General features: G+C 65.5%; 72 protein-coding genes (1 of these 72 running past the window's edge). 38 read left to right on the forward strand and 34 right to left on the reverse strand.

Annotation, left to right across the window (positions count from 1 at the left end; translation table 11 throughout):
- A protein-coding gene (locus tag AB3X98_RS29320; RefSeq protein ID WP_368603468.1) for a PucR family transcriptional regulator crosses the window boundary here: on the forward strand, positions 1 to 197 show its end. It extends 1,045 nt beyond the left edge of the window; the window shows 197 of its 1,242 coding nt (coding positions 1,046-1,242); its start codon lies off the left edge, out of view; the stop codon is at positions 195 to 197.
- A 24-nt stretch (positions 198 to 221) separates the two neighbouring features.
- Here the strand turns inward: AB3X98_RS29320 and AB3X98_RS29325 are convergent, their stop codons facing one another.
- The gene (locus tag AB3X98_RS29325) at positions 222 to 566 is read right to left on the reverse strand and encodes a hypothetical protein (protein WP_368603469.1); all 345 of its coding nucleotides are present in this window, start codon (positions 564 to 566) and stop codon (positions 222 to 224) included.
- A 144-nt stretch (positions 567 to 710) separates the two neighbouring features.
- Between AB3X98_RS29325 and AB3X98_RS29330 the strand changes: the two genes are divergently transcribed.
- From AB3X98_RS29330 to AB3X98_RS29340, 3 genes are all read left to right on the forward strand, one after another.
- On the forward strand, positions 711 to 1,037 hold the full coding sequence (locus tag AB3X98_RS29330) for a hypothetical protein (RefSeq protein ID WP_141710740.1): 327 nt from the start codon (positions 711 to 713) through the stop codon (positions 1,035 to 1,037).
- Between the two features lie 201 nt (positions 1,038 to 1,238).
- Entirely contained in the window at positions 1,239 to 2,084 is an 846-nt protein-coding gene (locus AB3X98_RS29335; protein WP_368603470.1) for an alpha/beta hydrolase, read from the forward strand.
- Between the two features lie 249 nt (positions 2,085 to 2,333).
- On the forward strand, positions 2,334 to 2,498 hold the full coding sequence (locus AB3X98_RS29340; RefSeq protein ID WP_028210724.1) for a DUF1328 family protein: 165 nt from the start codon (positions 2,334 to 2,336) through the stop codon (positions 2,496 to 2,498).
- A 124-nt stretch (positions 2,499 to 2,622) separates the two neighbouring features.
- Here the strand turns inward: AB3X98_RS29340 and AB3X98_RS29345 are convergent, their stop codons facing one another.
- The 7 genes from AB3X98_RS29345 to AB3X98_RS29375 form a co-directional block, all read right to left on the reverse strand.
- Complete coding sequence (locus AB3X98_RS29345; RefSeq protein ID WP_069266094.1) at positions 2,623 to 3,417, reverse strand: SDR family NAD(P)-dependent oxidoreductase; 795 nt, start codon at positions 3,415 to 3,417, stop codon at positions 2,623 to 2,625.
- A 147-nt stretch (positions 3,418 to 3,564) separates the two neighbouring features.
- Positions 3,565 to 5,697: a phosphocholine-specific phospholipase C gene (locus tag AB3X98_RS29350; protein WP_368603471.1), complete on the reverse strand. Its 2,133-nt coding sequence runs from the start codon at positions 5,695 to 5,697 to the stop codon at positions 3,565 to 3,567.
- A gap of 102 nt (positions 5,698 to 5,799) precedes the next feature.
- Positions 5,800 to 6,309 carry a PRC-barrel domain-containing protein gene (locus AB3X98_RS29355; RefSeq protein WP_069266092.1) on the reverse strand — a complete coding sequence of 170 codons (510 nt, stop codon included), beginning with the start codon at positions 6,307 to 6,309 and terminating at the stop codon, positions 5,800 to 5,802.
- 87 nt (positions 6,310 to 6,396) lie between these two features.
- Positions 6,397 to 6,603 (reverse strand): hypothetical protein, encoded by a 207-nt coding sequence (locus AB3X98_RS29360; RefSeq protein WP_342947124.1) that lies wholly within the window; start codon positions 6,601 to 6,603, stop codon positions 6,397 to 6,399.
- Between the two features lie 260 nt (positions 6,604 to 6,863).
- On the reverse strand, positions 6,864 to 7,214 hold the full coding sequence (locus AB3X98_RS29365) for a response regulator (protein ID WP_069266090.1): 351 nt from the start codon (positions 7,212 to 7,214) through the stop codon (positions 6,864 to 6,866).
- A 167-nt stretch (positions 7,215 to 7,381) separates the two neighbouring features.
- A complete protein-coding gene (locus AB3X98_RS29370) occupies positions 7,382 to 7,684 on the reverse strand; it encodes a DUF2795 domain-containing protein (RefSeq protein WP_069266089.1) in 303 nt (100 codons plus the stop codon).
- A gap of 132 nt (positions 7,685 to 7,816) precedes the next feature.
- Positions 7,817 to 8,119, reverse strand: coding sequence for a putative quinol monooxygenase (locus tag AB3X98_RS29375; protein ID WP_368603472.1), 303 nt, complete (start codon positions 8,117 to 8,119; stop codon positions 7,817 to 7,819).
- 386 nt (positions 8,120 to 8,505) lie between these two features.
- Between AB3X98_RS29375 and AB3X98_RS29380 the strand changes: the two genes are divergently transcribed.
- Positions 8,506 to 8,808 (forward strand): hypothetical protein, encoded by a 303-nt coding sequence (locus AB3X98_RS29380; RefSeq protein ID WP_368603473.1) that lies wholly within the window; start codon positions 8,506 to 8,508, stop codon positions 8,806 to 8,808.
- Positions 8,809 to 9,289: 481 nt separating this feature from the next.
- On the forward strand, positions 9,290 to 10,591 hold the full coding sequence (gene cqsA, locus AB3X98_RS29385; RefSeq protein ID WP_368603474.1) for an alpha-hydroxyketone-type quorum-sensing autoinducer synthase: 1,302 nt from the start codon (positions 9,290 to 9,292) through the stop codon (positions 10,589 to 10,591).
- Positions 10,592 to 10,651: 60 nt separating this feature from the next.
- Here the strand turns inward: cqsA and AB3X98_RS29390 are convergent, their stop codons facing one another.
- The 4 genes from AB3X98_RS29390 to AB3X98_RS29405 all read right to left on the reverse strand — a co-directional run bounded on the left by AB3X98_RS29390 (position 10,652) and on the right by AB3X98_RS29405 (position 15,769).
- A complete protein-coding gene (locus AB3X98_RS29390; protein WP_069266085.1) occupies positions 10,652 to 11,677 on the reverse strand; it encodes a response regulator in 1,026 nt (341 codons plus the stop codon).
- Positions 11,674 to 13,035: a sensor histidine kinase KdpD gene (locus AB3X98_RS29395; protein ID WP_256094820.1), complete on the reverse strand. Its 1,362-nt coding sequence runs from the start codon at positions 13,033 to 13,035 to the stop codon at positions 11,674 to 11,676. The genes AB3X98_RS29390 and AB3X98_RS29395 overlap by 4 nt, the downstream gene beginning before the upstream one ends.
- A 284-nt stretch (positions 13,036 to 13,319) precedes the next feature.
- Entirely contained in the window at positions 13,320 to 14,141 is an 822-nt protein-coding gene (locus AB3X98_RS29400; protein ID WP_368603475.1) for an alpha/beta fold hydrolase, read from the reverse strand.
- Between the two features lie 14 nt (positions 14,142 to 14,155).
- Positions 14,156 to 15,769: a benzoate-CoA ligase family protein gene (locus AB3X98_RS29405; protein ID WP_368603476.1), complete on the reverse strand. Its 1,614-nt coding sequence runs from the start codon at positions 15,767 to 15,769 to the stop codon at positions 14,156 to 14,158.
- 129 nt (positions 15,770 to 15,898) lie between these two features.
- Here AB3X98_RS29405 and AB3X98_RS29410 point away from each other — a divergent pair, with 129 nt between their 5' ends.
- From AB3X98_RS29410 to AB3X98_RS29430, 5 genes are all read left to right on the forward strand, one after another.
- Positions 15,899 to 16,855 (forward strand): helix-turn-helix transcriptional regulator, encoded by a 957-nt coding sequence (locus AB3X98_RS29410; RefSeq protein WP_069266083.1) that lies wholly within the window; start codon positions 15,899 to 15,901, stop codon positions 16,853 to 16,855.
- A 126-nt stretch (positions 16,856 to 16,981) separates the two neighbouring features.
- Positions 16,982 to 18,658, forward strand: a complete 1,677-nt coding sequence (gene boxC, locus AB3X98_RS29415; RefSeq protein WP_368603477.1) for a 2,3-epoxybenzoyl-CoA dihydrolase — start codon at positions 16,982 to 16,984, stop codon at positions 18,656 to 18,658.
- A 39-nt stretch (positions 18,659 to 18,697) separates the two neighbouring features.
- Entirely contained in the window at positions 18,698 to 20,137 is a 1,440-nt protein-coding gene (gene boxB, locus AB3X98_RS29420; protein ID WP_368603478.1) for a benzoyl-CoA 2,3-epoxidase subunit BoxB, read from the forward strand.
- A 52-nt stretch (positions 20,138 to 20,189) separates the two neighbouring features.
- Positions 20,190 to 21,449 (forward strand): benzoyl-CoA 2,3-epoxidase subunit BoxA, encoded by a 1,260-nt coding sequence (gene boxA, locus AB3X98_RS29425; protein ID WP_368603479.1) that lies wholly within the window; start codon positions 20,190 to 20,192, stop codon positions 21,447 to 21,449.
- 151 nt (positions 21,450 to 21,600) lie between these two features.
- Positions 21,601 to 22,050: a PaaI family thioesterase gene (locus AB3X98_RS29430; RefSeq protein ID WP_069266079.1), complete on the forward strand. Its 450-nt coding sequence runs from the start codon at positions 21,601 to 21,603 to the stop codon at positions 22,048 to 22,050.
- Between the two features lie 20 nt (positions 22,051 to 22,070).
- Here the strand turns inward: AB3X98_RS29430 and AB3X98_RS29435 are convergent, their stop codons facing one another.
- Together AB3X98_RS29435 and AB3X98_RS29440 are read right to left on the reverse strand one after the other, a co-directional pair.
- Positions 22,071 to 22,982: a ketopantoate reductase family protein gene (locus AB3X98_RS29435; protein ID WP_368603480.1), complete on the reverse strand. Its 912-nt coding sequence runs from the start codon at positions 22,980 to 22,982 to the stop codon at positions 22,071 to 22,073.
- A 61-nt stretch (positions 22,983 to 23,043) separates the two neighbouring features.
- The gene (locus AB3X98_RS29440) at positions 23,044 to 23,901 is read right to left on the reverse strand and encodes an NADPH-dependent oxidoreductase (RefSeq protein WP_368603481.1); all 858 of its coding nucleotides are present in this window, start codon (positions 23,899 to 23,901) and stop codon (positions 23,044 to 23,046) included.
- 269 nt (positions 23,902 to 24,170) lie between these two features.
- Here AB3X98_RS29440 and AB3X98_RS29445 point away from each other — a divergent pair, with 269 nt between their 5' ends.
- Positions 24,171 to 25,031 carry an oxidoreductase gene (locus AB3X98_RS29445; RefSeq protein WP_368603482.1) on the forward strand — a complete coding sequence of 287 codons (861 nt, stop codon included), beginning with the start codon at positions 24,171 to 24,173 and terminating at the stop codon, positions 25,029 to 25,031.
- 9 nt (positions 25,032 to 25,040) lie between these two features.
- Here the strand turns inward: AB3X98_RS29445 and AB3X98_RS29450 are convergent, their stop codons facing one another.
- Positions 25,041 to 25,682: a hypothetical protein gene (locus AB3X98_RS29450; RefSeq protein WP_368603483.1), complete on the reverse strand. Its 642-nt coding sequence runs from the start codon at positions 25,680 to 25,682 to the stop codon at positions 25,041 to 25,043.
- A 14-nt stretch (positions 25,683 to 25,696) separates the two neighbouring features.
- Positions 25,697 to 27,091: a selenium-binding family protein gene (locus AB3X98_RS29455; protein ID WP_368603484.1), complete on the reverse strand. Its 1,395-nt coding sequence runs from the start codon at positions 27,089 to 27,091 to the stop codon at positions 25,697 to 25,699.
- Positions 27,092 to 27,341: 250 nt separating this feature from the next.
- Between AB3X98_RS29455 and AB3X98_RS29460 the strand changes: the two genes are divergently transcribed.
- The gene (locus AB3X98_RS29460; protein WP_321927677.1) at positions 27,342 to 27,677 is read left to right on the forward strand and encodes a DUF4148 domain-containing protein; all 336 of its coding nucleotides are present in this window, start codon (positions 27,342 to 27,344) and stop codon (positions 27,675 to 27,677) included.
- A 129-nt stretch (positions 27,678 to 27,806) separates the two neighbouring features.
- Here AB3X98_RS29460 and AB3X98_RS29465 read toward each other — a convergent pair whose 3' ends face one another.
- Positions 27,807 to 28,364, reverse strand: a complete 558-nt coding sequence (locus AB3X98_RS29465; protein WP_368603485.1) for a TetR/AcrR family transcriptional regulator — start codon at positions 28,362 to 28,364, stop codon at positions 27,807 to 27,809.
- A 110-nt stretch (positions 28,365 to 28,474) separates the two neighbouring features.
- Here AB3X98_RS29465 and AB3X98_RS29470 point away from each other — a divergent pair, with 110 nt between their 5' ends.
- From AB3X98_RS29470 to pbpC, 3 genes are all read left to right on the forward strand, one after another.
- Positions 28,475 to 29,263 carry an SDR family NAD(P)-dependent oxidoreductase gene (locus AB3X98_RS29470; protein WP_368603486.1) on the forward strand — a complete coding sequence of 263 codons (789 nt, stop codon included), beginning with the start codon at positions 28,475 to 28,477 and terminating at the stop codon, positions 29,261 to 29,263.
- 336 nt (positions 29,264 to 29,599) lie between these two features.
- Entirely contained in the window at positions 29,600 to 35,662 is a 6,063-nt protein-coding gene (locus AB3X98_RS29475) for an alpha-2-macroglobulin (RefSeq protein ID WP_368610359.1), read from the forward strand.
- Positions 35,663 to 35,715: 53 nt separating this feature from the next.
- Complete coding sequence (gene pbpC, locus AB3X98_RS29480; protein ID WP_368603506.1) at positions 35,716 to 37,935, forward strand: penicillin-binding protein 1C; 2,220 nt, start codon at positions 35,716 to 35,718, stop codon at positions 37,933 to 37,935.
- A 13-nt stretch (positions 37,936 to 37,948) separates the two neighbouring features.
- Here pbpC and AB3X98_RS29485 read toward each other — a convergent pair whose 3' ends face one another.
- From AB3X98_RS29485 to AB3X98_RS29510, 6 genes are all read right to left on the reverse strand, one after another.
- Positions 37,949 to 39,493, reverse strand: coding sequence for an efflux transporter outer membrane subunit (locus tag AB3X98_RS29485; RefSeq protein WP_368610360.1), 1,545 nt, complete (start codon positions 39,491 to 39,493; stop codon positions 37,949 to 37,951).
- Positions 39,490 to 40,470: an HlyD family secretion protein gene (locus AB3X98_RS29490; protein ID WP_342947189.1), complete on the reverse strand. Its 981-nt coding sequence runs from the start codon at positions 40,468 to 40,470 to the stop codon at positions 39,490 to 39,492. The genes AB3X98_RS29485 and AB3X98_RS29490 overlap by 4 nt, the downstream gene beginning before the upstream one ends.
- Before the next feature lie 7 nt (positions 40,471 to 40,477).
- Positions 40,478 to 40,687, reverse strand: a complete 210-nt coding sequence (locus AB3X98_RS29495; RefSeq protein WP_342947141.1) for a DUF1656 domain-containing protein — start codon at positions 40,685 to 40,687, stop codon at positions 40,478 to 40,480.
- Positions 40,688 to 40,724: 37 nt separating this feature from the next.
- Positions 40,725 to 42,863, reverse strand: a complete 2,139-nt coding sequence (locus tag AB3X98_RS29500) for an FUSC family protein (RefSeq protein ID WP_069266067.1) — start codon at positions 42,861 to 42,863, stop codon at positions 40,725 to 40,727.
- 17 nt (positions 42,864 to 42,880) lie between these two features.
- Positions 42,881 to 43,345, reverse strand: coding sequence for a MarR family winged helix-turn-helix transcriptional regulator (locus AB3X98_RS29505; protein ID WP_368606620.1), 465 nt, complete (start codon positions 43,343 to 43,345; stop codon positions 42,881 to 42,883).
- A gap of 173 nt (positions 43,346 to 43,518) precedes the next feature.
- Complete coding sequence (locus AB3X98_RS29510; RefSeq protein WP_069266181.1) at positions 43,519 to 44,205, reverse strand: HAD family phosphatase; 687 nt, start codon at positions 44,203 to 44,205, stop codon at positions 43,519 to 43,521.
- 197 nt (positions 44,206 to 44,402) lie between these two features.
- Here AB3X98_RS29510 and AB3X98_RS29515 point away from each other — a divergent pair, with 197 nt between their 5' ends.
- Complete coding sequence (locus tag AB3X98_RS29515; RefSeq protein ID WP_368606635.1) at positions 44,403 to 45,149, forward strand: class I SAM-dependent methyltransferase; 747 nt, start codon at positions 44,403 to 44,405, stop codon at positions 45,147 to 45,149.
- A 32-nt stretch (positions 45,150 to 45,181) separates the two neighbouring features.
- On the opposite strand, the gene AB3X98_RS29520 is transcribed toward AB3X98_RS29515, so the two are convergent.
- Complete coding sequence (locus tag AB3X98_RS29520; protein ID WP_342947191.1) at positions 45,182 to 46,327, reverse strand: alanine--glyoxylate aminotransferase family protein; 1,146 nt, start codon at positions 46,325 to 46,327, stop codon at positions 45,182 to 45,184.
- A gap of 344 nt (positions 46,328 to 46,671) precedes the next feature.
- On the opposite strand from AB3X98_RS29520, the gene AB3X98_RS29525 reads away from it, so the two are divergent.
- Positions 46,672 to 47,073: a PaaI family thioesterase gene (locus tag AB3X98_RS29525; protein ID WP_368606621.1), complete on the forward strand. Its 402-nt coding sequence runs from the start codon at positions 46,672 to 46,674 to the stop codon at positions 47,071 to 47,073.
- Between the two features lie 105 nt (positions 47,074 to 47,178).
- On the opposite strand, the gene AB3X98_RS29530 is transcribed toward AB3X98_RS29525, so the two are convergent.
- From AB3X98_RS29530 to AB3X98_RS29540, 3 genes are all read right to left on the reverse strand, one after another.
- Positions 47,179 to 47,973, reverse strand: coding sequence for an ABC transporter ATP-binding protein (locus tag AB3X98_RS29530; protein ID WP_368606622.1), 795 nt, complete (start codon positions 47,971 to 47,973; stop codon positions 47,179 to 47,181).
- Position 47,974: 1 nt separating this feature from the next.
- Positions 47,975 to 48,871 (reverse strand): ABC transporter permease, encoded by an 897-nt coding sequence (locus AB3X98_RS29535; protein ID WP_069266063.1) that lies wholly within the window; start codon positions 48,869 to 48,871, stop codon positions 47,975 to 47,977.
- Between the two features lie 148 nt (positions 48,872 to 49,019).
- Positions 49,020 to 50,009, reverse strand: coding sequence for an ABC transporter substrate-binding protein (locus AB3X98_RS29540; RefSeq protein WP_368606623.1), 990 nt, complete (start codon positions 50,007 to 50,009; stop codon positions 49,020 to 49,022).
- A gap of 1,014 nt (positions 50,010 to 51,023) precedes the next feature.
- Here AB3X98_RS29540 and AB3X98_RS29545 point away from each other — a divergent pair.
- The 5 genes from AB3X98_RS29545 to AB3X98_RS29565 all read left to right on the forward strand — a co-directional run bounded on the left by AB3X98_RS29545 (position 51,024) and on the right by AB3X98_RS29565 (position 55,960).
- Entirely contained in the window at positions 51,024 to 52,139 is a 1,116-nt protein-coding gene (locus tag AB3X98_RS29545) for a branched-chain amino acid ABC transporter substrate-binding protein (protein ID WP_069266179.1), read from the forward strand.
- A gap of 147 nt (positions 52,140 to 52,286) precedes the next feature.
- Positions 52,287 to 53,213, forward strand: a complete 927-nt coding sequence (gene livH, locus AB3X98_RS29550) for a high-affinity branched-chain amino acid ABC transporter permease LivH (protein WP_368606624.1) — start codon at positions 52,287 to 52,289, stop codon at positions 53,211 to 53,213.
- Between the two features lie 7 nt (positions 53,214 to 53,220).
- Positions 53,221 to 54,492 carry a high-affinity branched-chain amino acid ABC transporter permease LivM gene (locus AB3X98_RS29555; RefSeq protein WP_368606625.1) on the forward strand — a complete coding sequence of 424 codons (1,272 nt, stop codon included), beginning with the start codon at positions 53,221 to 53,223 and terminating at the stop codon, positions 54,490 to 54,492.
- Positions 54,489 to 55,259: a high-affinity branched-chain amino acid ABC transporter ATP-binding protein LivG gene (gene livG, locus AB3X98_RS29560; protein WP_368606626.1), complete on the forward strand. Its 771-nt coding sequence runs from the start codon at positions 54,489 to 54,491 to the stop codon at positions 55,257 to 55,259. The genes AB3X98_RS29555 and livG overlap by 4 nt, the downstream gene beginning before the upstream one ends.
- The gene (locus AB3X98_RS29565; protein WP_069266058.1) at positions 55,259 to 55,960 is read left to right on the forward strand and encodes an ABC transporter ATP-binding protein; all 702 of its coding nucleotides are present in this window, start codon (positions 55,259 to 55,261) and stop codon (positions 55,958 to 55,960) included. Before livG ends, AB3X98_RS29565 begins: the two co-directional genes overlap by 1 nt.
- A 95-nt stretch (positions 55,961 to 56,055) precedes the next feature.
- On the opposite strand, the gene AB3X98_RS29570 is transcribed toward AB3X98_RS29565, so the two are convergent.
- Positions 56,056 to 57,267, reverse strand: a complete 1,212-nt coding sequence (locus AB3X98_RS29570; protein WP_069266057.1) for a helix-turn-helix transcriptional regulator — start codon at positions 57,265 to 57,267, stop codon at positions 56,056 to 56,058.
- Between the two features lie 365 nt (positions 57,268 to 57,632).
- Here AB3X98_RS29570 and AB3X98_RS29575 point away from each other — a divergent pair, with 365 nt between their 5' ends.
- Positions 57,633 to 58,235 (forward strand): DUF4337 domain-containing protein, encoded by a 603-nt coding sequence (locus AB3X98_RS29575; RefSeq protein ID WP_069266055.1) that lies wholly within the window; start codon positions 57,633 to 57,635, stop codon positions 58,233 to 58,235.
- Positions 58,236 to 58,239: 4 nt separating this feature from the next.
- Here AB3X98_RS29575 and AB3X98_RS29580 read toward each other — a convergent pair whose 3' ends face one another.
- Together AB3X98_RS29580 and AB3X98_RS29585 are read right to left on the reverse strand one after the other, a co-directional pair.
- Complete coding sequence (locus AB3X98_RS29580; RefSeq protein WP_256094817.1) at positions 58,240 to 58,776, reverse strand: hypothetical protein; 537 nt, start codon at positions 58,774 to 58,776, stop codon at positions 58,240 to 58,242.
- A gap of 93 nt (positions 58,777 to 58,869) precedes the next feature.
- Positions 58,870 to 59,301 (reverse strand): DUF2501 domain-containing protein, encoded by a 432-nt coding sequence (locus tag AB3X98_RS29585; RefSeq protein WP_368606636.1) that lies wholly within the window; start codon positions 59,299 to 59,301, stop codon positions 58,870 to 58,872.
- 706 nt (positions 59,302 to 60,007) lie between these two features.
- On the opposite strand from AB3X98_RS29585, the gene AB3X98_RS29590 reads away from it, so the two are divergent.
- Positions 60,008 to 61,234, forward strand: coding sequence for a transposase (locus AB3X98_RS29590; protein ID WP_342947149.1), 1,227 nt, complete (start codon positions 60,008 to 60,010; stop codon positions 61,232 to 61,234).
- A gap of 59 nt (positions 61,235 to 61,293) precedes the next feature.
- Here the strand turns inward: AB3X98_RS29590 and AB3X98_RS29595 are convergent, their stop codons facing one another.
- A complete protein-coding gene (locus tag AB3X98_RS29595) occupies positions 61,294 to 62,814 on the reverse strand; it encodes a mannose-1-phosphate guanylyltransferase/mannose-6-phosphate isomerase (protein ID WP_342947150.1) in 1,521 nt (506 codons plus the stop codon).
- A gap of 500 nt (positions 62,815 to 63,314) precedes the next feature.
- On the opposite strand from AB3X98_RS29595, the gene AB3X98_RS29600 reads away from it, so the two are divergent.
- The 10 genes from AB3X98_RS29600 (at position 63,315) to AB3X98_RS29645 (ending at position 76,206) form a co-directional block, all read left to right on the forward strand.
- The gene (locus tag AB3X98_RS29600; RefSeq protein ID WP_368606627.1) at positions 63,315 to 64,694 is read left to right on the forward strand and encodes an undecaprenyl-phosphate glucose phosphotransferase; all 1,380 of its coding nucleotides are present in this window, start codon (positions 63,315 to 63,317) and stop codon (positions 64,692 to 64,694) included.
- 77 nt (positions 64,695 to 64,771) lie between these two features.
- Positions 64,772 to 66,187, forward strand: a complete 1,416-nt coding sequence (locus tag AB3X98_RS29605; protein ID WP_069266050.1) for a UDP-glucose/GDP-mannose dehydrogenase family protein — start codon at positions 64,772 to 64,774, stop codon at positions 66,185 to 66,187.
- Between the two features lie 53 nt (positions 66,188 to 66,240).
- The gene (locus AB3X98_RS29610) at positions 66,241 to 66,690 is read left to right on the forward strand and encodes an exopolysaccharide biosynthesis protein (RefSeq protein WP_069266049.1); all 450 of its coding nucleotides are present in this window, start codon (positions 66,241 to 66,243) and stop codon (positions 66,688 to 66,690) included.
- A complete protein-coding gene (locus AB3X98_RS29615; protein ID WP_133180213.1) occupies positions 66,687 to 67,862 on the forward strand; it encodes a polysaccharide biosynthesis/export family protein in 1,176 nt (391 codons plus the stop codon). Before AB3X98_RS29610 ends, AB3X98_RS29615 begins: the two co-directional genes overlap by 4 nt.
- Positions 67,863 to 67,922: 60 nt before the next feature.
- Complete coding sequence (locus AB3X98_RS29620; RefSeq protein ID WP_342947192.1) at positions 67,923 to 70,169, forward strand: polysaccharide biosynthesis tyrosine autokinase; 2,247 nt, start codon at positions 67,923 to 67,925, stop codon at positions 70,167 to 70,169.
- Positions 70,170 to 70,209: 40 nt separating this feature from the next.
- On the forward strand, positions 70,210 to 71,136 hold the full coding sequence (locus AB3X98_RS29625; RefSeq protein WP_368606628.1) for a glycosyltransferase family 2 protein: 927 nt from the start codon (positions 70,210 to 70,212) through the stop codon (positions 71,134 to 71,136).
- Positions 71,137 to 71,170: 34 nt separating this feature from the next.
- A complete protein-coding gene (locus tag AB3X98_RS29630; RefSeq protein WP_368606629.1) occupies positions 71,171 to 72,316 on the forward strand; it encodes a glycosyltransferase in 1,146 nt (381 codons plus the stop codon).
- Positions 72,317 to 72,318: 2 nt separating this feature from the next.
- Positions 72,319 to 73,800 carry a glucose-6-phosphate isomerase gene (locus tag AB3X98_RS29635; RefSeq protein ID WP_368606630.1) on the forward strand — a complete coding sequence of 494 codons (1,482 nt, stop codon included), beginning with the start codon at positions 72,319 to 72,321 and terminating at the stop codon, positions 73,798 to 73,800.
- Positions 73,797 to 75,020, forward strand: a complete 1,224-nt coding sequence (locus AB3X98_RS29640) for a glycosyltransferase family 4 protein (RefSeq protein WP_368606631.1) — start codon at positions 73,797 to 73,799, stop codon at positions 75,018 to 75,020. The genes AB3X98_RS29635 and AB3X98_RS29640 overlap by 4 nt, the downstream gene beginning before the upstream one ends.
- Before the next feature lie 28 nt (positions 75,021 to 75,048).
- Complete coding sequence (locus AB3X98_RS29645; protein ID WP_069266043.1) at positions 75,049 to 76,206, forward strand: glycosyltransferase family 4 protein; 1,158 nt, start codon at positions 75,049 to 75,051, stop codon at positions 76,204 to 76,206.
- A gap of 79 nt (positions 76,207 to 76,285) precedes the next feature.
- Here AB3X98_RS29645 and AB3X98_RS29650 read toward each other — a convergent pair whose 3' ends face one another.
- From AB3X98_RS29650 to AB3X98_RS29660, 3 genes are read right to left on the reverse strand one after another with little or no spacing between them, the layout of a single operon-like run.
- Entirely contained in the window at positions 76,286 to 77,242 is a 957-nt protein-coding gene (locus AB3X98_RS29650; protein ID WP_368606632.1) for a GDP-mannose 4,6-dehydratase, read from the reverse strand.
- Complete coding sequence (gene gmd, locus AB3X98_RS29655) at positions 77,229 to 78,272, reverse strand: GDP-mannose 4,6-dehydratase (protein ID WP_069266041.1); 1,044 nt, start codon at positions 78,270 to 78,272, stop codon at positions 77,229 to 77,231. The genes AB3X98_RS29650 and gmd overlap by 14 nt, the downstream gene beginning before the upstream one ends.
- Positions 78,273 to 78,309: 37 nt before the next feature.
- Positions 78,310 to 79,404, reverse strand: coding sequence for an acyltransferase (locus AB3X98_RS29660; protein ID WP_069266040.1), 1,095 nt, complete (start codon positions 79,402 to 79,404; stop codon positions 78,310 to 78,312).
- A gap of 409 nt (positions 79,405 to 79,813) precedes the next feature.
- Between AB3X98_RS29660 and AB3X98_RS29665 the strand changes: the two genes are divergently transcribed.
- Genes AB3X98_RS29665 through AB3X98_RS29675 form a run of 3 tightly spaced genes read left to right on the forward strand, consistent with a single transcriptional unit; the run spans position 79,814 to position 85,965 of the window.
- Entirely contained in the window at positions 79,814 to 81,985 is a 2,172-nt protein-coding gene (locus tag AB3X98_RS29665; RefSeq protein ID WP_368606637.1) for a hypothetical protein, read from the forward strand.
- A gap of 30 nt (positions 81,986 to 82,015) precedes the next feature.
- Positions 82,016 to 83,482 (forward strand): flippase, encoded by a 1,467-nt coding sequence (locus tag AB3X98_RS29670; protein WP_368606633.1) that lies wholly within the window; start codon positions 82,016 to 82,018, stop codon positions 83,480 to 83,482.
- Positions 83,479 to 85,965, forward strand: coding sequence for a glycosyltransferase family 4 protein (locus AB3X98_RS29675; RefSeq protein WP_368606634.1), 2,487 nt, complete (start codon positions 83,479 to 83,481; stop codon positions 85,963 to 85,965). Before AB3X98_RS29670 ends, AB3X98_RS29675 begins: the two co-directional genes overlap by 4 nt.
- Positions 85,966 to 86,212 lie beyond the last annotated feature (247 nt).

An 86,212-nucleotide genomic window follows, 5' to 3' on the forward strand; every position in this document is an offset into this window, starting at 1 on the left:
AGCTGGTGGCGACGCTGCAGACCTATTTCGAGCAGGGGCAGCGGCGCGGCCAGTCAGCGGCCGCCCTTGGCATTCATCCAAATACGCTGAACTACAGGATGGAACGCATTGAAGCGCTGCTCGGGGCGAGCCTCGATGACGTCGGCTGGATTGAGAAGCTCGACATCGCTCTGAAGCTGCGTCGGGCGCCGACGTGAGTCCTCGTTCGCAGGCAACTATCGTCACGTCGTGGGCTGGGATATCGTGATTCGAAAGATCAATCTGGATTGCGAACCGATGCGCGGGTAGAAGCCACTGTGGCCTTTGCAGGCATCCACTGACCGATAAATGCGCATGTAAGAGGTCAACGCCACTTCGAGGATGATCCTGTTTACGCATTCACGGTGCTCTTCTTCTCGACAGTGCCCTTCAAGTGCGCGAGCCGCAAGGTCGATCCCGAACGCGTCGGCCGGACGCACCCATACCCGGAGCGCCCTGGCGACGACTTGTTGGGTGTGAGGGTTGCCGTACTTTTCGTTCAGATATAGCGTGCCTGGCACGTGGAGGCGCCCGGTCTCGGCTGCCACGAGGTAGACCTTCCATCCGTGGGTTTCAAGCCTCATAAGGTGGCAAATATTCGTTTTCTCACAAAACACCGATGAAACTGACCAGGCAGAATCATTCCGACATGTGATAGGCTGTATAAATATACAGTGTTTTTGGGGCGGAAAATGGGACGGGATCATCGTCACTTCCCTCCGCTCACGGCGGCGGAACTGGCTGAAATCTACGACCGGAATCCCTTGCCCGTCGTATTGCGGTTGCTATGGGAAATCCACCGGTTGCGCTCCACCATCAGCCGGGCGAACCAGATCCGGCTCACGATCGGCACGCGAGTCGGTAAGGCGAATACGCCTGCGGGCATGTGGGAGCGTTTCGAGCAGGAACTCGACGCGGAGCCGTGTTTGACCGATCCGCTCACGGCGCGTCAAAAGGGTTTGCTGCATGAGGGCGAGCCCGAAGGGCGGCTGCGGCGCAGGCGGCGCAACGGCGATTGATCGTTGGCCTGCGCAGCCGGCTTGGTGAGATAGAGGGTGCGCTCGAAAATGCGGCCTGCGGGGGGGTGTCTCCCATCATGTGGGCTCTCACACGTTCGCCAACCATTCGTATGGCACGCTGAAATTTGGCTGTAAGTGGTCCTTGTTAGAGTCTACGAAAGCAGTTGTCTTTCGTGGCAGTCAACACAAGAGCGACTTCTCATGGCTATTGTCCGCGCGTGCTGGTTCGTTCTGGCGCTGGTTCTCAGTGCTCCCGTCTGGGCTTACCAGACGCGTGTCGTTTCGATCCCTAGCGCCGCGATGCAGCGCTCGTTCGACGCGACCGTCGTCTTGCCCGACGACTACGCGCGTGGCAACCACGCCTCGCGCTTTCCGGTGATCTACGTGCTGCACGGTTCGGGCGGCAGTTATGCCGACTGGACCTCGAACACCCGCATCGGCAAGCTCGCCGACCGCTATCACGTCGTGCTCGTCATGCCGGACGGCGGTCACGAGAGCTGGTATATCGACAGCCCGTTCGATCGGAGCAGTCGTTATGAAACGTATGTGGGCAGCGAGGTCGTGTCGTATATCGACACGCATTTCCGCACGATCGCGATGCGCGAGGCGCGGGCGATCACGGGTTTGAGCATGGGCGGATTCGGCGCGCTGCGTATTGCGCTGGACCGGCAGGAAACGTTCGGTGCGGCCGGCAGCATTAGCGGCGCTGTCGATCCGCGCAACTGCGAAGACGAGCCCGGCATCGATCATGTATTCGGCGACCCCGCGCGGCACGCGTCGTTCTGGAACAACAATGCGATCGTGGATAGCGCGCAGGACTTCGCACACGCCCATATCGCGCTCACGATCGACTGCGGCGTGAGCGACTTTTTCGTACAGTCGAACCGCACGCTGCATGAAAAGCTCGTCGAACTAGGCGTGCCTCACGATTACGCGGAACGTCCAGGCGGCCACACGTGGTCCTATTGGTCGAACTCGATCCGCTACCAGGTGCTCTTCTTCGCCACGGCGTTCCAGCGCGCCGGCTGGCATCCGCAGGTGGCGTAACGCATCACGAAGCGCGCGCTTGTCCGGTGCGCGCGTGTTTGCCAGCACCCTTGCGAGGCGATTCCGTCACATCATTCCCCTCGGACACCTGCCCGATGCCGGGCACCGCGCTTGCTGCAGTGGATTCTGCAGGGGCGGGCGCGTCGATCCGTCCTGCTCAACCAGATGCCGGGCATCAGGCGACCGCACGCGGCGCCGGGGCGCGGCGACCACCCTTGAGCCGGGTTGCACCGGATGCAGGAGGACGTCATGCTTCAATACGCTGTCATTTTCTTCATCATTGCGATCATCGCGGCCGTGTTCGGTTTTGGCGGCATTGCGGCGGGTGCGGCATCGATCGCCAAGATCCTGTTCTTCATCTTCCTCGTGATTTTCCTCGTCACGTTGGTGCTTGGCGTCGTAAGAAGGGGCTAATAGCGAGCCACGCTAGTGGCAGTCGAATCGCAGCCCGCCCAGGCGGGCTGCATTTTTGTATTCGACGGATGCCTTCGTGTCATTCGTATTGCGAATTAAACAGCCAGGCTTGCAGCCGGAGGCATCACGCGATCGTATCCACCACGCCGCCATCCACACGCAAGGCCGCGCCCGTGGTTGCGGAAGCCTCCTTCGAGCATGCGTAGACGATCATGTTCGCCACTTCCTCCACGCTCGCCGCGCGCCGGATGATGGAAGAGGCGCGATGCGTCTGCACGAACTGCGCGGCGACTTCCTCGACGGTCTTGCCCGAAGCGGCCACTTCGTCCTTGAGCATGTGCGTCACGCCATCGGAAAGGGTGGGGCCCGGCAGCACCGAATTGACCGTGACGCCCGTGCCCGCAAGGCGCTTGGCGAGGCCGCGTGCGAGCGAGAGTTGCGCAGTTTTCGTCATGCCATAGTGGATCATGTCGGCGGGAATGTTCAATCCCGATTCCGACGAGATGAACACGATGCGCCCCCAGCCGCGCTTGACCATTGCATTCGCATAGGCGCGCGAGAGCCGTACGCCCGACATCACGTTCGTTTCGAAGAAGCGCAGCCACTCGGCATCGGGAATCTCGAAGAAGTCCTGCTGCTGAAACACGCCGAGATTGTTCACGAGGATGTCCACCTGCGGATGCGCCTTCACGAGCGCGTCGCATCCCTGGGCACTGGAAAGATCGCCGACGAAGCCCTGCACCCGCGCGCCGGGCGCAGCGGTACGCAGCGCCGCCTCGGCTTCGCGCACGTTTTCGGTGTGACGGCTGCTGACGATCACGTCGGCGCCCGCGAGCGCGAGGCCCTTGGCCGCGGCAAGGCCGATGCCCGCAGCCGAGCCGGTGACGAGCGCGAGTTTTCCAGTCAGATCGATTTTCATGCGGGCTCCTTGAGGGGGAAGGCTGGCCGCGCTTTCCAACGCGCGTTGAATGCGTGTCGAACGTCCTGGACGCAACGTCGCGCGCGGCCATCGTGAAGGGAACGGGCAGTGTACTGCGTGGGCGCGTCGGATGCGTTCTCAGGCGCCTCACGCACCCATCGCCGGATCGCTCACGCTGTCCCTGCCGGTTTCTACCCGGCCCGCGAAGCGCCTTAGCACGCCGTTCTCCGCGGTCAGCGTGAAGTCGTACCAGCCGCCCGAATCCGCGAGCGCCCAGTTCGACTGCACCTGTTCGCCGGCGCGCAACGCGTAAGTCCAGGGCCCGTCGCTGCGGTAGGCATTGGCCGCCACGCTCACGTTCGAAGCTGCGCTCGCGCGATTCGCTATGCTCAGCTCGAGTGCATTGCTCGCGGCGTCGTAGCGCACGCGCACTTCGGGATTGGGGCCATGCGCGGCCGCGCGCACATTGCCCTCGAAGGCGCGATGGAAACCGTTCGGGCCAAGCACCCACAGGTGGTAGGCGCCGTCGTCGGCGGCGCTGGGCGTCCACGTGTCGCGCAGTGTCTTGCCGGCTTCGACGGTGTAGCGGCGGGGCGACCTGTCGAGATGAAGCGTGTCGTACACGTGGAAGACGGCGCCGGCGTTGCCTTCGTTGCCGAACGCCAGTTGAACCTTGTGATGACGCCCGTCGACGCTCGCATCCACGTTGAGGCGGTACGGCAGTGCGCGCGATGGCCGCGCGCGGCGCGCCTGCTGCGGCATGGCTTGCGTGCCAGGCTGCGGCACCGGCACGGGCTTGAGCGCGTTCTGCTGCTTGTTGAGCGCATCGGCGTCGGCCTTCGTGGGTGCGGAAAACGCCTGCACGGGCTTTTCATTCGGCGTGCTGAAGTTGAACGCCGAGGTGAAATCGCCGAATACCGCGCGCCGCCACGGGCTGATATTCGGTTCGCGCACGCCGAAGCGCGTTTCGATGAAGCGCAGCACCGACGTGTGATCGAAGACTTCGGAGTTCACATAGCCGCCCGTGCTCCACGGCGAAACGACGATCATCGGCACGCGCGGCCCCGGCCCGAACGGCAAGCCGTCTGGCTTGACCGGCTTGCCGTCGCCGGGAGGGTTCGGCATGGTGAAGTATTCGTGGCGCGTAGTGGCCGTGGATTTGCCTGCGTACTCGCCGTCCTTGATGGGTGAGGGTGGGCAAGGCGGCGGCATGTGATCGAAGAAGCAATCGTTCTCGTCGAAGTTCACGAAGAGCACGGTCTTGCTCCAGATGTCCGGGTTGCGCGTCAGCGCTTCGAGCAGCCGTTGAAGATAGTACGCGCCCTGGCCCGGCGTCGAAACGGCGGGGTGTTCGGAATAGGCTTGCGGCGCGATGATCCAGCTCACCTGAGGCAGCTGGTTTGTCGCAATGTCGTCATTGAGCGCCTGCAGGAAGCCGCCGTCGGGCATGGTATTGCCTACCCCTTTATAGAGCGGCTCGCGTGCGTCGAGCGCCTGGGTCCACGGCAGGTTGGGCGAGCCATCGATCGCCTCGAGCACCTTGCGATAGTTCGCGAACCCCACAAGCGGATTGTCGGTGTAGTTATCGGGCTGGTTTTCGTACACTTTCCACGTCACGCCTGCGGCCTGCAGGCGTTCCGGATAGGTGGTCCATTTCAGGCCCGTGGACGGCGCGCCGATGTTGTCCCAACCATTGTTGTCGACCACGGCATAAGGCGAGGCCGTAGGGCCGTTGGTGCCGGTGAACAGAAAGAGCCGGTTCGCATTGGTGCCGCCATGCAGCGAGCAGTAGTAGGCATCGCAGATCGTGAAGGCGTTGGCGAGCGCGAAATGAAACGGCAGGTCGGAGGCCTGGAAATAGCCCATCGAGGCGTCGCCCTTGAACTTGGGCCAATGCGTCATGCGGCCGCGGTCCGAGGCCTCGTGGGCGTCGGCCCAATTGTGCGCGCCGCCCGCGAGCAACGCGTTGCCCTTGCGGCTGTCCAGGTAGAACGGCATCAGCGTGCGTGTGCCGTCGCTCTGTTGCCATACATTGGCGCCGTCGGGCAGGGGAATCGTGATGCGGTCCGAGAAGCCGCGCACCCCGGGCAGCGTGCCGAAGTAGTGGTCGAACGCGCGGTTTTCCTGCATGAAGACGACGATATGCTGCACGTCTTCAATCGTTCCGGTTGCATTGTTGGCAGGAATGGCCAGCGCCCGCTGGATGGCGGGCGAAGCCAGGCTCAGCGTCGCGCCCGCGGCGGCGGCGCGAAGGAAATCACGGCGGTCCATCGAAGTCATGGTGTGTTCGCGTTGTTGTCGTTGTGCTCGCGACCATCAGCATGACACGTTGGCGCCGCCGCGGGCGCCCGATGAACGGTTACGGGTGCGCGTGCGCGCCCGTCAGAGCTTTACGCCTCCGGCCTCCGGCGGTTCGCGACCCGGCTCGTCCAGCGGCAGGCTCGCGGCGTCGTCGCTCCAGTACGGCTCCCGGCCGAAGTACTGGTGCACGGAGCTGGCCCAGGTACGATCGGCCATCGAGGGCCACTGGCCCTTGTCGAAGCCCGGTGCGTTCTTCACGCGCTCGGAATTGAGCGCGATCACGAAACATTTGCGTGCCGCGTCGAGCGTGAGGGCATTCCACGGCACCGCGAGCAGCTTGTCGCCAATGCCCAGGAAACCGCCGCTCGACATCACCATGTAGGCAATGCGGCCGCTTTCCACGTCGAGCATGATTTCCTTGACCTTGCCGACTTCGTCGCCGTCCGAACTCATCACGCGGTCGCCGTCCAGCGTACTGGCCGCCATCACTTCGGGGCCGGGGCCACGCGTGTCCGACTGGTCGCGGCCGACGATACGAGCACCGTCGCCGCTGCGCGGCGCCGAACCGATTGGGGTTTGCGAGTAGGTCATGACGTTCTCCTTTCGGTTATCCAGAAGACTGCGGAAGTTGATGGCGCAACCATGCGCCATGGCGATCGTGGTGGCTTGAAGGAAGATTCACTTGCTCTTGCCGCCGCCGTCCAGGCCCGCGCCTTTGCGCCACACTTCCTTGCCTTGCTCGGAGAGCTCGCCGCTGCTGTGGGTGGCGTCGGGTTCGGTGCCGTGCACGGCCATATCGCCGCCCGGCGGCTCTGTGGCGCCCTTCTTCTCGCGCTTGCGTTGCGCCACGCGCTCGTCGTGCGAGCGGCCTGCGTATTCACTCATTTCGACCTCCCTTGAATATGCGCACCGCATCGCGACGCAATGCGGCTAGGGTTCGATCCCATGCCCGCCCCAAATGGGCCGGCCACGCCGATTCAAGAGCATGGGTCATGCCGTGACGCGCAGGGCGCGGCTATCGATCGAGAACCGGTCAGGAGGCCGAATGAAGGAAGCGACCGTAAGTGGTCGCGTTGCGCGCCCCGAGCGTCAGTCGCTACAACGACGATGTAAATCGTTCATGCGGTGGACGAGGCTGGAGCGCGTCACGGTGTGGCGACCCGGTGGAGGATGTCGAGCAGTTGCGAAACCGCGAAGGGCTTGCGCAGGAAGCCCACGACGTCGGCGTCGGGGGGCAGGGTGACGAGCGCCGAGACGAGCACGAGCGGCACGCCCGCAAGCTTGCTGCTGCGCCTCATTTCGCGCATGAGGGAGAGACCGTCCATGCGCGGCATCATGCAGTCGGAGATCACGACATCGGGAGGGTCGGCGAGTGCGCTTTGCAGGGCATCCGAACCGTCTGCGGCAGTTCTGACGCGATAACCTTCCTGCCCGACCAGTTCTTTGAGCGCATCGAGCGCGTTTGTGTCGTCGTCGACTAGTAATACGGTAGCCATACGTCTCTTGCGTGAGCGGCCCGGCCGATCATGGCGGCTGGGCCTTTGTTCTTCGCGATCGCGTCGCCGCGGGCCGAGGGTATCCGGCGGCCGTCCCGCAGCGCGCAATTTCTGTTCCTGCGGCGTGCAGGAACGATCCTCGCCCGGCATCGTTGCCGCTTCGGTCGTCATCTTCGCGTCGCCGCGCCCCGTTGGGCGGTCGAGCCGCGCGCGCCCAGTTGCGCCGCGACGATGAGTGCCGAGACTTCGGGAAAGCTGCCGAACGCCTCGTCCGGCAAGCGGCGCAAAGCGTCGATCACGTCGCGCGGCGCGCCGCTGCGCTCGGCGTTTTCGATCAGCGTGGCGGGGTGCGCGGGCCAGGTGACGCGTTCGAGAGCATGCAGCACACGATCGCTCAGCGCCTCTGCATTCGAACGCGCCTCGTCTGGGGTGTCAGCTCGTGTGGCCTCGCAAGCGGAAGCAGGCTTCATCGGCTCCTCCTTCGAAGATCTTGACGGCTCGCGCAGTTGCCGTTCCCGGCGCCTTGACCGGCGCGCGCCCCATTTACAGGCAGGGAAAGGACGTGACCGCGCGCACGTCCTGTCGGGCAATCTGGCTGCCGTTCAGGCGGGAAGCTTGTCGGCGAGCACTTCGGCGCGGCGGATCTGCGGCGGCGCGGCCAGCAGTTCGCCCGCGCGCGCCATCAATGCCGCGGCCACCTGGCCGTTCAGATGCGCGTTGCGGCCGGCTTCGTCGTCGAATGCATCGAAGATCGCAAACGTCGTGGCGTCGAAGCGCACGCCGAACCAGGCTGGCGTGCCGGGCTCCGCATCGACCAGCGGTTTCGCGCTCGCGAGAAATGCCGCGAGGTCCTCTTCCTTGCCGGGCTGCGCGTGCAGCTCGACGTACAACGCATGCTGGGTCATGACATGGCTCCTGTTACGTCGTGGCGACTCAGGCATGGTCGCGGTCCTGCGGGGCGTTCGTCAAGCGCCGGGAGGGGGCGGCGGGCTTTTCCCGCCTGCCGTGCGAGGATTACGATTCGTAGTCCAAATAGAGTCGCGTGGCGTCGCGGTTTTGTCTGACCACGCCGGGTCACCGCCGCGCGACGGCTGACCAGCCATGCGGTCTTGAATCTCCACGTTTCATGCGGCCATCTACGCGTCGCTCGGCTGGCTCTCACTGCGTTGCCCCCCGCCCGAGCGCCCCGTGTACAGCTACCGGTTCGTGACCCTGGCGGCCTGGCTGGGCGCGTTCGCTCACGCGCCGCGCCTTTCTCGCCCAGGCGAGCGCATCGCTCGATGAATTGCGCGTGTTGACGCTCTCCGTTCGGCGCAGCGCCGACGCTCACGCCCGCGACTCCGGCGAAGAGCCCCACGACGGACTGACGGTCAGCGCCGGCGTCGATGAACTGCAAGCGCAAGACTCGCTCGCCGCCTTGATGGCGCGCGCCGACGTCGCGCTCTATGTCGCCAGGTCACGCGGGCGCGACCGCGTCGTGGATCTGACGATTCCGTCGGTCCCCTTCGCGCGATCTATGCGTGATGAATCAACGCTCGCGCCCTTTCGCGGCGCGACGGGCAATCCTTGTCGAAACTCCATGCGCTACGCATAGTTGCGCACTGCGAAGGCTTAACAGCGCTGTTTTTAAACGATAATTATCAATGGCGCGACCGACGTTGCGTGCAGCGTGAAGGCGCTTTCGCTGCATGACGTATAGGGTGCAGGTGGCCTGCGTGGCGCGCCTCAAAAATTTTCGGGCGGGCGTTTCTTCCCTTGTAACCAGTGGCGATCACGCGAAGCGGGATTCGTGCGGATATGAAGGCGCCTGCTCCCGGCGCCCCGCGCCCGCATTGGTTTTCTCTCAAGCGCGCTCTGGCGCCGCCGGCCGTGACCACTCCCCGCCGCGCGCCGCGACTCACGCGCTCGCCAGTCATTGCATCACCCACATTCATAAGTCCGCTGCCGGAATGCGCACGTCAGGCCTCATCGCGCGTGTCGTTTCGTTGCGGACACATTACGGGCCTGCCTTTCGGAATCCTTCCTGACCAGACAAGTCGCCTCCGGGGCCGGCCTTTAACCACAAGGAGCCTGAGATGAAAGTTGGCAGCAACTGGCGTAACGCACATAACAACGACGCGGCATTGCCCGCATTCCTCGCAGCACGTGTCGATCGCTACTACACCGAGCGCGTGCAGGAAAGCTGGGCCGGGGGCCACATTATGAAGGGCCGTGTTGCCGATGCTGATGCCTTGCACCTCTCGAGTAATGATTACCTTTCGATTGCGCGCCACCCAGAGATTCTTGATGCAATGTGCATGAGCATCCGCAAGGAGGGCAACGGGCTTCTGATGTCGGGTGTGTTCCTCCACGGCGACGACTGCCCGCAACTCGCGCTCGAAGACCGCTTCGCGTCATACATGGGGGCTGAAGCGAGCGTGCTGTGCCAGTCGGGTTTTGCCGCGAATACGGGGCTGATCCAGTCGATCGCCAATGCGCAGACGCCGGTGTACGTCGACATGATGGCGCATATGTCGCTGTGGGAAGGCATCCGCAGCGCCGGCGCGCGCGCGATCAGTTTCTTCCACAACGATGTCGATCACCTCGAGCAGCGCATCCAGCGCTACGGGGCCGGGATCGTGATCGTCGATTCGGTGTACAGCACGAACGGCAGCGTGGCGCCGCTCACGGCGATCGCCGAAGTGTGCGCCGAGCACGACTGCGTGCTGGTCGTCGACGAGTCGCATTCGCTCGGCACGCACGGCCCGCACGGTGCGGGCATGGTGGCCGAACTCGGGCTGATCGACCGCGTGCATTTCCGTACCGCGAGTCTTGCGAAGGCGTTTGCCGGCCGTGCGGGCATCATCAGCTGTTCGCGGCGCTTCCAGGAGTATTTCAAGTGCGAGGCGCTGCCCGCCATTTTCAGCTCGACGCTGCTGCCGCATGAAACGGCGGGTCTCGCGGCGACGCTCGACGTGATCGAGCGCGAAGACTGGCGGCGCACGCGCGTCGCGGCCAACGCGCGTTACGTGCGCTCACGGCTTGCCGATCTCGGCTACAACCTGAACGGCAGCGAAACGCAGATCATCGCGCTGGAAGCCGGGCCTGAGCCGCAGACGATCATCCTGCGCGACGCGCTCGAAGCACGCGGCATTTTTGGTTCGGTGTTCTGTGCACCTGCCACAGCGCAGAACCGCTCGCTCGTGCGGCTCTCGCTCAATGCGGCGCTGTGCGAGGAGGAACTGGAGCGGCTCGTCGAAGTGTGCGCGGAAATTCGCGACGAGGTGCAGATGTGGAACTGGCCGTCCACGCGCCGCAACGAACGCAATGCGGGTCGTGCGCGCGTGCGTCTGCCGCAGGCTGTGGTGAACATGCCGATGGTGGCTGTGGCGGCCTGAGCCGTGCGCGATTGAGGCAGCGTGGAGCGAGACAGCGGTAGCGTGGGGTGCGCCCGATTATCAGGGCGAGTCCCACGCCGCCTGGATCTCGCGGTCCAACTGGTCGAGATGCCGGTCGTAGGGCAGCACGTTGTCGAGCGCGAGCCCCGCCGGCTTCTTCACCAGGGCGTAGAGATAGCGGCGGTCGCCGTGAAACTCCGATGCGGGGTGCATATACGGCTGCCATTCGATGCACTGCGACGGGTAATAGCCTTCCGTGCGCCAGAAATACGGCAGGCTGCGACGGCTGTCGAGCTCCGCGAGAAAGCTGATGGGCGCACCTTGTTCGACGGCGATTTCGCGCACGCCGCGCAGCGATTCGTCGGTGTGAATGACGAGCAGGTATGCGGTGCCGACACCGTCGAACATCAGGAGTCCGTGCGGTTGATACGAGAGATAGTGCTCGACGATGCCCAGTGAATCGGCAATGCCCTTCACGTGCGCGGCGAGCGCATGATCCTTGAGGAATGCATATTCGGATACGGCGAGCGCGTCGAGCACCGTGCTGCAGCAGCGGTCGAAATACGCGCGCTGCATATCGTCGATCGCCTGGTTCAGCGTTTCCACCGCGTCGACTTCATGCTTGCGGATGAAGCGGTCGATCAGCCCTTCGTTGAAGCTCTTTACGGCCACGTGCTCGTCGGCTTTGCCGGTCAGCACGATTTTCCTGATCGACGGGTCGGTAATGCGCCGGCAAAACTCCATGCCGTTGAGTTCTGGCATGTCGTAATCGACCACCACGACCGAAACCGACTCGAAGCGCGAGGCGTTATGTACGAGACTACGTATCGCATCGACGCGCATGGCGATGACCTGGTGCGCATCGTTTTCTTCAGTACGGTCCAGATAGGGGCTGAAGATAGGCTCCGCCGCGCGGTCATGCGGCGTACGGCCATTGAGGAATTTCAGCGCCTCAGAGGGCGAACTGAACAGGCGGAAGGCCAGGTCGGGGTCGAGTTGCAGGCTCAGGTTCGAAAGGAACGCGGCGCTGTCGTCGACGAAGGCGACGGTGGTCGGATAGGAGAACGGCTGAATGGCTTTCGTCATGGCGCAGGGAATGTCAAAACGAACTCGGTGTATTCGCCTTTTACGGAAGAGCAGGTGATCGCTCCACCCATCGCTTGCATGACATCGCGGCAGAATGCCAGCCCGATTCCTGCGCCGAGCGTCACGTCATCGGTGGCGGTTGTCGAAGTATAAAAGCGCGTGAAGATGTGCGGCAATACCTCAGGGGAAATACCGGTGCCCGTATCGCTGAAAATTAAACGATTGGCCCTTTGCCCTGATTCAAGACGAATCGAAATCTGCGCGCCTTCGATGCTGCCCATATGCCTGAAGGCATTTTTGAGCAGATTGAAGAGCACGTGAACGGTAAGCATCTCAGATCCGTGGAATTCGAAATCGGGGCGCAGATTGCAGATTACCCGACGCCGGTCGCCTTCGCGAAACGGAAAACGCGCGAGTGCGGTTTCGACGCAATGTACGATCGAACACATCGTTGCGTTTTGCATGTTGCCGCCCGTGAAGCGCGCCGTGGCGAGCAGCATGTCGATGATCGCGTTCGAATGCAGTGCTTCCTGTTCGATGCGGCCCGCCACGCCTTGCAGGGAATGCAGATGCGCCACGCGTATTTTTGGCACGGGCAAGCGGCTGCGCTGGGCGAGTTGATAGGTGTCGAGCAGCGCGGGCAAATAGCGCATGAGGCCCGCGGCGCCCACGCGTATCGCCACGAGCGGCGTGCGCAGTTCGTGCGCCACGCTGCCCGCCGTGGCCAGCATGGCGCGCTCCTGTTCGATCTGAATGCGGTCCTGATCGTAATTGGCCACCGCACCGATTGCCACCGCGAACGAAAAGATCGCCAGATGGGTGAAATAGTTCGGCCCGAGCACGATGGGATAGGTGGTGAGGCAGTAGGCCACCACCGCGAGGCTGATGCCCACGAGGAACTGCAGCACGAGCATGAGCCAGTCGAGCAGCAGCACCATCACGAACGCCGCGATCAGCGCGCTTTCCACCCACACTTCGTTGCCGTTGTTCTTGAGCAGCATGAACGTGAAGAAGAACGGCAGTGCGTAGAGCGTGCAGAAGTACCAGTACCACGGCAGCAGCTTTTTCAGCGCGGCGGGCCAGCGCTCGAACGCCAGGATCGGTATGAACAGAAACGAGCCGATCAGGCGCAGCGTGAGATTTTCATACGGCTGAGGAAAGAGGTCTTTCCAGACGTAGTAGTAAAGCGGGAAGCCCACGCTCGCCACCACGGCGAGCGGGCGCATGCGGCGCTTCACGTATTGCAGGTTGCGCAGCGCGGGCGCGAAGGCGCGCACGAAGCGCGGACGCATCGACGCCCAGGCTCGCCTCAGTCGCACCGAGGTTCTTGAAACGTTCATCAGAATGGAATCGCTCATCGTTCTGGCCGGCGCGCATGTCCCGCCGGTCTTCTTGCGTCTCGCTTTTTTTGGTGCCCCGTTTTGCCATGGGGTTCGCGTGGTCGGACCCCGTCTCCACCGCGCAAAGAAAGACAATATCACCAAAGGATTGCAGCGATGAGGCGGGTTTGGCCCTTAGTTTGGCCTTCGATGGGCTGAGGTGCCGCGTTGGCAGGGGAGCGTTATGCGCGGTGCATCGATTTGACCCTGCCTGGAGGCATTCGGCGCGCGCTGGAGGGTGTTGCGGGGACGCTGAGTTGTTTTCAGGCCGCGGGCTTGCGCTGTGCCCAAATGAATGGCTCGATGACGTCGTTCAGCGGCTGCGGCGCATCGCGATGGGGAGAATGGCCCCCCTGCGCGAGCGCGTGGACGCGCGCGTGGGGCACGGCCGCGCCAATCGCTTCGACTTGCGCCATGGTGCCGTAGTGGTCGTCGAGCGCCTGCACGGCGAGCAGCGGCGCGCGAATCGACGCCAGTTCGCCGACGATGTTCCAGGAACGGAAGGCGGGATCGAGCCAGATATCGTTCCAGCCGTAGAACGCGGAATCGACGTCGTCGTGATAGCGCGCGAGCTTTTCGCGCAGGCGGGTCGTTTCGTACGCAACCTTCGCCTCGCCGATGCTGTCGACCGAAATGTCTTCGACGAACACGTGCGGCGCAATCGCCACTGCACCCGCGAGTGCTTCGGGGAAAGCGGCGGCGTAGAGCAGGGCGATGGAGGCGCCGTCGCTATGACCGATCAGCCACATGCGTTTGCGTTCGCCAGCGCTTACGCCGAGTGCGTCGAGCACCGCAGGTAGAACATCGCGCGCCTGCGCCGACATGAAATCGACCGGCCATTTGACGCCTTGCGCGCGCGGTGTGGAACGGCCGTAACCCGGACGCGAATAAACGAGCCCGCGCATGCCGAGGCGTTCGCAAAGCGCGGTGGGCCAGTCTTTCCACATTGCGATCGAGCCGAGACCCTCGTGCAGGAACACGGCGAGCGGCACATCGCTGGCGGCCGCGCCGATCCAGCGACATTCGATGCGCAGTGCATCGCGCGTGGACGTAGCGGGCAGATCGGCGAATTCGCTTTCGTTCATGGCGTTTGCCACTGTCACGACTGAAACTGCTGACGCAGCCTGAAACGCTGGATCTTACCGGTGGCCGTCTTGGGCAGATCGTCGACGAACAGGATGTCGCGCGGATACTTGTGCGGCGCGAGCCGTGTTTTCACGAACGCCTTCAACTGCTCGGCCAACGCGTCGTGCGAAGTTTCCATGGCCGTTTGCTTGAGGACGACGAACGCGCAGGTTTTCACGAGGCCGCCCTGATCGACGCCGATCACGGCCGCTTCGAGCACGGCGTCGTGCTGCATGAGCACCATCTCCACTTCGATGGGCGAGACATACTGGCCGCTCACCTTGAGCATGTCGTCGCTGCGGCCCGCATAGACATAGGCGCCGCCCGGCAGGCGCCGGTACTTGTCGCCGCTCCTCACCCAGTCGCCGAGGAAGGTCGCGCGCGACTTCTCGCGATTGCACCAGTACATCACGGCCGCGCTCGGCCCGCGGATGAAGAGGTCGCCGATCTCGCCGTCGGGCACGAGCGCGCCGCTCTCGTCGCGCAGTTCGATCTCGTAGCCGGGCACGGGGCGCCCCGTGGTGCCGTATTCGACCGCGCCTGGCCGGTTCGAGAGGAAGATGTGCAGCATTTCCGTGGAGCCGAGGCCGTCGAGAATGTCGCTGCCGAAATGTTCCCTGAAGCGCTCGCCCAGTTCGCGCGGCAGCGCTTCGCCCGCGGACGTGCACACGCGCAGCGCGACGTCGGCGCGCGCCGGGAGGTTCGGCGCGGCCATCATGCTCGCGTAAAGCGTGGGCACGCCGTAGAACACCGTGGGCCGATGCTGCACGAGGCGTGCGAATACGGCGTTGGCAGTGGGGCGTTCGGCCATCAGGATCGTGGTCGCGCCTACCGAGAGCGGAAACGAAAGGCCGTTGCCGAGGCCATAGGCGAAGAACAGTTTGGCCGCCGAAAACACGATGTCGTTTTCGCGTATGCCGAGAATGGGCTTCGCGTAAGTCTCGACGGTCCAGTAGAGATTGGCGTGCGTATGCACCGTGCCTTTGGGCTTGCCTGTCGATCCCGACGAGTAGAGCCAGAAGGCGATGTCGTCACAACCCGTTTGCGCGGCGCGCGTGGCGGGCTCGGCGCGTGCGATCAGATCGGCGAGAACATGTTCGGGTTCATGCGGAAGCGACTGTGAAGCGCGCGGAGAAGCAGGCGGCGAAACGATTAACTGGCAGTCCTCACATTGTGCTTCGGCCAGCGCGGCGCTCACGGCGAGCAGCACCGCGCCCGAGGCGATCACCACGCGCGCGCGGCTGTGCGTGAGCATATACACATAGTCGGCCGGCGTGAGCAGCGTGTTGACGACTACCGGCACGATACCCGCATAGAGCGCGCCGAGAAACGCAGTGGGCAACTCGACGGTATCGAGCATCACGAGCAGAACGCGCTCTTCCGCGTGGACGCCCAGCGCGCGCATGGCGGCCGCAAAGCGGCGGGCCTGCATTTCGAGTTCGCCGTAGCTCAGCGTGAGCGTGTCGTCGATATAAGCGGTCTTCGCGGCGCGCGCGGCGTTGAGCGCGAACAGATGCGTGGCGAAGTTGAATTGCGCGGGCGGCGGCACGGCCGTGGCGTGTTCCTGCGATGCTGCTGGGATTGTCACTGTGTTGTCTCCGCTCAGTCTGATTCGATCGGATTTGTCGTCGATCAACCTTTTCGCGGAAAATTAGCCGTTAGTAAAATGCATGTCAAGCACTATAGTACATAAACACGGATTCAGGGATTCCCTAAGATGAAGCAAACTTACATTGCGGAGCTGCCAGCCGAAGCTGCCGACGACGCCTCGCGCGGCGAGCGCACCGAACGCGATCCGTTCCTGACCGCCATGGGCGAGCGCGTACGCATGTTGCGCGCGCGGCGCGGCATGACGCGCAAAACGCTCGCGGCGGAAACCGGGCTCTCCGAGCGGCATCTGGCGAATCTGGAGTCCGGGGTGGGGAATGCCTCCGTGCTGGTGTTGCGGCAGATCGCGACCACGCTGAACTGCCCGCTCGCCGAGGTGATCGGCGACGTCACGACTTCCTCTGCGGAATGGCTCCTGATCCGCGAGTTGCTGCAGGGGCGCGATCCGGCCGCCTTGCAGCGCGCGCGCGTGGCGCTCGCGGAGATGTTCTCGCACACGAGCGCCGACCCGCACCGCAACGAGCGCATCGCGCTCATCGGGCTGCGCGGCGCGGGCAAGTCTACGCTCGGGCGCATGCTCGCGCAGGAGCTGAAGGTGCCGTTCGTCGAGCTGACGCGGGTGATCGAGCAGCTGGCGGGCTGTCCGCCTTCGGAAATCCATTCACTCTATGGCGCGAGCGCTTATCGTCGCTACGAGCACCGGGCGCTGGAGGCCGTGATCGCGGAACACCCACGCGCCGTGATCGCCTCGCCGGGCGGCCTCGTTTCCGAGCCCGCCACGTTCAACGTGCTGCTCGCGCATTGCTTCACGGTCTGGCTGCAGGCCGCGCCCGAAGAGCACATGCGCCGCGTCGTGGCGCAGGGCGACCTGCGGCCCATGTCGGGCAACTCGGGCAACAGCGAGGCGATGGACGACCTCAAGCGTATCCTGGCTGGCCGCAGCGAACTGTATGGCCGCGCCGACATGACCTTCGACACCAGCGAAAAGACGCTCGCCGACGCTTACCTGCAACTGCGTGACCGGCTCGCCGCCCGGCTGGCCGCGGAGGCGCCCCGCATCGAATGAGTGGCGGGCGCGGACCGCGGCATCGCGGGTTTACCCCGTGCATGCACTAAAATGCACTAATGTGCTTTACATGAGCATTCCATTGCACTATCGTTCATTGAAACGATGTGTAGACAGGAGACGCTCATGGCCGCAGCCGAAACCGCCGTCGCCCCGCAGCGGGTCGATTACCGCACCGATCCCTCGCAGTACCGGCACTGGAAGCTCACGTTCAATGGCGCGGTGGCGACGCTCGGAATCGACATCGCCGAAGACGGCGGCATTCGCGACGGCTACAAGCTGAAGCTGAACTCATACGACCTCGGCGTGGATATCGAACTGCACGATGCACTCCAGCGCATTCGCTTCGAGCATCCGGAAGTGCGCACGGTCGTGCTGACCAGCCTGAAGGACCGCGTGTTCTGCTCCGGCGCCAACATCTTCATGCTCGGCCTCTCCACTCACGCCTGGAAGGTCAACTTCTGCAAGTTCACCAACGAAACGCGCAACGGCATGGAAGATTCGTCGCGCCATTCGGGCCTGAAGTTCATCGCGGCGGTGAACGGCGCGTGTGCCGGCGGCGGCTACGAACTCGCGCTCGCCTGCGACGAGATCATGCTGGTGGACGACCGCTCGTCGTCGGTGGCGCTGCCGGAAGTGCCGCTGCTCGGCGTGCTGCCTGGCACGGGCGGCCTCACGCGCCTCACCGACAAGCGCCGCGTGCGCCATGATCGCGCCGACATCTTCTGCACTGTGGTGGAAGGCATACGCGGCGAGCGCGCGAAAGCCTGGCGTCTCGTGGACGACGTCGTGAAGCCGAACCAGTTCGGTCAGGCCGTGCAGGCGCGCGCGCTCGAGCTGGCCGCCGCGAGCGATCGTCCCGCAGACGCGCAGGGCATCGCACTCCCGCGCATCGAACGCGTGGAGCACGACGGCGGTCTGAGCTATGCCACTGTCGATGTCACGATCGACCGCGCGAAGCGCACCGCGACGTTCACGGCGAAAGCGCCCGCCGCGTCACCTGTTTCGGATATCGAATCAATCGTCGCCGCCGGTGCATCGTGGTGGCCGCTGCAGTTCGCGCGCGAGCTGGACGACGCGATTCTCTCCATGCGCACCAACGAACTCGACATCGGCACGTGGATTCTCAAGACCGCAGGCGACGCGCGCATCGTGCTTGCCGTCGACGCCGCGCTGCTCGCTCACCGCGACCACTGGTTCGTGCGCGAGACCATCGGCATGCTGCGCCGCACGCTCGCGCGCATCGATGTCTCTTCGCGTTCGCTGTTCGCGCTGATCGAGCCGGGCTCGTGCTTCGCCGGCACCTTCGCCGAATTCGCGTTCGCCGCGGACCGCACGTACATGGCCGCGCTGCCCGCGAACGAAGACGAAGCACCGGCCATCACGCTCTCGGAAGCGAATTTCGGCCTCTACCCGATGGTCACGCATCAATCGCGTATCGCGCGGCGCTTCTATGAGGAAACCGAACCGCTCGATGCCGTGCGCGCGAAGATCGGCGAAGCGGTCAAGCCGGTCGAGGCGGAGCGCCTGGGCCTCGTGACGGCATCGCCCGACGACATCGACTGGCCCGACGAAATCCGCCTCGCACTGGAAGAGCGCGCGGTCATGTCGCCCGACGCGCTCACGGGCCTGGAGGCGAATCTGCGCTTCAACGGGCCGGAGACGATGGAAACGCGCATCTTCGGGCGGCTCTCCGCGTGGCAGAACTGGATCTTCAACCGGCCCAACGCCGTGGGCGAGAAAGGCGCGCTCAAGGTGTACGGCAAGGGCAGCAAGGCGCAGTTCGACGTCGCCCGCGTTTGATCTCCGACTCCGCCAAGGCGTTTGCCACAAGGAACCGCAATGTCCACGATCAACTCTACGATTAACTACGGCGAAAAGATCCCGAACAACGTCAATCTCGCCGACGACCGCGCACTGCAGCGCGCGCTCGAACAGTGGCAGCCGAACTTTCTCTCGTGGTGGGGCGACATGGGCCCCGACGGCTCGCACGGCTACGACGTCTACCTGCGCACGGCGGTGAGCGTCGACGCGGGCGGCTGGGCGCACTTCGACCATGTGAAGATGCCTGACTATCGCTGGGGCATCTTCCTCACGCCGGGCGATGCGGACCGCAAGATCCATTTCGGCGCACACAAGGGCGAGGCCGCGTGGCAGGACGTGCCGGGCGAACACCGCGCGAACCTGCGCCGCATCATCGTCACGCAGGGCGACACGGAGCCCGCCTCGGTCGAGCAGCAGCGCCATCTCGGTCTCACTGCGCCCTCCATGTACGACCTGCGCAACCTGTTCCAGGTGAACGTGGAGGAAGGCCGGCACCTGTGGGCGATGGTGTATCTGCTGCATCGCTACTTCGGCCGCGATGGCCGTGAGGAAGCCGAAGCATTACTGGAGCGCCGCTCGGGAGACGACGACAACCCGCGCATTCTCGGCGCATTCAACGAGAAAACGCCCGACTGGCTGGCGTTCTTCATGTTCACGTACTTCACCGACCGCGACGGCAAGTTCCAGCTTTCGGCGCTGTCCGAATCCGGCTTCGATCCGCTCGCGCGTACGACGAAATTCATGCTGACCGAAGAGGCGCATCACATGTTCGTCGGCGAATCGGGCATCTCGCGCGTCGTGCAACGCACCGCGCAGGTCATGAACGAGGTGAAGACCGACGACGTGAACCGCTTGCGCGCCGCGGGCGTGATCGACCTCGAAACGATCCAGCGTTACCTGAACTTCCACTACTCGGTGACGATCGACCTGTTCGGCGCCGATCACTCGTCGAATGCCGCGACCTTCTATAGCTCGGGCCTGAAGGGTCGCTACGAAGAGACCAAACGCGACGACGACCATCAGCTCGAAGGCCAGCAATACCGTTTGCTCGACGTGCAGGACGGCAAGCTCGTGGAGCGTGAAGTGCCGATGCTCAACGCCATGAACGAAGTGCTGCGCGACGACTACATCAAGGACTCGATTGCGGGCGTGAACCGCTGGAACAAGGTGCTGGAAAAGGCTGGCATCGATGTTCGTCTCACTGTGCCGCACAAGGCGTTCAACCGCCAGATCGGCACGTTCGCGGGCGTGCGCGTGTCCCCGGACGGCCGTGTGATCGGCGAGACCGAATGGGCCGCGAACGAAGCGAAATGGCTGCCCACGGCGGAAGACCGCGCCTATGTGGCCTCGCTCATGGGCCGCGTGATCGAGCCAGGCAAGTTCGCCAACTGGATCGCGCCGCCGCCCATGGGCATCAACCGGCAGCCCGTCGATTTCGAATACGTGCGCTTTAACTGAGGGGAGCGGCGGCGCGCAGCCACGTGTTCGCGCGCCGCGGTGGGAGACAATCATGAACGGTCCGCTACCCGTGGGAATTATCAGGCAACACCTGATCGATCCTGAAATCTGCATACGCTGCAATACGTGCGAGGAAACGTGCCCTGTTGACGCGATCACGCACGACGGCACCAACTATGTGGTGAAGGCCGATGTCTGCAACGCCTGCATGGCGTGCGTGCCGCCGTGCCCGACCGGCGCGATCGACAACTGGCGCAACGTGCTCAAGACCGAGACGTACACCATCGACGAGCAGTACACGTGGGACGAACTGCCCGCGCACAATGCATCGGTGGGCGCGCCGGTCGAAACGCAGGAATCGAGCGGTGTGGCCGGCGAGGCGCAAGCGGCGCCGAATGCCGCCGATGCGCCCGTGGGCGGCTCCGACGTGCTGCGTGGCTCGACCGTGCCGCCGTGGTCGGCGGCGCGCCCCTATGTCCAGCTCTACACGCACAAGGTGCCGACCACGGCGACCGTGGTCGGCAACTATCGCCTCACCGACGACGCCACCGAAAGCGATATCCATCACATCGTGCTCGACTTCGGCACCATGCCGTTCCCGGTGCTGGAAGGCCAGTCCATCGGCATTCTGCCGCCGGGCGCGACCCTGGAAGGCCGAACCCATCACGCGCGCCAGTACTCGATTGCGAGCCCACGCGACGGCGAGCGCCCCGGCTACAACAACGTTTCGCTCACGGTGAAGCGTGTGACGCGCGATCACAGCGGCAACGCAACCGATGGCGTGTGCTCGAACTATCTCTGCGATCTGAAGAAGGGCGACGTGGTGACCGTGATCGGGCCGTTCGGCAATACCTTCCTGATGCCGAACCATCCGAACTCGCATCTGCTGATGATCTGCACGGGCACTGGCTCCGCGCCCATGCGCGCGATGACCGAATATCGGCGCCGCCGCAGGCTCAAGGGCGCGACCGGCAAGCTCATGCTTTTTTTCGGCGCACGCACGCAGCAGGAATTGCCTTACTTCGGACCGCTGATGAACCTGCCGAAGGATTTCATCGACACGAACCTCGCCTTCTCACGTACGCCGGGCCAGCCGCGGCGCTATGTGCAGGACGTCATGCGCGAGCGCGCCGTGGACGTCGCGCAACTGCTCAAGGACGGCAACACACACGTCTATGTTTGCGGATTGAAGGGCATGGAAGATGGCGTGCTGCAGGCGCTCCAGGAAATCGCCGAAAAACACGGAATGGGCTGGGAGGCGTTGTGGGATCGACTCAAGCGGGAAGGGCGGCTGCATCTCGAGACGTATTGAAACGTCCGCTGCAATGAAGCGAGGCCTGATTCGAAACACATGAGAGGCCCCCGATAGTTTAAGCACGATCGTGCGAAAAGCGTTACGATGGCGCATCGCTCAGGCGTGGACAGTTGCGAACCGACGCGCGCCGCAGATGGAGACTGCCTCGATGAACCTCGTTGCTGAAATGCCCGCCGGCCTGACCGGCGTCGAACAGTTGCAGCACTTGCTGCATGGAAGCCGCGGCCCGGCCATTGGCGAAACGCTTGGCTTCAGGCTTGTCGAAGTCGAAGAGGGCCGCGTCGTGTTCGAGGGCACGCCCGGGCTGCACGTGTACAACCCCATCGGCACGGTGCACGGCGGTTATGCGGCCACGCTGCTCGATTCCGCGTGCGGGTGCGCGGCGCATTCGCGGCTCAACGCGAGTCAGGGCTACACCACGCTAGAGCTAAAGGTCGCGTACCACCGCCCCATGACTGCCGACACCGGCACCGTGCGCGCGGAAGGGCGCGTGCTCAGCATCGGCCGCCGCGCGGCCTTCACGGAGGCCAGCATCACGGATGCACAGGGCAAGCTTTACGCGTCCGCCACCTCCACCTTGCTCGTGTTCGACCGCTGACTCAACGAGACCGGAGCGAACTAGATCGCCGCGCGCGCCTTGTCCTCGATGAGCCGCACGAGCGTTTGCAGCATCCGGTTCGCAGGCGTGGGCACGCCCAGCGCCGTGCCGCGCTGCACGACATAGCCGTTGAGGTGATCGATCTCGCTGAGCTTGCCGCGCGCGAGATCCTGCGCCGTGGACGAGTATTGGCCCGGCATGGTCTGCGCGATGCGCGTCACGGCGCTGTCCATGTCCGTCGGCAGCGTCACGCCGTCCGCCTGCGCGACGGCCATGCATTCGCCCACGATGTCGCGCATCGTCTCGCTCACGCCCGCACCCTTCACGAGACGCCCATAAGGCAATTGCGTGATCGCCGAGAGCGCGTTGTACGCGCAGTTCACGATCAGCTTCGCCCAGAGCGCACCGCGCACATTCGGTGAGATTTCCGTGGGCACGCCTGCGTCGATGAGCGTGCGCGCAACGGCGTCGCTCGCGCGCGAAGGCTCGATCACCAGCTCGCCGCGGCCGTGATGGCGTACGTGGCCGGGCCCCGCCATCTCCGTGGCGACATAGACCACGGCGGCCGCCACGTCCTGCGGGATCACCGTGCGCAGACGCTCTGCGTTATCCGCGCCGTTCTGCAGCGTGAGCACGAGCGTGCCGGCGCCAAGATGCGGTTTGATCGCGGCGCCCGCGCTTTCGGTATCGGTCGACTTCACGCAGAACAGCACGAGGTCCGCGCCCGCCACGGCGGCGGCTTCGGTGCTGGCAGTGAGATGCGGCGCGCCGATGCGCTCGTCGAACTGCTGCGCTTCGAGGCGCAGTCCGTCGCGCGCAATGGCCTCGACATGCTGGGGCCGGCCGATCAAGACCACATCGTGTCCCGCGCGAGCGAGCATGCCGCCGTAAAAGCAGCCTACTGCGCCTGCGCCCATGACGGCGACTTTCATTTGCGTCTCTCCTGTGTGGCGTGCTTCGTTGCCTGAAATGTCCCGCGGCGTGCCGGTGCGCTCAGCGCAGCTCGAAGCCGAGCGCGTTGAGCGCGTCGCGCAGGCGGTCGCGGCCGTGCAGCGATTCGCGGCTGCGCCAGCGCGCGAGCGAGCGCACGGTCCAGCCCGCCGCGCTCAATCCCTGGGCGGTCTGGAAGCCGCCCATGACTTCGTCGTACTGCGCAATCGCGGCCGCTTGCGACGGCGCGTCGTATTGCTCGCGATGGAGCACGACCTCCTGCGGCAAGCGCGGCTTCACATCCGCAGGGCGCGTTTCGTCGGGATAGCCCACGCACATGCCGAATACCGGGAGCACGCGCGGCGGCAGACCCAGTTCCGCGGCAACCTGCTCAGGCTGATTGCGGATGCCGCCGATATATACGGCGCTCATGCCGAGCGATTCGAGCGCGACCACGGCGTTTTGCGCGGCGAGCGCCGCGTCGATCATGCCGACGACCAGCGTCTCCATGTAGTGCAGACCTTCGACGCTCGCCCCGCTGCGCGCGCCGGCCGCTTCGAGACGCGAGAGGTCCGCGAGCCACACGAGAAAGAGCGGTGCTGCGCGAACGTGCGACTGGCCGCCCGCCAAGTCGGCAAGGCGCGCACGGCGTTCGGGGTTTTCGATGGCAACCACGCTCCACGTTTGCAGGTTCGACGAGGTCGATGCCGATTGCGCCGCGGCGATCAGCGTTTCGAGCGTGCCGTCGGGCAGCGGACGGTCCGCGTAGTTGCGCACCGAGCGGTGCGCGAGCAGCGTGTCGAGCGTATCGTTCCAGGCCGGCAGCGGCGCGGACCACGGCGTGCCATAGCGCGCTTCGAGGGCGCGTACGGCATCGGCGAAATCGGCAGCGGGTCGTGCGGGCGTGGTGACGGTGGACATCGGGTTTCTTCTCCGGCAAATGACAGTGGATTCGTGGCGCTGAAATTCGGGGCACCAGGCGCCGTATGGTACATGGCCCGCGCGATCCGCGCAGGCGTTCACCGGCGCGGGCCCACGGACCCACGGGTGCGCCAGCAGAGTTCGTGCGTGACCGGTATCATCAGAGGCTGCGCATGCGTTCGAATGCGACCTGCTTCGTGCGGCGGCGCCATCTTCCGCTTTCCCCTGTCTTCGGCAGCCCTGTCTGCCCCTTCTTCCGAGGCCTTCCCATGTCCGTTGATTCCCCGAATGCGTCGCCGGTCTGGTTCGTGACCGGCTGTTCGACCGGCTTTGGCCGCGAACTCGCCCGCGCCGTGCTCGCGCGCGGCTGGCGTTGCGTGGCAACCGCGCGCAACAAGGCGTCGCTCGACGATCTCGCGCCCGAGGCCGGCGATCGCCTGCTGCCCGTCTCGCTCGATGTGACCGACGCGGCGCAAATCGACGCCGCCGTCGCGGCCGCGCAAAAGCAGTTCGGCGCGATCGACGTGCTCGTCAACAACGCGGGCTACGGCTATCAGAGTTCGATCGAGGAGGGCGAGGAACGCGAGATCCGCGCACAGTTCGATGCCAACGCATTCGGCCTGTTCGCGCTCACGCGCGCGGCGCTGCCTGGCATGCGTGCGCGCCGCAAGGGCCACGTCATCAACATTACGTCGGTGGCGGGGCTCGCGGGCTTTCCGGGTTCTGGCTACTATGCTGCCTCGAAACACGCCGTGGAGGGATTCTCCGATTCGCTGCTGTCCGAAGTTGCCCCGCTCGGCATCAAGGTGACCTGCGTGGAGCCGGGGCCGTTTCGCACGGACTGGGCAGGCCGCTCGCTCGTGCAAACGGCGAGCCGTATCGACGACTACGCCGAAACGGCGGGCGCGCGTATGCAGCGCACGGCGCAAGGCAGCGGGCATCAGCCGGGCGATCCGGTGCGCGCGGCGCAGGCGATGATCCGCATCACGGAAACCGAAAAGCCGCCGCGGCATCTCGTGCTGGGCGCATTCGGCGTGGATGCAGTGGCGAACCGCTTGCGCGCGGCGCTGGCCGATATCGAGGCGTGGCGCGAGGTGAGCCTCGGCACCGACTATCCGGCGGGGAGTTGAGCCGGCGGCTCACGCCGTTGCGATCAGCAATGTGCCCGTTGCCACGAGCGCGCCGCGCCAGAGCCAGTCGAAGTTGATCCAGCCTCGCCGCAGCACGCCGAGACCGAGATACTCGTAGGCGAGCAGCGCGATGACGGCCGTGGTGGCGAGCGTCGTGGCGGTATGCAGCGCGGTGAACGCGAACGACAGCGCAAGCGGGTTCGCAAGGCCCGCTGCGCCGGCCGCTCCACCGCACAGCGGCAGCATGGCGGGCATCAGCATGAGCCCCGCGCCGTGCAACGTGGCCATCAACGCAGACCACGCCGCGAGCCCGGCAAAGCCCACGGTCATCCCCACGCGCACGCGGTGCCGGTGCCCGTGCGCGTACTGCCACGCGGCCCACGCGATCAGCAGCGCGCCCAGGCACGCGTGCAGCGCCGCGCCGGGCAGATGCGCGCCGAGCGCCGCAGTGGAACTCGTGAACAGCAGAATGGACGCGGCGTGACCGAGCGCGATGGGCGGCAAGGCGAGCAGCAGCGCCGTGCGGCTCCCGCGCTGCAGCCCGAGCGCGGTCGCGAAGAGCCAGCCCATCGCCGGATTCACGCCGTGAAAGACGCCGCTGCCCACCACGGCTGCCCAGGCGCCCCAGTGCGCGCCGAAGACTTCCTCCATATCGTGCTCCGCGCTTATGGGTAGCAGTACGAATCGGATGAGCAGTCGCCGCCTTCGAGCCGGATCTGGTGCGGCCGGTGCGACTTCGGCCATTCGACGAAGAAGCGCTCGTCGAATTCGAGGCCGCCTTCGTGCGCGGCGTCCAGCTTCACCATCCAGCCGTCGATGCCTTCGGGATAGAACTGCGCGTCGATCGCGCCATAAAGCGAGTTGCTGAAATAGACGCGCCGGCCGTCGCGGCTCACTTCGACCATTTGCGGGCCGCCGTTCAGCGCGCGCTCGGGCGCGAACGGATGCGCCGCGCGCGCGGCGATGCCGCCGATGCGCACGCAACCCGTCAGGCGCGCATTCTCAGGGTCCGACACATCGTATTGGCGCAAATCGCCCGTTCCCCAGCACGCCGCGTAGAGGAAGCGGTCGTCGAGCGAGAGCGCGATATCGGTGACGAGCGGCGGCACCGCTGCAAATCCCTTGAGCATGGGCGGCAGATGCTCGGGATCGGCCGGCTCGGCCGGAATTTCGATGATCTTGCGTGCGGCCCACTGGTCGCCGTCGAGATACCACTGCCAGATCGAGGCCGAGAGGTCCTTCAGACTGATCACGGAGTTCACGAAACCGTAGGGGCGCGTGGGATTGTGCGCGGGGCGCAGCTCGAACACGAGCTGGTTTTCCGCGCCGAAGTCGAGCACCTGCTTGTGCTGGCGCGTATGCAGATCCCAGAAGTGCAGGCGATGGCCATACTGGCCGCCGAGCAGGACCTCGGGCACGAGGCCGTTTTCGAAAGTCGCGGGCAGTCCCCACTCGCTCGTCACGAGCGTGTCGTAGCCGAGGTGCCACCAGCCGTCGTAGGCGAGCTGTTGCGGGCCGCGGTCGATCTCCCACTGGCCGAGAATATCGAAGCTCTCGTGGTCCATCAGGAAGACGCCGCCGGGCGCCTCGCCTTGCGCGTTCGCAAGCGACGTCACATAAATGCCATCCGGCCCGCAATGCACGGTGTGCGGGCGCGTGTAGCCCGCGCGCTGCGCGACGCTCTCGGGCTCGTGCACGCGCGCGATATGCGGGCGGCGCGCGTCAGGCTTGGTGTCGACAATATGAATGCGCGACGAGCGCAGACCGGGCACGATGAGATAGCGGCGCTCGGTATGCGCGTGGGGGGCGTTGGGGCACAGGCACGAACTGCAGGCGTTCCAGCCGAAATGGTGGAGCTCGTCGCCGACGTTGGGCATTGCCAGCCGATGCACGATGCGCCCGAATTCCGGCGAGCGGGGGTCCAGATCGACCACGTCGAGCGAATCGGGCACGCTGCGCGTGGGGTCGAAGCTGGCGACGTATGCCAGTGTCTCCGCTGGGGCTTCGCCTGCCATGCGCGCAGACGGGTAGAAGGTCGGGTCCGGTTGCCACGTCGCCATTGCTGCCCCCTCATCGAAGATTCGGAAGAGCCCCTATCATGCATCAGAGTGGCACAGTGCGTTGCATACGTGTTCCATATTCCATCCGGATAGAAGCTTATGCATTGGAGCAGTGAAAACCGATTAGGTGCGCTGCGGGAATAGTAAATTCGCTTTTGCAGCATTTATTCGCGAGGCCAACGTTCCTAGACTTGTACTCAACGGATGCAGACAAGCCGCTGCGCCGATTTCAAGTTACTGGAGGTTAGTCATGAGAACGCTCATCAAGGCCGTTGCGATCGCTGCGGTGCTTGCAGTGCCGGCCATTTCATTTGCACAGTCGCAAGGCACCAATGGTCCTGTGACGCGTGCGCAGGTGCGTAGTGAGCTGAAGCAGCTCGAAGCCGCGGGTTATCGTCCCTCGGTGAACGACCTGTATTACCCCGCGGATCTGCAACAAGCCCAGGCGCGAGTGAATGCACAAAACGGTGGGGCCGTTGCGCAGGCAACCGGCTATGGCCCGGCCACCAGCGGCTCGTCGGAAAGCGGTGCACGTACCGACGGCGCGGTTAGCAGCTATTCGCCGCCGGTATATAACGCGCACTGAGTTTTAGGGCGGCAGGAAGCCGATTCATACCGCATGAAGATAATCAGCCCGCGACGGCACGAAAGCGCCGTCGCGGGCTGATTCATTTGCTGCCTGCTTACACGGCGCACATATCGGCCGCTTTTCGTTTTAGTCGTGCGGCGCCCCACGCTCGCCAATCCACTTGCGTGTCGACTCGAGGATCTCATTCGATAGCACGGGATCGTCGCACAGCCGCGCAAGCACGACCGCGCCCACCATCGCGGCCCAGCCGCCGATCGCCGCCTGGCGCGACGCTGCGCCGCCGGCGCCGTTCATGCCCCCGCTCAGGCGCTCGATTTGACGCTCCAGTCCGGCCGCCATGACGGCGCGCGCTTCCGGCGTTTGCCGCGCGGTCTCGGCTGCGAGCGCCGCGGTCGGGCAGCCGTCCGCCACGTTGTCGCGATGTTCGGCACTGAGGTAGCGCGCCGCATAGCGCACCAGATCGGAATCGCCGCCTTCGCCCTGGGCAAAGACGTGGGCGAGCGTTTGCGCGATCAACTCGTCCTTCGATTTGAAATAGCCATAGAAGCCGCCGTGCGTCAGACCGGCGGCGCTCATCACGTCCGCGACGGTGACCGCATCGTAGCCGTGCTCGCGAAAAAGCCGGCCGGCGGCTTGCAGGATCTGCTGGCGATTCATTTCTACCTGTTCGCGACTGACCCTCATTGTTCTCTCCGCTCTCCATCATTCGATGCTTGACATTATATATGATGGTCATCATGATTCGGTTTACATGATGCTCATCATGAAAACCGAATTCCCAAGGAGAAGTTTCGATGTCTGCTAAACCTGCTGTCTTGATCACTGGCGCGTCCACGGGTATCGGCGCCGTCTACGCCGACCGTTTCGCAAAGCGCGGTCATGACCTCGTGCTGGTGGCGCGCGATCGCGCCCGCATGGAAGACCTCGCTGCGCGCCTGCGCGAGCGCGATGGTGTGAACGTGGATGTCGTTCGCGCCGATCTGGCCTCGCACGCGGATCTTGCGCTGTTAGAGGCGCGGCTTGCCGATGACGCACGCATCGGTGTGCTCATCAATAACGCGGGTGCGAGCCTGCCGGGCACGTTCGTCGAGCAGGGCCCGGACGCCGTGGCCGGCCTCATTGGTCTGAACGTCACGGCGGTTGCGCGCCTCGCCGCGGCAGTCGCGCCGCGTTTCGCGCGCGAAGGCAAGGGGGCGATCGTGAATGTCGGCTCCGTCATTGGCCTCGCACCCGAGTTTCGCTCGAGCGTGTACGGCGCAACGAAGGCGTTCGTGCTGTATTTCTCGCAGTCGTTGAATCTGGAACTCGACGGCAAGGGCGTGTACGTGCAAGCCGTCGTGCCGGGTGCCACGCGCACCGAAATCTGGGAGCGCTCCGGCAAGGACGTGAATGCGCTGCCGGCCGTGATGGAAGTGGACGACCTCGTCGACGCGGCGCTCGTGGGCTTCGACCGGCGCGAGACGGTGACGATCCCGCCTCTGCCCGACGCGCAGCAGTGGGATGACTACGAAGCGGCGCGATCCGCAATGTTCGCGAACTTCGGGCAGTCGCAGCCGGCGGCGCGGTATCGCGAAGCCATGTAGTCCGATGTATTGCGGGCGGCCAGCGGCCGCCCGCGTTGCATGGCGAGCCGCGAGGCGCGGCCGTCGTCACAGCGCACCTTCGCTCCCACTCTCACCGGCTCGCGTCCGCAAGCCCGGCCAGCCTCTTCCCCGCAGTCCTCGCTTCGCCTTAACCCGTTCGCAAAATCAGCGGTTTCCGATATCGCGAGTGCCCGATTCGCGCAATGCTGCGCGCGAGGCTCCCGCGTGAGCGCGTGGCCGGCCATTCCCGGCGCGCCGGCGCGCGGCGCCCTGTACCATTCACCGCACGCCGCCCGGCAATGGCCACGCGGCGCGCGCGCAAACGAGGACCGGTCGATGCAACGAATAACACGAACAACTGGCGGGTGGTGGACGTTGGCGCTTGCCCTGGTGCTGGGCTTATGCATGGCGTGGGCGTGGCGCGCCTACGCGGCGCGCGCGGTGAGCGTATCGCCGCAGGGCACGGTGGCGCAGGTGCGCCAGGTGGTGGTGAAGTTCGATGAGGCCATGGTGGCGTTCGGCGCGCCCGATGCAAAGGACCCCGCGCGCCTGCAATGCAGCAATGCGGCGGCCAGCGCGGGCCAGGGTCGGTGGATCGACGGGAAAACGTGGGCTTATGATTTCGCGGCCGATCTGCCGCCCGACGTGCAATGCAGCGTCACGCTAGTCGACGCGCTCAAATCGCAGGCGGGCAACGTCGTGACGGGCGTGCGCCGCTTCACGTTCTCCACGGGCGGCCCCTTCCCGCTGAGCGTGCGTCCCTATGGCGGCGAAATAGAGGAAAACCAGGCATTCGTGCTGAAGCTCAATGGCCCCGCCACGCCGGCTTCCGTGCGCGAACACGTGTGGTGCGAGTCGGGCGGACTCGGCAACCGCATTCCGGTGCAGCCTGTCGATGCGTCCACGCGCGCGGCGCTGCTCAAGCATTTCCGGCTCGAAAAGGACAGCGCGAGCGTGCTCACGCTCACGTGCCAGCAAACGCTGCCCTCCAGCGCGAAGATGCAGCTCGTGTACGGCAAGGGCGTGCTCGGACCGAACGGCACGCCCAACGACGTCGAGCGCCGCTTCGATTTCACGGTGCGCGAGCCGTTCACCGCGAGCATGAGTTGCGAGCGCGAGAATGCGAAGGCGCCATGCACGCCGCTGCGGCCTCTGCGCATCGACCTGAGCGCGCCGATTGCGCGCGCCGACGCGCAGCAGTTCCGTCTGCAAGGGCCGAAGGGGGAAGTCGCGCCGGCTTTCCGCCCCGATGACAAGAACAACGAGGTCGGCTCGATCTCGTTCTCCGCGCCTTTGCCCGAGCGCGCGACGCTTACGATCACCGCACCCGCCGGGCTCAAGGACGTAAGCGGCCGTGCGCTCGCGAACGCCGATCTTTTCCCGCTGCATACGGCGACCGCGCCAATGCCGCCGCTCGCGAAATTCCCGTCCTCGACCTTCGGCATCATCGAGCGCTACGCGGAGCCCGGCACGCCGCCGCTGGTGCCGGTCACGCTGCGCAACGTCGAAGCCGACCTGCACGTGCAGGGGCTCAACGCGGGCGAGGCGAAGTTCGCGAAGCTCGCGGTGCAGTCCGATACCGACATGCGTCGCTGGATGCGCCTCGTCGACCAGTTCGACAATTTCGGCATGAGCGAGACGTCGATCGACAAGCAGATGCCGGGGCTGCTCGCGCGCGCGAAGTCGCCCGTGGTGATTCCGCGCACGACGGGCGAGGGTGACGACGACGCGAAGGAGCGCATCATCGACGTGCGCTCGCTCTCACTGCTCGATGGCCAGCCAGGCGTAGAGACGCTCACGCTGCCCAAAGCCGATCCCAAGGCGTTGCGGCCGTTCGAAGTGGTGGGCATTCCCGTACCGAAGCCGGGCTTCTACGTGATCGAACTCGCTTCGCCTTCGCTCGGCGCCTCCTTGCTCGGCAAGCCGGCGCCCATGTACGTGCGCACGACCGTGCTCGTCACCAACCTGGGTGTGCACTTCAAGCAAGGCCGCGAGAATAGCGTGGTGTGGGTCACGTCGCTCGACAAGGGCGAACCGGTAGCCGGCGCCGAGGTACACGTATCGGATTGCAACGGCGAGATGCTCGCCACGGGAAAGACGGATTCCCATGGCCTCCTGACGATAGACGGACCGCTCTCGAATCGTCGCGACTGCGGCGAAAACAGCTTTAGCGGACTGTTCGTTTCGGCGCGCATCGACGACCCGAAAACGGGCCCCGACATGGCCTTCGTGCAATCGGACTGGAATCGCGGCATCGAGTCGTGGCGCTTCAACGTGCCGACCGACACGAGCGTGCAGCCCACGGTGCGCGCGCATACCGTGTTTGACCGCACGCTGCTGCGCGCGGGAGAGACGGTGTCGATGAAACACTACATCCGCGCGCAGACGATGCATGGTTTCGCGCTCCCGCAGCAGTACCCCACACGCGTGACGATACGTCATGCCGGCAGCGGGCAGACATGGCATCTGCCACTGAAGTGGGCCGCCGACCATACGGCGGACTCGACCTTCGTGTTGCCGCCCGAAGCGAAGCTCGGCGAATATGACGTCTCGCTCGACGACGGGGACGCGAACGCGAGCACGGCAGGCGACGGCAACGACGAAGCCGACAACAGCGCGGACGCCATGCATATGAGCTACGACAGCGGCAGCTTCCGCGTGGAAGCCTTCCGCTTGCCGGTGCTCAAGGGCACGATCGCCGTGCAGAACGAGAAGACGTCGCCGCTCGTCGCCGCTACGCAGGCGAGCGTGGCGGTGCAGATCGATTATGTGTCGGGCGGCGCGGCTTCGAATCTGCCTGTGCAGGTTTCGGCGCTCGTGAAGGACACCACGTCCTCGTTCGCCAGCACGTACAGCGATTTCAGTTTCGCACCGTATGTGAGCCGGAGCCCGGCCGATAACACGTCAGAAGACGAGGACAGCGGCCCGCGCGAGGACAACGAGGTCGCGAAGCTCGTGGCCGACAAGGAGCCGCTCACGCTCGACCGCAACGGTGCGGGCACGCTCGTGCTGAAGAACCTGCCGGCCGTGGACGCGCCCAAGCGCCTCGCGCTCGAAGCGACCTTCGCGGACCCGAACGGCGAAGTGCAGACCATCAGCGGCGCGGCCACGCTCTGGCCCGCTGCCGTGGCGGCGGGCATCAAGTCGGGGCATTGGGTCTCCGTGGGCAGGACCGTGCCGGTCACCGCACTCGCGCTCGATCTGCAGGGCAAGCCGCAGGCGGGCGTGAAGCTCGAGGTGCGCGGTGTGGCGAAGATCACGACGACTTCGCGCAAGCGCATGGTGGGCGGCTTCTACGCCTACGACAACCACACGGAAACACGCGATCTCGGCACGCTGTGCAGCGGCACGAGCGACGATCACGGCTTGCTCACGTGCGACGCGAAGCTCAAGGAAGCGGGCAATATCCAGCTCGTGGCCACGGCGCGCGACGGCGACGGCCATGCCTCGACGGCCACGACCTCGTTATGGGTCACGCGCGAGGACGAGCTCTGGTTCGGCAGCGAGAACACGGACCGCATCGACGTGTTGCCCGAAAAGACGAGCTACGAACCCGGCGAGACCGCGCGGTTCCAGGTGCGCATGCCATTCCGCTTTGCGACGGCGCTCGTGGCCGTGGAACGCGAGGGCATCATCGAAACGCACGTGGTGCAACTCGACGGGCGCGATCCGACCGTCGAACTGAAGGTGAGCGACACGTGGGGGCCCAACGTCTACGTTTCGGTGCTCGCGCTGCGCGGGCGTATTCACGAAGTGCCATGGTATTCGTTCTTCACCTGGGGGTGGAAAGCGCCGCTCGAATGGGCCCGTGCGTTCTGGTACGAAGGGCGCCAGTACGAGGCGCCCACGCCGCTCGTCGATCTTTCGAAGCCGGCTTTCCGCTACGGGCTCGCGCAAATCCGCGTGGGCGACGCGGCGCACCGCCTCGCGGTGAGCGTGACGCCCGACGCGAAACGCTACGCGGTACGCGCGACGTCCCACGTCCAGTTGCGCGTGCAGCTTCCGGGCGGCCAGCCGGTGCCGGCGGGCACGCAGATCGCCGTGGCAGCCGTGGACGAAGCGCTGCTCGAACTCATGCCCAACCGCAGCTGGGATCTGCTCGACGCCATGCTGCAGCAACGCGCCTACGGCGTGGAGACGGCGACGGCGCAAATGGAGATCGTCGGACGGCGGCACTTCGGGCGCAAGGCGGTGCCGGCGGGCGGCGGCGGCGGGCATGGCGCGACGCGCGAACTCTTCGACACGCTGCTCTACTGGAACCCGCGCGTTACGCTCGATGCGAAGGGCGAGGCGCAAGTGAGTGTGCCGCTGAACGACTCGATCACGCGTTTTCGCATCGTCGCGATTGCGGCGAGCGGGGTGGCGCGTTTCGGCACGGGCAGCGCGACCATCGAGAGCACGCAGGACCTGCAGCTGATCTCGGGCCTGCCGCCACAGGTGCGCGAGGGCGACACCTTCCGCGCGCAGTTCACGCTGCGCAATACGACCGCGCGCGCGATGAAAGTGCTGGTCGCGCCGAACGTACCGCCGCTCGCGCTGGCCGCGCAGACCGTGGAGCTCGCGCCCAATTCGTCGCGTGAGATTGCGTGGACGGTTGCGGTTCCCGACGATCTCGCCGAGGCGGAGCGGCCCGCGCTCGTGTGGAACGTGAGTGCGGCGGAGCAGGGCGGCGCGCATGCGGCGGATGCGGTGAAGCTCGCCCAGCAGGTGAGCGCGGCGATACCCGTGACGGTGCAGCAGGCCACGCTCGCGCAGGTGGACGGTACGCTGTCGATTCCGGTTGCGCCGCCGGCCAACGCGAGCATGACGCGTGCAGGCGCGGTGCGTGGCGGCATTGCGGTGTCGCTGCAGCCGAAGCTCGCGGACGGCCTGCCCGGCGTGCGCCGCTGGTTCACGCGCTATCCGTATTCCTGCCTCGAGCAGCAGACGTCGATAGCGATCGGCTTGCGCGACCCCGCGCGCTGGCAGGCGGAGCTTGTGCGCCTGCCGGTGTATCTGGACCGTGACGGCCTCGCGAACTACTTCCCGCCCGCCGACGACAGCGCGAGCCGCGGCAGCACCGCGCTCACCGCGTATCTGCTCACGATAAGCGACGAGGCGTCGAAGCTCGACCCGCGCTTCGCGCTTCCCGACGCCTTGCGCAGCAAGATGGTGGAGGGCCTCACGCGCTTCGTGGAAGGCCGCATCGAGCGCAATTCGTGGGCGCCGCGCCGCGATCTGGATCTGCGCAAGCTCGCCGCCATCGATGCGCTGTCGCGCTACGGCGCGGCGAACGCGCGCCAGTTCGGCTCGATCGAGATTGCGCCGAACCAGTGGCCCACTTCGGCGGTGATCGACTATGCGGAAAGTCTCGCGCGCATGCGCGACGTGCCGGACCGCGCGGAGAAACTGGCGCAGCTCGAGCAGATCCTGCGCGCGCGGCTCACGTGGCAGGGCACGCAGCTGACCTTCTCCACGGCCGCCGAAGACGATTTGTGGTGGCTGATGACGGGCACGGAGGTCAACGCGGCGCGCCTCGCGCTCGCCTTTGTCGGCAACCCCGCGTGGAAGGAGGAAATGCCGCGGCTCGTGGCGGGCCTGCTCGCGCTGCAACGCAACGGCGCATGGAGCACGACGACGGCGAACGCCTATGGCTCGCTCGCGGTCGAGCGCTTCTCGCGCGTGTTCGAGCACGACCCGGTGACGGGCGCGACGAAGATCCAGCTCGGCGATACGTCGCGCATCGTCGACTGGAACGCGGCGGCTCAATCGGCGGCGCAATCGGCGGCGCAAGAGGCGGCGCAAGCGGCATCGGGCGCCAGCGGGGCCACGGCGGCGACGCGCAACGCGCCCGCGCGCAGCACGCTGCTCGCATGGCCAGAGCAGAACGCGGCCGTGCCCCTCACGTTGACGCAGGAAGGAAGCGGCAAGCCATGGGCCACGGTGGAAAGCCTCGCGGCGGTCGCGTTGCGTGCGCCGTTCGCGGCAGGCTATCGCATCACGAAGACCATCACGCCGGTGGACGCCACGGTGAAGGGCGTGTACACGCGCGGCGACGTCGTACGCGTGCGCCTCGACATCGACGCACAAACCGACATGACGTGGGTCGTCGTGAACGACCCTATCCCCGCGGGCGCGACGATCCTCGGCTCCGGGCTCGGGCGCGATTCGGCCGTGGCGACGCAGGGCGAGAAGCAGGACGAGAACGGTCCGTGGCCCGCGTTCATCGAGCGCGGCTTCGACGGTTATCGTGCGTACTACGAGTTTCTGCCCAAGGGCAAGGTGTCGGTGGAGTACACGGTGCGGCTGAACAACGTCGGCACCTTCGGGTTGCCGCCCACGCGCGTGGAGGCGCTCTACGCGCCGGCCACGTTCGGCGTCGCGCCAAATGCGCCGGTGGTCGTGAAGGCGGCGCCGTGAGCGGGCCATTCGCGCTACGGCATCGCGCGGCGTGCGCACTCGGCGCCGCCGCGCTGTGCTTCGTGCTCGTGCCGCTGCCCGCGCTTGCACTGCCGACTTTCGATGATGTGCGCGGCCAGTGGGAAAGCTCCGACTGGGTTCTGCTGGCGCGCGACGGCACGCCGTTGCAGCGCACGCGGGTGGAACACGCCGCGAGGCGCGGCGACTGGGTCGCGCTCGCCGACGTGTCGCCGGCGCTGCGCGAGGCGATTGTCGTTTCGGAGGACAAACGATTCTATGAGCACAGCGGCGTGGACTGGCGCGGCGCGACTGCCGCCGCCTGGGCGAACCTGTGGAGTACCCGCACGCGTGGGGCATCTACGGTCACGATGCAGCTCACGGGACTGCTCGACGACGACCCGAAGCACTCGGGCCAGCGCTCGCTCGCGCAAAAGGCCGTGCAAGCCGTGGACGCGCTGCGGCTCGAACGCACCTGGCGCAAGGACCAGATTCTCGAGGCGTATTTGAACCTCGTGCCGTTTCGCGGCGAGACCGTGGGGCTTGCCGCGCTTTCGCAAACGCTGTTCGGCAAGGCGCCGTCGGGGCTCGACGAACGCGAATCGGCCGTCGCCGCCGCGCTGATCCGCGCGCCCAATGCGCCTTATACGAGGGTCGCCACGCGAGCGTGCCGCATCTTGCGCGACATGCGCGCAGCGAACGTCGAGAGCGGTTGCCCGAATCTCGATGCTTTCGTGCAGATCGCCTTCGCGCGCCCGACCATCGCCACCGACGATCCCTCGTTCGACGGGCGCGGCGAAAACTCGCCCCAGCTTGCGCCACACTTCGCGCGCCAGATCGCGAACGCCGTGCATCCCGCGCCCGGCATGCGCGTGCGCTCGACGCTCGACGCGAACCTGCAACGCTACGCGCGCGACACGCTTACGCGCACCCTCATCGAACTCAATGCGCGCGCGCATCCGCGCAACGTGCAGGACGGCGCGGTCGTCGTGCTCGATAACGCAACCGGCGACGTGCTCGCGTGGGTCGGGTCGTCAGGCGGCCTGTCGAAGGCACGGGAGGTCGACGCAGCGCTCGCGCTGCGCCAGGCGGGCTCGACGCTCAAGCCTTTTCTCTACGCCGAGGCCATCGACGAGCGCCGCGTGACGACCGCCTCGCTGCTCGACGACGCCCCGCTCGATCTCGCGGCGGGCGGCGGCCTCTATATGCCGCAGAACTACGACAAGGGCTTCAAGGGCTGGGTGAGCGTGCGCACCGCGCTCGGCTCGTCGCTGAACGTGCCGGCCGTGCGCACGCTCGTGATGGTGACGCCGCATCGATTCGCGAAGACGCTCACGGCGCTCGGCTTGCCGCTCACGCAGGCGGGCGACTACTACGGCTTCAGTCTCGCGCTGGGCAGCGCCGACGTGAGCCTCGTCACCCTCACGAACGCGTATCGCGCGCTGGCCAATGGCGGCGTCGTGAGCCCGATCGCCGATTTGCCCGCGTCTGCGCAGGCCGCATCGAATAGCGCGTCGAAGCGGGTATTCAGCCGCGAGTCGGCGTTCATCGTCACGGACGTCCTCGCTGACAACAATGCGCGCACGCGTACCTTCGATTTCGACAGTCCGCTGGATACGCGCATGTTTTCCGCGGTCAAGACGGGCACGAGCAAGGACATGCGCGACAATTGGACCGTGGGCTTCACGTCGCGCTATACGGTGGGCGTGTGGGTCGGCAACGCGGATGGCTCGCCCATGTGGGACGTGTCGGGCGTCACGGGCGCCGCGCCGGTGTGGGCCGCCATCGTCGGCTATCTGCATCGGCGCGTGCCGAGTGTCGCGCCTGCCGCGCCGCGGGGTGTCGAGCGCGTGCGCGTGCAGTTCGCCAATGCCGTGGAGCCATCCCGCAACGAGTGGTTCATCGCGGGGACGTCTACGCCGCTCGTGGGCCTCGCATCGAGTGCCGCCGATCTCGCGCGTGGGCCCGCGCAAATCGGCAGCCCCGTGGACGGCACCATTTTCGCGCTCGATCCCGACATCCCCGCGCAGCGTCAGCGCGTCTGGTTCGAGCGTGCGACGGGCTCGACCGCGCGCGTGAACTGGCGCCTGGACGGCAAGGCGTTGGGTGGCGCCGCGCGCCTCGCGTGGCTGCCCTGGCCGGGCAAACACACGCTCGAACTCGTCGATGCGAGCGGACAGGTGACCGATACCGTGCGCTTCGAGGTACGCGGCGCGCTTGCGAAGCCGCAGAAGTCGATGCGCGCCGACGCCGCGCAAGGCGGCGTGGCGCGCTGAGGGAGAGGCGAGCTTAGTTCGCGGGCGCAGTCGCGGCGGTTGCCGCCGGTGCTGCTGAAGCCGGTTGCGTGCCTTGCGCCCCCTGCTGCTGCAGCGTTTGCTGATTGCCCTCCCAGCCGCCGCCGAGCGCGAGGAACAACCGCACCTGGTCGAGCGCGACTTCGCCTTCGGCCGCGGCGACCTGTGCGTGCACACTGGTGAGCGTGCGCGTGGCGTCGAGGTCGGAGAGGAAGGGTTCGCGGCCCGCCGCATAGAGACGATGCGTTTCGTCCGCCGACTGCTGCGCCGACGTATAGGCCGTGCGCAGTGCATCGGCGCGCTGGTCGTCGGCGGCGTAGGTCGCGAGGCTCGACTGCGTTTCGCGCAGCGCGTTGAGCACCACGCCGTCGAAGTGCGCGAGCGCGCCGCCCGTGGCAGCCTCCGCGGCGCGCACGCGGTCGCGCTGGCCGTTGACCGGGAAGGTCCAGCTGATCAGGGGTCCGAATGACCAGGCATTGGTCGCAGGGGTGAACAGATCGCTCGTCAGGCCGACTGTGCCCACGCCCGCACCGAACGTGACGTCGGGGTACATCTCGGCGATCGCCACACCGATGCGCGCCGTCGATGCCGCGAGCTGGCGTTCCGCCTCGCGCACGTCGGGGCGGCGCTTGAGGAGCGCGGCGCCGTCGCCGACGGGAATCGGCTGCTTGAGCCTCGGCAGGCGGTTGCACGCGAGCGCGGCGGGCGGCAGGTCCTTGGGGGCGCGCGCGAGCAGCATGGCGAGCTGATACTGGGCCACGCGGCGGCGTCCCTCGAAGCGCGGGATATCGGCGGCGATCGTGTTGGCCTGGGTCTGCCCGCGCGTCACGTCGGGCTGGTTGCCGCGACCCGCGTCGCGCAGGCGCTTGGTGAGCGCCACGCGCTCGTTCTGCAGCTTGAGCGATTCCTGCGCGATCTCCAGTTCCTCGGCGGCCGAGCACGATTCCACGTAAGCCTGCGCCACGTTGGCGACCACGGTGATGCGCGCGAGGTCGGCCGCGGCTTCCACGGCTGCGTCGTCGGCGCGCGCGGCTTCCACGCCGCGCCGGAGCTTGCCGAACAGGTCGAATTCGTACGAGATGTTGACGCCGAGGTCGCCCAGCGTCGCGACAGGCACCTTTTCGAACAGGAGGTACTGCTCGCCCGACACCTGCGCGCGCTCGGCGGTGGCGTGCGCGGTGCCCGAGAAGCCGCCCTGTGCATTGGCGATGTCGACCGCCGCACGCGAGCGCGCGAGATTCGCCGCCGCCACGCGCAGGTCGGTGTTCGACTTCAGCGCCTCCTGCACGAGTTCGTTGAGCGTGGGGTCGTCGTAAAGCTGCCACCAGTTGGCGGGCACGCCCAGTTGCGAGACGGGCGCATGGTCCGCGCCGTCGATCGGCCCTTGCGCGAGCGGCGCATTGACCGCGGCTTCCTGCGGCACGTGATAGTTGGGACCGAGCGTGATGCACGCGCCCAGCGCGAGCGTGAGCGGCGCGAGCGCGAGGTTGGGCCAGACGTTGGGCGACAAGCGGCGGCGCCAGAGACTACGGCGTGTCATTGCGAAGCTCCGGCAGCCTGGGAAGCGGCGGGGGCGCTCGCATTCATGGCGGGCTGCGAAGCGACGGCGCCGCTTGCGTTGTTCGCGTGGGCGGCCTGGCGGTCGTTGTTCGCTTCCGTGCGCACGGCCACGGTTGCCGTTCGCCCCGCGATCATGCGGAAATCGGCGGGCACTTCGTCGAGCGCCACGCGCACCGGAATACGCTGCGCGAGACGCACCCAGCTGAACGCCGGATTCACGTTGGGCAGCAGGTTCGGCGCCGCCTGGCGGTCGCGGTCCTCGATCGCCGCGACGATGCTCTGCACATGACCCCGCAGCGGGCGCGTCTCGCCCATCACCGTGATCTCCACGGGTTGGCCGATCTGAATGCCGTGCAGGCGCGTTTCCTCGAAATAGCCATCCACGCGGAACGAATGCATGTCCACGACGGCGACCACCGCGCGGCCTGCCGTGACGTATTCGCCAGCCCGCGGCGCGCGGTCGTTCAAATAGCCGTCCACGGGGCTCACGATCGTCGTGCGCTGAAGATTGAGCCTGGCGGTGTCGACCTGGACCTGGGCGTCGGCGGCCGCGGCCTCGCCCTGATCGACGCGCGTGCGGCTTTCCTCGAGCGTTTCCGCCGCCACGAGATTGCCGAGCCCGATATTGCGCGCGTATTCGCGCTTCGCCTGGGCGAGCGTGGCCTTGCGCTGCTCGAGCGCGGCCTGCGCGAGGCGCAGCGCGAGCGAGTAGCGCGCCTGGTCGATCACGAACAGCACCTGGCCTTGCTTGACCTGCTGGTTGTCGACGACGTCGACGCGGGTGATGAGTCCGCCCACGTCGGGCGCGACCTGGATCACGTCGGCGCGCACGCGGCCGTCGCGCGTCCACGGCGAGAACATGTAGTAGTTGACGATGCGCCACAGCACGAGGGCGGCGACCACGACGACGATGAGCGTCAGCAGGATCTGTCCTGCGGAGAACCAGGTTTTTTTCACGTTCACGTTAATTCACGAAGCGATGCGACACGATGATGACGGCAGCCAGCACGAAGACATAGATGCCGAGATCGAAAATGGAACGATGCCACACGAGGCGGTAAAAGCCGACGCGCGTGAGCACCTTGCCGATCACGACATTGACGAGGTACGCGATCAGCATCAGCACGAGCACGGCGGGCACGAACACGCCAAAGATATCGATTTCGCCGATCATGATGCGAGTTTCGAAAAAGGATGAGAGGGACGCGCGCTCATGCCGCGGCCTCCGGGTTGGAAGGCGATTGTGCCGCAAGGGCCGGATAGAGCGCGATGCGCAGGCCCACCAGCGCGTGCAGCGTGTCGCGCAGCCAGCGCTGCGAGACGAGCGCGCGCGGCGCGGGCTGGGCATCGGCGTCGGCAAGCGTGGCGGGCGGCAGTTGCGCGCGCGCGCGGGCCGCCACGCGGCGCATGGCGTCGTCGATGCTGGAGAGCAGCGCCGACGGGGCGTCCTGGCGCTCGCTCGCTCGCGCGCAGCGCGCATAGTGGTCGCTCACGCCCGCGAGCACGCGGTCGATCGCGTCGGGCACGTCGCCGTCGAGCTTGTGGCGCGAGCGGCGCAAATCGAGCGAATTGAGCGCGATACGCAGGTCGCGGAAGCTCTCGATCGACGGATGGCGGTGCTCGTCGGAAGCCGCGAGACGCGGAATGAGCTGCATGAGGCGATCGACCATGCGTGACGTGAGGTTGCGCTGGTCCGCGATAGGCGTGGGCGATGCCGAGAGCGCGACATCGCTCCAGCTCGAGCGCAGGAGGCGCCGCGCCGCGAGCTCGGCGCCGAACGGGCGCGTGACGCGCGTCCACAGGTAGGCGAACAGGAGGCCCGCCACACCGGCAATATTGCTGTTCAGGAAGACGAAGAAGTCCGACTCGTAAGCACTCTGCACGCTGATGAAGGTGGCCGTGTTCACGGCCACGAGCATCGTCACCATGTTGAAGGCCGGGCGCGGAATGAGCGTGCCGATCAGGATGAACGGGCCTGCGAACAGCAGCACGAGCATCGCGAAGTCGTGCACCTTGGGCAGTGCGACGAACAGATAGAGGCCCGCGAATACCACGCTCGCCGCGGTGGCGAGGAAAAAGCGGAACACCAGCGGCGCGGGCTCGTCGGATGCCGCAAAGAAGCAGCAGGCCACGGCCGCGAGCGTTACCGCGCCCGCGCCGTCGTGCCAGCCCGAACTGACCCATAGCCAGCAGGCCACGAGAATCGCGCTCACCGGCACGAGGCACGAAAACACCATGAGGCCGCGATCGTAGAAGCGTTCGGTGCCGCCAAGGCGCCAATGGCGATAGCGCGGCCGCCACGAGCCGATTTTCGCTTCGTGCGCGATGAGCGCGCGCAGCGCGCGGCAGTCCTGCCACACGTCGATCACCTGGCCGAGCCGCCAGAGCGCGTTCGAGAGCAGCGCGCCTTCCCAGCTCGAGAGTGCGTCGCGCGCGGGCTGCAGCGTCGCGATGCGCTTGCGCAGATTCTCTGCGGTCGGGTCGCCCGCGTCGTCGTGCATTTCGGCGGCGCGCGTGGGCAGCGGTTCGTCGAACCAGCGCGCCGCGTCGGCGAGCAGGCTGTCGAGGCCCTCCGGCCACACGTGCAGATCGCGGCGCAGCGCGACGAGCGGGTCGGCGAGCGCGGAGATCATCGGCAGAAAAAGCTGCATGCGCCCGCGCAGCGACTCGGCGCGCTCGAGGATCTCGGGGTGCGTATGGTCGTAGCTCAACTGGCTCAGCAGGAATTCGAGCTGATTGACCGTGGCGGCGAGACGTTGACGGCACGCCGAAAGCGCCTTGCCCGCAATATGGCCCGAGAGCGTTTCGCGGCCGTACCAGGCGGCGTCGCGGAACCATGCGTCGGCGCGCTCGATGAGTGTGGGCGCGAGGCGGCTAGGCAGGATGTTGCTGCCCACCACGCTCGCGCAAATGATGCCGACCGTAATTTCCTGCGTACGCGCGATCGCCACGTCGAACACCGTGGTGGGATCGCTCACGGTGGGCAGCGCGATGAGCGGCATCGTGTAGCCCGCGAGCATGAACACGTAACTGCGCGCGGTGCGGTCGGAGATCGCCAGATAGAGCAGCGTTCCCGTCCAGGTCGCGACGATCGCGCTGAAGAGCAGCGGCGTTTCGACGAAGGGCGGCACGAGCGCGACGGCGGCGGCCGCGCCGAGCGCGGTGCCCAGCGCGCGGTACAGCGCCTTCGAGCGCGTGGCGCCGACGAACGGGTTCGAGACGATGTACACACTGGCCATCGCCCAATAGGGGCGCGGCAGCTGAAACTTGAGCGCGATATAGAGCGCCAGCATCGACGCGGCGAAGGTCTTGACCGAAAAGAGCCAGTCGCGGATGGAGGGGTAGGTCATGAGTCCGCTTTCTGCTTTCAGTCGTGTAAGGGCCGGTCAGCCTGGTCTGCGGGGGGAACGGCGTTGAACGCGTTGAGCACGCGCAGCGTCGCTTCGAGGTCGGCGCGGCTCACGCCTTTGAGCACGCGGGCGCGCAGCGAGCGCAACTCGTCCTCCATGCGCTTGGTCACGGCGCGGCCTTCGCTCGTGAGCGAGATCGTTTTTGCGCGGCGGTCGTCGGGGTCTTCGTCGCGGCGCACGAGGCCCGCGGCGCACAGCTGGTCGAGCAGGCGCACGAGCGAAGGGCCTTCGATGCCCACGTGCTCCGCAAGCGTCACCTGGCGCACGGCTTCGCCAAGGCGCCCGGCGGTGAGCAGCGGCGCGGCGCACGCCTCGGAGACGTTGTATGCGGTGAGGGCGCCGTGCGTCGTGCGCCGCCATTTGCGTGCCGCCACGACGAGCGTGCTGCTGACCGCAAGGCGTAAAGTATGAAGATTCGACATCGGCGGATCATAGCCCAAAGCGATTCGATAGCAAACTATCTTTTTCTTTCGCAGCGCCACGAATCGGATGGTATGCGACTCGTCGGCGGCCTGCTTTCTATCTGATGCGGGGTGATGCGTACGGCCAACAGTGCGCGAGGCGCACGGCTTTTTTGGCGTTGTTTCGTACGCGCTTAACTATTTGACCAGCGGGAAAGCAGGGCGGGAAGCTGCACCATGTCGGTGAATACGTGTGCGACGCCCGCCTCGAGCAGCGCCTGAGCGCTGCTGTGGCCGGGCTCGGGCGGGCTGAAGCCGAACACCGTGGCGCCCGCGGCGAGGCCCGCGCGCGCGCCCGTGACCGTGTCCTCGATGACGGCGCAGCGGGCGGCCTGCACGCCGAGGCCGGCCGCCGCCGCGAGATAGACATCGGGATGCGGCTTGCTGCGCGGCGTTTCGTGGCCGCTATAGATGTGGCCGGCGAAGCAGTCGAGCAGGTTCACCTTGCGCAGCTGCAGCTCGACCTTGCGCCGGTCCGCACCCGAGGCGACGGCGATGCGCCCGTTCATTGCCGCGTGCACCGCGCGCACGGCGGCGGGCGCGCCCGGAATCTCGACGAGATCGCGCTCTAGCGCGTCGTTGCGGCGCGCGCGAAAACCTTCGAGCCAGGCGTCGGTAATCGCGAACCCCGTATGCGCTTCGATGCGCGCGGCCTCGTCTTTCACGGCCTTACCGACGAAGATGCGCATGGCTTCGTCCACCGTGAGTGTCCAGCCGAGTTCGCCCAGCATCTGCGTGAGCACCACGTGCGTAATGCGTTCTGAGTCGACGAGCACGCCGTCGCAGTCGAAGAGGATGGCGTCGAAGGGGATGGGGGACATCGTTTGCCTGCGGTTGCTTTCAGTTGCCTGCGGTTGCGTCATGCGGCGCGCATCGGGATCGCGCACGCAAGAGCGCGATGATAACCGGGGTCGCGTTTGCGTGGCTTTCTGTCGGGCAAGCCGTGCAGGGTGCGGCGTTGGTCGGCCCGTGCGAAACGATGGACAATAGCGTACCCAATCGCTACCCCACCGCTCTGATGTCCACCGACGAAAAGACCCCCAACGAACTCCCCGGCCGCGCCAGCTACACACAATTCGCCGACCGCTACGCCGAGCAGGCCCCGGTCAAGCCGCACAACGCGCTCTACGAACGGCCCGCCACACGCTCGCTGCTAGGCGCGGTAGCGGGGCTCGACGTGCTCGACGCGGGCTGCGGGCCCGGCATCGTGAGCGCGGAGCTGGCGGGCGAGGGCGCACGGGTGCAGGCCTTCGACGTCACGCCCGCGATGGTCCAACTGGCGAAGGCGCGCTGCGCAGGCCTCGCGGTCGACATCGCGCAGGGCGATCTCGGTCGGCCGCTCGACTGGCTCGCGAGTGGCTCGGTCGACCGCATCGTGTGCTCGCTGGCCCTCGACTACGTCGAGCACCTCGCGCCGACATTTCAGGAGTTTCACCGCGTGGCGCGCCCCGGCGCACTGCTGGTGTTTTCGATGTCGCATCCCATGCGCGACTGGATCGACACGCGCACGCGCGGTTCGCGCACCTACTTCGAGACGACGCGATTCGGCCTGCATTGGGGCGGCTTCGGCGAGCCGAAGCCGTGGGTGGAAGCGTTCAGGCGCCCGCTTGCCGATATCTTCAACGCGCTCATGGAAGCGGGCTGGGCCATCGACCGCGTGCTCGAACCCATGCCACAACCGGAAATGAAGGCGGTGTCGCCGGCGCTGCACGCGGAACTGGCACAGGCCCCGGCGTTCATCTGTGTGCGCGCACGGCGCGTTTGACTGGTCGAGCGGCGCCATGGCGCCGCAAGCGCCTAGCGCCGCGCTTCGCGCGAGCCGGCCGAAAGCGACTCTTCGAGCGCGGCAACTCCGGCGGGCAGATCGACCTTCACGCCGAGATCGCTCATCGTGCGACCAAGCGCATGCACGGTGCGAAAGAGGTTGTGCTCGCGGCACTGTTCGCCCATCTGCCCGATTCGAACGATCGGGAGACCGAACGATCCGGCAATCTCCACCTGGTATTGCTGCGAGATGTGATTGCACACCTCGCGGGCGGTGACGCCCTCGGGCAGCCCGATGCCGACCACGGAATTCAGGCGGCACGTTTGCGGCGTATAGAGCGCGAGACCCAGCGCGCTCACGCCGCTTTGCAGCGCGAGCGAGCAGCGCAGGTGGCGCGCAAAACGCTTTTCGAGCGTTTCCGTGCACACGAGGCGCAATGCTTCGTGCAGCGCCAGCACGCCCGAGACGGGCGCTGTGTAGTGATAGCCGGCGTTGTGCCAGAAGTTTTCGGCGAGTATGGCGTCGAGGCACCAGTGCGTGTTCGGCGCGGTGCGCGTACGCACGCGCTCCCAGGCGGCGTCCGAAAAGGCGATGAGCGAAACGCCAGGGATCGAAGAGAGGCCCTTCTGGCCGCCCGTGATGACGACGTCGATGCCCCAGGCGTCCATTTCGAGCGGCATGGTGCTCAGCGTGCAGACGGCGTCCACCACCACGAGCGCGCCGGCGGCTTTGGCGAGCTGCACGATTTCCTTGAGCTCGCGGTTCCATACCGTATTGGAGGTTTCGCCGTGCACGATCGTAACGACGGCCGGGCGCGTGCGCTCGATGGCTTGCGCCACGGCTTCGAGCGAGGCGATTTGGCGGTCGGCGACGTCGAGCGTGGTGACCTCGGCGCCCACGCGGCCCGCCATTTCGGCCATGCGCTGGCTGAAGAAGCCGTTGACGATGGAGAGCACGCGCGTGCCCGGCCACGCGAGGTTCGAGATCGCCATTTCCATGGCCGCCGAGCCGGGGCCGGCCACACCGAGCACCCAGTTCGAACGCGTCTGGAACACGTAGCGCGCCATCGTCTTCACCTGGTGAATGACGCGCGCCATGGTGTCGCCGAGGTGATTGATGACGACGGTATTGGCCTTGGCCACGGCGTCGGGAATCGGCACGGGGCCCGCACCCATCATGAGGAGCGGCTCCTCGGGCAGGATGCGGTCGAGCGTTTCGACGCTGGGGCAAGGCACGGGCGCGGCCTCGGCCGCTGCCGCCGCTGTGCGCGAAGTGGCCAGCGGGTCGGGGTGGAGCGCGTTGTCGTTCATCTTGAGTACCTGGTTTTACCTTGAAGGGAGTTGCGTGAGACGCGCGATTGGCGCGCCATCAGGCAGTGTTGTGTGGCGCGGCAGCGCTGACCATGTACAGTTGCGCGGAATTTCGCTGAACAGTCGTACGGGCGGCGCAGCGGCCCGCTGCGGCATTGCGGCAGCCACCCTATAATCAATCGCATCGCCCGATAATGCAAGGAAGACCGCGTATGTCGCAATTCGCCGTGGACAACCCGTTTCTTGAAACGCTCGGCGTGAGCGTCGCGCAGTGGCGCGAGGGCTACGCGGAGCTCGTGATGCCCATCGACGCCTCGAAGCTCAATCGCCAGGGCGTGCTGCAAGGCGGCGCGATTGCCACGCTGCTCGACGCTGCCGCCGGCTACGCGGGACTCTTCGCGCCGGGCGGCGACCCGCCGCGTCATGGCTTCACCCTCTCGCTCACGACCAACTACCTCGATAAGGGGCTTGGTCAGTTCGTGCGCGCGAAGGGGTTTCTGGAGCGCGGCGGCCGTTCGATCTTCTTTGCGCGCGCCGAGGCGTGGGTGGACGATCGTTTGCTGATCGCGAGTGCGCAGGGGACCTTCAAGTATTCGTATCCGAAGAAGGCATGACCGAAACGCCGCCCATTTGAATCGGTATCCGAAATAATTTCGCTGAAAAGCAGAAGCCCGCCGCTTCGACTGAAGGGCGGGCTTTTTAACGCTGGGCGCGGGCACTTATCCCAGCAGCAGCGCGTCGTCGTCGAGCTTCTCGTGGCGGGTCTGCTCGAACATGCGCAGGAGGTCCGGCACGTCGAGGCCGCGGCGCGCATCGCCCAAGACGTCGAGCACAACCTGCCCCTGGTGCAGCATCACCGTGCGTTGTCCGTAGTCGAGCGCCTGGCGCATGCTATGCGTGACCATCATGGTCGTGAGCTTGGCCTCTTCCACGATCCGTGCGGTCAGCTCCAGCACGAACGCGGCCGTTTTCGGATCGAGCGCCGCCGTGTGCTCGTCGAGCAGCAGGATGCGCGAAGGCTGCAGCGACGCCATCAGCAGACTCACCGCCTGGCGCTGGCCGCCCGAAAGCAGGCCGATGCGATCGGACAGGCGATTTTCGAGGCCCAGATTCAGGAGGCGCAGCTTCGCGCGGAACAGCTCGCGATCCTGCTTTTTCAGCGCGGGGCCGAAGCCGCGGCGCTTGCCGCGCGCCATCGCGAGCGCCATGTTCTCTTCGATGGTGAGCGCCTCGCAGGTGCCGGCCATCGGGTCCTGGAACACGCGCGCGACGAGATGCGCGCGGTCCCATGCCTGTTTCTTCGTGACGTCCTGGCCGTCGATGGTAATCGTGCCGCCATCCACCCTCTGGTCGCCGCTGATCGCGTTGAGGAAGGTGGACTTGCCCGCGCCGTTCGAGCCGATCACGGCCACGAACTGGCCGCTCGGGATGTCGAGCGTGAGGCCGCGCAGCGCGCGCGTTTCGATCGGCGTGCCGGGGTTGAAAGTCAGTTTGAGGTCTTTGGCGCTGAGCATCTCATGCCCTCCCGTTCTTGCGGCCAAACAGCTTCTTGCGCGTGGCGGGCAGCACGAGCGCGATCGTCACGAGCACTGCAGTAACGAGATTCAGGTCCTGCGCCTTGAGGCCGATGAAGTCGCTGTTGAGCGCGAGCGCAATGAAGAAGCGATAAAGAATCGCGCCGAGCACGGCGGCGAGCGTGGTCAGCATGAGCCGGCGCGCGGGCAGGATGCTCTCGCCGATGATCACGGCCGCAAGCCCGATCACGATGGTGCCGATGCCCATCGAAATGTCCGAGCCGCCCTGGGTTTGCGCGAAGAGCGCGCCGGCCAACGCGACGAGCGCGTTGGAGAGCGCCATGCCGGCGAGCGTCGCGCGGCCCGTGGCGATGCCCTGTGCGCGCGCCATGCGCGGGTTCGCGCCCGTCGCGCGCAGCGCGAGGCCGTATTGCGACGAGAAGAACCAGTCCACGCCGAACTTCGCAGCCAGTACGACGACGAGGAGCGCGAGCGGACGCAGCACGTAGTCGGGCAGCCAGGCGGGCTGGATGATCGTGAATACCGTCGACTCGGAGATGAGCGGCACGTTCGGCGCGCCCATCACGCGCAGGTTGATCGAATAGAGCGCGATCATCATCAGGATGCTCGCGAGCAGATCCATGATCTTCAGGCGCACGTTGAGCCAGCCGGTGATGAAGCCGGCGATGGCGCCAGCGACGACCGCACAGGCGGTGGCGAGAAACGGATCGTGACCGGCCGCGATCAGCGTGGCGGCGACGGCGCCGCCCAGCGGGAAGCTGCCGTCGACGGTGAGGTCGGGGAAGTTGAGGATGCGAAACGAGATCAGCACCCCGAGGGCCACGAGACTGAAGATCAGGCCGATCTCGAGCGCGCCCAGAAGCGAGTAGAGGGACATGGGGAAGAATCCTGTTGCGGTCTGCGGCGGCGGTGCGCCGGAATCGACGCGCGGCGCACCGCCCGGATGGGGCGGCGCGCCGTTGCGCGTGTAATGGCCTTTATCGGGCCAGGCAGTGTGCCTGCGTGCGATGCGCCATGCCTGCGCCTTACTTCACGACCGTGGTCGCGTCTTTGAGCAGGTCGGCCGAGAGCGTGACGCCCTGCTTTTGCGCGGCGGCCGGGTTCACGAACAGTTGCAGCTGGCTGCTGGTTTCCGAGGCGATCGTGCCCGGCTTCTCGCCCTTGAGAATACGCACGACGACCTTGCCCGTCTGGTGGCCGAGGTCGCTGTAGTCGATGCCGAGCGCCGCGATGGCGCCGCGCTTCACGCTGTCCGTATCGGAGGCGACGAGCGGGATCTTCGCGTCGTTGGCGACCTTCACGAGCGCTTCGTAGGCCGAAACGACGTTGTTGTCGGTGTTCGTGTAGATCACGTCGACCTTGCCGATCAGGCTCTTCGCTGCGGGGCCGATGTCCACGGTGCGCGGCGCGGCGGCTTCCTTGAGCGTCATGCCCTGTTGCGCGAGCAGTGCCTTGAGCGCCTTCACGACGACGACCGAATTCGCTTCGCCGGGGTTATAGACCATGCCGACGGTCTTCGCATTGGGCACGACGCGCTTGATGAGCGCGACCTGCTTGTCGAGCGGCAGCTTGTCGGAAACGCCGGTCACGTTCGTGCCGCTCGGCGTCCACGTCTTGACGAGCTGTGCGGCCACCGGATCGGTCACGCCCGAGTACACCACGGGTACGGACTTCGTTGCGGCCACAACGGCTTGCGCCGACGGCGTCGCGATGGCCACGATCGCGCTCGGGTTGTCGCCGACGAACTTGCGCGCGATCTGTGCGGCGGTGCCCGTGTTGCCCTGCGCGCTCTGGTATTCCCACTTGAGGTTCTTGCCGGCGTCGTAGCCCGCGGCCTTGAGTTCGTCGCGCACGCCGTCGCGGATCGCGTCGAGCGCGGGATGCTCGACGATCGACAGCACTTCCACGGTCGCGGTTTCGGCGGCGCGTGCGGCGGCCGAAGTCAGCGCGAGTGCGGCGGCGCCGGCGAGCAGGGAAAGGGTGGCGGCAGCGGCTGCCTGCTTGAAGGTCTTCATTCTGTTTGATCTCCCCCAGTGCTGGGTTCTTGCGGTTTTTTCGGATCTGCACGGTGTGGCGTCGCCGGCTTCACGCGTGGCGCGAGAGCACGCGGCATGCGCCGTAGTGGTGCATGCGGGCGCGGCGAGGGAGCGAGGATACCACCGTCTCTTGCGGGGCTGGAACGCGGTGCCGAGCCAGTGAGGCGGGCGCGCCACGGTGTCGCGCGGATTAATTCGAACTCACTCGATTCGATTATGAGAAAAATTCGTGCTTTAACGAAAGCTTTCGCGGTTCCATAGTGGAAGGCGGAAAAGTAGGGCGGTGTGAGATTTATGGTGCCAGTTCAGCGAATATAGAACTTCAATTTTAAGGATTTCGTAATATTTGTTCTTTGAAATCAATGATTTGGCGCATTTTGCATTTAGGGTAATCCCGATTGATCGATTATGGGATCGACGCTTTTATCGCGATAAAAGATTAACTTTTAAAGTTATTGCAAGATGCCATTCGTCGATCAGATTTCATTGGAATTAAAATAACGATCGACAGCGCGTAAAAATCAAGAAATGCAGGAATTCCATACATCCGCGCCAGTCGGTCATCGCAGCCCGGTGACTAGTCTGCCGTCCGCCCGAAAGACTATTTTCACGAGCGTTTTCAAGCGCTTTCCGACATGCCCCTCTATTGACCGATTTCAAAACTCAACTCGATATCCGAAAAAACCCCTGGTTGCGGTGAAATGGGATTATTGATAGCATCCGCCGGTCGCTGATTCAGGCCGGTCCACCTTTCCGGTACGAATTGCAGCGAACGGGGCAGGCGGAATGCTTGCGCAACAGAGTCTGTAACTCAGCAGTCTCTCCGAACTCAGCCGCCTACCAGGGCGCTGATACACGCCGGGCCCCGTCACGTCTTTTTTCTCTGGTGCTCGTCGTGGTTGTTCCCCATTGAAGATCATTGGGGCGCTGTTCGTTTGCGCAGGTCATTCCGTCTGACCGGTTGACCCGAAAACAATCGAGGAGCTCCTGATGATGTCGTTGTCCCGCCTTACCTCCGTTTCCGTGGCCGCCGCGCTGCTCGCATTTGGTGCAAGCGCAAACGCCGACACCGTGAAGATCGCCATTGCCGGCCCGTTCAGCGGCCCGGTCGCCCAGTACGGCGACATGGTCAAGGCGGGCGCGCTGACTGCGATCGAGCAGATCAACGCCGCCGGCGGTGTGAACGGCAACAAGCTCGAAGCCGTCCTGATGGATGACTCGTGCGAGCCGAAGCAGGCTGTCGCCGTCGCCAACAAGATCGTTTCGCAGCACATCCAGTACGTGGTCGGCCACGTCTGCTCGGGCTCGACGATTCCCGCTTCGGACATCTACGAGAACGAAGGCGTCGTGATGGTCACGCCGTCGGCCACCGCGCCGCAGCTGACCGAAGGCAAGAAGCGCCAGTTCATCTTCCGCACCATCGGCCGCGACGACCAGCAAGGTCCGGCTGCCGCCGCCTACATCATCAACAAGGTCAAGCCGAAGAAGGTCGCGATCCTGCACGACAAGCAGTCGTACGGCCAGGGCATCGCCACCTCGGTCAAGGCCGCGCTCGACAAGGCGCACATTCCTGTCGTCGTGTTCGAAGGCATCAACGCCGGCGATTCGGACTACTCGGCAGTCGTCACGAAGCTCAAGTCGCAGGGCGTGGACTTCGTCTACTTCGGCGGCTATCACCCGGAAATGGGCCTGCTCATGCGCCAGTCGCGTGAACAGGGCGTGAAGGCCACATTCATGGGTCCGGAAGGCGTGGGCAACAAGGACGTGACGGCCATCGCCGGCCCGGCTTCGGAAGGCATGCTCGTCACGCTGCCGGCCGACTTCGCTTCGGACCCTGCCAACGCCAAGCTCGTGAAGGCCTTCGCCGACGCCAGGCGCGACGCCAACGGCCCGTTCCAGATGCCGTCGTACGCGGCAGTCGAAGTGATCGCCGACGGCATCGCCGGCGCGAAGAGCACGGACCCGACCAAGGTCGCGGCCTACCTGCACAAGAACGCGTTCAACACGCCGATCGGCAAGGTCGAATACGACGCACAGGGCGACCTGAAGTCGTTCCGCTTCGTCGTCTACACGTGGCACAAGGACGCCACCAAGACCGCTGCGAACTGATCCCGGCGCTGCACGCTGCCAACGCCCCGCCTTCTCGTGGACGGGGCGTTTTTATAGCGGTTGTGCGCGCAACTAAAAAAGGGTTGGTACGGTTCCAAAGGTCTCTCCACAGGTCTCTCATCGGCTTCACGGCCGCGGGGCTTACGCATGAATGATTTTCTTCCTCAGTTCACCCAGCAGCTCGTCAACGGGCTCACGCTGGGTGCGATCTATGCGCTGATTGCCATCGGCTACACGATGGTCTACGGCATCATCGGCATGATCAACTTCGCTCACGGCGAGATTTACATGATCGGCGCCTATGTGGGCCTCGTCACGCTCACGGCCATCGGCACCTCGGCGGGTTATCCGCTGCCGCTCGTGCTGGGCGCGGCGCTCATCGTCTCGGTGGTGGTCACCGGGCTCTACGGATTCTCGGTCGAGCGCGTGGCGTACCGGCCGCTGCGCGGCGGGCCGCGCCTCGTGCCGCTCATCTCCGCCATCGGCATGTCGATCTTCCTGCAGAACTATGTGCAGATCGGGCAGGGCGCGCGCGACGTGTCCGTGCCGATGCTCATTTCCGGCGCGCTCGACTTCAACATGGGCGGCAACTTCGAAGTGACGGTTCCGTACTCGCGCATGCTGATCGTCGGCGTGACGCTCGTGCTGATGATCGCGCTCACGCTCTTCATCTCGCGCTCGCGCATGGGCCGCGCGTGCCGCGCCTGCGCGGAAGACATGAAGATGGCGAACCTGCTCGGCATCGACACGAACCGCGTGATCTCGTTCACCTTCGTGCTCGGCGCCATGCTCGCGGCGGTGGGCGGCGTGCTGATCGGTCTCACGATCGGCAAGCTCAATCCGTATATCGGCTTCATCGCGGGCATCAAGGCGTTCACGGCCGCGGTGCTGGGCGGCATCGGCAGCATTCCGGGCGCGATGCTCGGCGGCGTGCTGCTCGGTCTCGCCGAAACCTTCGCGTCGGGCTACATGCCTGCAGAGTACAAGGACGTCGTGGCCTTCGGCCTGCTCGTGCTCGTGCTGCTATTCCGTCCCACCGGCCTGCTCGGCAAGCCGGACGTCGAAAAGGTGTGAGGTCGAAATGAGTCAGACTGTTTCGGTTCGCGTGGCAGCAGTTGGCCCGTCCTCCTCGCAAACGGTGAAAGGCGCGCTCGCCGCCGCCGTGGCGACCATCATCCTCACGGCCCCCATCCTGGGCCTGCAACTCACGCTGGATGGCTATCAGGTCGTGCTGCAGCAGCACTGGCGCCCGGTGTGGATCGCGGCCGCCGTAGTGTTCGTGTTCCAGCTCGTCAAGCCGATGTTCGTGCGCGCCACGAGTCACGTGCGCTTGCCCCGGGCCCCCGCGCTCGGCGCGCGTCAGCAGCGCGTGGCGATCTGGGTGCTGCTCGCGTTCGGCGCGGTGTTCCCGTTTCTCGGTTCGCGCGGCGCGATCGATGTGGCGACGCTCGCGCTCATCTACGTGATTCTCGGCCTCGGCCTCAATATCGTGGTGGGCTTCGCGGGTCTGCTCGACCTCGGCTACGTGGGCTTCTATGCAGTGGGCGGCTACACGTATGCGCTGCTCAACCAGTACTTCGGCTTCACGTTCTGGGAATGCCTGCCGCTCGCCGCGCTTGCCGCGGCCACCTTCGGCTTCGTGCTCGGCTTCCCGGTGCTGCGCCTGCGCGGCGACTATCTCGCCATCGTCACGCTCGGCTTCGGCGAGATCATCCGCCTCTTGCTCAACAATCTCACGAGCATCACGGGCGGCCCGGACGGCATCTCCAGCATTCCCAAGCCCACCGTGTTCGGCTTCGAAATGGCCCGCCACGCGAGCGTGGAAGGCGCGAAGACGTTCAACGAGTTGATCGGCATCGAGTACAGCGGCGAGCACATGGTGATCTTCCTGTACCTGCTCGCGCTCGTTCTGGTGGCGTTCACGCTGTTCGTCACGAGCCGCCTGCTGCGCATGCCCATGGGCCGCGCCTGGGAAGCGCTGCGCGAAGACGAGATCGCGTGCCGCTCGCTGGGCCTGAACCCCACGCGCATCAAGCTCTCGGCGTTCACGCTGGGCGCGTCGTTCGCGGGTCTCGCCGGTGCGTTCTTCGCGGCGCGCCAGGGGCTCGTCACGCCCGAGTCGTTCACCTTCATCGAGTCGGCGCTGATTCTCGCCGTGGTGGTGCTGGGCGGCATGGGCTCGCAGCTGGGCGTGGTGCTCGCCGCGGTCCTGCTCACGGTACTGCCCGAAGTGGCGCGCGGCTTTGCCGAATACCGCATGCTGATCTTCGGTCTGGTGATGGTGCTGATGATGATGTGGCGTCCGCAGGGCCTGTTGCCCGCGAGCCGTCCGCACGTGGAGTTGCCGCAATGAGCGCACAAGCGTTGTTGAAAGTAGCCGGCTTGCAGATGCGCTTCGGCGGTCTGCTGGCCGTGGACGGCATCGACTTCGACGTGCGTCCGGACGAAGTCTTCGCGATCATCGGGCCGAACGGCGCGGGCAAGACCACGGTGTTCAACTGCGTGGGCGGCTTCTACAAGCCCACCGCGGGCGACATCGTGCTCGAAGGCCACGCCATCACTGGCCAGCCGAGCCACCAGGTCGCGCGCCGCGGCCTCGTGCGCACGTTCCAGAACATTCGCCTCTTCAAACAGTTGACGGTGCTGGAAAACCTCATGGTCGCCCAGCACCTGAAGGTCAACCGCAACATGCTGAGCGGCCTGTTCGCGACGCCCGCCTATCGCCGCGCCGAAGGCGCCGCGCTCGAGCGTGCTGCGTACTGGCTCGAGCGCGTGGGCCTGAAGCAGGTCGCGAATCGCGAAGCGGGCACGCTGTCGTACGGCCATCAGCGCCGGCTCGAAATCGCGCGCTGCATGATCACCGATCCGCGTCTTCTGATGCTCGACGAACCCGCGGCAGGCTTGAACCCGCAGGAAAAGGTCGAGCTGCAGCAGATGGTGGACGGCCTGCGCAACGAGTTCGGAATCTCCGTACTCCTGATCGAGCACGACATGAGCCTCGTGATGGGCGTGTCGGACCGCATCCTGGTGATGGAGCACGGCAAGCCGATCATGATCGGCAAACCCGACGAAGTGCGCAACGACCCGCGCGTGATCAAGGCCTATCTCGGAGAGGACTGATGCTGAAGCTGGAAAAGGTCCATACCCACTACGGCGCGGTGCAAGCGCTGGCGGGCGTGTCGATCGAAGTGAACAAGGGCGAGATCGTCACGCTGATCGGCAGCAACGGCGCCGGCAAGACCACGCTCATGATGACCGTGTGCGGCACGCCGCGCGCATCCGCGGGGAAAGTGACGTTCGAAGGCGAGGACATCACGCGCATGCCCACGCACGAGATCATGCGCAAGGGCATGGCGATTTCGCCGGAAGGCCGCCGCGTCTTCCCGAGCCTCACGGTGCTCGACAATCTGCAGATGGGCGGCTTCTTCGCCTCGCAGCACGAGATCGATGCGGGCATCGAGCACGTGTTCAAGCTGTTCCCGCGCCTGAACCAGCGTGCGAAGCAGCGCGCGGGCACGATGTCGGGCGGCGAGCAGCAGATGCTCGCCATTGGCCGCGCGCTCATGAGCAAGCCGCGTTTGCTGCTGCTCGACGAGCCCACGCTCGGCCTCGCGCCGCTCGTGATCGCGCAGATCTTCGACATCATCCGCACGATTCGCGAAGAGGGCGTGACGGTGTTCCTCGTCGAGCAGAATGCGAACAAGGCGCTGCACGTGGCCGATCGCGGCTATGTGCTGGAAACCGGACGCGTCGTGCTCGCCGATAGCGCCGACAATCTGCTCGCCAACGACAACATCAAGCGCGCCTACCTGGGCGGTTGATCGTCGCGGACAAGACCGCACTGCGGCCCGCGCCATCCGCGTTCGTCGAACGCGGGATGCGCGGGCCGCTTCTTTTGCGTCGACGAAATGTCGAATCAATCGCCGCGTGCAATCGCAAGCTGCGCGATCAGACGCATCAGCTCGGCCTGGCGGCGCGTGGTGGTTTTCGCGAACACGTGATGCAGATGCGTGCGCACCGTCGAGGGCAGCACCTGCAGCACTTCGGCCACGTCCTTAGGGTTGAGGCCCTTGCCGACCTCGCAGGCCACGCGCGCTTCCGCGGGCGTGAGTCCAAACAGCGCGATAAGACGCGTTTCCACGCCGCGCCGCGACGATTGCGGATCGATCACGATGAGCATGGCCGTGCCGGCGCGCGAGCCGTGGGCGAAATAGTCGGCGTGACGGTGCTCGCCTAGCGGCGAAATGAGCGCCTGCAGCGGTTCGTCGGGCGGCTGGCGGGCGATCAGCATCGCGCCGCCGCTGCGCCCGCGCACGTCGCGCCCCGCGGCTCGCGCAATCAGCGAGCGCAACTGCTGGGTGGCGGCAGCCGTGGCGGCGCTGAGCACGGCGTGTTCGGTGCGCAGCCCGTTTGCGCGCGCGAGCTGCGCCGTGGCGGCGCGATTCGCGAACACGATGTGCGCATCGGCGTCGACGATCAGCACGCCATGCGCGAGCGCGTCGAGTGCGTCCGCGGGGGCATTCGCGCTTTGATCGCGCGAGGCGAGGGTGCGCGCCGTGTGCCGCTGCACGCGCAAGGCATTGCGCAGATGTGGCAGCAGCGTGCGCAGCGCGTCCAGTTCGTCTTCGCTATAGAAGCGCGTTTCATGGCGCAGCGCGCCGAGCACGGCGGCCATATCGCCTTCACGCAGCACGTTGGCGAAGGCCACCGTGTAGAAGCGCTGCGGGCGCACCCACTCCTGCACGAAGGCGCTGCGTTGCAGACTCCCCTGCGAGTGGATCATCGTGTCGGTGACGAGCGTGCCGGCGGCCCAGCGGCGCACCTGCGGCACGAGCGGATCGAAGCCGCCGTAGTGCTGCGCGTACGATTGGGCAAACGAAGCGTCGATGCCGTCCCACTCGGCGAGCGAGAACGTGCTTTCGGGCGGCAGCATGGTGAGATTGACGTGTTGCGCGCCGATGCGTTGCGCGATGCGCGCACACACATCCGGCCAGCGTTGCGCGTCAAAGCCGGCATCGTAGATCGCGTCGATCAGGCCGCCGGTATCATCGGGCTCGCCGTACCGAGCGCGCGCGCTGTGTGCCACAGTATCGATAGCCGCGGCGTGTGCGGCCGTGGTGGGCCCCATGATGGTCTCCAGGCTGGAAATTATCGACGGCAGAAGGCCGCAGGGCAGGCCGCACGAGGCTGCATACAGGGCCATGTGGCACTGCAACGACGCAAGGGGGCGCTCAGGGCTTGAATCCACGTTTGCAAACGGCGGGCGGGAGGGGATGCACTGCAACATCCCGGGGTACCTATTCTGAATGAATAGACGATCAAACCTACGATTCGCTTTCGTCAGAAGAGATTTCGGGTTTCGTTACATCCGATGCATTGCGGGTACTGGACAAGCGCGCCGCGCTCACGATAATTGAGCGTCCAAACAGGCGCGCCGCACGGGGAAAAGGCGGTGCGCGTCAGTGAAAGTCAGAGAAAGCGGAGAGTCTTTGGATGTCTGAAGAGTACGAAGTGCATGGACCGCACGACCACGCGGTCGAACACGCCGCGGCGGGCCATGGCGGCCACGGCGAAGGCGATCCGTTCCCGGGCCGCATGGCGGTTATGACCGCCATCCTCGCTTCGATTGGAGCGATCTTTGCCTACCAGAGCGGCAACAGCGAGAACCAGGCGCTCTACTACAAGAACGAAGCGGCGATCCGCAAGACCGAAGCCGCGAATCAATGGGCTTACTATCAGGCGAAGGGCGAGAAGCAGAACCTCGCGGAACTGGGCGCGCAACTCTCCGCGCTAGCGCCGAATTCGGACGCTGCGCAGAAGCGCTTTGCCGCCGACGCCGACCGTTATCGCCAGCAGAAGGAGCCGATCCGCGCCAAGGCGGAGGCACTCGAAAAAATCGTCGAGCAGGACGATGCGCTCAGCGAGCACGTGCTGCATGGCCATCATCGCTGGGCACAGGCCACGACGCTCATCCAGATATCGATCGCGCTCACGGCGATTACGCTGCTTACGCGGCGGCGCTGGCTCCTCAATACGTCGGTGGGCGTCGCGATCGTCGGGGTGGGGCTGGGCGCGTTGGCGTTCTTCGGCGGCTGAACGCTCACCCGCCGCACACGATCGCCGTGAGCAGCAGCGGCACGACCGATTGCACGGTGGCGTCGCTGTTGGTTTCGCGCACGCGTGAGCGCACCTTCTCCGCAGGCGCGGACACCACCACACCGTAGAGCGGCGAGGTGATTTCCTTGCCGGCGCCGCGCTTGAAGAGCGTGTCGTCGCGGTCGTAGCCGAGCACCACGTAAATGGGGAACCCGAACGCGCTCAGGCGGCTGCCGCGCACCGGGCTGAACGCGTTGACCGAATTCGCTTCGACGCGGCTCGGCTCGGGCTCGATGGATTTTTCGTCAATCAGCGACGAAATGAATGTGTGAGGATCGGACTTGCAGTCGAACTGCTGGTCGTGTGTGGCGGATTGCGTGGCTTGCGCATGCGCGGCCACCGGGACCAGCAGGGCGGCAAAAGCGGCAAGGCCGCTCAGCGCACTCCGCAGCGTGGCGGCCGGGAGCGCGAATATCACGGGAGTGTAGTGCTTGGTCATAGCTACGAGCAGCAATGCCGAGAGAAGACCGGATGACTCCATTCGACAGCCGGACTTCGTTCGTGTTCAAAGCTTACGGCACATAAATTGCGCGGGCCGTGCGCCCGCGCACATCTTCATGCTGGATGGGGGCGGCTAGAGCATTGACTTCGCCTGGCTCAGGATCTTGTCGCAGACCTGCTTCGTGGCCTCCTCCTTGAGGCCGCCGCCCGTGAGGTCGAGCTTCTGTCCGTTGCCGGCCGTGAGGATGCCGCTCGTGCCCTGCGTATAGCCGCTATCCGTCGTGTTCGCGCCGCCGGGCAGCTTGCCGAGCAGCGAATCCTTCACGTTGCTCGCGGCGTCGGCGTTCAGGTAATTGTTCTTGATGCAGTACTGCAGCACGCCGGTGACATTGCCGAGACTGTTCGAGGTGAGCGAGGGTGCCGAAAGCGAGTTGCCGAGGCCGCCCAGATTGCCGAGCGCGCCCTGTGCCGAACCGCTGTTGCTGCCGCCCTGGTTGAGCAGGTTGCCGAGCTGCGCCTGTGCGGCGCCCCAGGGGGCGAGCAGCGCCAGGGTTATGGTGGCCATCAACGCCGAGGCGATGCGCGGCGTGGCGACGCCCGGAACAGACGTTTGCATACACGAATCTCCGTGGTGGTTCAGTGCGCCCTTACTATAGACGGATTCGTTTAGCTGGCTTCGCTACGTGACGCCGCACGAGCGTTCGGTTGGCGGCGGTGCAACCGCTGCGAGGTGCGACCGCCGGGACTCGCCGTGAACGTTTCATGATGCATCTGATGTTTTCATCGCCATGTCATTTGTTGCGGGCACAACGATAGCGCTGCAGGAGCAAATCTGGCGTTCGTCGAGGCGGATATGTCTTAAGTGGTATGCATGCGTTCGGAATTGCGTAGGGCGCGGTTCGTGTGCCAGCTACGCAACGATTGAACCTGTTACAAGTGTATCTGCGCTGTAAACACTGCGTTTCAGGCCTTTTTTGGCGATCTTTCCGGCTATTCAAGGGTGAGATTGTTTCGAACCGTAACACTTATTACGGCCCTCCTCATCGGCTGGTTTCAGGTGGTATGCTTCCTGCACAATTCTCCCTTGCACGAGTGAGACCACGTGTATTGCGTCAATACAGTGAAAGAACGCACTGCCAGAGTGCGCATCGCGACGCAAATGAACACGTCATACAAGCATATGGTGCAACCGAGCTAGCCAACGCGGGCAACAAGATCCGCAGGCCAGTGCTCCGTCACTGCAGCCCCGGTCCGGCTGCGTGGAGAACAGCATGAATTTCGAAGAACTGAGCGACGACGAGTGGATGCAGGTGTCTTCGCTCGTGTCAGATGAACCTCCAATCAGGCTCAACCGGCGCGGCCGCCCTCGTGCCGAGCCGCGCGTCGTGGCCAATGCCGTCCTGTGGATTCTCACCACCGGTGAGTCGTGGTCGCGTCTGCCCGCGCGTTATCCGTCCGGGCCTACCTGCCGTCGACGTTTCGAGGAATGGCATAGTAGCGGCACGCTGATCGAACTGGTCGAGCTGCTCTCGCAGCGCGGCCGCAAGTTCGTTTATGTGCCGCAGCCGGCGCAGGCCGATGCGCAACCCGTTGCAGTCGCAGTCGAGGAAGTCGCCGAGGACGATGGCCAGCCGGCCGTGTTCTGGAAGAGCCCCGAAGCCTGGCAGGCGCCCGCTGCGCTCGCCGACGCGCCGCTTGCCGATCCCATGGAAAGCATGATGCGTCAGCTCGCGGGCGGCGAAGCGGCATTGCCCGTTTCGATCGACGCGCCTGTCGTGTCGGCCGCAACGAGTGCAACGACTGTTGCGAGTGCGACGCGTTCGCAGAACGATGCGCCGTTCGCACCGTTCTCGCCTTCCCGCGTGAGCAAGCCGGTTGCGACTCGCGCGATGCCGCGCGACGCGTCGCATCGCAGCGCGCATCCGGCGGGCGGCGTGGTGCAGGTCGCGGAATGGCGCGGCTATACGATGAGCCTCACCGTGCAGCCCGTGCGCAACCGCATGTTCCGCGGGGCCGTGGAAATTCTCAAGGATGGCAAGCGCATCGAGCGCTCGGGCCTGATCGGGCCGCCGTTCCAGGATCGCGAATCCGCCAGGAATTTCGCCTTCGACTGGGCGCGTGAATGGCTCGATCGCGAAGGCATCGCTGAGTCCGCGTCCGGCGTTTCGTGGCCGGGTTCGCATCCGGCCAAACATGCCGCGTCGAAGGGCGCTGCACCGAGCGCTTCGCAAACGGCGCTGCCCGACGTCGCACCGCACGCGCCCATCCAGGCGCCAGGCGTGACGCGCGGCGATCCGTCCAATGCCGCCGCCGCGCGCGCGTTGCCTCCGGCGGTGCCGGGCAGTGTGCGCCTTGCGCCGCTGCAAGCGCCGGTACAGCGTTACACCGCCACGGGCGCACTGCTCACGGGCAGCGAAGCCAATACGACGTCGTCCGGCACCGCCGAGCGACGCACCGATGGCACGACCGGAACGCGCTACCGCACGCTCTCGCGTTGATCTTGCAAGGCCGCGCGCGTGATGCGCGCGGCCTTCCTGCATGGCCGCTACTGCTTTCTTCACTGCCTGCCGTACTGATCGTCGAGACGCACGATATCGTCTTCGCCGAGATACGAGCCCGACTGCACCTCGATGATTTCGAGCGGCATCTTGCCCGGATTTTCCAGTCGATGCGACACGCCAAGGGGGATGTACGCTGACTCGTTCTCCGAAACGATGAAGCGTTCTTCCCCACGCGTGACGAGCGCCGTGCCGCGGACGACGACCCAATGCTCGGCGCGATGGTGATGCATCTGCAGCGAGAGACGTGCGCCCGGTTCGACCACGATCCGCTTGACCTGGAAGCGCTCGCCGCTGTCCACGCTGTCGTAGTGACCCCATGGGCGATGCACGAGGCGGTGCGCCACGGCTTCGGTGCGGCGTTCCTGCTTCAGGCGCTGCACGATCTTCTTGACGTCCTGGGCGCGCGAGCGGTCGGCGACGAGCAGGGCGTCCGGGGTCTCCACGACCACGAGGTCCTTCGTGCCGAGGCAGGCCACGAGCCGGCCGTCAGAATGCGCGAAGGTATCGCTGGCGCCTTCGAACATCACGCGGCCGTGCGCGACGTTGCCTTCGTCGTCCTTCGGCGAAACCTGCCAGACGGTGTCCCATGAACCGAGGTCGGTCCAGCCTGCCGTCAGCGGCACGACTACGCCGCTCGCGACCGTCGGGTCGCCGGAGAGCGGTTCCATCACGGCGTAGTCGATCGAGTTCGAAGGCGAACGTGCGAACGCTTCGCTATCCACGCGGAAGAAGTCGCCGTCGGCCTTGCCGTTCTCGATCGATTCCGCGCATGCGGCGTAGATGGCCGGATGGAAATGGCGAATCGCCTTGAGCCAGGTCGATGCGCGCACGATGAAAATGCCGCTGTTCCACCAGTAGCGCTGCGAAGCGACGTACTGCTGCGCCAGCTCGAAATAGGGCTTTTCGACGAAACCGTTCAGACGCCGCGCACCGTTGGGTTCGCCATTCGCGAGCGGCTCGCCCACGTGAATGTAGCCATAGCCCACTTCGGGATGCGTGGGCACGATGCCCATCGTCACGATCTGGCCATTCGCGGCATGACGCACGCCTTCGGCCACGGCGTTCTGGAACGCTTCGAGGTCGGCAAGCGCATGGTCGGCCGGCATCACCACGAGAATGCCGTCTTCGTGCTTTGCCGCCACCGACATCGCGGCGATCGTGAGCGCGGGCGCCGTATCGCGGCCCACGGGCTCGAGAATCAGACGCGCCTGCTTGCCCGCCGCGCGAACCTGGTCGGCAGTGGTGAATCGATGTTCTTCATTGCAGACGATCAGCAATTCCTCTGCGAGCGTTACGCGCTCGGCGAGCGCATCGAGGCGGCCCGCGGTGTTGGCCAGCAGCGACTGCTCGCCAACGAGGTTGATCATCTGCTTCGGATATTGCTCGCGCGACAATGGCCACAACCGCGAGCCCGCGCCGCCCGCTAGCACTACAGGGCACACCTGCAATGCACTGCGCGTTTCGGCACGCGTCTGGGACGCTTTTGCCGATGCCGTAGCGGAACCCGTATCCGTCATCTCGCTCTCCTGTAAAAGGTATCGGTGATGCGATTTGTAGCATGCTTAAAATCGTCATAAATCGAGTCGTAAAGAAGAAAACGGAAAATATTCGAATTAAATTTAAATCATGCTTCCGTCACAACAGAATTCAGATAAAAAATTCAATAAAAATTCCGTTGCAGGTCGCCGCAATTTCTTGTCGGAACCCAAATTCAGGCGTCATGGCAGGAAAAATCTGCCGGAATGACCGGGTTGTGAACCAATGCAGGCGTGTGTTCCGGTAATCTTTGCCGACAAAAGCCGCGAAAAATTGGCCCGCAAGGGCCGAAACAATTGGAGATACTTTTAAGGCTTGCGGCCAGAATTTTTATCGCGCCTTATTAGGGTTTATTCGGATCAGAATTCGCGACGCCAGACGTTTTTTTTGTGGCGACGCAGTCCCAGAAACTTTTGAAGCGACCGGCCATGATTTGCAGTGCGTGGCCGCGATTCATTTTTTTAAACCCGAGGTGCCGGACATGCTCAGCGTTCTAGCCAGAATTTTCGACGTTGCCGCCATCGCCGCTGGAGCGCTGCTCGCGGCCGCCTTGCACCGTGGCCAGCTCGTGCCGCTCACCGACGCGGAGAGCGTGGCGCTCGCGTTCAACTGCGTGCTCGCGATCTGGATGTTCCCGGCGTTCGGCATCTACAAGTCGTGGCGCGGCAAGTCGCTCTACGTCCTCTTTGCCCGCGTGTGCGCAGCCTGGCTCGCCGTGGAGGGCACGGGCATCCTGCTGAGCTTCAGCCTGCACCGCGCCGATTCGCTCTCGCGCCTGTGGCTCGCGTACTGGGTCGTCGCCTCGGTGGCGCTCCTGATCCTCTCGAAGGCGCTCGTGCACATGGTGCTGCGTGGCATTCGCCGCGAGGGCTACAACCAGAAGGCCGTGGCGGTGGTGGGCGGTCCGCGCTACGGCCGCTTCCTGATCGAACACATGCGCTTTCACCCGGAAGCGGGCTTTCACCCGGCGCTCGTGTTCGACGAGGACAGCGACGCCGATGGCGCCGCCGCAATCGACGGCGTGCCCGTGGAGCGCAACCTGCAGGCGATGCTCGAGTTCGTGCGCAAGAACGAAGTGCGCGAGCTGTGGCTCGCCTTGCCGATCACCAAGGAGCGCACGATCCATCGCATCGTCACGGCCTTGCGCAACGACTTCGTGAACATTCGCTTCATTCCGGACGTGCGCAGCCTGTCGTTCTTCAGCCAGCCCGTGGTCGATCTGCTCGGCGTGCCGGCCATCAATCTCGCGGCCTCGCCGGTCACGGATCTGCGCGTGCTGCCCAAGCGCGTGTTCGACATCGTGTTCGCGGGCGGCGTGCTGGTCGCGCTCGCGCCGCTGCTGGCCGTGATTGCGCTTGCCGTGAAGCTCACGTCGAAGGGCCCGGTGTTCTTCAAGCAGCGCCGCAAGGGGCTGGATGGCAACGAGTTCGAAATCTACAAGTTCCGCTCGATGAAGGTCCATGCGGAAGTCGCGGGGCAGATCACCCAGGCGCGCCGCAACGATCCGCGTGTGACGCGCGTGGGCGCGTTCCTGCGCCGCACGAGCCTCGACGAGCTGCCGCAGTTCATCAACGTGCTCAAGGGCGAGATGTCGGTGGTGGGTCCGCGCCCGCACGCGCTGGCCCACGACGACATCTACAAGGACCTCGTGCGCGGCTACATGGCGCGCTATCGCATCAAGCCGGGCATCACGGGCTGGGCGCAGGTCAACGGCTTTCGCGGCGAAACCGATCGCGTGGAAAAGATGCGCGACCGCGTGCGCTTCGATCTGCACTACATGCAGCACTGGAGCTTCGCGCTCGACCTGCGCATCGTGGCGATGACCATGTGGAAGGGCTTCGCAGGCCAGAACGCATATTGAGGCGAAGCGAGTGCGCGCGATGCAAATGTGCGCAACGTTTCGCGTGACATGAAGAATCAATCACTTTTGAGGTGGGCATGAATCTGACGATCATTGGCAGCGGTTATGTGGGTCTCGTGACGGGCGCCTGTCTTGCCGACATTGGCAACGACGTGTTTTGCCTCGACGTCGACGAACGCAAGATCGACCTGCTCAATCAGGGCATCGTGCCGATCCACGAGCCGGGCCTGAAGGAAATCATCGAGCGCAATGTGCGCGCGCGCCGGCTGAAGTTCTCGACCGACGTGGAAGCGGCGGTCGCGCACGGCGACGTGCAGTTCATCGCCGTCGGCACGCCGCCCGACGAAGACGGCTCCGCCGACCTGCAATACGTGCTGGCGGCCGCGCGCAACATCGGCCGCCACATGACCGGTTTCAAGGTGGTAGTGGACAAGTCCACGGTGCCGGTGGGCACGGCTGCGCTCGTGCACGACGCGATCGCCTCCGAACTGCGCAAGCGCGGCGAGAGCCACATGTTCTCGGTGGTCTCGAACCCGGAGTTCCTCAAGGAAGGCGCGGCAGTCGAGGACTTCGCGCGGCCCGACCGCATCGTGCTCGGCTGCAACGACGACGTGCCGGGCGAGCGCGCGAAAGAGGTCATGAAGCGCCTGTATGCGCCGTTCAACCGCAATCACGAGCGCACGCTGTACATGGACGTGCATTCGGCCGAATTCACCAAGTACGCGGCCAACGCCATGCTCGCCACGCGCATTTCGTTCATGAACGAACTCGCGAATCTCGCCGACCGCGTCGGCGCCGATATCGAGGCCGTACGCCGCGGCGTGGGCTCGGACCCGCGCATCGGCTACGACTTTCTCTATGCGGGCTGCGGTTATGGCGGCTCGTGCTTCCCGAAAGATGTGAAGGCGCTCATGCGCACTGCCGAGGATTTCGGCGAGCCGCTGCAGATCCTGCGTGCCGTGGAGTCCGTCAATGAAGCGCAGAAGCAGGTGCTCGCCCAGAAGATCGTTACGCGCTTCGGCTCCGACCTCACCGGCCGCACGTTCGGCGTCTGGGGGCTCGCGTTCAAGCCGAACACCGACGACATGCGCGAGGCGCCGAGCCGCACGCTCATCGCCGAACTGCTCGCGCGCGGCGCCACGGTCAAGGCTTACGACCCGGTTGCGACCGCCGAGGCGCAGCGTGTACTCGCGCTCGATCTCGCGCACGCGCCGGAACATCAGGCGCGGCTGTCGTTCGTGAACGACGCGATGGAAGCCGCGAGCGAAGCGGATGCCGTGGTGGTCGCCACCGAATGGAAGGTGTTCAAGGCGCCCGATTTCGAAACGCTGAAGTCGCAGCTGAAGATGCCGATCGTGTTCGACGGCCGCAATCTCTACGAGCCGTCCGCGCTGCAGGAACTCGGCATCGAGTACCACGCCGTGGGCCGTGCGAGCGCGACGCAGGCAAGCCGCGCGCGCGCCGAAACCGCCGCAACGCAGGCAGTGGCCTGAGCGGTGCCGGGCTTCGTGCTTAGCGCCATGTAAAGGAAGGGAGTCACGCGATCATGATCAAGAACGTGCTCATCGTCTGCCACGCCAACGTCTGCCGCTCGCCGGCGGCGGAACAGCTCTTTCGCGAGCGTCTGAGCGAACAGACAGGCTCACGGCCGGATTCGTTTCAATCGGCGGGCCTGCGTGCGCGCGATGGCGACGACATGGACCCCGTGATGCAGTGGCTCCTTGCCGAGCGCGGCGTGAAGGTCGGCGGGCACCAGTCGCGCCGCCTCACCAGCCGCCTCGTGCGCTCCGCAGACCTCGTGCTCGTGACCGAGCGCCGCCAGGTCGCCGCGGTCGAGCGCATTGAACCCACCGCGCGCGGCAAGGTGTACGCGCTCGGTAATTGGGAAAACTCTGATGTCAGCGATCCGCATGGACTCCATGAGTCCGCGTATCGCCAGAGTCTTGAATTGATGGATCGTATGGTTAAGGGATGGTTGAGCCGAATATGCCAATGACAAAACTGAAACTGACGGCGGTGGTCGCGTTGAGCGTCTTCGTTTCCGCGTGCGCGACGGCGCCCGGCAATTATCTCGACACGTCGAGCCTGAAAGAACAGCCGAACAACCAGCCGCAGCAGCAATTCAACGTGACGCTCATCACGCAGCAAGTCGTGCTGCAGCAGGCGCAAGCGGCCGCAGCCCAGCCGAAGGCGCCGCTGCCGCCCTCGAAGTTCTCGAGCGCTGCCGACTACACGTATCACATCGCGCCGCAGGACATTCTTGGCGTGACCGTGTTCGATCACCCCGAGCTGTCGACGCCGCAGGGCTCGACGTTCTCCACGGGCGGCAACACGACGCAGACGGTGGGTCAGGCGCTCACGCAGCCCTATACCAACGCGCTGCCGGGCCAGGCCGACCCGTACGGACAGACCGTGGCCAAGGACGGCACGATCTTCTTCCCGTTCGTGGGCCGCATCATGGCCGCGGGCAAGACGCCCGGCCAGATCCGCGACCAGCTCGCGTCCGGCCTCGGCCCCTATGTGAAGAACCCGCAGGTGGACGTGCGCGTGCTCGCGTACCGCAGCCAGAAGGTTCAGATCACGGGCGACGTGAAGACGCCGGGCCCGCTCTCGATGAGCGACGTGCCGCTCACGCTGGTGGACGCCATCACGCGCTCGGGTGGCACGACCGACAACGCCGACATCAACCGCGTGCGCCTCACGCGCAACGGCAAGCTGTACATCCTCGATGCGAACCGCATGCTCGACGGCGGCGATTCGACTCAGAACGTGCTGCTGCAGGACGGCGACGTCATCAATATTCCGGATCGTTCGGACAGCAGAATTTTCGTGATGGGCGAAGTGAAGACGCCGCTGCAGACGAACCTGATTCGCGGCGACCTCACGATCGCCGACGCGCTCACCCAGGCGGGCGGCATTCTCGATACCGACGCGAACCCGCGCCAGATCTTCGTGATGCGCGGCATGAAAGACAACCCAACGCAGCCAGAGATCTATCGTCTCGACATGACCAAGCCCGACGCGATCATGCTTTCGTCGCAGTTCCAGCTCAAGCCGCTGGATGTGGTGTACGTGGGCACGGCCGCTTCGACGACCTTCAACCGTGTGTTGCAGCAGGTGCTGCCGACCATCCAGACCGTCTTCTATCTGAAGCAGATCGCGAAGTAAGCACGTGATCGAAAAGCTTCGAAAGAGGACCCAGGAGCAACACCTAAACAACGGGATTGAATCGTGACCATACAAGCCAATAGCCAGGCGGCCCCGGCGGCCCGCACCGAGGAAGAGGACGTCGTCCTCGGCCAGTTGCTGCGCGTCATCATCGACGACATCGGCTGGCTCATCGCGATCGCGGCGGCGGTGATCGCCATGGCCGTGTTCTACTGCTTCATCGCCAAGCCGGTCTATACGGCCGACACCCAGGTTCGCGTGGAGCCTTCCGACTACACGTCGCAGGCCCTCACGCAAACGCAAACCGGCGCGAACATCAGCTCCGGATCGTCGACGGGCAGTCTGCCCACCGACGCCGAGATCCAGATGATCAAGAGCCGCAGCGTCGTCGAGCCGGTGGTGAAGCAGTTCAAGCTGAACACCACCGTCACGCCGGTCATGCTGCCGCTGATCGGCAGCCTGTCCGCGCGTCTCGCGACGCCGGGCACGCCGGCGCGTCCGTGGTTCGGGTTGAGCAACTGGCTCAGCAATTTCGCGTGGGGCGGCGAAGTCATCAACATCGACTCGATCGAGGTTACGCCCGAGCTCGAAGGCAAGAAGCTCACGCTCACCGCGCTCGACAACGACCGCTACGTGGTTTCGACCCCGGACGGCGCGCGCCTGCTCGAAGGCGCCGTCGGCCAGGTCGAGCAGGGCGGCGGCGTCAAGCTGCTCGTCAACAAGCTCGTTGCGCGTCCTGGCACCCGCTTCAAGGTCGTGCGCCTGAACGACCTCGACGCGATCAGCGGTTTCCAGAACGCGATCCAGGTTCAGGAGCAGGGCAAGCAAACGGGCGTGATCGACATCTCGCTCGAAGACAACGACCCCGAGCACGCGGCAGCAATCGCCAACGCGGTGGCGCAGTCGTATCTGCGCGAGCACGTAGCGACCAAGCAGGCCGACGCGAGCAAGATGCTCGACTTCCTGCGCAGCGAACAGCCGCGCCTGAAGTCGGACCTCGAGAACGCCGAAGCGGCGCTCACGGCTTATCAAAGCAAGTCGGGCTCGATCAACGCGAGCGACGAAGCGAAGATCTATCTCGACGGCAGCGTGCAGTACGAGCAGCAGATTTCGGCGCTGCAACTGCAGATCGCCTCGCTCCAGCAGCGCTTCGGTGACCAGCACCCGGTGCTGATCGCGGCGCGCCAGCAGCTCGCGCAGCTGCAGGGCGAGCGCGCGAAGTACGACACGAAGTTCCGCGACCTGCCGGCAACCGAAGTGAAGGCCGTGCAGCTGCAGCGTGACGCGAAGGTGGCCGAGGACATCTACGTGCTGCTGCTCAACCGCATCCAGGAGCTTTCGGTGCAGCGCGTGGGCACGGGCGGCAACGTGCATATCGTCGATCCGGCCCTGCGCCCCGGCAATCCGTCGAAGCCCAAGAAGCTGCTGATCGTCTCGGCGGCGTCGCTGCTCGGCATCATTCTCGGCACGGGCTTCGTGCTCATGCGCCGCAACATGTTCAAGGGCATCGTCGATCCGGACCAGATCGAGCGCTCGTTCCAGCTGCCGGTGTACGGTCTCGTGCCGCTTTCGCCGGAGCAGCTGGCGCTCGAAAAGCGGGCCCCGGTGCGCGGCGGCACGCGTCTGCGTGAAGTGCTCGCGAACTCGCGCCCGAAGGACCTCACGGTCGAAAGCCTGCGTAGCCTGCGCACCTCGCTGCAGTTCAGCGTGATGGACGCGCGCAATCGCGTCGTCATGCTGACGGGTTCGGTGCCGGGCGTGGGCAAGAGCTTCCTCACCGCGAACCTCGCCGTGCTGCTCGCCCATTCGGGCAAGCGCGTGCTGATGATCGACGGCGACATGCGCCGCGGCGCGCTCGAACGCCATCTGGGCGGCCCCCAGGAAAACGGCTTCTCCGAGCTGCTCTCGGGGCAGATTTCGCTGGACGAGGCGATTCGCGCGACCGAAGTGGACAACCTGCACTTCATGTCGTGCGGCCGCCGTCCGCCCAATCCTTCCGAGCTGCTGATGTCGCCGCGTCTGGGCCAGTACCTCGAAGGCCTGTCGAACCGCTACGACGTGCTGCTCATCGACACGCCGCCGGTGCTCGCCGTGACCGATGCCGCCATCATCGGCGGCCATGCGGGCTCGACGTTCCTCGTGCTGCGCTCGGGCATGCACACCGAAGGCGAAATCGCCGACGCGCTCAAGCGTCTGCGCAATGCCGGCGTGCGCGTGCAGGGCGGCGTGTTCAACGGCGTGCCGGCGCGTACGCGCGGCAACTACGGCTATGGCTACGCGAACGTGCGCGAGTACCTGAGCGCATGACGCAAACGCCCCCATCAAGCACAGCAAAGGAGAACTCGCGATGAAAGTGACCGTGCTCGTGCCGACCTATCGGCGTCCTGACGATCTGTCGCGCTGTCTTTCAGCGCTGCTGCGCCAGCAGCGCGCGCCCGACGAGATCGTGGTGGTGGCGCGTGCCGACGACGAGGCGACGCACGCGTGCCTCGCCGAACACGTCACGCCCCGCGTGCTCAACGTGGAAGTGGCCATCGTCGAGGAGCCGGGGCAGGTGGCGGCGCTCAATCGCGGCATCGAGGCCGCGACGGGCGACGTGATCGCCATTACCGACGACGACGCCGCGCCGCGTGCCGACTGGGTCGCGCGCATTGCGGCGGCCTTCGAATCGGACCCGAAGCTCGGGGCGCTGGGCGGCCGCGACTGGGTGCATGAAGGCGGCCGCGTGATCGACGGCGAGCGCACGCTGGTGGGCAAGCTGCAGCGCTCGGGCCGCATCATCGGCAACCATCATCTGGGCGCGGGCGGTGCGCGCGAAGTCGATCTGCTCAAGGGTGCGAACATGAGCTATCGACGCGCGGCGATCGGCGACCTGCGCTTCGACCGGCGCCTGCGCGGCACCGGCGCGCAAACGCACAACGACATGGCGTTCAGCCTGAGCGTGAAGCGCGCGGGCTGGAAGCTCGTCTACGACCCGCTCGTGGCCGTCGACCATTACCCCGCGCCGCGCCCGGGCGAAGACCCCCGCAACGCGCAGACGCTCGCCTCGATCCGCAACGCCGCCTACAACCTGCATCTGATCCTGCTCGGCCATCTCACGCCGCTGCGCCGCGAAACCGCCTGGTGGTGGTACGCGCTCGTCGGCACGCGCGTGTATCCGGGCCTCGTGCACACGGGCCTGAGCGCCGTGCGCGGCGATTCCGCGGGCGCGGCGTTCGCACGCTGGCGCGCGGTGCGCGGCGGCGCACGAGAGGCGCGCCGCGCGCTCGTTTGACTGGCGCGGCCAACGACTACAGGGAGGACCCCGAATGAGCAGTACGCAAGTCCACGTCCACCTTTTCTATGGCGCCGATCCGCGCCGCTATCGCAAAGGCGAGAACATCGGCAGCCTGTATGGCTACCACCACGCGGAATCTGCGGAATTCGCCCTCAATTACGCGCAGGACGCGAGCGAAAGCACGCCCATGCGCTTCATGCGGCGTGCGCTGAAGGCCGCGGCCGGTTTCGACTTCATTCACGCGTGGCGCAATCGCCGCGCCATTCTGCAGTCCGACGTCATCTGGACGCACACCGAGCAGGAGCATCTGGCCGTGGCGCTGGTGCTGCTGATGAACGCGAAGAAGGGCGGCGCGCGCCCGCTGCTGCTCGCACAAAGCGTGTGGCTGCTCGACCGTTGGCCCGGCTACGGCGCGCTGCGCCGTGCGATCTACAAGCGGCTGCTCAAGCGTGCCGATCTGCTCACCACGCTCGCGAGCGAGAATGCCGCGCTGTGCGGCGAGTATTTCGGGCGCGAGGCGCGTCACGTGCTCTATGGGCTCAATACCAGCGATTTTCCGCTGCGTCCGCCTGCGCAGTGGACGCCGCATACGCCCGTGCGCGTGGCCGCGATCGGCAACGACCGCGACCGCGACTGGACCACGCTCGTCAGCGCGCTCGGCAACGATTTGCGCTACGAGGTACGTATCGCCACGCGCCGGCGCATGCCAGCATCGGCGCGCGCGGACAACGTCGAGATCGTGCGCGTTTCCGGCATCAAGCAACAGCACGCGCTGTATGACTGGGCGGACATCATCGTCGTGCCGCTGCGTCCCAACACGCATGCTTCGGGCATCACGGTGATGCTGGAAGCCGCGGCGCTCGGCAAGCCGATGATCGCGACGAAGGTCGGTGCGCTCGAAGATTACTTCGACGACAAGGCCGCCTCGTACGTCGAGCCGTTCAACGCACAGCAACTGCGCGACGCGGCGAATGCGCTCGTGGCCGACCCGGCGCGGGCGCTCGCCCAGGCGCGCGAAGCCTGCGAGCAGCTGCGCACGCGCGATCTCACGACTGAGCACTTCGCGCGGCAGCACGCGCAGCTCACGCGCGAGATGCTGCACGAGCGCGACGCGCGCAACGGCGAGTCGATCGCGAGCGAACCCCAAGGCCGGGGCGTCGCCGCGCGCGGGATGTGATCATGGACGTCACGACCGCTATCCCCGCACCCGCGCCGGCGAGCCAGCCGGGCCGCCGCCGCGGCGGCCTGCGCAGCCTGCTCGGCCGCGATACGCTGCCGCCGCTCGCCTTGTGGGTATTCACGGTGCTGCTGATCGGCGCGCACCAGGGCACCGTGCTGACGCTGGCGTTTCCCGTGCTGTCGATCGCGGTGGGATTCTGGCTCTACTTCGTGAACCCGGTGCGCTATATCGGCTTCATGTGGTGGCTGTGGTTCCTGAGCCCCGAAGTGCGGCGCCTCGCCGACTACGGCAAGGGCGGCTTCACGCCCACCAGCCTCATTCAGGTCGCGCCGCTCGCCGTCACGATGATCAGCGGTATTTCGCTGCTGCGCTACTACCCGATCCTCGGGCAGCGGCGCGGTCTGCCGCTCCTGCTCGCGCTGCTCGGCATCGGCTATGGGTTCGTGGTGGGCGTGGTGGGCAGCGGCCCGGCCGCGGCGGTCTATGACCTTGCCAACTGGATCTATCCGTTCCTGATCGGCTTTCACATCATGGTGCTCACGCGCCAGTATCCCGAGTGCAGCAAGACCATCATCAACACCTTCATCTACGGCATGCTCGTGATGGGCGCGTATGGTCTCGTGCAGTTCTTCATCATGCCGCCATGGGATGCGATGTGGATGATCGGCTCGGACATGAACTCGCAGGGCGACCCCGTGCCGCTCGGCGTGCGTGTGTTCAGCACGATGAACTCGTCGGGCCCGTTCGCGTTCGCGATGATGGGCGCGATGGTGTTCGTGATGGCCGCGAAGCATCGGGTGCGCTGGATCGCGGCGGCGTTCGGCTTCTTCTCGTTCGCGCTCTCGCTCGTGCGCTCCACCTGGGGCGGCTGGGCAATCGCCATGGTGATCCAGCTGATGAAGTCGAGCAACAAGGTGCGCATTCGCATCATCGTCAGTGCGGTCGTGCTGGCGGGTGTATGTGTGCCGCTGCTTACGTTCGGTCCCGTGGCGGACCGCATGCAGCAGCGTCTGAATACGCTCGTGAACCTGAAGGACGACCAGAGCTACGAGGCGCGTAACCAGTTCTATGCCGACTTCGCGAAGAAGGCCTTCACCGACGTGACGGGCGAGGGTCTCGGCGCCACCGGCGCATCGACCAAGCTTTCCAGTAATAACGGCCAGCTCGGCCAATACGGCAGCTTCGACAGCGGCGTGATGAACATTCCGTTCGTGCTGGGCTGGCCCGGCACGCTGCTCTACATGTCGGGCGTGCTGTGGCTGCTCGTGCGCGCGGTGCGCGTGTCGATGCGTTTTCCCGAGGACCGCTACGTGTGCGCGTGCCTGAGCCTCGCGATATCGATCTTCGCCATGCTCGTGTTCACCAACTCGCTCGTGGGTACCGGCGGCCTGCTGCTCTTTTCGAGCGTGTTTTCCATTCTCAGCGCGGGGCATTGGGCGAAGCTGCAACGCCAGGCCCCTACCACGGAGGTCTCCGATTGAGAGTCGCAATCGTCACGCATGTCGTGCGCCACAATGACGGCCAGGGCCGCGTCAATCATGAAATCGCGCGCGCCGCGCTCGACGAGGGGTTCGAGGTGACGCTGGTCGCCTCGCATGTCGCGCCCGAGCTGCTTGCCCACCCCAAGGTGAAATGGGTGAATGTGCAACCTTCGCGCGCGTGGCCCACCAACCTGCTGCGCCAGCAGGTATTCGCGGTGAAGAGCGCGCTGTGGCTGCGCCGCAACCGGCGCGCATACGATGTGCTCCATGTGAACGGCTTCATCACCTGGGCGCACGCCGACGTCAACACCGCGCACTTCGTGCACGGCGGCTGGGCGCGCAGCAAGTACTACCCGTTCGGTCTCACGCGCGGCGTGTGGTCCGCTTACCAGTTCGTCTACACGCGCGCCAATGCGGTGCTGGAGCGCTGGGCGTATCGGCGCTCGCGCGTGATCGCGGCCGTTTCGCGCAAGGTCGCCGACGAAATTCGCGCATCGGGCGGCAACCCCGTGGAGCGGCTCGACGTGATCTACAACGGCGTCGATACGCGCGGCTTCTCGGCCGCGAGCGCGGACCGCGCGAAGTTCTCGCTGCCCGCCGACGCGTTCCTGCTGCTCTTCGTGGGCGATCTGCGCACGCCGCGCAAGAACCTCGGCACGGTGCTGCACGCCATGAAGCAGATGCCCGACAACGTGCATCTGGCCGTGGCGGGCTACCTGCCGGGCAGCCCGTATCCCGACCTCGCACGCGAGCTGGGCATCGAGTCGCGGGTGCATTTTCTCGGCCTCGTGCGCGAGATGCCCACGCTCATGCGCTCCGTCGATACCTACGTATTTCCTTCGCGCTACGAAGCAATGAGCCTCTCGCTGCTCGAAGCGATGGCGGCGGGCTTGCCCGTCGTCACCGCGCTCACGGCAGGCGGCGCCGAAATCATCACGCCCGATTGCGGCATCGTGCTCGAAGACCCCGACGACGTGCCCGCGCTCGCCAACGCCGTGAAGACGCTCGCCACCGACACGCCGCGCCGGCTCGCGATGGGCGAGGCGGCGGCGGAACTGGCCACGCAGTTCGGCTGGGCGCGCATGGCCGCGCAGTACATCGCGCTCTACCGGCAACTGGCCGGCGACGCGAGCGAGGCCGTACGCCGCGAAGAACCCGCGTTCGCTGCTGCGACGCTGCCGGGCGGTCAAACGCTCCAGCGCGCAGAGACCCCCCGATAACCGCATACGTGCAGAATAAGGACACGCGATGACCACACAATCCATTCAATCGCTGCAGATCGGCATGCACTGGTTTCCCGAGCGCGCAGGCGGCCTCGACCGCATGTACTACTCGCTCGTCGGCGCGCTGCCCGGCGCGGGCGTGCGCGTGCGCGGCGTCGTGGCCGGCTCGCCCAAGGTGGCCCAGGACAGCGGCGGCGCGATTCACGGCTTCGGCTCCGCTTCGCGCTCGCTGCCGTTTCGCCTCATGGACGCGCGCCGTGCGCTGCGCAGCGAGATTCGCCGCCACCGCCCCGACGTGATTTCCTCGCACTTCGCGCTGTACACCTTCCCCGGGCTCGACGTCACGCGCGGCATTCCACAGGTTTCGCACTTCCAGGGCCCGTGGGCCGACGAAAGCTTCGTGGAAGGCGCGGCCACGCTGAGCCAGCGCATCAAGCACTCGCTGGAGCAGTCGGTGTATGAGCGCTCCTCGCGGCTCATCGTGCTGTCGAAGGCGTTTGGCGACATTCTCACGCGCCGCTACGCTATTTCGCCCGAGCGCGTGCGCATCGTGCCGGGCTGCGTGGATACGGCGCATTTCGACCCGGCCTGCACGACGGCGGAAGCGCGCCTGAAGCTCCAGTTGCCGCAAGGCCGCCCGATCATCCTCGCCGTGCGCCGCCTCGTGCGCCGCATGGGCCTCGAAGACCTGATCGACGCGATCAAGATGGTGAAGCAACGCCACCCGGACGTGCTCCTGCTGATCGCGGGGCGGGGCCGTCTGGAATCCGAACTTCAGCAGCGTATCGACGAAGCAGGGTTGGCTGACAACGTGAAGCTGCTCGGCTTCGTGCCCGACGCGCACCTGCCTTCGCTCTATCGCGCGGCCACACTGAGCGTGGTGCCGACAGTGGCGCTGGAGGGCTTTGGCCTGATCACGGTGGAGTCGCTTTCCGCGGGTACGCCGGTTCTGGTGACGCCCGTGGGCGGTCTGCCGGAGGCGGTGGCGGGTCTGTCGCAAGATCTCGTGCTGCCGAGCACGGGCGCGAACGCGATCGCCGATGGCATCGACGGCGCGCTTTCGGGCCGCATCAAGCTGCCGGATGAAGAGGCATGCAAGGCGTACGCGCGCGAGCACTTCGACAACGCCGTGATCGCGAAGCGCGTGGCCGGTGTGTACGCGGAAGCGATTGCCGCTCACTGAAGCGGGTCGATCGACCCAAAGAAAACCGCCGCTCGGGAGAGCGGCGGTTTATTTGTAGAGCAAGAGGAAGCAAGCAGCGCTATTGCGTTTCGACTACGCGTTCGCGGGCCTCTTCGTACATCCAGCGCAAGGTTTCTTCGAGGTGCTTGCGCGAGCTGTCGCCGACGATGGAACGCAGCTTCGCATTCGACCCGATCAGCTGACGCACTTCGTTGGCGCGCACGAACCGCGGATCGACATGCACCTCGATCTCGTAGCCGGCGATGCGCGCGAGCATGTCGAGCAGCGCACCGAGCGTCTGACCGCTGCCCGAGCAGACGTTGACGGTGGTGCCGCGCGGCGCGACTTCGACGAGCCGCGCATAGGCGTTCACCACGTCGCGCACATCGGAGAAGTCCCGGGCCACGTGCAGGTTGCCGAGCGAGATCTCTTTTTCGCCGCGTGCGTAGTGCTCGACGATCTTCGGGATCAGGAAGTCCGGCGACTGGCCCACGCCCGTGTAGTTGAACGGGCGCGCGATGATGATCGGCAACTGCGCCTGAAAACGCCTCGCGACGTATTCCATCGCGAGCTTGCTGACCGCGTAGTCGTTGGCGGGTTGGGGATCGACCTGTTCGTCGATCACGCCGTTCGTGGCGTTGCCGTAGACGTTCGCGCTGCTGGCCAGCAAGACGGCGCGCGGCACGTGCTTCTGTTGCGCGAGCGCCTCGAGCAGATTGCGCGTGCCGACGATGTTCACGACGTAGGTGCGTGCCACGTCGCTGTCGGCCACGTGGGCCACTGCGGCGAGATGCACGACCACGTCGGGCTGCACGGTTTCGAGCGCATGGGCGATCGCGGCGCGGTCGAGCAAGTCCGCCTCGATTGCGGTGGCGCCGAACGGGAAGGCTTCCGCGTCCAGCGATTCGCCCGCCCGCACGGTGCCCCACACGCGGTAGCCGTCCGCCGCGAGGCGAGCGGCCATGTAGCGGCCCGTAAAGCCGCCAATGCCCGTGATGAGCGCGCGCGGACGGCTAGCGGGATCAGAATGTGTCATGGCGTTCGTTACGCGCAAGGTCGGCCGTGACCATCATCTGGCAGAGCTGCTCGAGCGAAGTCTGCGGTTTCCAGCCGAGTTTCTCCTGCGCCTTGGTCGCGTCACCGATGAGCAGATCGACTTCGGCGGGGCGGTAGTAGCGCGGGCTCACGCGCACGAGCGTGCGGCCCGTGGCGACGCAAATGCCGGTTTCGCGCTCGCCCTTGCCCGACCATTCGAGCTGGAAACCGGCGGCGGCGAAGGCCATCTTCACGAAGTCGCGCACGGTTTCGGTGCGGCCCGTGGCGAGCACGTAGGTGTCGGGCTCGTCGGCCTGCAGCATGCGCCACATGCCCTCGACGTATTCGGAGGCGTAGCCCCAGTCGCGCTTGGCGTCGAGGTTGCCGAGTTCGAGCATGTTCAGCTTGCCGAGCTTGATCTTGGCAACACTGTCGGTGATCTTGCGCGTGACGAACTCGCGCCCGCGCAGCGGCGACTCGTGGTTGAAGAGAATGCCGCTCGTCGCGAAGATGTCGTAGGACTCGCGGTAGTTGACCGTGGACCAGTGCGCGAACAGCTTGGCCACGCCATAGGGGCTGCGCGGATAGAACGGCGTGTCCTCGCATTGCGGAATGGCCTGGACCTTGCCGAACATTTCGGAGGTCGAAGCCTGGTAGAAACGCGCCTTCGGATTCACGACGCGAATCGCTTCGAGCATGTTCAGCACGCCGATGCCGGTGACTTCGGCGGTCGTGGCGGGCTGGTCGAACGACACGCCCACGAAGCTCTGGGCGGCGAGGTTGTAGACCTCCTGCGCCTGGGCGCGTTCGACGAGGCGCAGGGTCGAGCCCGCGTCCGTGAGGTCGTGTTCGACGAGGTCGAGCGACGGATGGTCGAGGATCCCCAGCTCGTTCATGCGCCAGAAGTTGACGGAACTGGTGCGGCGATAGGTGCCCGTGACGTTGTAGCCCTTGTCGAGCAGAAGACGCGTGAGGTAGGCGCCGTCCTGGCCGGAAACACCGGTGATGATCGCTTTGCGACGTTCGTTCATGTGATGTGCCTTTGAAGTATCGAACGGGATTCAGGAATTACGACTGCGGGCTCGACTGGCTCACGCGCGCGGTGAGGTCGACCGGCTCAACCGCTGGGCGGCGGCGCGGACCGCGCGTGAGGCGGCGCTCGAAGAGAAACCAGCTCGCGCTCGCATAAGCGAGCGTGAGGACGAGCGCAATCGCGGCGCTCTGGATGCGGCCGTAATGGAGCGGCCACACGGCATAGAGAATCGTGAGATGAATGAGGTAGATCGTGTAGCTGATCGTGCCGATATACACGAGCACCGGGTTGGACAGCAGGCGCCGCACGATGCCTTTCGACTGCAGCGCGAACACGACGATGGAGGTGCAGAGCACGAGCGAAACGCTATAGAGCATGGCGTTGGAGAGCGGCGTGTTCATGCCTCGAAAGCGCGGGTAGTGCAGGTGCAGCCAGGCCAGCACGCCGAGCGCCGCGAAAAAGAGCACGGCGGCGGGCCATTTGAAGGGCTCGAGCGCATTGCGGTCGCGGCGCACGAGCACGGCGAGCAGCGCGCCGGCGGCCAGCAAATCCATGCGGAACGGCGTGAGGTAGTAAATGGGCCAGTACGAGTCGAACCACGGGGTCGCGACGGCGCGCAGCACGGGTACGACAAAAATGAGCGCGGCGGCCACGACGGCCATGAGCCGTTGCGGCAGAAGCAGCACGACGAAGGGCCACACGATGTAGAACTGCTCTTCGACGGCGAGCGACCAGAGAATGTTGAGGCTGTCGTGCCCGCTCTGGCCGAGTGCGTCGCCGATATTGGTCGCGAAGAACGCATACCACGGCCAGTAGTGTGCCCAGCCGAAGCCGAACAGCAGCGACGAAACGATGAGCAGCAGCACGTAGGGCGGCAGGATACGGCGCACCCGGCGCGCATAGAAGTAGCTGAAATACGATTGCCCGCGCGCCTTGCGCTCGAGCAGGATGCCGGTGATGAGAAAGCCGCTCAGCACGAAGAACAGGTCGACGCCCATCCACAGCGGCGCGCGCAACGCGTGCTGCGCGAACACGGCGAGCACGGCGAAGGCACGCAGACCATCCAGCTGGACGATGCGGTGGGAATGGTCGGCGAGGCCTTGTTGACTGACTGGGCGGCTTACGGTCATCGGTTCTCCGGTGGGGTCATGCATGCGCGATTGCTTCGCGATTCATTCTAGAAAGAATTAAATGTTCAAAAAGCCGAAATATATTGATTCTGGATTTTTGAATTTAAATGCCGGAATTTGCGCGATATGAAATACGCATTGCCGAATGGAAAGTGTGGCGGGCGTGCCGAACACCGCGCCGCACGGCTTTTTGGCGTGATATCCGGTGTTCGGGAGTTTATTTCCGGATGACTCAGAAATGGGTCATAAATACTGAATTTTTTTGAATTATTTTCCCTTTTTTGGAGGCGATTTTTCAGCGGATTTGTACGGCATGATCCTGGCAGATTGCCGTCACTTGACCGGAGGAATTGCCTTGCCGTTATCGAATCCCGATCGCCGCTTGCGCAGGACGTTGGCACTGGCCGCGATGTGCACGTTTATCTGCACGTCGTCGGTTCAGACCATCGCCGCGCCGCAACTCAATGTGACGACCTCGTGGATCGGCAATAGCTTTGGCAACGGCCAGGGCACCTGGATGCAAATCAACGTCACGGCCATCGCCGTCACGCCCGAAGGCAAGGTGTTCACCAATGCGCCGTGGGACGAGAGCGGCGCCGAGATCAGCGCGTACCAGGACGGCAAGCCGCTCGGCTTCGCCGGCGGCACGCATGGCTGGGGGGGAGCCGGCGGCAACGCCGTGGCCGTGAATCATCGCTATCTGTATGCAGCGGTCGGCGTGGGCAACGAGAAGGGTCATCTGGTCGGCAGCGGCATCTGGCCTGCGAAGGGCAGCCAGTGGTACGGCATCACGCGCCGGCCGCTCGACGAGCCCAAGCGCGCCGCCGCATTTCAGGCTTCGCCCGATCCGCTCAATCCGCATGCGCAGCTTTCCGCGTCGTTCCTGAAGATCAACGACGTGCCCATGGGCACGCATGCCGACATTGGCGGACTCGCCGCGACGGATTCGACGCTCTATGTGAGCAACACGCCGATGAACCGCATCGAGGTGTACGACGCGAATTCGATGCAGCGCAAGGGACAATGGGACGTGCAGGCGCCGGGCCGCATCGCGCTTGCAGCCGACGGGTCGGTGTGGGTGCTCACGGGCACCGAAGCGGGTAAGGGCGCCGCGCATCCGCGCGTCGAGCACTACTCGGCGGATGGCAAGCGCCTCGACGACACGCTCGCGCTACCCGACGATTCGGTGCCGGTGGATCTTGCGTTCGATCCGCAGCAACGCCTCCTGATCGCCGATAACGGTCCGCGCCAGCAGATCCTCATTTTCACGCGCAACGGCAAGAGGTGGACGCAGAGCGCCACGCTCGGCGAGAGCGGCGGCATTTTTTCGGGCGTCGCGGGGCGGCCGGGGCCGGGCCGCTTCAATGGCCTCACGGGCGTCGGCACCGACGCGCGCGGGAACATCTACGTCTCGACCAACGGCGTCGGACCGCAGCACGAAGACAACATCGGCGCGGGTCTTGGCGCAACGCTGGAGGCCTATACGCCTGCCGGCAAGCGCCTGTGGAACCTGGAAGGCCTGCTGTTCGTGGACGGCGCGTGGGTGGACCCGCAGCGCCCCAACAGCGTCTACACGGGCAACAAGCGCTTCGAACTCGACTTGTCGAAGCCGCCGGGGCAGGACTGGAAATATGTCGGATTCCTGTCCAATCGATTCCGCTATCCCGACGATCCCGTTTTCCACACGGACCAGTGGCCGGGCCTGCCAATCGCGCGCGTGTTGAACGGGCACACGTTCCTGTTCCTCACCGACATGTACGCGGACCACCTGAAGATCTACCGCTTCGACGCGCAGCGCGACGGCGAGACCGCGATTCCCTCGGGCTTCATTGCGGGCCGCGGCCGCGGGGTGCAGAACGTGCCGAACGCGCCGCCGCCCGGCGGCGACTGGATCTGGCGCGATGCGAACGGCAACGGTGCCTTCGACGCCGACGAATTCACGCGCAATCCGGGCCGCGACCATCTGGCAGGCGGGTGGGGCTGGTGGATCGACACGCGCGGCGACATCTGGCGCGCGCGCGACGACAAGGGCATCTGGCGCTTCCGCTATGGCGGGCTCGACGCGAAGGGCAATCCGATCTACTCGTACGACAAGCTCGACAAATACGCGGTCCCCGCGCCGTTCACCGAAGTGCATCGCGCGATCTACGAGCCGCAGACCGACACGCTCTACGTGACGGGCTATACGGCCGATGCGCCGCACGATCCGGGCTTCTGGAAGGAAGCGGGGCGCGTGCTGGTGCGCTACGACAAGTGGTCGAGCGGCCACCCCGAGCAGCACTACATGCTGCGCCTGCCGTGGGACCCGAAAGCGAAACCGCCCGTCACGCCCGCGGGGCTCACGGTGGAAGGCCAGTACGTGTTCGTGGTCGAGCCCGCGGGCAACGTCCACGTGTACGACAAGGACAGTGCGAAGGAGATCGGCACCTTCGGCCCGGGCGCGGAAGTGGGCAACACCTCGGGCTGGGTCGACGTGCCGTTCGGCATCACCGCGCATCGCGAAGCGAACGGCGAATACCTCGTGTTCGTCGAGGAAGACGCGCGCGGCAAGGTGCTCATGTACCGCTGGAAACCGGCCTGACCCGCTACGGGCCCCGCAACTGGATACCCAATGGATAAAGGCATACTGCGCAACGTCGCAATCAATCTGTTCGGTCTCGTGCTGCCGACCTTCGTGTCGCTCGTCACGGTGCCTTCCTATATCCGCCTGCTCGGTGTCGAGCGCTACGGCGTGATCGCGCTCGTCTGGACGCTGATCGGCTACTTCAGCGTGCTCGACCTCGGCATGAGCATGGCCGCGCAGAACCAGATCTCGAAGGCGTATGCGTCGAAAGACGCCGACGCCTGCGAGCGCGTGTTCTGGAGCGCGTTCTGGCTGAACTTCACGACCGGCGCGATTGGCGGCCTGCTGATCTATTCGGGCGGCGCGCTTTATACCGCGTATTTCACGCACGTCACGCCCCAGTTGCGGCACGAAGTCTATCTCGCGCTGCCCTGGCTCGCCGTGGCGATTCCGGTGGCGAACGTCTCGTGGGTGTTCGCGGGTGCGATCAACGGCGCGGAGCGCTTCGGCATCTACAACACGAACCAGACGCTCGGCACGTTCCTGTTCCAGCTGCTGCCGCTTGCCGCTGCCTGGGCGTACGAGCCGAATCTGCAGACCGTGCTGGCCGCCGCCGTATTCGCGCGTCTGGCCGCCGCGATCCTGCTCGGCCGCTCGGCGCTGCGCGTGCTCGGCATTCGCAAGGTGCGCGGGCCGCGCCTCGATACGTCGAAGGCGCTCTTCAATTTCGGCGGCTGGATGCTGGTCGCGAGCATCACGACGATGGTCGCGGACTCGCTCGACCGCATGATGCTGGGCGCGGGCCTCGGTGCGCGCTTCGTCACGTATTACACCGTGCCGCAGAACCTCGTCACGCGCCTGAACATGGTGCCCAATGCGCTCGTGCGCACGCTGTTTCCGCGCCTGTCCGCGCTGGGCCGCGAGCATGCCGATGAAATCGCCGCGCAGTCGCTGCAGTTTCTCAATGCCGTGTTCACGCCGATCGCCATCGGCGCGATCGTGGTGCTCCAGCCCTTCCTGCATGCGTGGGTCGGGCCCGTGATCGCCGCGCATGGCGCACCGGTTGGGCGCGTGCTGATCATCGCCGTGTGGCTCGTCGGGCAGGCGGGCGTCACGCGCATTCTCATCCAGTCGCAAAACAATCCTGCCGCCGCCGCGCGCGTGGGGCTCGTGGAGCTGCCGCTCTTTGCCGGTCTGCTGTGGCTCGGCATTTCGCGCTTCGGCTTGCCGGGCGCGGCCGCCGCCGTGCTGTTTCGCGCACTGTTCGACTACGTCGTACTGCTGTGGCTTTCGCGCATTCATAGCCGCACGATCATCGTCGATATGTTCGCTCACCTGAGTTTTCTCGCCGCTGCGCTCGCTCTTGCGTGGTGGCTGCCGGACGCGCTGTACGCAATCGGCGCCGGTGTCGTGCTCGCACTTGCCAACGTGGTGTGGTCGGTTGCGACCACACCGATGCTGCGCGGCTACGCCCGTTCCCTTCTCTTTCGACTGAATTCACGGAAAAGCGCATGAGTCACGAACTGATCGACGAAGCGGCGCCGTCCGAAAGCGCTGCCGCGCCCCTTCAACGGCGCGACGCCACCAAACCGCGACGCTCCGAAACGGGCGCCGTCATGCCGCTGCGGCCACTGCGGCCAGCCTTCGCCGCAGGCCGTGCGCCGCGCGTGGCCATCGTGCACGACTGGCTCGTGACCTACGCGGGCGCGGAGCGGGTGCTAGAGCAGATCCTTGCCTGCTTTCCGGATGCAGACCTGTTCTCGGTCGTCGATTTCGTCGATGCGAAAGACCGCACGTTCTTGCGCGGCAAGCGCGCGACGACCTCGTTCATCCAGAAGCTGCCGGGCGCGCGCAAGCGTTATCGCGCGTACCTGCCGTTCATGCCGCTCGCCATCGAGCAGCTCGATGTGTCGGGCTACGACGTGGTGATTTCGAGCAGCCATGCGGTGGCCAAGGGCGTGCTCACGGGACCGGACCAGTTCCATATCAGCTACGTGCATTCGCCGATCCGCTATGCGTGGGACCTCCAGCATCAGTACCTGCAGGAGTCGAGCCTCACGCGCGGGCCGAAGTCGATGCTCGCGCGCCTGATCCTGCACTACATCCGCAACTGGGACGTGCGCACTGCGAATTCGGTGGACCAGTTCGTCGCCAACTCGGAGTTCATTGCGCGACGCATTCAGAAGGTGTATCAGCGCCAGGCCGAGGTGGTCTATCCGCCCGTGGATATCGACGCGTTCGAGCTGGAAACCACCAAAGACGACTTCTATTTGACGGCCTCGCGGCTCGTGCCGTACAAGAAGATCGACCTGATTGTCGAGGCATTCGCGCGCATGCCCGAGCGGCGCCTCGTGGTGATCGGCGACGGCCCCGACATGCACAAGGTGCGCGCGAAGGCGACGCCCAACGTGGAAGTGCTGGGCTATCAGCCGTTCGCCGTACTGCACGACCGTATGCGCCGCGCCAAGGCGTTCGTGTTCGCTGCGGAAGAAGACTTCGGCATTTCCGTGGTCGAGGCGCAGGCTTGCGGCACGCCCGTGATTGCATTCGGCAAGGGCGGCGCGCTCGAAACGGTGCGCGACACCGGTTCGCGCCCCACGGGCATTTTCTTCGAAGAGCAAAACGCGGACGCGATCATCGACGCCGTCGAGTCGTTCGAAAGCGATCCTGGCCGATTCCGCGCCGAGGATTGCCGCGCGAATGCCGAGCGCTTTTCTTCGCGGCATTTCCGCGAGCAATTCTTCGCGCGCGTGGCGAAAGCGGTGCCGGCGATCGCGCAGGCGGGCTCGGCACACGGCGCAGCGCCGTACGAGATCGAAGCGGACGCAGCGGACGCGCCGCGCGTGCTCGCCATCGACCAGAGCGGCGTGCTGGGCGGCGCCGAGCTATCGCTGCTGGAAGTGGTGAAGGGCTTGCGCTCGCGCATCGACGTGCTGCTCTTCAACGACGGGCCCTTCAGGGAGGCGCTCGACAAAGCCGGCGCGCGCGTGGAGGTGATCGATTCGGGTGCGTTGAACAAGGTGCGCCGCGATGGCGGCACGGCGCCGCGACTGGGCGTGCTTGCGGGCATTGCTGCGCTCGTGCGCGAGACGCGCCGCCGCGCGCGCGAGGCCGACGTGCTTTACGCTAACACGCAGCGCGCGATGGTGATCGGCGTGCTTGCGGGCAAGCTCGCGCGCAAGCCGGTGGTCTGGCATTTGCGCGACATTGTTAGCGACGAGCATTTCGGCCGCGTGCAGCGCGCGGTGATCAAGGGCTGCGCGAAGCTGGGGCTCGCGCATGTGATCGCGAACTCGCATGCATCGGCGAAGGTGTTTGCGCAGCTCACGCGCTTCGACGCGAAGCGCATCGACGTGGTGCACAACGGCGTGGATGAATCGCCGTTCCGTGCGCTCGCGCGCGTGCCGCAGGCTCAACTGCGGGTGCAGATCGGGTTGCCCGAGGATGCGTTCCTGGTTGGTGCTTTCAGCCGTCTGGCGCGCTGGAAAGGCCAGCATGTGCTGCTCGAAGCTTTGCTCTACGAGCCGCGTGCGCATGCTGTGTTTGTTGGTGCGCCGCTGTTCGGTGAGGACGCTTACGCTGCCGAGCTGCGTGCATTCGTCGAGGCGAACGGGCTGCAGGAGCGTGTGCATTTTCTCGGCTTCCGGCATGACATTGCGGCTTGCATGCGGGCCGTCGATGTGATCGCGCATACGTCTATTACGCCTGAACCGTTTGGGCGTGTGGTCGTTGAGGGGATGCTGGCGCAAAGGCCTGTGGTTGCTTCTCGCGATGGTGGTGTGACTGAGATTGTCGAGCATGGTGAAAGCGGGCTGCTTTGTACGCCAGGTGATGCCAAGGAACTGGCTGCGACCATCGGCAGGTTGCACGACGACGCGGCGTTGCGGGATCGGCTTGCTGTGCAAGGGCTGGCTACTGCCCGGGAGCGGTTTGGGAAGCAGCAGTATGTCGATGCTGTCGAGCGGGTGCTCGATGGGGTTGTTGCTCGGGGCAAGTAAGTTTTTTTGCTTTTTTTAGGCCTTTTTTCGCGGCTTCTGGCCGCGTTGGCCTTTCCTTGTGTTCGCGTCGGTATGCAAGTGTTGCCCCTGTGCGGGGCGGCACCTACTTTCTTTGCGGCGGTGTATGGACCGGAAACATGGGTAACAGGTGTGCGGGGACATGGGTAACACTTCGGGCGAGTGATTGGCCTGGAGCCGTTCATGCCCTGGAACCCGAGAAACACCATGAACCTGCGTCTGGAATTCG

The organism is Paraburkholderia sp. BR14312 (assembly GCF_040948675.1).
In the GTDB taxonomy this organism is placed as follows: domain Bacteria; phylum Pseudomonadota; class Gammaproteobacteria; order Burkholderiales; family Burkholderiaceae; genus Paraburkholderia; species Paraburkholderia nodosa_A.

What these genes read in the sequence shown, in the direction of transcription:
- AB3X98_RS29340 (WP_028210724.1), top strand. Translation starts at nt 2,334, where the DNA reads ATGCTTCAATACGCTGTCATTTTCTTCATCATTGCGATCATCGCGGCC.
- AB3X98_RS29660 (WP_069266040.1), bottom strand. Translation starts at nt 79,404, where the DNA reads ATGACCGTAAGCCGCCCAGTCAGTCAACAAGGCCTCGCCGACCATTCC.
- AB3X98_RS29630 (WP_368606629.1), top strand. Translation starts at nt 71,171, where the DNA reads ATGAGCAGTACGCAAGTCCACGTCCACCTTTTCTATGGCGCCGATCCG.
- AB3X98_RS29650 (WP_368606632.1), bottom strand. Translation starts at nt 77,242, where the DNA reads ATGACACATTCTGATCCCGCTAGCCGTCCGCGCGCGCTCATCACGGGC.
- boxC (WP_368603477.1), top strand. Translation starts at nt 16,982, where the DNA reads ATGGCCGCAGCCGAAACCGCCGTCGCCCCGCAGCGGGTCGATTACCGC.
- AB3X98_RS29455 (WP_368603484.1), bottom strand. Translation starts at nt 27,091, where the DNA reads ATGGCGACGTGGCAACCGGACCCGACCTTCTACCCGTCTGCGCGCATG.
- AB3X98_RS29370 (WP_069266089.1), bottom strand. Translation starts at nt 7,684, where the DNA reads ATGAAGCCTGCTTCCGCTTGCGAGGCCACACGAGCTGACACCCCAGAC.
- AB3X98_RS29540 (WP_368606623.1), bottom strand. Translation starts at nt 50,009, where the DNA reads ATGAAGACCTTCAAGCAGGCAGCCGCTGCCGCCACCCTTTCCCTGCTC.
- gmd (WP_069266041.1), bottom strand. Translation starts at nt 78,272, where the DNA reads ATGAACGAACGTCGCAAAGCGATCATCACCGGTGTTTCCGGCCAGGAC.
- AB3X98_RS29395 (WP_256094820.1), bottom strand. Translation starts at nt 13,035, where the DNA reads ATGAGCGATTCCATTCTGATGAACGTTTCAAGAACCTCGGTGCGACTG.
- AB3X98_RS29495 (WP_342947141.1), bottom strand. Translation starts at nt 40,687, where the DNA reads ATGATCGGCGAAATCGATATCTTTGGCGTGTTCGTGCCCGCCGTGCTC.
- AB3X98_RS29575 (WP_069266055.1), top strand. Translation starts at nt 57,633, where the DNA reads ATGTCTGAAGAGTACGAAGTGCATGGACCGCACGACCACGCGGTCGAA.
- AB3X98_RS29475 (WP_368610359.1), top strand. Translation starts at nt 29,600, where the DNA reads ATGCAACGAATAACACGAACAACTGGCGGGTGGTGGACGTTGGCGCTT.
- AB3X98_RS29570 (WP_069266057.1), bottom strand. Translation starts at nt 57,267, where the DNA reads ATGGGGCCCACCACGGCCGCACACGCCGCGGCTATCGATACTGTGGCA.
- AB3X98_RS29530 (WP_368606622.1), bottom strand. Translation starts at nt 47,973, where the DNA reads ATGCTCAGCGCCAAAGACCTCAAACTGACTTTCAACCCCGGCACGCCG.
- AB3X98_RS29555 (WP_368606625.1), top strand. Translation starts at nt 53,221, where the DNA reads ATGAGTCAGACTGTTTCGGTTCGCGTGGCAGCAGTTGGCCCGTCCTCC.
- AB3X98_RS29450 (WP_368603483.1), bottom strand. Translation starts at nt 25,682, where the DNA reads ATGGAGGAAGTCTTCGGCGCGCACTGGGGCGCCTGGGCAGCCGTGGTG.
- AB3X98_RS29665 (WP_368606637.1), top strand. Translation starts at nt 79,814, where the DNA reads ATGTGCACGTTTATCTGCACGTCGTCGGTTCAGACCATCGCCGCGCCG.
- AB3X98_RS29400 (WP_368603475.1), bottom strand. Translation starts at nt 14,141, where the DNA reads ATGAACGAAAGCGAATTCGCCGATCTGCCCGCTACGTCCACGCGCGAT.
- AB3X98_RS29585 (WP_368606636.1), bottom strand. Translation starts at nt 59,301, where the DNA reads ATGGCCACCATAACCCTGGCGCTGCTCGCCCCCTGGGGCGCCGCACAG.
- AB3X98_RS29435 (WP_368603480.1), bottom strand. Translation starts at nt 22,982, where the DNA reads ATGAAAGTCGCCGTCATGGGCGCAGGCGCAGTAGGCTGCTTTTACGGC.
- AB3X98_RS29645 (WP_069266043.1), top strand. Translation starts at nt 75,049, where the DNA reads ATGACCACACAATCCATTCAATCGCTGCAGATCGGCATGCACTGGTTT.
- AB3X98_RS29430 (WP_069266079.1), top strand. Translation starts at nt 21,601, where the DNA reads ATGAACCTCGTTGCTGAAATGCCCGCCGGCCTGACCGGCGTCGAACAG.
- AB3X98_RS29360 (WP_342947124.1), bottom strand. Translation starts at nt 6,603, where the DNA reads ATGAGTGAATACGCAGGCCGCTCGCACGACGAGCGCGTGGCGCAACGC.
- AB3X98_RS29595 (WP_342947150.1), bottom strand. Translation starts at nt 62,814, where the DNA reads ATGACGGATACGGGTTCCGCTACGGCATCGGCAAAAGCGTCCCAGACG.
- boxA (WP_368603479.1), top strand. Translation starts at nt 20,190, where the DNA reads ATGAACGGTCCGCTACCCGTGGGAATTATCAGGCAACACCTGATCGAT.
- AB3X98_RS29520 (WP_342947191.1), bottom strand. Translation starts at nt 46,327, where the DNA reads ATGATGGGTGCGGGCCCCGTGCCGATTCCCGACGCCGTGGCCAAGGCC.
- AB3X98_RS29545 (WP_069266179.1), top strand. Translation starts at nt 51,024, where the DNA reads ATGTCGTTGTCCCGCCTTACCTCCGTTTCCGTGGCCGCCGCGCTGCTC.
- AB3X98_RS29440 (WP_368603481.1), bottom strand. Translation starts at nt 23,901, where the DNA reads ATGTCCACCGTCACCACGCCCGCACGACCCGCTGCCGATTTCGCCGAT.
- AB3X98_RS29465 (WP_368603485.1), bottom strand. Translation starts at nt 28,364, where the DNA reads ATGAGGGTCAGTCGCGAACAGGTAGAAATGAATCGCCAGCAGATCCTG.
- AB3X98_RS29470 (WP_368603486.1), top strand. Translation starts at nt 28,475, where the DNA reads ATGTCTGCTAAACCTGCTGTCTTGATCACTGGCGCGTCCACGGGTATC.
- AB3X98_RS29600 (WP_368606627.1), top strand. Translation starts at nt 63,315, where the DNA reads ATGCTCAGCGTTCTAGCCAGAATTTTCGACGTTGCCGCCATCGCCGCT.
- AB3X98_RS29580 (WP_256094817.1), bottom strand. Translation starts at nt 58,776, where the DNA reads ATGGAGTCATCCGGTCTTCTCTCGGCATTGCTGCTCGTAGCTATGACC.
- AB3X98_RS29565 (WP_069266058.1), top strand. Translation starts at nt 55,259, where the DNA reads ATGCTGAAGCTGGAAAAGGTCCATACCCACTACGGCGCGGTGCAAGCG.
- AB3X98_RS29505 (WP_368606620.1), bottom strand. Translation starts at nt 43,345, where the DNA reads ATGTCGAATCTTCATACTTTACGCCTTGCGGTCAGCAGCACGCTCGTC.
- livH (WP_368606624.1), top strand. Translation starts at nt 52,287, where the DNA reads ATGAATGATTTTCTTCCTCAGTTCACCCAGCAGCTCGTCAACGGGCTC.
- AB3X98_RS29410 (WP_069266083.1), top strand. Translation starts at nt 15,899, where the DNA reads ATGAAGCAAACTTACATTGCGGAGCTGCCAGCCGAAGCTGCCGACGAC.
- AB3X98_RS29375 (WP_368603472.1), bottom strand. Translation starts at nt 8,119, where the DNA reads ATGACCCAGCATGCGTTGTACGTCGAGCTGCACGCGCAGCCCGGCAAG.
- AB3X98_RS29525 (WP_368606621.1), top strand. Translation starts at nt 46,672, where the DNA reads ATGTCGCAATTCGCCGTGGACAACCCGTTTCTTGAAACGCTCGGCGTG.
- AB3X98_RS29615 (WP_133180213.1), top strand. Translation starts at nt 66,687, where the DNA reads ATGACAAAACTGAAACTGACGGCGGTGGTCGCGTTGAGCGTCTTCGTT.
- AB3X98_RS29515 (WP_368606635.1), top strand. Translation starts at nt 44,403, where the DNA reads ATGTCCACCGACGAAAAGACCCCCAACGAACTCCCCGGCCGCGCCAGC.
- livG (WP_368606626.1), top strand. Translation starts at nt 54,489, where the DNA reads ATGAGCGCACAAGCGTTGTTGAAAGTAGCCGGCTTGCAGATGCGCTTC.
- AB3X98_RS29460 (WP_321927677.1), top strand. Translation starts at nt 27,342, where the DNA reads ATGAGAACGCTCATCAAGGCCGTTGCGATCGCTGCGGTGCTTGCAGTG.
- AB3X98_RS29330 (WP_141710740.1), top strand. Translation starts at nt 711, where the DNA reads ATGGGACGGGATCATCGTCACTTCCCTCCGCTCACGGCGGCGGAACTG.
- AB3X98_RS29605 (WP_069266050.1), top strand. Translation starts at nt 64,772, where the DNA reads ATGAATCTGACGATCATTGGCAGCGGTTATGTGGGTCTCGTGACGGGC.
- AB3X98_RS29610 (WP_069266049.1), top strand. Translation starts at nt 66,241, where the DNA reads ATGATCAAGAACGTGCTCATCGTCTGCCACGCCAACGTCTGCCGCTCG.
- AB3X98_RS29390 (WP_069266085.1), bottom strand. Translation starts at nt 11,677, where the DNA reads ATGACGAAAGCCATTCAGCCGTTCTCCTATCCGACCACCGTCGCCTTC.
- AB3X98_RS29355 (WP_069266092.1), bottom strand. Translation starts at nt 6,309, where the DNA reads ATGACCTACTCGCAAACCCCAATCGGTTCGGCGCCGCGCAGCGGCGAC.
- AB3X98_RS29345 (WP_069266094.1), bottom strand. Translation starts at nt 3,417, where the DNA reads ATGAAAATCGATCTGACTGGAAAACTCGCGCTCGTCACCGGCTCGGCT.
- cqsA (WP_368603474.1), top strand. Translation starts at nt 9,290, where the DNA reads ATGAAAGTTGGCAGCAACTGGCGTAACGCACATAACAACGACGCGGCA.
- AB3X98_RS29625 (WP_368606628.1), top strand. Translation starts at nt 70,210, where the DNA reads ATGAAAGTGACCGTGCTCGTGCCGACCTATCGGCGTCCTGACGATCTG.
- AB3X98_RS29350 (WP_368603471.1), bottom strand. Translation starts at nt 5,697, where the DNA reads ATGACTTCGATGGACCGCCGTGATTTCCTTCGCGCCGCCGCCGCGGGC.
- AB3X98_RS29535 (WP_069266063.1), bottom strand. Translation starts at nt 48,871, where the DNA reads ATGTCCCTCTACTCGCTTCTGGGCGCGCTCGAGATCGGCCTGATCTTC.
- AB3X98_RS29335 (WP_368603470.1), top strand. Translation starts at nt 1,239, where the DNA reads ATGGCTATTGTCCGCGCGTGCTGGTTCGTTCTGGCGCTGGTTCTCAGT.
- AB3X98_RS29670 (WP_368606633.1), top strand. Translation starts at nt 82,016, where the DNA reads ATGGATAAAGGCATACTGCGCAACGTCGCAATCAATCTGTTCGGTCTC.
- AB3X98_RS29445 (WP_368603482.1), top strand. Translation starts at nt 24,171, where the DNA reads ATGTCCGTTGATTCCCCGAATGCGTCGCCGGTCTGGTTCGTGACCGGC.
- AB3X98_RS29510 (WP_069266181.1), bottom strand. Translation starts at nt 44,205, where the DNA reads ATGTCCCCCATCCCCTTCGACGCCATCCTCTTCGACTGCGACGGCGTG.
- AB3X98_RS29485 (WP_368610360.1), bottom strand. Translation starts at nt 39,493, where the DNA reads ATGACACGCCGTAGTCTCTGGCGCCGCCGCTTGTCGCCCAACGTCTGG.
- AB3X98_RS29675 (WP_368606634.1), top strand. Translation starts at nt 83,479, where the DNA reads ATGAGTCACGAACTGATCGACGAAGCGGCGCCGTCCGAAAGCGCTGCC.
- boxB (WP_368603478.1), top strand. Translation starts at nt 18,698, where the DNA reads ATGTCCACGATCAACTCTACGATTAACTACGGCGAAAAGATCCCGAAC.
- AB3X98_RS29590 (WP_342947149.1), top strand. Translation starts at nt 60,008, where the DNA reads ATGAATTTCGAAGAACTGAGCGACGACGAGTGGATGCAGGTGTCTTCG.
- AB3X98_RS29635 (WP_368606630.1), top strand. Translation starts at nt 72,319, where the DNA reads ATGGACGTCACGACCGCTATCCCCGCACCCGCGCCGGCGAGCCAGCCG.
- AB3X98_RS29365 (WP_069266090.1), bottom strand. Translation starts at nt 7,214, where the DNA reads ATGGCTACCGTATTACTAGTCGACGACGACACAAACGCGCTCGATGCG.
- AB3X98_RS29500 (WP_069266067.1), bottom strand. Translation starts at nt 42,863, where the DNA reads ATGACCTACCCCTCCATCCGCGACTGGCTCTTTTCGGTCAAGACCTTC.